The organism is Enterococcus sp. DIV0546 (assembly GCF_051712785.1).
GTDB classification, from domain to species: domain Bacteria; phylum Bacillota; class Bacilli; order Lactobacillales; family Enterococcaceae; genus Enterococcus; species Enterococcus faecalis.
This window is the reverse complement of sequence record NZ_JBIOPO010000001.1, coordinates 1,241,201-1,356,543: the sequence shown is the minus strand read 5'-3', so window position 1 is coordinate 1,356,543 and position 115,343 is coordinate 1,241,201. Positions and strand designations below refer to the sequence as shown.

Here is a 115,343-nt window from a genome sequence, read left to right as displayed (position 1 = left end):
ATTAATATCGCTTTTGCTGTTTCGGCTTCTTTCGTTTTAGGTGACCACCTTGGTTTTACTGCAGGCGTAGCAAAAGAAATGATTTTTCCAATGATTGTTGGCAAATTAGTTGGAGGGATTACCGCCATTTTTGTGGCTATCTTTATGGCAAATCGAATGCTAGGGAAACCCGAAACAGAAGTGAAATAATGAGGTGTAAATATGACAGAATTAAATCGTGAAATGATTGAAACGCTTGTTCGACAAATTGTCACAGAAAAATTAATGCCAACTAAACAAGTGGATCCAAGTGGAATTATGTCCATCAAATTACCCGAAATTGACGTAACAGAAGACGATCGTTTAGATACAGGCAACCCAGCGGACATTGTTTACACAAAAGATCTGTTTTCTTTAGAAGAAAGCCCGCGCCTTGGTTGCGGTTTAATGGTGATGAAAGATACCACCTTCGACTGGACCCTAGAATACGATGAAATTGATTATATTATTTCAGGACAACTGGATATACTGATTGACGGACGTAAAATTTCTGCAACAGCCGGCGAAATTATTTTAATCCCGAAAAGCAGCAAAATTCAATTTTCAGTGACGGGTGATGCCCGCTTTGTCTACGTGACTTATCCAGCAGATTGGCAAAGCCAATAATTATTTTGTCGGTATTCAGAGAATAATTTTGCCAAAACCCTTTACTCAGCGTTATAATAAATAAGAACGAAAAAAAGGGGTTGAGTGAATGACATTTGAGAATCCAAGTCAAAATCAAATTTTTGATATTTTAAAACAAGCAAAAAATATTGCGGTGGTTGGTTTGAGTAACAAGCCCGACCGCACGAGTTACAAAATTGCGGAAATTTTACAGCAACATGGCTATCGTGTATTGCCTGTCAATCCAGTTTTAAAAGGTGAAACGGTGCTTGGCGAAACGGTTTATGGGACATTAACAGAGATTCCTGAAAAGATTGATATTGTTGACGTCTTTCGGCGGAGTGAATTTTTGCCAGAAGTGGCCGCAGAAACATTGAAAACAGAAGCGCCTGTCTTTTGGGCCCAACTAGGTTTGGAAAACGAAGAGGCAGCGAACTTGTTATTAAATGAAGGTCGTCAAGTTATTATGGACCGTTGTATTAAAATTGAATTGGCAAAAACGGCAGATGCTGAATAAACACGTGTAATTTTATAAAGAAAGAGCGTCCTGAACGGAAAGCTCTTTTTTTTTTGACCCAGATAGAGTATTATTGTAATGATGGTTTTAGAAGGAGCGAACGGAAAACGCAAGAAACCCGCTCACTCTTCTTCTAATTCTTTAAGAAATAGTTAATGTACGCTTATTAACTAAACGAGAATCTAAGTATAAGGAGTTTTTTCTTTGGCTAAAAAAATTAACAATGAGTACAATGATGCCTCTATCCAAGTCCTAGAAGGATTGGAAGCAGTGAGGAAAAGACCTGGTATGTATATCGGTTCAACCGATAGCCGTGGACTCCATCACTTAGTCTATGAAATTGTCGATAACGCAGTCGATGAAGCGTTATCTGGCTACGGGAATGAAATCAACGTAACTATCCAAAAAGATAATAGTATTTGTGTTGCAGACTCTGGCCGCGGAATGCCAACAGGGATGCATGCTTCTGGTATCCCAACAGTAGAAGTAATTTTTACTGTCTTACATGCGGGTGGTAAGTTTGGCCAAGGTGGCTATAAAACTTCAGGCGGACTCCATGGGGTGGGTGCCAGTGTTGTTAATGCCTTATCGAAGTGGTTAGAAGTTCATATTGTTCGTGATGGCGTAGAATACATGGAACGATTTGAGGACGGCGGTAAACCAGTTGGTACCTTAAAAAAAATCGGCAAAACAAAAAAACGCAACGGCACCTCCGTTACTTTTTTACCTGACGACACCATTTTCTCTACGACAAATTTTTCTTACGAAATTTTAGCAGAACGTTTGAGAGAATCAGCTTTCTTATTAAAAGGCGTCAAAATTACTTTAACAGATGAACGTGGGGAAGAACCCAAAGAAGAAGTCTTTCACTACGAAGAAGGCATTAAAGAATTTGTTGCCTATCTAAATGAAGAAAAAGATACATTAACACCCGTTGTTTATTTTTCAGGAGCCAAAGAAGGTATTGAAGTTGAATTAGCTTACCAATACAACGATGGCTATTCTGAAAATGTTTTATCTTTCGTTAACAATGTCCGCACAAAAGATGGCGGTACCCACGAAGTCGGTATGAAAACGTCAATGACAAAGGCGTACAATGAATATGCACGGAAAGTAGGACTATTAAAAGAAAAAGATAAAAATTTAGAAGGTAGCGACTTCCGTGAAGGCTTAGCAGCCGTCCTTTCTATTCGAGTACCAGAAAACTTACTACAGTTCGAGGGCCAAACCAAAGGGAAATTAGGTACACCTTTAGCAAGAACCGTTGTCGACAACGTCGTAGGCGAACAAATGGGCTTCTATTTACAAGAAAACAGTGAAATGAGTCAATCATTAATTCGGAAAGCGATTAAAGCCCGTGAAGCCCGTGAAGCGGCTCGCAAAGCCCGTGAAGAAAGCCGGAACGGTAAAAAACGGAAAAAAGGTGAATCGTTACTTTCTGGAAAATTAACACCGGCTCAATCTAGAAATCCTAAGAAAAATGAACTATATCTTGTCGAAGGAGACTCGGCCGGTGGTTCAGCAAAACAAGGACGCGATCGGAAGTTTCAAGCCATTTTACCGCTACGAGGAAAAGTCATTAATACGGAAAAAGCGAAAATGCAAGACATCTTGAAAAACGAAGAAATCAATACTATGATCTATACGATTGGCGCAGGCGTTGGTCCTGAATTTTCAATTGAAGATTGTAATTATGATAAAATCATCATCATGACCGATGCGGATACCGATGGTGCCCATATTCAAGTGTTGCTATTAACGTTCTTCTATCGTTATATGAAACCATTAATTGAAGCCGGCAAAGTCTATATTGCCTTACCACCTCTTTATAAAGTCTCTAAAGGAACTGGAAAAAAATCAGTCATTGAGTATGCTTGGACCGATGGTGAATTGGCAGAAGTGATTGATAAAGTTGGTAAAGGCTATATGCTCCAACGCTATAAAGGTTTGGGTGAAATGAATGCAGAACAACTTTGGGAAACAACGATGGATCCTGAAACTAGAACCTTAATTCGTGTTCGGATTGATGATGCAGCTCAAGCAGAACGCCGTGTGACCACATTAATGGGCGACAAAGTCGAACCTCGTCGAAAATGGATTGAACAACATGTTCAATTTACATTGGAAGAAGATGGCAGTATTTTAGATCGTTCAGAAGAAGACACTTCTGCACCAACAGGAGAAAGTCTTTTAGATGCGGAAAAAACAAAAGAAGCAGAACAAACCGATGACACTGAAATCAGTTTGTTTGACATAGAGTAGGGAGTGACAATTTTGGAAAAACGCCAAGAAGTTCAAGAATTAACCCTTGAAGAAGTAATGGGCGATCGTTTTGGAAGATATTCCAAATACATCATTCAAGAACGGGCCCTACCAGATATTCGAGATGGGCTAAAACCAGTACAACGCCGCATTCTCTTTTCAATGAATAAAGACGGCAATACCTTTGATAAAGGCTTTCGTAAATCAGCAAAATCTGTCGGAAACATTATGGGGAATTATCATCCCCATGGCGACAGTAGTATTTATGAAGCGATGGTCCGTCTAAGTCAAGACTGGAAATTACGGGAAGTACTAATTGAAATGCACGGAAACAACGGAAGTATGGATGGCGACCCACCAGCGGCGATGCGTTATACAGAAGCTCGTTTATCACAGTTAAGTGGTGAGTTGTTAAAAGATATCGACAAAAATACCGTCGATTTCGTCTGGAATTTTGACGATACAGAAAAAGAACCCACTGTTTTACCAGCCAAATATCCTAATTTATTGGTAAACGGCTCAACGGGGATTTCAGCAGGTTATGCAACAGAAATTCCTACACATAATTTAGCGGAAATTATTGATGGGACCGTGTATTTAATTGATCATCCTAATGCAAGTTTAGAGAAATTAATGGAATACATTCCAGGACCAGATTTTCCAACAGGTGGGATCTTACAAGGAAAAGCAGAAATTAAAAAAGCCTACGAAACCGGCCGTGGTAAAGTAATTTTACGTGCGAAGACAAAGATTGAGCCCTTAAAAGGCGGCAAACAACAAATTGTCATTTCTGAAATTCCTTATGAAGTCAATAAAGCAACGCTAGTGAAGAAGATGGATGAAATCCGTTTAAATAAAAAAGTAGACGGCATTGCCGAAGTTCGTGACGAAAGTGACAGAACTGGCTTGCAAATTGTTGTTGAACTAAAAAAAGATGTCAATGCAGAAGGTATTTTAAATTATCTATTTAAAAACACTGAATTGCAAATCAATTACAACTTTAACATGGTAGCCATCGACAACATGACCCCGCAACAAGTGGGACTAAAACGGATTTTAGAAAGTTACATTACGCACCGCAAATCAGTTATCATTAACCGTTGTCAATTTGAGTTGGACAAAGCTCGCAAACGTGAGCACATTGTTGCTGGTTTAATTAAAGCATTGTCTATCTTAGATAAAGTGATTGCAACAATTCGTGGCAGTAAAGATAAAAAAGATGCGAAGAAGAACTTAGTATCCGACTACGCGTTTACTGAAGAACAAGCAGAAGCAATCGTTACTTTACAGCTATACCGTTTAACCAATACGGATATTACTGATTTACAAGAAGAAGCGAAAACTTTAGAACAACAAATTGCTGAGTTATTGAACATTTTAAACAATGAAAAAGAACTATTCTCAGTCATGAAAAAAGAACTTCGCGAAGTTAAAAAGCAATATGGCAATCCGCGCTTAACTCAAATTGAAGAGGAAATCCAAGAAATCAAGATTGAAACAGCCGTGTTAGTTGCGCAGGAAGACGTGGTCGTAACCGTGACGCACGAAGGCTATATCAAGCGGAGTAGTATTCGTTCTTATACAGCATCAAAACCAGAAGAAATCGGCATGAAAGAAGGCGACTTTTTATTATATGCTGGCGAAGTCAATACATTAGATCATCTTTTACTAGTAACAAATAAAGGGAATATGATCTATCGCCCCGTCCATGAGTTGCCAGATTTACGCTGGAAAGAAATTGGCGAACATATTTCTCAAACCATTTTAAATCTTGCTATCGATGAATCGATTATTGCTGTATATCCTTATAAAGAGTTAAGTCCGACAAAAACCTTTGTTTTCATTACAAAAGCTGGCATGATTAAACAAACCAAAATGGCTGATTTTGAGCCTTGGCGCACTTATAAGAGCCGCCCGACATCTTGTATGAAATTAAAATCAGACCAAGATGAAATTACCAATGTTTATTTAACAAATGATCAAGACTTATTGGATGTTTTCCTCGTTAGCAATCGCGGTTTTGGCTTACGTTATCCATTATATGAAGTACCAGTCGTGGGTAGTAAAGCGGCTGGAGTTAAATCAATGAATCTCAAAGAAGACGATTATGTCGTTAATGGTTTACTGGTTCATGCTGAAGGGGATACACCGATTGTCATCGTTACCCAACGTGGCGGTGTTAAACGCATGTTAGCCCAAGAATTAACACAATTAGGACGAGCAAAACGTGGACTAATGGTCTTGCGGGAATTGAAGAAAAATCCACATCGTGTTGTCTTTATGTCTGAAAGTACCGATTTAGATTTATTAGTTACTACGCAAAAAGGCACACAAGAAGTTATTCAGTCGAAAAACTATCCAATCAGTGAACGAACATCCAACGGTTCCTTTGTCATCGATGAACAAAAAGATGGCCAAGTAATGGAAGTCCACGAGATGCATTCTGCAGTGATTGAAGAAGAACAAACAAACTAAACTGTGTTATAAATATCTCCACAGCAGCCATCTGTATTAATACAGATGGCTGCTGTTTTTAATACAGAAGTACATTTTTCACAAGTGATAACAACTATAAATCGTTCTTATTTTCACAAGTATAAATGTTTATATATCAGCATTTAGAATCTTTGCTCCCCATTTATTTATTAAGAAAGTGCAATAAATAATAAAAAAACGCTTGCATCTAAAAGGTTATGTGTTATACTAATCACATAAAGCTGTTACATACAATCAAGTAGCAGTTAACTAAGGAGGCAAACACTTCATGAAACAATGGGAAGGCTTTAAAGGCGACAAATGGAGAACAAGCGTTGACACTCGTGATTTTATTCAAAACAACTACACAGAGTACAAAGGCGACGACAGTTTCTTAGAACCAATCGCTCCGAGCACTGACAAATTATGGACAAAACTACAAGAATTATTTGAAATCCAACATGAAAAAAATGGCGTTTATGACATGGATAGCGATATCCCAGCAACTATTACGTCACATGAACCTGGTTACTTAATCAAAGAAGAAGAAAAAATTGTCGGTTTACAAACAGATGTACCATTAAAACAAGCATTTATGCCATTCGGTGGTATTAAAATGGCGAACAATGCCTTAGTTTCAAATGGTTATGAAACTGACGAAGAAATGACAAAAATCTTCACAGAATACAGAAAAACACATAACCAAGGTGTTTTTGATGCCTACACAGCTGAAATGCGTTTAGCACGTAAAAACAAAATCATTACTGGTCTTCCAGATGCTTATGGCCGTGGCCGTATTATCGGTGACTATCGTCGTATCGCATTATATGGTATCGACTACTTAATGGAACAAAAGAAAAAAGATCATGATAACACTGGTAACAAAGAAATGACAGACGATGTTATTCGCTTACGTGAAGAAATTTCTGAACAATACCGTGCGTTAAATGACTTAAAACAAATGGCTGCTTCTTATGGTTTCGATATTTCTCGTCCTGCTGCAAATGCGCAAGAAGCAATCCAATGGTTATACTTTGGTTACCTAGGTGCCATTAAATCTCAAAATGGTGCGGCAATGTCAATTGGTCGTATCTCAGCATTCTTAGATATCTATATCCAACGTGACTTAGAAGCTGGTTTAATCACTGAATTTGAAGCACAAGAAATGATTGACCATTTAATCATGAAATTACGTATGGTTAAATTTGCACGGACACCAGAATACAATCAATTATTCTCTGGTTATCCAATTTGGGCAACATTATCTATTGCTGGTATGGGTATTGACGGTCGTTCATTAGTTACCAAAAATGACTTCCGTATCTTACACACCTTAACAAACATGGGACCATCTCCAGAACCGAACTTAACTGTATTGTATTCTTCTCACTTACCAGAAGGCTTCAGAACATATGCAGCTAAAATCGCGAAAGAAAGCTCATCTATCCAATTTGAAAACGATGACTTATTACGTGAAAACTGGGGTTCTGACGACTGTGCAATCGCATGTTGTGTTTCTGCAACAGTTATGGGTAAAGATATGCAATTCTTCGGCGCTCGTGCGAACTTAGCGAAAGCTGTTCTTTATGCAATTAACGGCGGGGTCGACGAAAAAACTAAAATGCAAGTAGCACCAAAATATCGTCCAATGACTGGTGACAAATTAGATTACCACGAATTCATGGAACGCTATAAAGACATCTTAGACTGGTTAGCTGAATTGTACGTTAACACATTAAACATTATTCATTACATGCATGATAAATATGCATATGAAGCACCACAATTAGCTTTAATGGATACTGATTTACAACGGACATTCGCAACTGGTATTGCCGGAATCTCTCATGCGACTGATAGTATCATGGCAATTAAACACGGTGAAGTAGAAGTAATCCGTGACGAAGATGGTATGGCAATTGATTATGTACCAACAAAAGAATTCCCAACATACGGAAATGATAACGAAGAAGCCGATGCAATGGCTAACTGGATTTTAGATTACTTTATGACACAAATTAAACGTCAACACACATACCGTAACTCTAAACCAACGACTTCATTATTAACAATCACTTCAAACGTTGTTTATGGTAAAGCAACAGGGAACACGCCTGACGGACGTCGTGCCGGCAAACCTCTTGCACCAGGTGCGAACCCAAGTTATCAAGACGGTAAATTCTTAGGTGAGAAAAATGGCTTGTTAGCTTCATTAAACTCAACAGCTCGTTTAGAATATACAATCGCTTTAGATGGTATTTCTAATACACAAACCATCAACCCTAATGGTTTAGGTAAAGACGACGACACAAGAATTAACAACTTACGTAACGTATTAGATGGCTACTTCGATAAAGGTGGTTACCACTTAAACGTAAACGTATTTACAAACGAATTATTATTAGATGCACAAGCACATCCAGAAAAATATCCAAACTTAACTATCCGTGTATCTGGATATGCCGTGAAATTCCGTGACTTAACTCCTGAACAACAAGCAGACGTTATTTCAAGAACTTCACACGACAGACTATAAAAAACATTTACATTATTTAACTGAAAGGGTGACATTCAACGTGTCATCCTTTTCGTTTGAAAGAAGAGGGATCATTATGACAACACCAGTTACAGGTAGAATTCATTCAACAGAAAATTTTGGTACCGTTGATGGCCCAGGTGTCCGTTTTATCGTATTTACACAAGGGTGTCGCATGAGATGTCAATTCTGTCATAATCCAGATACTTGGAAAATTGGTTCCGGTGGTCGTGTGGTGACGACTGACGAAGTATTAGAGGAAGCATTACGTTTTCGCTCTTATTGGGGCGAAAAGGGTGGTATCACTGTCAGTGGTGGTGAGCCGCTATTGCAAATGGACTTTTTAATCGATTTATTTAAAAAAGCCAAAGCACAAGGCATTCATACAACCTTAGATACGTGTGGCAAACCTTTTACTCGGGAAGAACCCTTCATTAGTCAATTTGATGAATTGATGAAGTATACAGATTTACTCTTATTTGACATCAAACATATTGATAACGAGCAGCATAAACTGTTAACAACGCAATCAAATGATAATATTTTAGAGATGGCTACCTATTTATCTGAAATTGACAAACCTGTTTGGATTCGCCACGTATTGGTGCCTCAACGTAGTGATTACGACGAATATTTAATCCGTCTGGATGCCTTCATAAAAACATTAAACAATGTAGATAAAGTTGAAGTGCTTCCTTACCATACGATGGGCAAGTACAAATGGGAAGAACTAGGTATTCCTTATCCATTAGAAGGAATTGAGCCTCCTAAAAATGATCGTGTTGAAAATGCGAAAAAACTACTACATGTCGAGGACTATCAAGGTTATCTAGCACGTTAACAAACGAAAAAATAGAAAAGAAGACAATTTTTTTGTTGTTTCTTTTCTATTTTTTGTTATCATTAAGAGTGAATCAAAACCAAGGAGTGTGTATTATGTCAAAAATTTTAGTTTTTGGACACCAAAATCCTGATACAGATGCTATCGGAGCAGCAATTAGTTTTGCTTACTTACAAAAAGAATTAGGAAAAGAGACAGAAGCTGTCGCTTTAGGAACACCAAGTGAAGAAACTCAATATGCCTTAGATTACTTCAATATTGAAGCACCACGTGTTGTCACTGAAGCAGCTAGCGAAACAAACCAAGTCATGTTAGTGGATCATAACGAATTCCAACAAAGCATTTCAGATATCGCTGAAGTAAACATTTTAGCAGTAGTGGATCATCACCGGATTGCCAACTTTGAAACAGCAGATCCATTGTATTATCGTGCAGAACCAGTAGGGTGTACCAGTACAATCATCTATAAAATGTTTAAAGAAAATAACGTGACAATACCAGCTCAAATTGCTGGTATGATGGTCTCAGCGATTATTTCTGATACATTATTATTTAAATCACCAACTTGCACACAAGAAGACATCGATGCAGCGCACGCCCTAGCTGATATTGCTGAAATTAATTTAGAAGGCTATGGTCTTGACTTATTAAAAGCAGGAACAAATTTAAGCGATAAATCAGCTGAAGTCCTTTTAGATTTAGATGCTAAGAGCTTCCCAATGAACGGCAAAACAGTTCGTGTTGCTCAAGTAAATACCGTCGATTTAGCAGAAGTTTTAGATCGTCAAGCTGAATTAGAAGCAGCTATGGCCGCAGAAAATGCAGCCAATAATTATGACTTGTTTGTCTTAATTATTACGAATATCCTAGACAGTGATTCTGAATTATTAGCGATTGGTGCGGAACAAGCCAAAATTGAAGCAGCGTTCAATGTAACATTAGTTAACAATCGTGCGTTCTTACCAGACGTTGTTTCTCGTAAAAAACAAGTAGTACCACAATTAACAGAAGTCTTTAACTAAAACCGTAAGCGCCTAAGCAACGCGATAAATTCCTTGTTGCTTAGGCGCTTCAATAGTAAAGGGGCGTTAACATGAATGATTTAGCAATTTACTATCATTCTCCGCAACAAACGAAACAATACAATCATTTGCTCAACCACTCACTTTTTTTCCCTCTTGTTACTTTTATGTATGAACATCGGGAAGAAAGAATCATTTTAAGACAATTAAAAGCGGCCTTTGCAACAGAAGCCAAGTTAGAACAATTTTTATCAGAAATGATTGATTGTCAGTTAATCATTCGGGAAAATCGTCAATATCGTTTGAATTTTCCTATTTATACGGCAGCTGAAGTTGCGAGTTTGACCATGCCTGAAGACGAACTTCCTAAGTTTAAAGGAACTGTAACAGAGCAATTATTTTGGCTAGCTGAATCTTTTTGGCCACAAGTGTTTCCAGAAGAGGAAGACTATTTTTTTGGCGTGAGCGGTGGCCCCTCATTCTATCAAAAACAAAGATTGGCCTCGGCACAACTATCTATAATTACGCTTGAAAAAGAAAAGACAGAGGTTCCAACAATGCCTCGTTATTTTGATTACTTGGGCAAAGAGCAATCCTTGCCAGAAGCCTTCAGTGCTTTATATGACTTGCTAGGAGACGTAAATCCTGAATACTATCTTTCACAAGCGAGAAGAGTCATTAAACAAGCTCTGCGAGGCCGCAAAGTCAGTACTGTGCCTAATATTTTTCAAGAAAGTTTGCACCTGACCCAAGTGATTGCGATTGACCAGGACCACTTAAAACTCCTTTTACCAGTAGCAACGGAACAAGCCGAGCCTTTAGAAGCACAGTCGGATATTCTAGCATTTTATTATGAAAAAATTGCTAACCGATCGGCCATCGAACGCTTAGTTTTTATGCAACAATTGATTGAGCAACTAGGTACGAACTCTCTAAGTTATCTTAGAATAAATTAAAGTTACGATAATATTATTATGTAAACTAAAAATCAATAACAAGAAATGACGCCGCTTCTTAGTGAGAAATGGCGTCATTTCTTTTGCGAACTTTTTTCGTCCAAAAACCACCAGAAATGAACTTAGGCTCATAGGAAATGATAAATGCTCTCGGCTCTAATTGATTGATTAATTTGTACAATGTACGTTCGTTTTTTCTTGGGGAAAGGATTTCTAAAACCATTCGTTCTCCTTCGCGTCCGTAGGCAACACTTTGTGTAACACCATAGCCGTGTTCACGAAGTGTTTCTGGTAAATGAAATTGTTCAGTAGTAGAAGGGAGGATAACCGATACCATAATATAACCCAAGGCCAAATAGTCTTCGATTTTAATTCCTACACTAATGCCAACAGCGTAACCAAGCGCATAAACAAGTAAATTTAAAGGATTGTCTAACCGATTCAGAACCATACTTAGCCCTAAGACATAAATTGTTATTTCAGCCATACTAACCAGCGGTGCAATAACCCGATAACCTTTCATCGTTAACATAAAACGAATAGTATTTAAGGTAATATACGCAAAATTAATGATAAAAATCATAGCTAACATTTTCAAATCAACGACCATAAAATAAGTACCTCTTTTCAAAATCTTTACATCTAGCCCTCATTATAGTACAGAAAAACTGAGAATCAAAGGCGAAACACTTATAGAAATGAATTCTTTTTTGAATACTCGCTCATATTATTCGCCTAATTTAACTGTTATTTGATATAATCTTAGTATGAAGTAAGAAGGAGGTAAGCGATGAAAATTTTTGTTTGGATTTTGTTATTTTTATTAGTAATTAACGTTATTGCTGCCTTAATTACTGTTTTTAGAAAACCTCGTAGTATTTCCAGCGTTTTAGCATGGATGATGACGTTGATTTTCTTGCCTGGTATTGGCTTTATTATTTACTTATTCTGTGGGCGAGGTATCGATGGACAAGAAGTTTTTAAATTGTCTGATGATGAAAAACAAATGGTTCAACGAATTAAAGAAAAAGTGGACGTTGATAACAAAAAAGCAGGGCGCGATAAACGTTATGATTTACTTTATGATGCGAAAGTTTTAAATCGTTATTTCCGGAATATGGACGCATCACCGTTGGCCAAAAGAAATAGTTTGCAATTATTCACAGATGGCCAAGAAAAATTCCAAGCATTATTTGAAGATATTCGTGCAGCGAAAGAAACCGTTCATGTGGAGTATTATGCGTTTTTTAATGACACAATTGGTAATCAATTTTTAGATGTATTAATCGAAAAGTTGCATGAAGGCGTGGAAGTTTACTTAATTTACGATCCTTGGGGTTCACCCGGCGCAAATAAAAAGTTTTTTGCTCGTTACGTTGACGCTGGAGGAAAAGTAGCTCCCTTTATTACTTCTCGCGATATGATCCGTAAAACACGTCTAAATTATCACTTGCATCGAAAAATTGTTGTCATCGATGGGAAAATTGGCTGGACCGGCGGGTTTAATGTTGGGGATCAATATTTGAATGTCACCGAAAAATTTGGTTACTGGCGAGATACCCATATTCGTTTGGTCGGGACGGCCGTATTTTCATTGCAAGAGATATTTATCATGGATTGGAATGCTTCAGTCAAATATCCTGAAGAACGTATGACGTATCATGAAAAATATTTTAAATTACCAGAAGATCATGAAGTGGAGCATTTGTCCTTACAAGTTGTTTCAGATGGTCCTGATTCAGAAGAAGAAATTTTGAAAAGCGGGTTTGTTCGGATGATTTTTTCTGCAGAAAAGAGTGTCTGGATTCAAACACCGTATTTAATCCCTGACGATAGTATGATTAATGCGTTGTTAGTGGCGGTTCGTTCGGGTGTCGACGTGCGAATTATGATTCCTTGTATGCCTGACCATCCCTTTATTTACCGCGCAACACAATATTACGCAAATTACTTACACAAACGCGGCATTAAAATTTATATTTATGATAGTGGGTTTATTCATGCAAAAACAATGGTGATTGATGATGAATTAGCTATGGTTGGCACAACAAACCAAGATATTCGCAGTTATTCATTGAATTTTGAGGTAAGTACGTTTATTTACAATCCCGACATTGCGTGGATGTTAGCGCAAGTCTTTGAAGAAGATATAGAAAAAAGTGTCTTACTAACCGACGAGATAATTAAAAAACAAGGGTACTGGCTACGCTTCAAGCAAAACTTTTCACGCTTGTTGTCACCAGTCTTGTAATCAAATAAATCAGCAGTGAATGTAGTAAACTACTATTTTTACTGCTGATTTTAGTAACAAAACACTGAGGTGGTCTACCTAATTCATTGATAATCCCTCTAAATAATGGTAAATTAAAAATAAATTCAATCAGCTATTCTATCGTGAGAAACATAATTATTACGTAGATCAGATCAAAGGGACATTCACGACGAGCAAATATTGAGTGTGTTTGCTGAAACGTGCATGTGTGATTTGGTCTTTTTTATTGAGCTGTTATTTTATAGATAAGGAGTGGTCACCATGGACTACCAAGCAATAGCAAAAGAAATTTTGAAAGACGTAGGTGGCAAAGACAATATCGTGGATGTCACACATTGTTATACACGATTGCGTTTCGTATTGAAAGATACGAAACAAGCGAACAAAGAAGCCTTACTACAAACAGAAGGTGTCATTTCTGTTGTTGAAAGTGGCGGGCAGTATCAAGTGGTTTTAGGCAATAAAGTCGCGCATGTTTATAATGCTCTAGAACCTTTGTTGGCTCAGCAACTTACGACCAAAACATCTACAAAAGAAAAAAATTCATTAGGCAATCGAATTTTAAATACTGTTGCCGCGATTTTCACGCCTGTCGTACCAGCAATTGCCGCTTCAGGCATGTTAAAAGGAATTTTAGCTATTGCTGTGATGGTCGCAAACAATTTTTACCAGGTCGATTTAAAACCTTTGAATACGTATATTATTTTAAGCGCCGCTTCCGATGCACTTTTTTATTTTATGCCAGTTATTTTAGGTTATTCAGCTGCTAAGGTTTTCAAAACAAACGAATATATCGCCATGGTAATTGGTGCCACCTTATGTTATCCAACCATCGTTTCATTAATGACTGAAAAATCAGCGGTTACCTTGTTTGGATTACATGTGACCAAAGCCAATTATGTTTCCACAGTAATTCCTATTATTCTTGCAATTTTTATGTTAGCTTATGTGCAACGCTTTTTGGAAAAAGTCATTCCAGAAGTTCTAAAAATTATTATGGTTCCTACGCTGTCATTACTTTTAATGATTCCAGCCACTTTATTATTATTTGGACCGATAGGGATTTATTTAGGTGACGGCGTGAATTGGTTGTATTATTATATAATGAATTTGAGTCCCATCTTGTTAGGCGGTTTTATCGGGGGAATTTGGTGTGTCTTAGTCATTTTTGGGGCTCACCGTGGGCTTGTGCCAATTGGGATTAATGATGTCGCTCGAACAGGACGGCAAAATTTGCTAGCGTTTGCTGGTGCAGCGAACTTTTCTCAAGCGGGCGCCGCATTTGGCGTGTTTGTCCGCACAAAAAATAAAGACTTGAAAGCTGTTGCTGCCTCTGCAACAGTGACTGCATTATTTGGTATCACAGAACCAGCCATTTATGGGGCAAACTTGCGGCTAAAAAAACCGATGATTTATGCGGTGGCTAGCGGAGCAGCAGGCGGGGCCTTAATGGGCTGGGGCGGTTCCTACGGGACAGCCTTCGCTAACCAAGGACTCTTGACCATCCCAGTTTACGCAGAAGCAGGAACCAAAGCCTTTATTTGTTATTTATTAGGTTGTGGCATTGCTTTTTTTGGTGCATTTCTATTAACGATTTTTCTAGACTTTAATGATTTACCGCTTGACGAGTCACGTCAAGAACCAGTCCTAAAGACAGAGGCAACGACAGTCAAAGAAAAACAACGGATTCAAGCACCTGTTCAAGGACAACTCGTATCTTTAGACCAAATCAACGATGAAGTCTTTGCTTCTCAACAAATGGGAAAAACGCTAGCTATTTATCCGACAGAGGAACAAATTGTTTCACCAGGAAATGGGCAAGTGACGGCTTTATATCCAACTCATCATGCAATTGGCTTAAAGTTAGACAATGGTGCTGAAATCCTCCTTCACATTGGAATCAATACAGTCGAATTAAAAGGGCGGGGATTTGAAACGTTCGTAAAAGTAGGAGAAAGGGTCAGACTAGGACAGAAACTGCTCTCTTTTGATAAACAAATCATCCAAGCTGCTGGTTATGATCCAACCGTCTTAGTCATCGTAACAAATACTGCGGAAATGGCTATAATTGAGACAACCAAACAAACAGAGATTACACCACAAACAAATTTATTTTTCATGCAAGTAAAGGAGCAAAACTAATGGTTAAACAATTTAAGAACGATTTTTTATGGGGCGCTTCTTCCTCCGCTTTTCAAATTGAGGGCGCTTGGAATGAGGACGGCAAAGGCCTAACAGTCGCTGATTACAATTCTTTTAAAAAGTCAGCTGTACAAGCAGATACGAAAGTCGCCAGCGATTTTTACCATCGTTTCAAAGAGGACATTGCGTTAATGAAAGAATTAGGCTTAAAAACCTATCGTTTTTCTCTTTCATGGGCACGAATCATTCCAACAGGTGATGGCGAAATCAATCAAGCCGGCATCGATTTTTATAATGCTGTCATTGATACACTTTTAGAAAACGATATTTTGCCGTTTGTCACACTTTATCATTTTGATTTACCTTTTGCATTGGTGGAAAAATACAATGGTTGGGTTGATCGTCGCTGCGTTTCCGCATTTCAACGCTATGCGCAAGTTTGTTATCAAGCGTTTGGTGATCGAGTCAAAAATTGGCAAGTTACGAACGAACAAAACTTAATGATTCGTGTTGATGAACGAATGAATATGTACGATGTTGCACCAGAAAATGCTGAAAAAATTCGTGCACAAATGGATTACCATATGTTTGTTGCCCATGCGTTAGCGACGAATGATTGTCACCAATTGGTCGCTGGGGGAAAAGTCGGTCCCTCTGTTTCCTCAACGATGACTTATCCTAGTTCCAATAAACCTGAGGATGTTTGGGCAGCTCGTATGAATGATAACTTTAAAACAAATTATGCTCTAGAAATGTATTGTTTTGGCGAATACCCTGGTTACTATCAAGAGTATTTAACCAAATGCGGCATTTATCCCGAAACACAGCCAGAAGATCAAGCAATTTTGAAAGCCGCTAAACCAGATTTTATCGCCCTTAATTATTATCGGACGTTAGTCGCTAGCTATTTACCGACAGATGAGCAACACCCATTGGGTACGAAAGAAAAGGACATTGATTTTGATCTATACGGTTATTTCAAAATCGAAAAAAATCAACATTTAAAAACCTCTAAGTATGGTGCCCAAATTGATCCAACTGGTCTACGTTTAGTTTTAAATGATTATTATCGTCAATACCGTTTGCCGTTAATCATTACAGAAAACGGCTTAGGCACACCAGATCACCTAACAGAGGACGGAAAAATTCATGATGACTATCGAATTGCGTATTTGCATGATCATATTGCTGCTTGTCATGCGGCTATTTCTGACGGTGTTGAGTTGTTTGGTTATTGCCCTTGGTCGGTCATGGATATTTTAAGTTCCCATCAAGGATTCAAAAAACGCTACGGTTTTATTTACGTTAATCGTGAAGACCATGAGTTAAAAGATTTACGACGTATTAAAAAAGATAGTTTTTATTGGTACCAATCAGTGATTAAAAATAATGGGTTACCAGAAGAATAATGACCAAAAAGGATCATCCGTTGGCATAAGCGGGTGATCCTTTTGTTTTCAAGTTTTGTCGTTCCGTGTTAGGCTTAAGTTAATAAACCCATTAAAGGTGGTGAGAGAGATGAATAACTACGATTTATGGAAATGGGCTGCCGGGAAACGAACCGAAAAAGATAAAAATGAAACCTATAGCGCCAAAAATTGGTGGTATGTTTTACTAATGCTCGGTGTATTTGTAGGGATCATGTTGTTGTATTATTTAATCTTTGTGCTTTGGAATTAAGGGAAAATGGGCAAATGAGGAATTAAGAATAAAAAAAGACACCTTTTCAGGTGTCTTTTTTAACAGGATTCAGACAATGATAGCTGAATCGGAATAGGATAATTTTCCTCGAGTGCAACATCAGGATCCTTCATTCTACGAAGCAGTAAGTCAATCATAACGTCACACATCTCGTCGATTGGCTGCACAATGGTTGATAGTTGTGGGGCAATTCTTTTGATTAATTTTGTCCCATCATAACCAATTACTTTTAATTCTTCAGGAATGGATATCTTCAATTTTTGAGCAATATTCATAACTGTAATTGCTGTCAAATCATCGGTACAAAAGATGCCGTCCACAGTTTTATTTTGAAGCAAACGTTCGATTTCTAGATTTTTTAATGTTGTTGAGGTCCCATTATCAATTTGTAGAATCGTTTTTTCTGCGCCATATTTTTCCATCGTTTGTTTATAACCAGCCAATCGATAATCGCTAGGTGCGCCTGTGTTATTAGCACCAGTAATAATTGCAATCTTTTGTGCACCACTTGCAAATAAGGCTTCAGTGGCTTTTTGGCCACCTTGAAAGTTTTGCGAAGAGACAATTGGAATGCCAGGTGCCAAGAAACGGTCAAAGGAAACAATAGGTAGTGAAACATTTTCATATTCGTTAATAGCTAAGTTATGGCTACCAGTGATTACACCGTCCACTTTATTTGCAGCGAGCATTCGTAAATAGGCGCGCTCTTTTTCTGGATCTTTTTCACTATCACATAAAATCACTTTATATCCTTGAACAAAGAGCTTTCTTTCCAGTGTTTCAATTAATTCACCAAAAAATGGATGACTAACAGAAGGGAAGACTAAACCAATCAGCTGCGTACTTTTTCCTTGGAGGCTTCTGGCTAATCCATTAGGTTGATAATTTAATTCTTCCATCGCTTGATGAACTTTATCAATTGTTTTTTGACTAAGATAACCATAATTATTAATCACGCGGCTCACCGTTGTCGGGCTCACCCCAGCAAGCTTTGCTACATCCGTTAATTTAACCACCATCAAAATTCACCATCATTCCTAATTATTCGTATTTTCCAGCTCATAAAAACAAGCTTTTGCCGTCTTGGATAGATGAAGATACTGTTGCGCTTTATCTGGAAAGAAGCGACCAGTCATCGTTTTTTCACCTTTATTTACATAGATTTCTGCAACAGAGCAATCAACAAAAATAGTTAACTGAACTGACTTATTTTTCCTAATTTTAGTTTCACGAATTGTGCCATACTTTTCAGCAAAAGGTTGGCCAGCAAATGTTCGATCAAGGGTTATTTTACCATGAATCGTATCAATTGTAATTAAAAGTCCTTTTGAACCCGTTTCGTTCGCTAAAAGCCGAATAAAAGCAATCTCATTTTTGGGAATATCCACTTCTAATTCAAAAGAAGCAGTAGATAAAAAATGGCAGCCATTTGATAAAGTAGTGGCGGATTGACGAAGCATTTCTGTTTCAGAAACTGGATATTGAAATAGTTTCCCGTTGTGAATTGTGAGTTCTTTAACCAGACTTAAGCCATTTGCCCAACCCTCCACATCACTTGGGTAAGTGATTTCTGGCAACCCAATCCAACTGACCGCAAGTGCACGACCATCTGGCGCATTAAAGGCTTGAGTGGCGTAGACATCAAATCCTTCATCTAAATTTTCAAAAGGCCCAGCCTGAACTAAAGAAAGATTTTCCAAATCAAACGTTTCGGCCAATGTGTACATATTCGGATAGATATTCTGATAACTTTTTACAGATGGAGATAGACCTTGTGGGCAAAATAATAAGACAGGCTGGCCATCAATAAATACCAAATTAGGACATTCAACCATGTAGCCTAATTCTTGGTCGGTGAACGTCAATTCGCCAAGTTGATGAAAATTGTGTACGTTTCGATCTTTAGAAAAATAGACCACAATTTTTCCTTGTCCATTTAAATCACTAGCACCAATTAATAAAACAAGTCCTTCTTGATAAGGAAATACCATCGGATCACGAAAATGGGAAGAATAATTGGGGTCAATAGGTAGGAATGGTGTTGATTCCTTTGTGATCGCACCTAAAGAATTCAGCCATGCAATATTTTGATATGCAAATCGTTGCCAAGTTTGATCACGAACATTTCCTGTATAAAATAAACATAGTTGGTTATCTATTGGTAAAGCTGAGCCTGAATAGACGCCATGAGAATCATATTCAGAGTCGGGATAAAGGGCAATTCCTTCATAATCCCAGTGAATTAAGTCGGAGGAAGTTAAGTGGGCCCAACTTTTTAGTCCGTGAACACTCCCGAAAGGAAACGCTTGATAAAATAAATGCCACTGGTTATTGAAATACGAAAAACCGTTGGGATCATTTAGTAGTCCTGTCTGTGGTTGAATATGATACTTAAAACGCCAACTAGATTGCGCGATAATAGAAGTTAGATTTTCGAGGTGAGCAGATGTCCAAGAAGAATAAGGCGCATAACGTAATTCATCAGTCCATTGGTTCATGATGCTTGACATAAGTAATGTCTCCTTTATTAGAAAATAGTAGTTAGTCTAATAGTATAAACAAATCAGAAAAAAGTCAAACGTATAACATATATAAATCTATTTAAATCAAAAGAATATTATAATTTACATTTATTTATGATAAACGTTTGACATATTACGCAAAAACGAGTATCATACAAAATGTAAAAACGGTTACAGAAAAAATTAACAGGACTAGTTTAAGAGTGAGGAGAACCAGAATGAACAGAAATTGGTGGCAAAAAGAAGTGGCCTATCAAATTTATCCACGTAGCTTTTCGGATAGTAATAATGACGGAATTGGTGATTTACAAGGCATTATTCAAAAAATGGATTACTTAGAAAATTTAGGAATTACGCTGATTTGGCTGAGTCCAATGTACCCGTCGCCAATGGCTGACAATGGATATGATATTTCAGACTATTATGGTATTTCTAGCGATTTTGGTACAATGGCAGACTTCGATGAACTCATTGAAGAAGCAAAAAAACGAAACATAAAAGTTATTTTAGATTTGGTGGTAAACCATACATCTGATGAACATGCTTGGTTTCAAGATGTTTTAAAAAATCCTCAAAGTCGTTTTCGAGACTTTTATATTATAAAAGAAGGACGAGAAGCACCTACAAATTGGCGGTCTAACTTCGGTGGTAGTGTTTGGGAAAAATTACCTGGGGAAGATGCCTACTACTTTCATGCCTTTCATAAAAAACAGCCGGATTTAAATTGGGAAAATCCTGAACTACGCAAAGAAATCTATCAAATGATTCGTTTTTGGTTAAACAAAGGAATTGCTGGTTTTCGTGTAGATGCGATTAATTTTATTAAGAAAGATTTGACTTGGACAAACTTACCTGCTGATGGGGCAGATCAATTAGCCAAAGTAACAAAAGCTAGTAGAAACATGCCAGGAATGAGTGACTTTCTGAACGAATTAAAAGAAAAAGCTTTTGCTGGCTTTGATATTGTCACAGTTGCCGAAGCGGCCGGCGTCAATTATCCAAATTTATCAGAATTTATTGGAGAAACAGGGTATTTCGACATGATTTTTGACTTCAAATGGGCTGATTTGGATGTGAAATCAGGAAGCGAATGGTTTTATAGAATCGATTGGTCTTGGAATGATTTACGCACATTAATTTTCAAACAGCAAGAAGCCATGCAAGAGGCTGGTTGGAGTGCAAATTTTATTGAAAATCATGATCAACCTCGAGCGACAACGAAATATTTAAAAGAACAGGCTCAACAGCCAAATGCGGTTAAAACATTCGGCGCCATGTATTTCTTTTTAAGGGGCACGCCTTTTATTTACCAAGGACAAGAATTAGGAATGACCAATTTTGAAAGGGGTTCGATTGATGAATTCGATGATATTTCTAGCATTGATCAATACTATCGAGCAATAAAAGAAGGATTTACGCCCAAAGAAGCCTTGTCACTTGTCAATTTGCGTAGTCGAGACAATGCCCGCACGCCTTTTCCATGGAATGATTCTATGTATGGCGGTTTTTCAAGCGTCAAACCTTGGTTAGGAATGGTGGATAATTATAAAGAAATCAATGCCGAAGCAGAAATAAAAAATAGTCAAAGTATTTTTCATTTCTATAAGCGGATGATTGCATTTCGTCAAAAGAGTCCCTATACAGACATCTTACTTTATGGAACATTTGAGGGACTATCAAATCTTCCAGATAATGTTATTGCTTATAAACGCAAATTAAATGAAAAAACGATTTACGCCTTTTTTAATTTTGGTGAGGCGGTTCCAATCCCTCATTATTTAGTTAATGGCACAGTTATTTTTGATACACAGTCTGAAGAACGAGAGCAATTAGTTCAGCAGGGAACATTATTAAAAAGCTATCAAGGACTATTGATTACTATAAATGAGTAGCTAGGAGGAGTATAACATGGCAGAAAATTATCAGCAGGCAGCCAAAGACATTATTCAATTAATCGGTATGGATAACATTATATCGGTCACCCATTGTCAAACGCGGTTACGTTTTATTTTGAAGGACCACGAACAAGTAGATGGTAAACAACTAGAAAAAATCGATTTAGTCAAGGGTGTTTTTTATAATGGTGGTCAATACCAAGTGATTTTAGGAACTGGTATTGTGACTAAAGTGTATGATGAAATAGAAAAACTTGGAATCAATGTTGTGTCAAAAGCAGAGCAAACAGCAATTTTAAAAAATAATGAAACGGGCATGCGCAAAACAATGCGCATTTTAAGTGAAATATTCATTCCAATTGTTCCAGTAATTGCAGCAACAGGATTGTTCCTAGGGTTAAAAGGTGTTATTTTTAACGACACTTTTTTACAATTATTCGGAGCAAGTGTAGCCAATATTCCTGAAAGCTTTCAACAAATTGTCTCTGTCATTACAGATACCGTCTTTGCCTTTTTGCCAGCTTTGATTGTTTGGTCTACCTTTAAAGCATTTAATGCGACGCCTGTAATCGGGATTGTTATTGGTTTAATGATGGTATCACCCATTTTACCAAACGCTTATGCAGTTGCAACACCAGATTCTGGCGTGAAAGCTATTATGGCTTTTGGTTTTATCCCAGTTGTCGGTGCACAAGGTTCCGTTTTAAGTGCAATTGCTGCTGGTATAATTGGCGCAAAGATTGAACTTTTTTTCCGAAAAAAGATGCCGAATATTCTTGATCAAATTTTTACACCTTTTATGACTATGTTAATTACTTTTTTAATCATGATTCTCGGAATTGGCCCAATTTTGCATACCGTTGAGTTAGGCATGGTAGATGTTGTCCAATGGTTGATTGGGTTGCCCTTAGGACTAGGTGGTTTCGTGATTGGTGCCTCATATCCTTTAATGGTTTTGATTGGTATTCATCATACACTAACTATGGTAGAAACATCATTATTAGCAAATACAGGATTTAATGCATTGATTACAATATGTGCCATGTATGGGTTTGCCAACGTTGGCAGTTGTTTAGCCTTTGCGAAAAAAGCGCAAGATAGCAAAGTGAAGTCGACAGCCATTGGTTCTATGTTGTCTCAATTATTTGGAGTTAGTGAGCCTGTGTTATTTGGATTACTTATTCGTTGGAACTTAAAACCGCTGCTATGTGTCTTGTTTACATCAGGTTTAGGCGGAGCAATTTTAGCTATTTTTCATATTCAATCAAATTCTTATGGATTAGCCGTTATTCCTTCTTTCTTAATGTATATCTATAGTGCACATCAATTAGTGATCTATTTATTAGTCGCACTTTTATCTGTCGGTGTATGTTATGCATTAACCAGTCTATTTGCAATTCCGCAAGAGGTTTTGATTTCAGATAAAGTAATCGAAGAGGAAGAACGCGAAGTCTTTGAAATGCAACACAATACCTTAGATGAACAACTTTTTTCTCCGGTAACTGGTTACGCCATGAATCTTACTGCTGTTAATGACCCAGTATTTTCAAGCGAGATGATGGGCAAAGGTTTAGCAATCATGCCAACAGCGAACAAGGTTTACGCGCCTGCAGATGGTTTATTAAACTTGGTTGCAGAAACTGGACACGCTTATGGTATCCAAACGGACGCAGGAGCTGAAGTATTAATTCATATAGGAATTGATACTGTCACATTGGGGCAGGAGGTCTTTCAGACACAAGTAACCCAAGGTCACCGTGTTAAAAAAGGAGATCTTTTAGGAACGTTCGATCGAAAAGCCATTAAAGAAGCTGGGCTTGACTCAACTGTCATGGTTATCATTACAAATACTTCAAGTTATTTAAGCGTAGAGCCAATGATGTCAGATCATAATGAAATTACGCCGGAACAAATCATTTTAAATCTAAATACACCTAACTAAACAAAAGAACAGCAAGAAGTAGTTATCACTTCTTGCTGTTCTTTTTCTTAATAAAAAACCAATGATTTTCGGTTGTATTTGTCTATCCGTTTGTAGTATGATTGAGTCAGTTTTAAAGGAAACATGCCAAGTATGGAAGACCATACTTGACACGCATTGACTAATTAAACATGGGGAACGTTGCCATAAGTTGATGTTCCAGTCAATAATGCAAGTAAATCAAACATAGCATGTACCTCCTTTAATTGATAATCAAAGTATAACATTTTTTAATGAATTTACATAATAATACAAGTGGAGGTCTGTTCGTGAAGGTAGCAGGAGACAAAATAAAACAAGCGAGAAAACTTAAAAAAATCACACAATCAGAGCTGGCTAACGGCATCTGTACGCAAGCAACAATTAGTAATATTGAAAACCGTAATCTATGTGACAGTTTAGATATTTTCTCATCTATTTGTCTCCGATTAGATTTAGAAGTAGAAGAATGTATGATGATTTCTGAAGAAAAGAAAATTGAAAATCTACTAAACAAAGTCGAGGATTTATCTTTACGGTTATTTCACTTAGAGGCCTACAATTTATTACAAGAAGTGCCTGAAGGTCTTATCTTATCTAATAATGAACTAACGACTAAATTGTTATATTATAAGGGAATTACTTGTTTATTAGGAAAAAAAGATAAAGCAGAGGCCTTGTTTTACCTATACCGGGGCGCGGAAATTGACCGTAAAGTCAATATTTACAACATTTTAAGCCTGAATGCGCTAGGTACGCTATATGAACTGGAAAAAGATATGAGAAAAGCGCAAGTGTATTACGAAAAATCATTACAAGAATTGGAACAATTTAAATTAGAATGTTCCTTGGAGCGTTGTAGAATTTATTATAATTCTGCTAAATTCTACTCGGAAATGAAAGACTACCAAAAAAGTGTCATTTTAAGCGAAAAAGGGATTCAGATTTGTCGTGACAAACACTCCATTTATTTGCTAGATTATCTTTTATATGAAAAAGCCTTTAACAAACAAATGCTCGGGGAAGACACAGCCGATGACTATCGTCAAGCCTATTATTTTACACAATTTTTTGGCAATACAGAAGTCCTACAATATATTGAGAAAGATATGAAAGCTTTTAATATTTCCTATTAATTTAATCAAAAAGCCGATAAAAGCTGAAAACCCAGTTTTTATCGGCTTTTTGAAAAGTCTAGGCAAGTTACTTTTAAAAATCAGCAGTCACGGTTACGATAAGCAAGACGAAGTATTTAGGAGGATTTAAAAATGAAAAGAGTGATGTGGTTTAGACGTGATTTACGATTACAGGATAATAAAGCATTAGCACACGCATTACAAAATTCTGCAGCTGATGAATTGATTTTATTATTCCAAATGAATCCTCAACAATTTATTCAAGAAAGTGCTAATCATAACGCTTTTTTTGCAAGTTTAGCCTCGTTTAAAGAACGAATCGATCAAGAGGCACATTTACAAATCATGGTCGGCGAACCATTAGATTTATTTTCACGTTTGAAACGCAAATTACCCGATTGGCAGGCCATTTATTTTAATGAAGATACTTGTGGCTTTGGGGCAAAGCGGGACCAGCAAGCTATGCGCTTTTTTGAAGAAAATAATATTCAGTCTTTCTCTTTTCAAGATGCCTATTTGCATGGCTCTGAAGAAATTAAGAAGAACGATGGCAGTAAGTACCAAGTGTTTACGCCCTATTACAATAAATGGAAAGAGGCGCCTAAAGAAACCCCGATTCCTGTTTCCTATACAGCTGAAAAAATTTTTAGTGCGTGTCTTTTTCCAGAAGAGGAAGCAGCATATGGGGAACAGATTGCGAGGATTCCTTTAAAGCACTATAGTGTCGGCGAAGAAACAGCCAGAAGGTGCTTAAATACTTTTATTGATCAAAAACTTCAATCCTATGAAAATAAGCGTGATTTTCCTTATCAGGATCAAACGAGTCATCTGTCTACTTTTTTAAGAACGGGAGAACTTTCGATTCGCACCATTTGGCAAGAGCTTGCATCTGCGCCTTCTAGCTTAAGTAAAGAAACCTTCAAAAAAGAATTAGCTTGGCGTGACTTTTACAATATGATCTATAGTGCGTTTCCACAACAAAAAGAGGAAGCTATTCAAGAAAAATTTCGTTATATTCAATGGACAAATGACCCAGAAATGTTTGCCAAGTGGCAAAAAGGGGAGACGGGGTACCCTATAATTGATGCCGCAATGCGACAACTGAATCAAACTGGTTGGATGCACAATCGCTTAAGAATGATTACTGCCTCTTTTTTAGTTAAAAATTTACACATCGATTGGCGTTGGGGTGAAAAATACTTTCAAAAAATGTTGATTGATTATGATGCCGCCAATAATATCGGTGGCTGGCAATGGGCTGCTTCGACAGGAACGGACGCTGTCCCGTATTTTCGGATTTTTAATCCAATTATCCAGTCAAAAAAATTTGATAATGACGGCCAGTTCATCAAAAAATATGTTCCAGAACTTAAGCAAGTGCCACAAAAGTATATTCATCAACCAAATCTAATGAACGAAGCCTTACAAACGCAATATCATGTACATTTAGGAGAAAATTATCCAAAACCCATTGTCGATTATGCATCAAGTAAAAAACAAACATTATTTCTATATGAAGCGAGCAAAGAAATTCATCAAGAAATGAACAATCCAAGGTTTCAATAAACAGTAAACCCAACTAGCTTAGCAAACAACTGTAAGGTTAGTTGGGTGAATTGATTGGTCGAAAGAGAAGTGGCAAGTTATCGGCTAAAGTTTTTTATTTATTCTAGTTTACATAATATACATTATACAAAGTAGAGTAAAAAGGGCGAATGTTAGGATTAAGTGCAACATATAATTGTTTTAGTATAACGATTGTTCGTGATTTACTCTATTATATCATGTTTCAATTTCCATATAAATAGTATCGTTCGTTTTATTCTTTTTTATAACAATGTAAAAACTATTTGTTGGTGCTAGAAAGCTTTCGAATACTCCAAATTAAATTTGTGCTGCGGTGATTTCCACTTAAAGATTTTTCGTGGCCGTAAATTCATACTTTGAACAGCTTGATTGATCTTATTTTGAGAAATATTTTTAAAATTAGATGGTTTTGGAAAATATTCTCTGAGTAATCCATTATGATTTTCATTTGATCCGCGTTCATGTGGCGCGCATGGATTAGCATAATAGATTTTGCAGTCAAAAGTGTCTTCAATAAGTCCAATTTCAAACTGATTGACAAACTCGCTTCCACGGTCACATGTGATCGATTTCACACCATGTGGATACATTTCCACTAGACGCTTAATTGCTGTCATCATGGATCTACCTGTCTTGTTCGGTATCTTGATTGCTACATAATGCCTTGTTTTACGCTCTATGAATGTTGCTAGACACGCTGCGACACCTTGTTTGGACACAACGGTATCTGCTTCCCAATGGCCGAACTCCGTTCTTAACTGAACCTCTTCTTGTCGGTTGTCCAACGTGCGCCCTTCAAAGAAAGCTCGATCCAGCCGTTTTAATCGTTTCCCAGTATTCTTTATTTTGTAACGTTTTCCACGACCGCGTAATTTCTTAATATCGAAAGGAACGATCTTTTTGTAAATCCAGTTATAAATTGTTGATGTACAAACCTTTACACTACGAACTGCGTTTCTTCTTTCTTTGCTCGGAACCACGTTTGCTCTCTCTAGAGATCGCGGATCTATGCCGATCCAATCGGCGAGCTATCTCAGCCTGAGAGACTCCTTCCTTCAGATACGCTTCTATTTGTCCACGCTCTTCAGCTGATAAATGGTTATACGACATTTCATAAACTCCTATCTAAAAAAACAACCCCAACAAACGACGCTTCTAGTAAATCACAAAGATTTCTGCCCACAAATCCCTTAATGACAAGGCGTTCGTAGGTAGACCATTCTCATTTCACAATCTAGGTGCTTGAAATTCTTGCTACGACAATCACTTGAAATAATCCTCACTTATGTTAACCGTTAATGAAATAACATATTATTTTAGTAAGCTGATCTATTTTAAGTGTTGTAATATTTCTAGAGGAGTTTCTAAACTAATATCTGCACTTGAGAATAGTGGATTTTCTTTTGCTCCCCACTTTGCCAAAGCAAATTTAGCTCCAGCTGATTGTGAGCTATGCATATCATAGATAGAATCACCTATATAAATTGTTTCTTCGGGTAAACTTCCTAATTTATTTAATGCATATAGAATTGGTTCAGGATTAGGTTTATGTTTCGTTGTATCAGAGGCAGTTACTGAAATATCAAAAAGTTTACTTAAACCAAAATGTTCAAATTCATTTTCCATTTCTTCATTTGTTTTGGATGTAACGATCCCAATTTGTATCTCGTTTTCTTTTAACTTAGTCAATGCTTCTTCCACTTGTGGAAACAAAGTCGCAAGATGAGAGTATTGTTTAACATTTTCGGACCAACATGCATGTAGCTTATCAGCTTCCTCTCCAGATGATGAATACCGTTCAATTGCTTTTTTACCTGGTATACCTAAGATATACTCTAAATTTTCTTCTGGAACGTCCAAGTTTTTCTCTTCTTTTAGAGTTTTTTGTAAAGACTTAATCATGACAAATTCTGTATCTAAGATTGTTCCATCTACGTCAAATAATACCGTTTTAATCATGTTTGCACCTACTTTGAATTTATTATAGAGACATTACTATCTGATATTGTTCTTTCTAAATCATCTGGTAGACGACTTTCTATAACAAGAAAATCAATATCTTCGAAATCTAAACCTTTATAGTTATGACTTAATCCGATTTTTGTATTATCAATTAGTAAAACTACAAGTTTGGATTGTTTTCTTATCTTTTTTTTGAAATCTATATCTTCATCGTAGGCGTAATAAATGCCTGAAGTTGTGATTCCAGCGGCACTCATAAAAGCAACATCAAAGATAAATGAATCCAGCTCAAGCATTGGTTTCGTTCCAACGACATTTCGTTTGATAGGATCGACGTTTCCACCTAAAATCTTAGTTTTACATTTAGTATTTCTCAATAGTTGGTCGGTAATATCTAATGAATTTGTCGTTGCTATGACATTCTCATAAGGTCTTATATGTCTTGGAATACAACTGACCGTTGTCGAAATATCTAAAAAAATATGGGAATTATCTTTTACTAAATTACTAGCAGTTTTTGCTAGAATATCTTTTTCAGCACTGAGATCTTCAGTACGTTCAAGATATTCATCTAAACGACTAAAGGTATTGGGCAAACTAATTCCACCATATGTGCGATCGATAGCATTATTTTGAGCTAATTTAATAATATCTCTTCTTGCTGTATCTCTTGAAGAACCTGTTAAGTTTACAATTTCCTTCAAACTAAGAGTTCCGCGCGTCTTCAATTCCTCTAAAATTAACTCAAGTCGTTTCTTTTGAATCATAAACATGCCTCCTTTTAAGTCGATATAAGCATATTTGTATATTAGCTTAAAATAGCTTATATGTCAATATTAACCCTTGCCCTTGGTACATAACAAAAACACTCAACAATAATTTGCTGAGTGTTGCACTTTATTCTAGTATTCGGGAGTAGAATAAAAAGCATTGAAAAGCAAACAAAACCAGTCTTTAGTTTATCTAGACTGGTTTTGTCACGTACGTTATATAAATTATGCTTGTTGCTTGATGGCTTGTGCGACACGTGCTCCATATTCTGGATTTACTCTAGTGAACAAATCAATTTGACGCGCGCTGATTTCTTGATTTTTCACTTGACCTAAAGATGCCGCTATATTGTTAATTAAGTTTTCTTTTTCTTCGCTTGGCAGCAAATTATACAAAGCGTTTGCTTGTGTAAAGTGATCTTGATTATAGCTATAATTACCAACATTTCCCTCAATTTCAAAGGAACTAATTTTCGCCGTAGGATCTTCTTTTGGTGTTTCAGTATAACTATTTGGTTCGTAATTAATTTCGCTATTGCCATTGTCAAAACGCATATTACCGTCTTTTTGGTAGTTATTTACAGGTGCTTTTGCTTGGTTGATTGGCAATTGGTGACTATTAGCGCCCACGCGATGACGATGTGCGTCTCCATAAGCGAACAAACGTCCTTGCAATAATTTATCTGGAGAAGCTTCAATACCAGGAACGAAATTCCCTGGTGAAAATGTTACTTGTTCAACCTCTGCAAAATAATTCTCTGGATTTCTATTTAAAGTCATCGTGCCAACTTCAATCAGCGGATACTCTTTTTGAGAAACCGTTTTTGTTACATCAAAAAGAGTTTCTTTCATTGTTAACGCATCTGCATACGGGATAATTTGCACAGATAATGTCCAAGAAGGAAATTCTTGATTTTCAATTGCATTATGCAAATCTTCAATATGGAAATCTGGGTTTTTCCCAGCAATTTCTTCTGCTAATTGACTCTCTAGATTTTTGATTCCTTGATTCGTCTTGAAGTGATATTTAACAAAAAATACTTCTCCAGCAGCATTGACCCATTTGAATGTATGGCTACCAAAACCATGCATGTGACGGAACGACAACGGAATGCCACGATCACTCATTAAAATTGTTACTTGATGAAGGCTTTCCGGTGAATGAGACCAAAAATCCCAAACTGCTTCTGGACTTTTCAAATGCGTCCGCGGATTTCTTTTTTGGCTATGAATAAAATCTGGAAACTTAATTGCATCACGAATGAAAAAAATGGGCGTATTATTGCCAACTAAGTCGTAATTTCCTTCGTCTGTATAGAATTTAAGCGCAAAACCGCGAGGATCACGCAATGTATCTGATGAACCTAACTCTCCAGCTACAGTTAGTTGTAAAACGAGCGAATAAAGGTGTTTCTTTGCCAACTTCAGATAAAAAATCGGCTTTAGTATATTGTGCCATTGATTGGCTCACCTTGAAAATCCCATGAGCACCAGCACCTTTGGCATGAACAACCCGTTCTGGTACGCGCTCACGATTAAAATGAGCTAATTTTTCTAATAAATGAACGTCTTGGATTAGGACAGGACCAAATTCTCCTGCAGTTAGCGAATTTTGATTATCGCCAACTGGACTTCCTTGTGACGTAGTTAAATGTTGATTTTTCACCTAAAACACTCCTTCATCTAAAATTATACTCATTGTATAAAAAAACCACTCTGCATAACAAAAATAATGCTTAAAAACACTCGAAAACATTTGTTATTTAATAGAATGATTAAAAATAGCAATAGAATTTAAATCAAAAACAAATGTATTAACTTTAAACTGTTTACACCACCAAAAATAACAACCAATAATTCAAAGAAAACTAAAATGCTGTTTTTTTATTCAAAAAAAGACCTAGCATCCCAATCATGCTAGGTCTTTCGTTACTTTTTTTGAGGGACCGTTTTTATTGGTCATTCAGCGTTATTGATTGATCGCAACAGTCGTGTCTTCAGTCGATAGACCTGTCATAGAGGTGCTATCGGAAAATATTTTTTCAACTTCTTGTTCTGATAAAATATTTTCTTTCTTAGGCATTGAAATCGTCGCTTTTTTGGCTTTTTGTGTAATGCTAATTTTACTAGATAATGATTCAAGTCCCATATCAACGTTCTTGTCTTGCTGCGGTTTCACATTAATCAACATATTTGTTTTATTTTCTTTTGTATTAACAGAAACTTTGGCAGAAACATCTTTGACTTTTTCGAAAGGATCTTGTTCTTTACCTTTTTCAGATGCTTCTGTCGTAATTTTGATTAACTTTTGTAATTCTTTTTTTGTAAACGTATGGGTAATGGTATCCCCTTTTTTCTCGAACGTATCCTTGTCTAATCCTTCTAAAAACTCTTTGTATTCTTCCATCGTTTGCTTAAGGTCTTCTTCAGATTCTTGAGTCTCTTTAATTGTATCTTGCCATTCTTTCGCGCTTTCCTCGTTCATTGCTAAAAGATCAATGTATTTTCCTTTTAGTTTTTCTGTATCTAACTGAGAACTGTCAATAGCACCGTCAGTCATTGAGTCTGCGACAGCGACAATATATTCCATCATATCTGTTGCTAAATAGAGTTTTGGCTCTTTGCCCTCGTTATCTAATGATCCAACCAATGAAATCGGTACATCCATGCCCATCGCTTTTAATTTCATCTCTAAGTTAAATGCTTTTTCTTTTTTGGCATCTACTTGAATCTTCCCAGAAAGCGATGCGTCTTTGATTTGCGTGATGAGCATCCCGATCATAGGATTCGTTTGTGCACCATCTTCTTGTGAAAATTTCATGTCACTAATTGACATAGAGAAATCCCAAACCCCAGATTCTTGTGCGTTTTGATTGCCGATCCCTTGAATGAACTCGTCTTTCGCACTTTTGCCACAGCCTGTCAGTAACAAAGCTGAACAGAAAACGCCTGCGATAATCCCCACTTTTCTTTTTAACACACTTTTTCCCCCTCATTATATAAAAATTAATTCCCTTTTATTAAGAATAGCAAACATTGCTTATAAATAGCAATGTTTAATTTTAGATTTCCTCTCTTTTAATAAGTGGGATTGATTTAATCTTTTAGGTTTGAATCATTAAGCTGTATTATTTTTAAAATAAAATTGCTTTTCGCCAAAAAATACTGGGAAAAGTTCTGCTAAACTGCCAGCTAAAGGACCTTCTCGCAATTCTTTTTCAGTGACCCAAAACAAGGGTTGTTCCGTTTCTTCTGGTAGTTCATCCGCTGTTTCTGCAATGAATAATGTGGCTAATTCCCGCGCACCCGAACAATCATTCAGCCATTCTGCAACACCTACTAATTGTGGTTTCAGCACTAATCCTGTTTCTTCAAGGAGTTCGCGAACCATGGCTGTTTCCATGCCCTCGTTTTTTTCAACATGTCCGCCAGGGAACGTCCAACCAGGCCAATCCTTTTTTTGTCGTTCTTGCACAAGGATTTCATTTTTCTGATTTCTAATCATACATAATGTTGTTAATTCTACTTCAAAATTCCGATTCATTTGGCACCTCATCATTTTTTCCTTTGTTAAGGTTACGATACAGAAAAACAGAGAAAGATTCAACTAAGAATTTTCTCTGTTTTATCATCTAGCTCTTTAATAAGTCGTATTGCGATTGATATAAATGATGATATAACGCATGTTTTGCCATTAGTTGATCATGAGACCCTTCTTCCACAATACGACCACCATCAATATAGAAAATTTTATCGCTATTTTTGATGGTAGAAAGCCGATGAGCAATAATAAACGATGTCCGTCCTTTTAGAAGTTGTTGTAGTCCTTCTTGTAACAACTCTTCTGTTTTTGTATCAATACTGGAGGTTGCTTCGTCTAAAATTAAAATTTTGGGATCTGCCAGTAAAGCACGAGCAAATGAAATTAATTGGCGTTGTCCTGCCGAGAGAGTACTCCCCCGCTCTTCCACAACTGTTTCATAGCCATCTTTTAAATCCTTGATAAAGTCGTGCGCACGAACAATTTTTGCGGCTTGGATAACTTCTTCCTCTGTGGCTGCTAAATTTCCGTACCGAATGTTTTCAATAATTGTTCCTGAAAAAATAAACGTATCTTGAAGCATTACCCCCATTTGTTTTCTTAACGAACGGAGTGTCACATCGCGAACATCATAACCATCAATTTTAACGGCCCCTTCATTCACATCATAAAAACGACTTAACAAATTGATGATTGTTGTTTTACCCGCACCTGTTGGCCCAACCAAGGCGATTGTTTGTCCTGGCTCAATATGAAAACTAACATCGGTCAAAATATTTTTTCCTTCTTCATAACGGAAATAAACATGCTGAAAGTCGACGGTTCCTTTAATTGGCGGCAACTCAATAGCGTGCGGCGCATCTTGAATTTCTGGAACAACATCCATCGTTTCAAAAATCCTTTCCAAATAGGCAGTTGCAGTAATCAGAGAATTGTAGAAGTTACCAATATTGATGACTGGATTCCAAAAGTTATTGATATAACCGATAAAAGCAATTAGCGTCCCAGTGGTAACGGACACACCTAATTGACGGATTCCTACGAAATAGATAAAACAAGTCGTAATGACGGATATATTTTGCACTGCTGGCCATAATAAATACTGGACACGCACAGCTTTCATAAAGGATTGACGATATTCTTCGCTTACCTCGTTAAAAATTTGGAAATTTTCATCTTCTCGTGCAAAAGATTGTGTAATTTTAATTCCTGAAATACTTTCATGAATATAGGCATTTAAGTTTGATTGTTTATTGCTAAGCTCTTGGTAAGCTTTCCGTTGTTTCCCTTGGATAAATAGAACCATCACGAACAACACAGGCAATAGCAGTAAACTGTATAAGGTTAATTTCACATCAATAAATAACATGAAAATTAAGGTAATAATCACATTAAATAAATCAGAAATTAAATTGATCAATCCGTTACTTAGTAAATCACTTAACGTATTGATGTAATTGACCACCCGAATTAAGATTTTTCCATGCGGCCGACTGTCAAAATAAGAAAATGGTAATTTTTGTAGATGCTCAAAAATTGAAAAACGCATATCTTTTAAAATATCTTGTCCAATTTCTGTGATGGCATATATTCGATAACGCATACACCAACCAATAATCACCAAGGAAAATAGGAAAATAGCCCCTAGTATCAAGAGTAACGAGAGATTCTTTTGTGGAATTACTTGGTCAATCGCAATTTTAGTAAAGTAAGGGCCTAACATACTTGCCAGATTAGCTAATATGATGACAAATAATGTTTTAAAAACAGCTTTTTTGTAAGGCTTAATATAGGCGCCTAATCGTTTATAATGAGACCAATTAAATTCTTTTTCTAAAGTCTCATCCACATCAAACGTATTTCTAGCCACGCGACTCACCTTCCTTTGTCAGACCTAATTGTTTTTGATATACGTCAAAATATTTGCCTCTTTGTTCGACTAATTCGCTATGCGTACCGCTTTCCACCACACGGCCTTTTTCCATCATCAAAATTAAATTGGCCTCTCTCACAGAAGAAATTCGGTGGGCGATAATAAATGTCGTTTTCTTTTCCGTCAAACGACCTAGTTCTTTTTGAATTTTTGATTCTGTTTCCATATCAACAGCGGAAGTTGTGTCATCTAAAATTAAAATAGCTGGATCTTTGGTTAAAGCACGGGCCAGTGAAATCCGCTGTTTTTGGCCACCAGATAGGCCAACGCCGCGTTCACCAACAATTGTTGCATAACCTTCGGGCATTCTGGAAATAAAGCTATGGGCATCAGCAATTTCAGCCATCATTTGCACTTGTTCCAAGTTAGCCAGTGTATTACCAAAAGCAATGTTATCTTCTATCGTATTGGAAAAAAGAAAGACATCTTGCATAACCATGGAGATATTTTCTCGCAATTTACGAACAGAATAGCTTTTAGCATCTTTTCCATCAATATAAACAGTGCCTTTTGTTGGATCATAGAACCGAGCAATTAAGTTAACTAAAGTGGTTTTGCCTGAACCAGTTTCCCCTAAAATACCAATTGTTTCACCAGGTTTTGCTGAAAATGAAACATCCGATAAAATGGGGGTTTCTGGATCATCTGAAAAATGAAAGGACACGTGATCAAACGTCACATAACCTTGGATTGGTTCTGCTTCTTTTTCCCGAGCAATGGGAATCTTCGGTTTCGTTGCTAATAACTGACGAATTTTAATGGACGATGCCGTAAAGCGTTGCACATCATTGATCAACCAGCCACTCATTCGCATCGGCATGTTCAACATCCAGAGAAAGCCGTTAAAGGCAACTAAATCACCAATTGTCATCCGACCTTGAATTACAAAGAGGCCACCAAGAACTAAGGCAATAACATTTAAACTACCTGCAAAACCGTCTAACCACGGTAAATATTTTTTTGAGACATCTGCAGAAGCCATATTCCATTTTTTATAGTCTTCATTGTGCTTGTTAAACTTTTCAATTTCATAAGGTTCTTGAGAAAAAGCTTTAACCACCCGATTTCCACCAATATTTTCTTCGACCATCGAATTTAGCCGAGAAAAACTTTCCCGGATCTCAAAAAATACCGGATGCGATTCCTTCGACATTTTTTGTGTTAACAGAAAAATCAAAGGTGTAATTAAAATTAATGCTAGCATCAATTGCCAATTGATCGTCCCCATCACAATCACGGCTGCGATGAACCATAAAATACATTCTAAGAGGTTATAAGTGACCCAAGAAACAAAATGGCGGATAGCGTCTGTATCCCCTGTCATTCGCGCCATAATATCGCCAACACGTGTATGATTAAAGAAATCAAAATCTAATTCTTGAAGTTTGACATACATATCTTTTCTTAAGTCAAATAACGCAGATTGTCCAACCGATTCAAACAAGACTTGATAACTATAACGAACAACTGTCCGAATAACGGTCACCCCAATCATAATCCCAAGAATTGGGACAAGCTCTTCAGTTTTCCCCTGATTGATTACTTGGTCTACAATTCTGCCAGATAACAATGGAATAATAACAATTAAAATAGCGTTAATAACGACAAAAATAACAGCTAGCAGTAACTTATTCTTATTTTTTTTAGCATATTGCCAAATCCATTCAAAACTATTCATTTTCTCCCCTACTCTCTCTTGTTTTTATGGACGTGTATAAGATTACTGTTTTTTTATAGGAAAAGAAATGGGCATTCTTGTATATTTTGATGTACAATATAGTATAGAAAGCGGATACAAGTAGGAGTGATTTTTTATGAACTACACAAATAGTCGAACGTTTAATCCTGAAATTTTATATGCCTTCGATCCTTGGAACGAAGAGACCCACCCTTATAATTGTCATCATCATGAATTTCTGGAAATATCTATTCTTTTAGAAGGTGAATCTGAATATATTGTTCAAGGGCAACAGTACCATGCCACTGCTGGTACGGTGTTTCTTTTTAATCCGCGAACGGAACATGGTGAGCAACAAAAAGCAGGAACTTACTCACATCAACTACACATTGGCATTTCAAATCTCTATTTAGAAGGCTTAGCGCGAAACGTATTTCCAAATAAATCAGCTTTATTAGATTTAAGTCATTTACATGGTGCTTTTTTAGAAAAAGCTTGGCAAATTGTTCATGAATTAAACCATCAAGAAGTTGAATCAGCGTTACAAATTAAAGCTTTAGTTATTGAACTATTGGTTTATATTTTAAGAAGCTTAGCAGTTGATCAAGAAAATAAAATTGAAACTCGGCTATCGAAAACGGAAAAAAGAAAACGAAATTTAGTCAATCATACGATTTATTATCTGGAAACGCACCATGACGAAGAAATTACTTTGGAACAGTTAGCTGAAATGCTATATGTGACCCCGACTTATTTGTCGAAAACCTTTAAAGCGGCCACAGGCGTTGGGCCAATCAATTATTTAATTCAAATCCGCTTAAACCATGCGAAAGAATTGCTGAAAAATGATTCCTTAAGTGTCAAAGAAGTAGCAAAAACGGTTGGTTACGAAGATGCCTATCATTTTAGTAAATTATTCAAAAAATATTATGGAAAATCCCCTTCACAATTTTAAGATAAAAAAACAAGGAATCGTCGGCTTCATTGCGTCCGTTTCCTTGTTTTTGCTTTACGTTGACTCTTTTAACTGTTTCGTCATTGTATAATCGGTATGGCGTTCATTTCCCATATAAAAATCATGTTCATCTGTTTTTACGAAGCCCAATGATTGATAAAATTTTTGCGCTGGATGATTATGTTCCCAAACACCTAACCAAACCGTCTCTTTTTCTGCTTCTTCTGCTAATTCAATTGCTTTCGTAATCAAATGTTTGCCTAAGCCTAAACGCTTAAAAGATTTACGAATATAAATGCGCTCAACTTGTAACGCTTGTGGATGTTGATAGGTAATCTGAGCATCACCGTGATTTAATTTCACATAACCTGCAAGTTCATTATTATAAAAAGCAAAGAAATATTGCGAATCTTTATGTAAGATTTCGCTTTCTAAAACTGCTGGACTAAATTTCCTCTCATAATGTGCCTGTAAATCCTCTTCGTTTTCGCCATCTCCATAAGTATCTGCAAAAGTCTCTTGGCAAATGGCCTCTAATTCTGGTACGTCTGCGACGGTACACTCTCTAATAAATACTGACATACTAAAACTCCTTTGTAGATTAAATCAACTGTTTAATTAAAATTAAACAAGGATTCCAAGCGTCCCATAATGTCGGAAAAACCTCAAGGCGCTTAAAACCCAATGATTCGTAAAAACGAATAGTATGATATTAACCTGTCTAGCGAATGACGTCAATCTTTTTGCTTTGTTTACATAATAAAATTATTGTATACCCAATCTTTTTTATTAAATAATAGCATAGGTAGTTTAAAAATGTAAGTTAGTCATTTATTCTTTATTATTTCCTTAAAACGACGCCTTTTCTCGCTAAATCTGCCCTTCCTTTGTTTTTTTCTGTTAAACTAAACGTATTAAGTCTATGAGGAGCGTGCGTATATGGATTATCTGAACACCTATAAGCGGTTGCTAGCATTGGCAGATGCAGGTCTTTTTTACGGGAAAGATGCTTTTGATCAAGAACGTTACCAAGAACTACGAGAACTTACGTTACAACTTATTAGCACAACCGGACACGAAGCGGCTGTTTTGCCCGACTTAGAAAAAATCTTAACTAAAGAGGAAGGTTATCCAACACCGAAAGTAGATGTTCGCGGTTTAATAAAAAAAGAGAATCGTTTTTTATTAGTTGAAGATTTACGGACCAAAGAATGGTCATTACCTGGTGGCTATGCCGAAATTGGCTGCTCCCCTAAAGAAAATATTGAAAAAGAAGTATTGGAAGAAACTGGCTTAGTTGTTACAGCAAAAGAATTGCTTGCTGTTTATGATACAGATAAACGAAAAGACATTCCTCAACTATTTCAGTACTATAAAATGATCTTTTCTTGTGAGATTTTAGAAAATCATCCCTTTGAAAAAAACATTGAAACCTCGAATTGTGCTTATTTTTCTTTAGATAATCTCCCCCCTCTTTCTATCAAACGAACAACGAAAGAGCAATTAATGGCATTAATGAACCAAACAACTGGAGCGCTTAGTGACTAACAAAAAGGATGAAGAACTTCTGTTCTTCATCCTTTTTCTATCATTATTAATTACATATTTTCTAAAGCGGCTTGGGCTAATAAGTTTAAGTAGTTCCAAGGGCGATCAAAATGTGGTTGGAAGAAGAAATCAGAAATCGCTAAATCTTCGACAGTCATTTTATTTTGGACCGCTAATGATAAAGTATTGGCAGATTGTGTGATATCATATTTAGACATCAATTGACCACCAACAATGCGTTGTGTTCCTTTTTCATAGACTAATTCCATCAGAACTTTTTCAGTTGTTGGCATAAACTCTGGACGATAGTTATCTTCGAAAACAGTTGCTTCGACATCTAGTCCGTTTAATTTGGCACTTTCTTTTGTCACACCTGTTGAACCAATTTTCCAACCGAATAAATATAAGCCAGAAGTTCCCTGTGTGCCACGATAAGCCAATTTTTGTTCAGTCAAATTACGACCTACTAGCATACCTTGACGAACAGCATTCGTTGCTAATGGGATATAATTTTTTGTTTGACTTGGGTTGTAGTGAACAACTGCACTATCACCCGCAGCAAAAATATCAGGATTGCTTGTTTGCATATACTCATTGACTTCAATTGCACCATTTGGTAACATGTCAACTTTATCTTTTAATAATTCTGTATTTGGACGGAAACCAACACACATAATCACCATATCTGCTTCGAATTCTTGACTTGGTGTAATGACTTTTGCTACTTTTCCTTGCTCATCTGCTACGAATTGTTGGACATTTTCACCTAAAGCTAAATTAACGCCACGATCAACTAATTCTTTTTCTAGAACATCTGTGAATGGCTTATCTAAATATTTATTTAAAATGCGGTCTAACCCGTCAACTAAAGTGACTTCTTTACCTGATTCTACAAAAGCTTCTACTAATTCAATACCAATATAACCGCCACCAACGACAACGACACGTTTGGCATCTTTCGCTTTTTCGATGATCACGTTGGCTTGTGAATAGTTTTTACATAATAAAATATTTTCAGCATCAATTCCTGGAATTGGTGGAATAATTGGCCAAGAACCAGTTGTCATCACTAATTTATCATAAGAAACGGTCTCAGTTGCGCCCGTTTGTAAGTTTTTCGCTATAACAGTTTTGTCGTCCACGTTGATTTCTTCAACATTGTGTTCCATCTTCACTGTTGCTCCTAAAGAAGCCAGTTCTTCTGGATTTGAATAAAATAAATCAGCAGCATTTTTAACTACGCCTCCAACGTACAAGGCAATTCCGCAAGATAGGAAGGAAATATTGTCATTTCTTTCATATACAGTGACTTCCGCCTCCGGGTGATTTGCTAAAATACTTTTAACTGCTGAAGTTCCAGCATGGGTACATCCTACGACTACGACTTTCATGTTGTAAATCCCTTCTTTCACAATCTTTGTTTTGCAGAGGTGACGTCTCCCTCTGTCTGTTTAAAATATATCAGAGGAATCAAGCTTATTCGAGTTCTATGCTTGTGAATCGCATATAAAAAAATTCACAAACTGTTGCTAATTCTTAATAATAGCTAGTTAATTTTTTATTTTTAACAATTTAAAAGTCAATAACCACACAAAAAAACAAGCATAAGAGTGAAAACTCTTACGCTTGTGAAATTTACCTAGACAAGTGACTTATCTTTTGATAAATTTTTAACAGTATGTAATTTTTTACACATTCTCCTGTTGTGCTTGTTGGCAATCTGGACATAATCCATATAATTCTAAACGATGTTCATTAATTTCGAAGCCTGTTAATTTACTAGCGGCCATTTCAACGTCCTCTAACCCTGGATAATGAAAATCAACGATTTTACCACATTTTTGACAAATCACGTGATAATGTTTCTTCGAACTAAAATCAAAACGACTAGATGCATCGCCATAACTCATTTCTTGAACGAAACCGATTTCAGTAAATAAACGTAGATTGTTGTAAACCGTTGCTACACTCATATTTGGAAAATGATCTTCTAGTGCGCGATAAATTTCATCAGCTGTTGGGTGTGTATGATTTTCGATTAAATATTCCAAGATAGCATAACGTTGCGGAGTAATTCGGATATTGGCTTCTTTTAATTCAGCAAGTGCATTTTTAACCAATACGTTGTCCATCTTTGTATCCCTCCCCTGTCTATCTTTCTTAAATAATACTATTTCTTATTACGATTGACAAGAATTATTGTAGGATTCTCGTGGAAAAAACGAGCATTTTACTAAACTAAGAGAAATGCTCGTTTTTTTGCGTGTTTTTTATTCTGGAAATTCGTAAAGAGCTGTCGAAAGATAACGTTCACCGTTATCTGGAACCAGCGCTAAGACACGTTTGCCTGCGCCTAATTCGACTGCCAAATCAATGGCCGCTTTAATTGCTGCCCCTGCTGAAATCCCCACAAGGATGCCTTCTTTTGGCCCCATTAAACGAGCAGTTTCTAATGCGTCTTCACTAGAAACAGCGGCAACTTTTTGATAAACGGTGGTGTCTAAAACGTCTGGGACAAAGCCAGCGCCTATTCCTTGGATTTTATGTGGACCTGGTTCGCCACCTTCTAAAACAGGCGACTCCGTTGGTTCTACTGCAACAATTTCAATATCTGGAAAAATCCGTTTCAATTCATGGCCAACTCCTGTAACGGTTCCTCCAGTGCCAACACCAGAAACAAACGCATCTAAGCCACGTTTACCAAAGACATCAACAATTTCTTTTCCTGTTTTTTGTTCATGTACCATTGGATTAGCTGGATTATTAAATTGCAAAGGCATGAAGTACCCGTGTTCTTCTGCTAAGGCTGTGGCTTTTGCAATTGCCCCTTTCATTCCTTCGGCACCAGGGGTTAATAATAGATCAGCCCCATATGCTTGCATTAATTTGCGGCGTTCAATACTCATAGTATCTGGCATCACAATCTTAACTGGATATCCCAACGTAGCACCTACCATTGCTAACCCAATGCCTGTATTACCACTAGTCGGCTCAATAATCGTTTGTCCAGGTTTTAGGCGACCATCTGCTTCGGCTTGTTGGATCATGCTTAAAGCAATTCGATCTTTCACACTGCCACCAGGATTAAAGAACTCTAGTTTAACAAAAACATCTGCAGCTCCTTCTGGTACCATCCGTTTTAATTTCACAACTGGGCTTTGACCAATTAACTCTGTTACTGATTTTACATAACCTTTAGTCATAATCCTACATCCTCCAATTTTACAAACAATATAATAATTCTTTCTCTAAGCATAGCTCAAAAAAACGATTTCTACCAGAAAAACGAATTTTAGTTTGTGAAAAATTAAATAAAAAAACGGATTATACTCATCCAATAATTGCTGCTGGCCCTACCTATTTTCACGATAAAAGACCTTACAAAAACTGCCGCTTTTGTAAGGTCCTTCTTCAACTAAATAATTGCAAAATTAACCGATTTGGATGGTTTGACCCACCGATAAAACAGAATCCAATGTTAATCCATTTAGTGACATTAAATTATCAACTGTCGTTCCAAAACGTGCAGCAATGTCCCACAATGTGTCGCCGTTTGCGACAGTGTAACTTTGACTAGCTACAGTTTCTGCTGTTGCTGTTGCAGAAGCCGCTGTATCGATTGTTGTATCAACGGTTCCCGTTGTATCTGAATAACTAGTGGTTTGAGCGACCGGTGCTCCCCAATCATATTGAGTTAAATTATATGCTTCAATTAACCAATTCAATTTTTCGGCATAGCCTGGATCAGTTGCATAACTTCCAGCTAAAGCGGCTGTTGCATCGCGATAACTGCTAGTATTACTCTTCCAAACGCCTGAATAATGGTATGTATCCCCAAAAGCAGTGGAACGAATAACATTGGCATGATCTTGGAACGATTCCGCATAAGAATTATAACTTCTAAATGCTGCTGTGACGGTCACCCATTGTCCGTCTAAATATTCTTTTGTTGGCATATAAACAGATTGTCCATTATAACTTCCTTTTACACCAAACAAGTTATAGTTCGGTGCAGATGCTAACCCAGAACTACCATAACTACTTTCTAGCAACGCTTGAGCAATCATGACGGAAGCATACATATCATTGCTATTGGCAACGGCTGCTGCTGAATTTCCGATTTCATTAATAAATGCTTGCTGGCTTGATTCTGCTTGGGCAGGTACCGCAGCACCAACCACAGGTGCTAAAATCATTGAAGTCCCCGCAACGGCGGTAGCACGTTTATAAGCTTTTTGCTTTTTAAGAGCTTTTTGAATATGTTTACTACTTCTTGTTAACTGTTCGCTCATTCATTTTTCCTCCTCACTGTCTCACTTTTCTATTTTACCGTTAATTTCCTATTGAAACAAGAAATAAACGTATTAAATTTTGAGTTTTAAAATTTCTGTAATGCAATTGAAATCTTGTTTGTATTTAATTAACCCTCTTCACACTTGTGAAAACAACCACTTCTTCTTTTCAATTTGATGAGATTTTTGTTATTTATCCTCTTACTTTTCTTTATTTATTGTGATAAACTTTTTAATGGACTTGTCACTTTTTGAACAAACTTTATAAGAGAAGTCTGTTTTTGTAGTCAAAACAACTATTACCGAGTAGTTGTTGTATTACAAAATGAATTACATAGAAATGTAGGTGGTTAGATGAAGAAACAACAATCGGGTTTAACAAATCAAGTGACGTTTTTATTAGCGTTAACTTGCGGGGTTGTGGTCGCCAATATGTATTATATTCAACCAATTGGCACCCAAATTGCTCAGGACTTTCAAGTCAGTATTGGTTCTATTGGTTTTGTTACTATGCTGACCCAATTAGGGTATGCGCTAGGCTTACTTTTTCTTGTTCCATTAGGCGATGTCGTTGATCGCCGCAAATTAATCATTCGAGTAGCTGGGCTCTCCTCGCTGTCTCTAAGTGCTGCATTTTTTGCACCAAGTTTTCTCCTGTTTGCACTCTCTTCTTTTTTTATTGGGTTGCTCTCTATTGTCGCCCAAATTATTATTCCTTATGCTGCGGTCATGGCGGGACCAGCGAACCGTGGTAAAGTAACAGGTCGAATGCTTGGCGGACTATTGACAGGGATTTTATTGTCTCGAACGATTTCGGGTTTCATTGCTAGTGCAGCTTCTTGGCGAACAGTCTACCTAATCGCCGTGATATTTGTATTAGTATTGGTCGTTCTACTCCAATTAAAATTACCCAAAACAGTGATACATACTCAAAGTTCAAATCGATTAACTTATTTAGGTTCTTTGAAAAGTCTTCCTAAACTAATCAAATCACAACCTTTATTAAGAGAAGCAACTGTCAATGGCTTTTTTATGTTTGCAACCTTTTCAATCTTTTGGTCTACATTAATTTTCTTTGTTAGTAGTCCAGCTTATTATTGGGGACCGAAAGAAGTCGGTATTCTAGCAATTTTTGGTTTATCGGGAGCTTTCGTAGCACCCATCATTGGTCGTCTATCCGATTATTATCCAGAGCGGAAGATTGTTTTGATTGGCCTGCTGATGCAGTTCGGTAGTTTTATCTTACTTTTTCTAGGTGGAACACATGTGGTCTTACTAATCTTAGCAATTATTGTTTTAGATATCGGTACTCAATTTGGGCAAGTAGCCAATCAAACACGCGTCCAAAATTTGGGAGAAGAAGCCAGCGATCGTAACAATACCGTCTTTATGTTTTTCTATTTCATCGGCGGTTCACTGGGTTCATTGATTGGTACATTAATGTGGCAAAACTATGGTTGGTCTGGTGTTACTTTAACTGGTATTGGGTTCCAATTGTTCGCATTATTTTTTCACTTTATGCTCTTTGCTCCCAAAAAGAAATGAAGCAAAAAAACCTGAATGCTATCACAAGCATTCAGGTTTTTTAATCTTTATTTATAGTGATTTATAGGTATTAACCACATTTTCAGGAGTAAAGCCGAATTTTTCAAGAACTAGACCGCCAGGTGCAGAAGCGCCGAAGTGATCAATTGTGATTGTTTTGCCTTCTGTTCCTACATAGCGTTCCCAACCAAAGCTTGCTGCAGCTTCAATCGCCACACGTTTTGTCACAGCTTTAGGTAACACACTTTCTTTATATTCAGCAGATTGTTTTTCAAATAAATCAAAACTTGGCATTGACACGACAGATACATCGATGCCTTCTTCCGCTAATTTAGCTTGTGCTTCCACTGCTAGATTTACTTCAGAACCAGTCGCAATTAAAATCCCTGCTGGTTGTTCACCTTTTTGTGGTGACAATACATAAGCACCTTTTTGAACAGAATCAGAAGCGTGTTCTAACGTTCCTTCTAAAACAGGTAAGTTTTGACGACTTAGAACTAAAATAGTTGGTGTTTCCGTAGAAGTCATAGCAATTTTCCAAGCAGCAACAGTTTCATTGCCGTCTGCTGGACGAATCACATGAACATTTGGAATGCAACGAACACTTGCTAATTGCTCAATTGGTTCGTGTGTTGGCCCATCTTCACCCACCGCAACAGAGTCATGCGTTAAGACGTAAGTTACAGGAACTTTTTGTAAAGCAGCTAAACGGATTGCTGGACGTAAGTAGTCAGTAAAGACGAAGAATGTCCCGCCATAAACATGACTACCACCGTGTAATTGAATCCCGTTCATTGCTGCAGCCATTGCAAATTCGCGAACACCAAACCAAATATTACGGCCTTCGTATTGACCAGGTTCGAAATCTTTTTCTGCAGCAACCATTGTATTATTTGAGGCTGATAAATCAGCTGAACCGCCCCAGAAACTTGGAACAACTTTTGAAATAGCTTGAATCGTTTCTTTACTTGTTACACGACTTGCGGCACTTGTTCCTAGTTCATATTTAGGTAATTCTTGTTCCCAACCTTCAGGTAATTGATTGGCAAAAGCTTCTTTAAATTGTTTGGCTAATTCTGGATGCGCATGTTCATAGTTCTTAAACATCTCATTCCAAGCCGCTTCTGCTTTTTGGCCTTCGTCAATCATCGTTTCTTTAAAACGAGCAGCGACTTCCTCTGGCACAGTAAAGTCAGGGTATTCCCAACCATAAACAGCTTTAGCCGCTGTAATGCCCTCTTCACCAATTGGCGCGCCGTGAACGGAAGATGTTCCTTCTTTTGGTGCTCCGTAACCGATGACTGTTTTAACTTCAATCAGTGTTGGTTTATCTGTTTCAGCTTTAGCCGCTTCAATCGCAGCCTCTATTTCATCTAAATCATTGCCGTCTTTAACTAAAATATGTTGCCATCCGTATGCTTCATAACGAGCCCCAACATTTTCAGTAAAGGCTTTAGAAGTTGGTCCATCTAATGAGATGTCATTTGAATCGTACAAGACAATTAATTTACCTAATTTCATATGACCAGCCATTGAACTTGCTTCTTGAGAAACACCTTCCATTAAATCGCCGTCACCACAAATTGCGTACGTATAATGATTCATAATAGGGAAACTATCACGATTATAAGTTGCAGCTAAATGCGCTTCAGCCATTGCCATACCAACAGCCATAGCAATTCCTTGTCCTAGAGGTCCTGTTGTTGCTTCAACACCATCTGTGTGGTGAACTTCTGGATGCCCTGGTGTTTTACTATCCCATTGACGGAAATTTTTCAAATCGTCAATTGTTACGTTGTATCCTGATAGATGTAATAAGCTGTACAACATTGCAGAGCCGTGGCCTGCTGAAAGTACAAAACGATCACGATCAACCCAGTTTCTAGAAGTTGTTGGGTTCACCTTTAAATGTTTTGTCCAAAGTGCATACGCCATTGGGGCAGCACCCATTGGTAAACCAGGATGTCCTGAGTTCGCTTTTTGTACGGCTTCAATACTTAATGTCCGGATTGTATTAACGCCCAATTGATCTGTCTTGTCAAACAAAAAAATCATCTCCTAATTTAGGTTTTTTTTACCTTTATTCATAGTGTAGCTTATTTCGACAATGAAAGCAATTACTTTCTGTTGTGAAGTCCTTTTTCACGTTGAATTTGTTTTAGTTTTTCAGGAGTCACATCGGTCCCTTCTTGATCCACGACCTTCATTCCTTCGATATGGTGACGCATCCCTCCACGAAATGCTTCTAAGTACTCTTTACGTAATTCTTGTTGTTCGACTTTTTCTTTCGCACTAAGTTCTTCCACTTTTGCTTTATTCGCTAATTCATTTATACGGGCAATTTTTTCTTTCGATAACATCAAAATCCCTCCTTACTCTCACTGTCTATATTATAAGAACTGCCTTAAAAAAACAACTATATTCTGATATTTATAAAACACGAACGCTTGTTTGATTTCGTTCGCATTTTATGGTACACTAATTTTATCAATTGAAAGAAGGTGCGGGTTTTGGCGAAACGTACAGAAACAAGACAATTAGAAGTACTTAAATATATATACGAACAAGTCGAATTAAAGGGTTATCCGCCAACCGTTCGCGAAATTGGGAAGGCTGTTGATTTATCCTCAACTTCTACCGTTCACGGACATTTAGCTCGTCTTGAAAAAAAGGGTCTAATCTTACGTGACCCAACAAAACCGCGAGCAATCGAATTAACACCAGAAGGCTTGGAAAAGATCGGGATTCAACCGACAACTATTCCGATGTTAGGTGTCGTAACTGCTGGTGAACCAATTTTAGCGGTGGAAGAAGCATCAGATTTCTTCCCGTTACCTCCTGATTTACGTACAGAAGAAAATGCTTTATTTATGTTGACGATTCGAGGAGAAAGTATGATTAACGCAGGTATTCTAGATGGCGACCAAGTGATTGTTCGTAAGCAATCGAATGCCAATAATGGCGACATCGTAATCGCAATGACCGATGAAGATGAAGCAACCTGTAAACGATTCTTCCGAGAAGTAGATCATATCCGCTTGCAGCCTGAAAATGATGCATTAGCGCCTATTCTTTTAGATAACGTTACAATTTTAGGTAAAGTTGTTGGTTTATATCGCAATCATATTTAATAAAAAAAGGAAGTCACTCCGTTGAGCGGCTTCCTTTTTTGCTTGTTAACAAGTGAATAGCCTTTTGAGCTTCCTCGATAACCTCTGCTTCAGTTTCTACAGAAAGTAGATAATTTAAAGCTTCTAAACTTTGCTCGGGTTCTCTTTTTGCGAGCTGACCTAACGACCAAGCAGCTGTTCCGCGAATGACAGGACGCTGATCATTTAAACAGAGAATAATTTGTGGGATAGCTTCACGGCCGCCCAAATTCGCTAACGCAATTAAAGCATTCCGTTGCAATGGTTTTTTACCACGCCAAGAGCCTGCTAAGTGTCCGAATTGCTGTTTAAACTCTTTATTGGAAATAGTTAATAACGGTGCCAATTTGGGATAAACTTCCTCAATCTTTGGTTCCATCTCTTCATGAAAATGAAAATCTTTTCCTTTATTATAAGGGCAAACCAGCTGACAAATGTCGCAACCATAAATGACGTTACGCATTTTTTTTCGATACTCTTCAGGCATCATGCCTTTTGTTTGCGTTTGATAAGACAAACATTTTTGAGCATTCATTCGACCGTCCCCTAACAAAGCCCCTGTAGGACACCCTGTGATACAACGAGTACAATCACCGCAACCATTTGGAACAGGTTCATCTGGTTCAAATTGAATGTTGGTGGTCACCTCACCTAAATATACAAAGGAACCAAATTCTTCGGTAATCAGTAGACCATTTTTACCAATGAATCCTAAACCCGCCCGCTGAGCAACAGCGGTGTCAACATATTCGCCAGTATCTACTTGCGGCCGAAAGCGCCAGTGTTCTTTTTCTGCTTCAGTGGCAGCTTGCTCTTCAATAAAAGCAATTAATTTTTGCAACCGATCCTGCAAAATGTGATGATAATCAATTCCCCAAGAGGCTCGCGCAAATTGTCCACGCTTTTCATCTCTAGGCATTTTTTCCTGAGCTTTGGTGGGATAAGCTAAAGCAATGGAGATAATACTTTTAGGATGCTCAAACGTTTTTTCTGGGTAAATTCGTTCTTCCACATTTTGATGTTCAAACCCCGAGTTATATCCTCGCTCTCGTTGTTCATGCAGAGAATCTTCTAATTCAATAAATGGTTCAGCATGAGTAAAGCCGATTTTATCGATCCCTAAACGTTGACTCTCTTGAATAATTTTTTCTTTCAATGTCGGCATTGCTCATGCCTCCCTTCATTTTATTATTTATCGTTTCGATGATACGTTTCATAGTCATGTGCATAGAGATTTTTCTCGTCCACGACGCCGGGAACAGTGGCAACTTTTTCCCAAACAGACCAGTCGATTTCTGGAAAGAAAGTGTCGCCTTCAAACGTTTCATGAATCATCGTCCGATATAAGACATCGCATGCGGGAATCAGTTCTTTAAAAACGACAGAACCTCCACCAATAACGGTCACACCTTCATAGTTGTCAGCATACGCAAGAATTTCCTCTACGGAATGCATAACCAAAACGCCTTCAGCTCGGTAATCCGGATTACTGGTTAGGACAATCGTTGTTCGATTTGGTAGCGGACGACATCCCATGCCTTCGAAAGTTGCACGTCCTAAGACCAATGTATTATGAATTGTTTTTTCCTTGAAAAATTTCAAGTCGTTGGGTAAATGCCAAGGCAATTTGCCTTCTTTACCAATCACTCCTTGTTCATCTTGGGCCCAAATGGCTGCTAACATAGCTTCTCTCTCCTTTTTTATACGGCAATCGGCGCTTTAATCGTTGGATGTGGGTCATAGCCTTCTACTTTAATATCTTCCATATCAAAATCAAAAACAGAAGCCTTGTCTGGATTCAAAACGAGCGTTGGGAAAGAACGAACTTCTCGTGATAATTGTTCTTGCATTTGCTCCACATGATTTTGATATAAGTGGGCATCTCCTAGCGTGTGTACAAACTCCCCCACTTCTAAACCTGTTTCATGCGCAATCAGATGTGTCAATAAAGCATAGCTTGCAATGTTAAAAGGAACACCTAAAAAAACATCGGCACTGCGCTGATAAAGTTGACAGCTTAATTTCCCTTCATTTACATAAAATTGAAACATAGTGTGACAAGGCGGCAACGCCATTGAAGGCACATCTTCTGGATTCCAAGCGGAAACAATTAAACGGCGAGAATCAGGATTGGTTTTAATCATTTCAATCACATTAGCTAATTGATCGATAAAGCTACCATCTTTGGTTTCCCAGTGACGCCATTGCGCACCATAAATATTCCCTAATTCACCATATTTTTCTGCAAACTCTGCATCATTTAAAATGGTGTCACAGAACTTTTGATGTTCTTCTTTGTATTGTTCTGCAAACACTGGATCTTGTAAGACACGATGCCCAAAATCCGTCATGTCTGGTCCTTGATAATCTGTGCTTTTTACGTAACGTTCGAACGCCCATTCATCCCAAATATGATTATTTCGCTCTAACAAATAGCGAATATTCGTGTCGCCTTTTAAAAACCACAATAACTCACTTTTAATCAAGCCAAACGGTACTCGTTTGGTTGTTAGTAAGGGAAATCCTTTGGCCAAATCGAAACGCATTTGATAGCCAAATAAACTATACGTCCCAGTTCCTGTACGGTCTTCTTTAAAATGACCTTCTTCTAAAATCTTTTTTCCTAGCGCTAAGTATGCTTCTTCCATCTTATTCCCTCCGTCTCTTAATCCGCGTATTCACTCAAGTATTCCCAACGATTCATTTTTTCTTCTAACAATTGTTCCGTTGCTGTTACCGCTTCTTGTAGTTCTTGTAAACGAACAAAATCATCACCCTGATGGTTCATTTCTTCAGTTAATGTTTCTAATTTCGTTTCTAATTGTGTGATGTCTTCTTCAATTGTTGCCCACTCTTTTTGTTCCATATAAGTCAGCTTTGTTTTTTCTTTCTTTTCTGTCGATGCTTCTTTTACTGGTTTATTGAGCGGTTTTTCTTTGACCTTTTCTTGTTCTTTTTGGTTCGCCAAATATTCACTCATCGTGCCATAAAATGATAGGATCTGACCATTTCCTTGAAAAACTAACAATTTATCCATTGTTTTATCCAAGAAATAACGGTCATGAGAAACCGCAATTACCGCTCCTTTAAACGTTTGAATATAATCTTCTAAAATGGTCAACGTATCAATGTCCAAATCGTTGGTTGGCTCATCCAATAATAACACGTTAGGCTGACTAATTAATAATTTTAAGAGATATAACCGGCGTTTTTCTCCACCAGACAGTTTGCCAATCAGTGTGCCATGCATAAAACGAGGAAATAAAAAGCGTTCTAACATTTCAGCGACCCCAACGCTGCTTCCATCACTGCGTTTCACTTCTTCTGCTGCTTCTTGCAAATAAGCAATCATCCGTTGATTAGGATCCATTGCTTCGTTTTGCTGGGTATAATAGCCAATTCGGACGGTTTCACCGATACTATATAGGCCATTCTCTAAAGGAATGCGTCCAGCTAAAATATTTAATAATGTGGATTTGCCTGCACCATTTTTACCAGTAATGCCAATTCGATCGTTTGCTTGAATGAGTAAATTAAAGTCTTTCAAAAGCTGTTTATGATCAATGGCATAATTTCCTTCCTTGATTTCCAGAACTTTTTTCCCTAAACGCTGCGTGGCAAAGTCTGCTTCTAAGGTGCCATTGGTTTGTACCTGATGCAAGTTTTCTTTTAAATCCTGAAACCGATCAATTCTTGCTTGCTGTTTCGTTCCTCGTGCTTGAACGCCTGCTCGCATCCACGCAAGTTCTTGTTTGAAGAGGCGTTTTCTTTTTTCTTCTTGTTCTACAGCGACACGTTCACGTTCGGCTTTTTCCATCACATACGTTTCATAGTTTCCTTTGTATTCATACAGTTTTCCAAAAGAAAGTTCAAAAATCCGATTGGTTACTCGATCTAAAAAGTAGCGGTCATGGGTCACCATTAAAACCGCGCCACGATAGTTATTTAAAAAGTTTTCCAGCCATTCAATCGTTTCATAATCCAGATGGTTCGTTGGTTCATCCAATAACAGTAAATCGGGCGCTTCAATTAAGACTTGCGCCAAGCTTACTCGTTTTAACTGCCCGCCAGAAAGCTCACCTATTTTCTTTTCCAATGTGGGAATGCCTAATTTTTGTAAAATAATTTTTGCATTGGTATCTGCTGTCCAAGCATCTTGTTTATTCATGGCTTCTTCTGCTTGCGTGTAACGTCTTTGAACCCCTTCGTCTAAACCATTCTCACTTAAAGCAGCTAACGCTAATTCATAATTTTTGACTGCTTTTATGATCGGGCTGTCTCCCTGAAACACGGCTTCTGCAATCGTAATATTCTCGTCAAATGTTTGATTCTGGGAAAGGTACCCAATTTGATAATCACTTGGCTGCTGAATCGCAGCAAGATCACCATCACCGCTATCTACGCCAGCAATAATATTTAATAAACTGGTTTTCCCTGTGCCGTTAATCCCAATTAAACCAATGCGATCTTTTTCATGAATCAAAAAAGAAAGATGATCAAATAGTGTTTTTTCCCCATATGTTTTGGTTAAATCTGTTACTTTTAATTCTTTCACCGACACTACCAACTCCTTCTATTTTGGTCTTGCTTATTGTATCAAAAATTGGATTATAAAAAAAGTGCATGAGATAAAAATCGTCTTGGTTTCATCTCATACACTATTACTTATTCTTTATTAAAATTTTTAACAAATCGTTTCAGCGGAACGTTATTCACTTCGCCGCTAATCGAATAACTCTCTAATAAATTGACATTTTTTCGTAACTCGTTCGCTTCGATAATTGAAATGCGTTCAGATTGTTCGTAATGATCAATCATCCGTCGTTCTTCTTGGAAGCCTAATAATAGGTCTTTGACATAGTCTGTCTCCGTATGAACAATATACGAATCAATAAATTCGCCTTTTTCAAACTTATGGGCTAAATCCAAGCGTCCGTCAATGAAGAAATCAATTAAATCATCATCATAGACACCGCGCAAATTATCTAAACTCTTCAGAATAACTTGAGAATTTCTTAGAAAAACTTGGCGAATATTTTCTAGTTCTTCATTTCGTAATTCTTTTTCTTCTTCAGAAGCTTCACCACGATTGAAAAATAGCTTAGGATGTAAAAGAATCGAAATGATTTGTCGAGCAAATAATAACCAAAAGCCTACAATCGATAATAATTGTTTGGCAATCGACCGTTGCATCCGTGTAATCAAGCGTTGATACATACGATAACTTCTGACACTAATTTCTCCTTGTTTCAGACTTTCTTCTAAGCCGTCTCGTTCAATGGACACAATTAACGTCCGCAACTCTTGCACTTCTTGTTTTCGTTCCGCACTTAGCTGCTCGGTATACAATTCTTTTAAACGATCTTGATAATTTTCAATGACCGCATTCATTTCACCACGAGGATTCTCTTCATTTTGCTGTTTTAAGACATCAATGACATCACGTAATAAATCAATTTCGACGGACTCTTCATTTTCCACTTCCGTCTCTGAATCAGTTAAAAATGGTAAAACTAGAATCCCGCCAATCAGAGTCACCAAAATAACACAAGCCGTAATGAATAGTAATAACGGTCGTTCTTTAAAATGCTCCCCGTTAATCGCTGTCGGCAAAATAAAGATGGTGGCTAAACTCACTGTTCCTTTAACACCGCCAAAAGTTAAAATCAGCATTTCATTCATTGCGTTTTTGACTTTCTTAAGACCATGTTGAAGCGTGTAAACACTGAAAATGGCTAAGAAACGAATCAAAAAGACAACGGCGCTAATAATTAGAACAACCATTAGTAGGAACCAGTTTGAATATTGTTGGTCAATCCAAATTGGCGAAAACACTTGAGAAAGTTCAATTCCTAAGAATAAGAAAACTAAGGCATTTAAGGTGAACTCAATCATACTCCAAATACTTTCGCCAACATTTGACAGCTCTGCTTCAAAAAGCGAAACTTTTTTCAAACTAGACGCTTGCATAATTCCAGCAATCACAGCGGCAATAATTCCAGAAACGCCAATCAACTCTGAAATTAAATAAGCAATAAATGGCAAGAGTAATTCAATCAACAAGTAGCCTGTAACATCTTTTGCCACTGCAGTTTCAAGTAAATGAACAATTTGCTGTTTTAATAGAACTAACACGATTCCGACTACCGCTCCACCAATGCTGGAAATAACCAAGGTCCCTGCCGCTTCCACCGGCGAAAATGATCCCGTTAATAAAGCCGCTAATGCAAATTGAAAGGCTGTAACGCCTGATGCATCATTAATGAGTCCTTCACCAGATAAAATGTTCATCGAACGTTCAGGAATGTCAATTCGACCTGATAACGAACCTACCGCCACCGCATCCGTTGGCCCTAGAGCCGCCCCAAAAGCGAAGCAAGCGGCTAATGGTAAAGTAGGCAAAATCATATGCAAGGTCCAGCCGACTCCGACTAAGGTAATTAACACACCAAAAAAGGCCAAGAAAAGAATCATCCCGAAATTTTTCATCATTGCTTTCAGATTGATTAGCTCCCCTTCTCTAAATAAAAGCGGTGCAATAATCATTACTAAAAACACTTCAGGCTCAAATTCAATTTCCTGCCCCATTTTAGTTAAACCAATTAGAACGCCTACAATAATTTGCACAATTGGCAGCGGAATGACGGGAACAATCCGGTTGAATATGTTTGAGAAGGTAATAGACAGTGCAAAAACAATGATTAGAAAGGTAAATTCCATCCTATCATTCCCTTCTATATTAAATTTTTATTGACTTACCGATCAAAACATTTAAGTAATTTTTTCTTTTTAAGAATAATTTTCTTTTCGACTTCTTCTAACTCAGAACTGCGTTCGCAAAGTTCCAATTGAGCGCGTCGTGCTTCTAAACGAAGAAGTTCTCCTTTAATTAATTCAATTTTTTTGTAGCGTAAGAAATTTTTCTTTTGCATACGTTCTGCAAAGTGTTGTCGTTTTTCTTCAGGGATTGCTTGATATTTCTTTTTCAAGTCAGCGACACACTTTTCAAATTCTTCACTCACCGAAACAACTTCCTTCCAAAATTTAATCTGACTAATTATAACAAATTTTACCAAAAGTACAAGCAAAATTGCTTTCTTTTTTTCAAAAGAAATTCAGACAAAACTTAACGCGGGAAAAGCTGATTTCTAGGAGCTGAACATGGTTAATCTTCATTAACAATAATATCAATTTCTGCCTCTTCATTCATCCGTGTTGAAAGAAAAAGAACCATTTCTTCTAGTGGCGCAGAAAAGCGTAAAACCACCCCTCTTCTGCCTTTTTTTAAATACCCTAAACGAATACCGTTCGGCTTTTGAACAAGGACAATCTTTTCGATATCTTTAAAGGCCGTGCCCCGATTGTCAAAAGGATGCGTAATAATACAGTCCTCCGCAAAACCTCTTGCATCGTAAAGAAAACTGAAGATAATCAAAATATATAACACACTTCGAATCATTTCAATTTTATCTCCTGCCGAAAATGCATTGGCCAGAATCATTAAACTAAAAAAAGCAACTAGATATTTTGTTGTAGGATGTTTTGCAGCCGGAATTACAATACTTTTACGTACGAAGTAAAAGTAACCATACATAACGACGACAAATAAAAATAGCAATAACGTAAATCCATCGATAATCACAAACGACTCCTTTATTTCTTTTTCTTTTGAATATCTGTTAATATATCATTTATTTCTTTAATTTCTTTTTTTGATTCGTTAATCTTTTTGATAACCGCCTCACGGTTTTTTCCAGGCGGTAAGTCAATTGATTCTTGGTAGTAGTTTGCTAAAGCTTGAACTTTTTTCATTTTTTCGCTTTGCAACAAGGCTATATTTCTTTTCATTTAACCGCCTCCTCTTCCTTAGTATACATTACTTTGTAAGGAATTGCTTAATTTGCAAGATATTTTCTAATAAAAAGGAGTAATTTTACATTTTCTTATAAACAAAAAGTATTCGGCTGAGTAACAGCAGCAAACGACAAAATAATAGAATAAAAGATGAGACAGAAGTAGTATACTTTTGTCTCATCTTTTATTATTGAGCTGAAATCGCTAAACCAATTGCTTTTTCCCCTAGGTGGGTCCCAATAACTGGACCAAAATGACCGATTTCAATTTCTGCATTTGGGTATAGCTTTTGTAATTTTGCTTGTTCTTTTTCAGCAACGATGCGATTATTGGCATGAATCACATACAGTTTAACTGGCGCTTCAATCCCTGCGTTTCGTTCACCAATAATCTTTTCTGCACGAGCAAAAGCTTTCTTTGTTGAACGGATTTTTTCAAATAATACAATCTTTCCATCTTCAAAAGTCAAGATAGGTTTAATCTTCAATAGCCCAGCGATCAAGGCTGCGCCATTCGTTAAGCGACCGCCACGAACTAAGTTGTTCAGATCTTCTACAATTAGATATGCATACGTATTGTCACGAATTAAATCTAATTTGGCAAAAATTTCTTCTAAGCTGGCTTTTTCTTCTGTTAAATCTAAAGCAGCTTCTACCATGTGTCCCATTGGCATACTTGTAATTTTTGAGTCATATGGATACAAAGCAACGCCTGGGATTTCATCAGTAAGTCCGTGCAATGTATGAACAAAACCAGAGATTCCTGAAGAAAGATGAATGCTGATGATGGTGTCGTACCCTTGTTCAGCGATTGATTTGTAAAGCTCTAACACTTCTCCTAAAGCAGGTTGTGAAGTCGTCGGAAATTCTTTACTATTATTTAGCAATGCATAATATTCATCTGCTTCAATGTCAATGCCTTCGTTGTATATTTTTCCATCTAAAATGACTGGGATGGGAATTACAAAAAGATTCGGATGATCTTTAATGCGCTCGGGTAAATAAGCTGTACTATCTGTCACAATAGCAATTTTCATTTTGTAACCTCGTTTCACTAATTTTCCACGTTGTTTCTAATATAGCATAAAAAAGGATATTTTAAAATGCTTTCCTTATTCGTTCAGGAATTTTTCGATGGCGTCAGCATTTTTTTGTTCATCTACTTCTAAAATACTGCCTGCATAAGAGGATTCACCAAAATTCCAAGAATCTGGTACCGGAACCGATAATGACTCAACCCCTGCTTTTCCTTTAATCAGCAATGATGGTCCGTTCGTTAGCATGAAACTAACAGGCACATCTGTCGACATATAACCGACTAATTTCCCAAGTGATTCTGGGGTTCTTAATAAAGTCATTGGATTTTTCATTTGGCTCATTACAGCTGACATAACTTGTTGTTGGCGACGAACCCGACCAAAGTCGCCTTCTTCATCCATCCTAAAGCGAGCGTATTGAAGTAAGACATGTCCATCCATGACCTGTTGCCCTTTTTCAATATCAACGCCATCTAAATTCAGTGATTTTTCTGCATCGATTTTGACACCTTTTGGAAACATAGAGTCAACAATTTTTTCAAATGATTGGAAATCTACCTTAGCATAATATTTCGTATCTAAATTAAAGTTTTGTTTTAACGTTTCACGAACCAATTCAGCACCGCCATAAGCGTATGCGGCATTAATTTTATTCGGCCCGACACCAGGAATGTCCACGAATGTATCACGCATAAATGAAATTAATTTCGGTTTTTTTGATGGTCCATTTAGTTGGAGAACCATTATTGTGTCGGCTCGTCCAGCATCTTCCCCACGTGTATCGCTGCCAATAATTAAAATATTCTTAGCTCCATTGCTACTTTTGACACCATTAAATGTTTCTACTTTTTCTTGAGGCAACGAGTCATCATGTTCTGCTGCAGATTTTCCTTTTAAAAACATGACTGTACTATAAGCAAATAACAGAATCAATAGGATTACTAGCCATTTGAAAAAGCGTTTTGTTTTTGATTTTTTACGTTTCTTTTTTGGTTTCTTGTCTTTTTTTCCGCGGGGTGGTTGGTCAGAACCGTTGCCACCACCTGAATCTGTTTGATGTCGCCTCTCACTTCTGCGACTGTCCTCAGTATAGCTGTCTTCGTAAACTGTCTCTTGAAGGCTTTCAGCTAGTTCTTCTGGTTCTTCTTCTCTATGTTCACCCATTGATTTTCGGGGATTAAAGGTCTTTTTATGCTCTGCTGGTCTCGATTTTTCATGAATATGTTTATAACGATCTACACGACTCATCGTGTCACTCCTTTACCTCTGTGTTTTATCACCTTTCTTAGGATACCTCATTTCGCAGGAAATTCCTATTACAAATATGTAATTTAATAAAAAATGAAACTCACTTTATCTAATAAGTAAGCTTCATTTTCATTTTTAACTCTTTAAAGTGTGGACAAAACATAGATCGGGTAATCCCCTAAAATTTTTATTTCTGCGCCAATCAGTTCCAGTTCTGTTAAAGCTGCTTCAATTAATTTTTCTGGTTGATCTTTCACTAAGTCCATTAAAAAGAAGTACTCTCCTAGCTTTGTTTTCAACGGCCGCGATTCTATTTTGCTAAGATTAATCCCTCGCCAACTGAACACGCTTAATGCTTTGTGTAAAGAGCCAGGAACATTACTTGGCATCGTAATCGCCAGCGTTATTTTTTTCTCAGATAGCGGGAAAGAAATCGCTAAATTTTCAGAACCAAGAACCCAAAATCGGGTTTGATTTACCGATAAATCTTGTATATTTTTTTCAACAATGGTCAAATCATACATTTCCGCAGAAAGTTTTGGTGCAATAGCTGCAAAAGGTAATTCTGGATGTTCTGCAATGTATTTGGCGGCGTAAGCTGTTGAAGGCGTTGCTTCTAAAATCGCTTCTGGAAAGTTTTTCGCTAGAAACATCTGCGATTGAGCTAATGCTTGCGGATGTGATAAAATTTTCTGACTTTGTTGCCAGATCGCTTGATTCTCTTTTGCCACCATTAATTGTTGTTGAATCGGTAAAACTAACTCTGCTTGGACAGGTAACTGCGCTTGATGATACAAATAATCTATCGATGCGTTAACAGTTCCTTCAATCGTGTTTTCTATTGGGATAATACTACATGCCACTTCTTGCTGTTCAATTGCTTTCAAGCAAGCTGGAATCGATGCGTACGGTATCAACGTAGCATCAGGAAAAGCAGCCAACGTTGCACTGTACGTAAAGGAACCAATCGGACCTAAATAACCAACTTTCATCGTTTCTCTACTCCTTTAATTGTTGCAGAATTTCATTGATAATTTCTTCTGGTGAGCGATTGGTCGTATCAATTGTCATCTTCGCACATTCTTCGTAAAAATTTTTACGAGACTCAAACAAAGCAATGATTTCTTTTGAAGAACGTTCTATAGCTAAGGGTCGTTGGTTTTCAGTATCTTCTTTGATTCTTTTTAACAGCTCTTCTGGTGTCGCATGTAAATAAATCACTTGCTGAAAAGATTTTAATAAGCTACGATTTTCTGGTCCGACAACAATCCCGCCCCCAGTTGAAAGGACGGCTGTATTTTTTGACAGCTCCTTTAAAAGTTGGGTTTCCTGTTCTCGGAAAGCTGCTTCACCATATTTTTCGAAATAGTCAGGAATTGAGCGTCCTATTTTTTCAATTAACGCTGTATCTAAATCAAGATGAGGCATCTTTAGTTTATTGGCCAAACTTTGGCCGATAGTTGTTTTACCCGCACCCATGAAACCAATTAAAACAATGCTTTCCATGGTTCGTTATCCTCCTTCGTTAACAACTTAAACGTTCTAAGTCGTCAAAAAATGCTGGATAAGAAACTGAAACTGCTTCAGCCTTATCTAATTCAACAGTGCCTTCTTTTACAAGTAATGCAGCAATTTGTAACATCATCCCGATACGATGATCCCCATAACTGGTAACTCTTCCACCATGTAAAGAAGTTGGTCCATGTATAATTAAGCCATCATCAGTAGGCGTGATGTCGGCGCCTAAAATTGTTAATTCTTTCGCTACTGCATCAATCCGATTGGTTTCTTTGACTTTCAATTCTTCTGCATCTCGAATGATTGTCGTGCCAGTAGCCTGAGTAGCTAACAAAGCAATAATCGGTAACTCATCAATTAAACGTGGGATAATAGCGCCACCAATCTCTGTAGCTGTTAATTGACTCGTTTTTACAAGTAAATCGCCAGAGTGATTGGCCTCATCTTCATTTAAAATAGTGACGGAACCACCCATGTTTTTAATCACATCTAAAATACCTGTCCGCGTTTGATTTAAGCCAACATTTTTCAGAAGTATCTCGCTATCTGGGACTACTAAACCCGCAACTAAAAAGAAAGCTGCAGAAGAGATATCACCAGGAACTACCACATTTTGACCTGTTAATTGTTGCGGTCCAGTTAACATAATTTTTTTACCGTCTACTTCAAGTGTCCCACCAAATTGTCGAATCATCTCTTCTGTATGATCACGTGTCTTTTCTTTCTCAACCACTACAGAAGTGCCCTCGGCTTGCAAAGCGGCGAATAAAATAGCCGATTTAACTTGAGCACTTGCAACAGGCATTGTGTAGTCAATCGGTTGCAAATTTTGAGTCCCGCGAATAGAAATTGGCGGAAACTCCGTTTGCTGAACCCCTTGACATTCCGCTCCCATTTGGTTTAAAGGAAGCATTACACGATTCATTGGTCGTTTGGCAATAGACGCATCACCAGCTAGGCGCGTTTCAAAGGGACAGCCAGCTAAAATGCCCAGCATCAGACGAATTGTTGTCCCTGAATTTCCAACATCAATTGTATTCTTCGCCTTTTTTAAGCCTGCAAATCCTCGCCCCTCAACGGTGATTGTCGTCCCGTCATCTTCAATGTTCACACCTAAAGAACGAAACGCCGCTAAGGTACTTAAACAATCTTCGCCTCTTAGAAAATTTGTAATCGTCGTTTTTCCAGAAGAAATCGCTCCAAACATAATACTTCTATGAGAAATCGATTTGTCGCTAGGAACCATCAGAGTCCCTTGTAAATGTTTCACATTTGTACGTAGTTGCACCCTCATCACCTCTTATTTTTCGTAACACGTATAGTTCGTTTTTTTAGATAAAATTTGTTTTGCAGCTTGGCAGTCTGATTGATTTTTAAAAGACAATTGAAGAATCCCATAGATTTCTTCTCTCGTTTCTAAAATTTTAATATTTGTAAGAGAAAGGTCCGCTTCGCCTAAAATTTGTGTAATTTCAGCAATGATTCCTGGTTGATCTGGTACATCAACAAACAAATCATAGAAAGCTGGGATTGCGCCTTCTTTATGAATGGGCAACTGAGCACGTGTTTCTCTGGCCTTATCAAAAAAATTACGAATAGCTGGGGCGTTTTTTTCTGTTAACCATTGGCAAACAGTAGTCATCTCTTTTTGCCAATTTTCTAGTAAGTCCAATAATACTAAGCGATTGCTTAATAAAATATCCGTCCACATCGTTGCATCAGAGGAAGCAATTCGAGTAATATCTCTGAATCCTCCAGCCGCTAGCTGCTGCGCTCTAGGGTAAGTGGTATTCAGTTGCTGACTTTCGTTCACTAAAGCTGCGGCAACAATATGTGGCAAGTGACTTAGAGCACCAGTAATTTCATCATGTTCCTGTGCAGGCATCGTAATAAACTTCGCATGCGTTCCTTTTAGTAACGTTTGTAACTCCTGAATCTGTTTGTTTTTTTCGCCATGGTCATCGGTAAAAATATAGTAGGCATTTTCAAACAAACGTTCATCAGCGGCTGTTACGCCGGATTTATGTGAACCAGCCATTGGATGACCACCAATAAAATTTTTCATGTTAAGCTTTGTTGCTAACTGATTAATTTCCACCTTGGTACTACCCACATCTGTGATCAGAGCAGTTTCTAGTGATAATTGGTTTAATTCTTCTAGTTGTACTAAAGTTGCTTTAACTGGGGAACAAAGAAAAATAATCTCTGCTCGTCTTGCCCCACTTGTTAAAGATTCAGCTATCTCATCAATTAGACCCGTTTTCTTAGCAAATTCAGTTGCCTCCGCTTGATTATCGAAACCGATAATCTCACTGTTTGGATGCCCTTTTTTGATACACAAAGCCAGTGAACTCCCGATTAGCCCTAATCCTACGATTAAAATACGTTTCTTCATTTTTTCCCTCCATATACTTGCGACTTTCTTCCATTAAAAGTTTTGAGTATATAGGCGATAACGTTTCACTGCTTCTTTCATTTGTTCAAATGAGTCACTATCAAATTTTTCGAGCATTGCCTTCGCTACTTCCGTTGCAACAACGGCTTCACAAACAACGCTAGCGGCCGGTACCGCCGTGCTATCAGAGCGCTCAACGCTGGCCTTATAAGGCTCTTTTGTATCAATATTCACGCTTTGTAATGGTTTATAAAGGGTTGGAATAGGTTTCATGACACCACGAACGATGATTGGCATTCCGTTGGTCATTCCTCCTTCAAAACCGCCTAAATTGTTGGAAGTTCTGGTATAACCAGTACTTTCGTCCCAAACAATCTCGTCCATCACTTGACTACCAGGGCGTTGCGCCATTTCAAATCCAATGCCAAACTCAGCACCTTTAAAAGCATTGATGCTTACAACAGCTTGCGCAATTTTGGCATCTAGTTTACGATCCCATTGAACATAGCTACCTAAGCCAGCTGGAACGCCACCCACAAGTACTTCTACTACCCCACCAATTGTATCACCATTTTTCTTGGTTTGGTCAATTAGTTCTTTCATTTTTTCTTCTACGGAAGGATCTAATACGCGAACGGCAGATTGTTCAGATCGTTCTTGAATTTCACGAATCGTTAAATTTTCAGGAATCGTAGCTTCAATCCCGCCTAATACCGCGACATGCCCAGCGACTTGGATATCCAGTTCAGCTAAGAGTTTTTTAGCAACCGCACCAATCGCCACACGCATCGTTGTTTCTCGTGCCGAAGACCGTTCTAAAACATTCCGTAAATCATCATGTTGATATTTCATGCCACCGACTAAATCAGCATGTCCTGGACGTGGTTTGCTGACGCGGCGGATTTTCTTTTGTTTTTCAGGAACTGGCTCTACTGACATCACGGAGGTCCAATTTTTCCAGTCTTTGTTTTCGACAATCAACGTTACTGGTGAGCCAAGTGTTTTACCATGCCGAATACCCGAAGTAATACGTACTTGGTCTTTTTCAATTTTCATCCGTCCCCCACGACCGTAACCGCCTTGACGTCTTGCTAATTCTCGGTTAATCTCTTCGCTACTTAAAGGCAAGCCGGCTGGTAAGCCTTCAATAATAGCAGTTAATTCAGGTCCATGTGATTCGCCTGCTGTAATAAAGCGCATCTTAAATTCCTCCTTCTCTGTTTAAAAATGCTCGAATTTCTTCCGTTGGTAAAGAGACAATTTTCGCTTGACCAATTTTTTCTAAGACAATGATTTTAATCTGTCCCCCACGTGTTTTTTTATCATGTGTAATTGCTTGATAGAGACGTTCTTCTGGCCAACGATCTGTCGTTACTGGTAAATCGAACTTTTCTAGCATGGTGACCAACTCTTGGGTAGTCCCAAGTGGGGAAAGCCCTCGTTGTTCTGCGACTTGAGTTATTTGAATCATTCCTAAAGAAACGCCTTCACCGTGAGCAATCACCCCGTAACCAGCTGTATTTTCTAATGCGTGGCCAATCGTATGCCCAAAATTCAGAATCAAACGTAAGCCCAAATCTAATTCATCTTCTTCGACGACATCACGTTTAATCTTGCAACAGGCCGTGATAATTTCTTCTGCATGTGCCACTAAATCTTGTTCATTTTCCAAAGAGGATAAACGGTGCCACAATTCAACATCAGCGATAGCTGCTGATTTTACAATTTCTGCAATTCCTTCACGCACACGTCTAGGTTCTAATGTTTTAAGTGTATTAGGATCAATTAAAACCCCATCTGGTTGGGCAAAAGTACCGACAAGATTTTTGGCTTTTTTAGTGTTAACCGCTGTTTTACCTCCAATGCTACTATCTACTTGTGCCAGTAAGGTTGTTGGTACTTGCAAAAAGTGAATACCGCGCATATAGGTTGAAGCGACAAATCCAGCTAGATCTCCCACAACGCCTCCACCTAGAGCAATTAGACCATCACTTCGAGTCAATTGCTGTTCCGCTAAAAAATCATAAAGCAGCTGAGCTGTTTCGAGGCTCTTACTTTGTTCACCTGCCGCTACAGCAATCAATGATGTTTCAAAACCAGCAGCTTGCAGTTCTTTCTCAACAGCTGCGCCATATAATTTATTCACCGTTTCATCGGTAATAATCGCTACCCGTTGTGGCTGCCACAGGCTACGTACCCAAGTGCCAATTTTATCTAAGGCACCTGTTTCGATGGTTAAATCATATGAATGTGTAGGTAACGTTACGGTTAATTTCATGTCCTCTACTCCTCTGTCTTTACTAATCTTCTAAAGCATTAATTTCTTTCATTGCTTTTTCGATGATATGAACTTCTTTCATCATACGTAGGTAAGTTTTTTCATTCAAGGATTGTGGCCCATCTGACCACGCATTCGCTGGATCTGGGTGAATTTCTACAATCAAACCGTCCGCACCTGAAGCAACACCTGCTCGGGCCATTGGCGGTACTAAATCCCAGATACCAACACCATGACTCGGATCAACAATAATTGGAAAATGACTTAATTTTTTAATTAAAGGCACCGCACTTAAATCAAGTGTATTGCGCGTAGCAGTTTCGTACGTACGAATCCCACGTTCAATGAAGATCACATTGAAATTCCCTTGCGCAGCAATGTATTCAGCTGCGTTTAGCCATTCATCAATCGTGCCAGCAATCCCGCGTTTTAAGCCAATAGGTTTTCCAGTTTTACCAACCGCTTGTAATAACTTGAAATTTTGCATGTTGCGCGCACCGATTTGTAAAATGTCACTGTATTTTGCGACAAGTTCTAAATTCGCTTCATCCATCACTTCTGTAATGACTTGCATATCTAATTCATCAGCCGCTTGGCGAATGTATTTCAGTCCTTCTTCTTCTAGTCCTTGGAAAGCGTATGGCGACGTTCTAGGTTTGAATGCACCACCTCGTAAAATTGTTGCACCGCCAGCTTTAGCAATTCGCGCACATTCACGAATCTGATCTAAGCTTTCGATTGAACAAGGGCCCGCCATCATGGTCATACTGCCGTCACCGATTTTAACACCGTTCACATCAACCACTGTATTCTCTGGATGAAATAAACGACTCGTTAGTTTGTAAGACAACGAAATGCGGACACTTTTCTCCACGCCTTCTAATGCTGTTAACTCTGCTTCAACTAATTTTTCTGTATCACCAATCAAGCCTATCACTGTTTTTCCATTATCTTGACTTGTTTGAGTAGTTAAGCCTGCACCTGTTACTAAATCAATGACTTGTTTCATTTGCTTTTCGGTTGCATTTTCTTTCATAATTACGATCATTATATTCTCTCCTCATGCCTTTAAACGGCGCTCTTTTTATCTATTTTCAATTTTACGTTTTACGACTGATACAGGCATTTTTTGTCCTGTCCATTGTTCAAAAGCAGCAGCGCCTTGATAAAGTAGCATGTCCAAGCCGTTGCTTGTTTCTGCGCCACGTAAACGGGCTTCTTTTAATAACTGTGTTTCTCTGGGATTATAAATAGCATCATACACAAATAACTTCGGTTGAATCATTGCATAATTTTCTATAGGACTACTATGCGCATGTGGATGCATACCCACACTCGTTGCATTAACTAACAAGACGCTTTCAGCAACATCTTTTGCTAGTTTTTCAGTATCCGCTAAATCGTTTAAATGAATTACACAGTTGGTTCGTTCAGTGAAATTTGCCAGTTTTTTTTGACTGTCGTTAAACCCCGCGCTTTTCCTGTTGTAAACGGCGATTTCTTTCACGCCATCTAAAGCAGCTTGGGCAATGATTGATAAGGCTGCACCACCTGTTCCTAAGATGGTCATTTTATTCTGAAAAACGTCAACCTTTTTCTCTTTCAAACTCCACATAAAACCAGTACCATCCGTGCTGTCTCCGTAAAGTTTTCCATCTTTGTTGACAATCGTATTAATTGCGCCAACCAGTTGAGCGGTAGGACTTAGTTCATCCATATAACTTACAGCCGCCACTTTATTGGGCATTGATAAGTTGGCCCCTAACATGTGAAACGTTCGAATCGCTTCAATTGCTTGTGGCAATGTCTCTTGTCCAACGTCAAACGCCAGATACCGAGCATCAACTCCTAAATTTTGAAATGCTGTATTATGAATCAACGGTGAAATACTGTGTTGGCTGGGTTTCGCGAATAACCCAGCTAAACGAGTAGCTCCAGTTATTTCTTTCATCCTGTGTGCTCCTTTACGAATTTTTTTTAGTAAGTTTCTGAAATCCTAATTTTTGGACAAACAAAAAGGATATTCACAGTAAATTTTAAGAAAAATCTACAGTGAATACCCTACAAAAAAGCAATATAAAAGCCACTATAGATTTTCTTAAATCTACATGGCTGAAAGTCATCTTAAATTTCCCTAGCCATTATAGATACAAACGTTTGTTGTCTGTACCCATAATGTTATGAATACAAACCTATCTAAAATAGCTAAAGTAAAAGTTATTCAGTTGTGTATGGTTTTTCTTCGTTGTTGTCATAAGAATCACTCCAAAACTGATTTAATTAAGAATTGTTAACAGTATACCGCTAGAAAAAACATGTGTCAACACTTATTCGCTTATTTTTTTGACTATTCCATTAAAACCAATGTTATTTTATTCGTAAAAAGACTGAAAAAAGCCACAGGAACCAGTCATTTCACTGATTCCTGTGGAGCAAAAATTATTTTAATTCTTCAGCGTATACATCATCAACTGTTTGTGTTGGATCGATAACAATGTATAAGTTTTTAGTTTTTTCGCTGACTTTTGTAGATTGATAGATGTTATCCAAGCCCTCATCTGTTTTATCTTTGTAAGGGAAATAAACTAAATCTGGTGTGCCATTTTTGTAAAGAATTTCCATACGTTCGATATCTTCATATTTTAAAGCACGAGAGAACATCCCTAATTCTAAGCCACCTAAGTTAATATCGTGGGTTTGAACATGATCTCCTTCTTGGAAAATTTCAATTTTGAACCCTTCACATGGATGAATTTCAACAAATTCACTACCATGGATACGGCCAAAACTTGTTGTAATATGTTTGATCCATAAATCACCAATAAAACGACGATCAATCGTCCAAGTTTCACCATTTCTGAAATAAAATTTAAGTCCTGTCATTTCTCTAGCCATAGCACAAATCTCCTTACTTAAAAATAATTTCTTACATTATTAGTTTACCATACTTTTGATAAACGGTCACAAACTTTCGCTGTAGATTCTTAATCTTTTGTTATTCTTTTTAAAAAAGAATCAGTCTCAACTACTGCACGTTGGTGAAAACCTTTGGCAATTTGTCGTTCTCCTTCATAAGCAACAAATTCATAGCGTATTTTGTGTGCAGACTGTTCAATGTTGGTCATCGTAACAACGATTGTCGACCCTACCGCGGATGGATATAAGTGACGCAATTCTAACACCGTTCCGACAGTTGTTTCCCCAACTGATAATTGGTCCTTCACAGCTTCTTTGGCTGTTTGTTCAATCATGGCAGCTAAAGCAGGGGTTCCTAAAACTTCTAAGTCACCAGAACCGAGCATTTTAGCCGTTTGTGATTCTTTCACCAAAAATTCTTTTGTAAACATTTCTGTTGGCATTATGCTTTCTCTCCTTTTGAACGTTGTTTTTTGGCAAACGAAAGCAGAACTTCTTGTTTATTCTCTAAGCTACCTTCAACAACGTGTTGCTCGATTTCAGCAATCAGTTCCCCTAACCATTTGCCTGGTGTTTCTTCTAAGACCGCTAAAAGGTCTTTTCCTGTTATGGCCAATTCATGTCTTTGATGGATGGGTAATGCCTTAACTAACTCTTTTGTTACTTGTACTTGACTCTCTTGTTGGTAATAATATAAAAGCCTTTCAACAAGTACTGCTGATTCTTCGCCTAATTCATAAAGCATCATTGGCTGCCAGTCGTTACTCAAGCGAAAACGCAAACCGCGTACTAATTGTGAAACGTTTTGAATTAATTGATTTGAAAGTTTCCAAGCCTTTAAGAAGGAGCGAATTTCTGCTTCTGGTAAATTCAATGATTGGATAAGTAACGTCCACGCTTCTGCTTCTGTTTCAATTTGACGAGCAGGCAAGTCCATTAAACGAAAAAGTCCAGCCCCTTGTTCTCGTAATTTTGGACAGTATTGATAGCATTCTGTTTCAATAAACGGAGCTAAGCCACCTTGTCGATTAACCCCTAAAAGCATTTTTACAAATTCAATCGTAATGCGTTCTACTGAAATTTTTTCTAATAAAGGATGAAATTCAGCGATAGCGGCTAAGGTTTTTTCTTCAATTTTAAAATCTAATTGGCTAGCAAAGCGTAAGCCCCGCATCATCCGCAGAGCATCTTCATGAAACCGCTCATGGGGATTGCCGACTGCACGAATGGTTTGATTAGTTAAATCTTCGATACCATCAAATAAATCAATGATTTCGCCTGTGCTGTCGAGCGCCAAGGCATTAATCGTAAAATCTCGCCGTTTTAAATCTTCTTTCAAGGAGCGAACAAAGGTGACTTCATCTGGTCGACGAAAGTCTTGATAAGTTGACTCGGTACGAAAGGTTGTTACTTCATACTGTTGGTCTTCCATCAATACAAGGACTGTGCCATGTTCGATGCCCACATCAACGGTTCGTTTAAAAATTTGCTTGATTTCTTCTGGATAGGCACTTGTCGCAATATCGACATCATGGATTGGTTTATTTAATAAAGCATCACGGACACTGCCCCCGACAAAATACGCTTCAAAGCCCTGTGCATTGATTTCGCGAATAACGGGAGCGGCTTCTTTAAATTCGTTTGGAATAGTTGTCAATTTCATAGCATCTGTTCCAATCCGTAAAGTAGTTCTGTTCTCTGTACCACTTGCCGACAAGCTAACGCCACTCCTGTCATGAATGAACGCCGATCATAAGAATCATGCCGAATAGTGAGCCCTTCACCTACACTGCCAAATTGGACTTGTTGGTGTGCCACTAAACCAGGTAAGCGGACACTATGGATTCGCAGACCCTCGAAATCAGCCCCGCGTGCCCCTGGTATTGATTCTACCTCTTGCGGATTCCCTTGTTTTTTTGCTGGCCGAACTTCTTGAATCATTTCTGCAGTTTTTATAGCCGTTCCACTCGGTGCATCCAATTTGTTATCATGATGTAATTCAATGATTTCCACATCTGGAAAATACTGCGCCGCTTTTTGGGCAAATTGCATCATTAAAACTGCCCCAATTGCAAAGTTTGGCGCAATTAAGCCGCCGATGGCTTTTTCTCGAGATAGGTTTGTCAATTCGTTGATTTGTTCTTCCGTAAAGCCTGTAGTCCCAACAACAGGCGCCATACCGTGTTCCAACGCAAAACGCGTATTTGGATAGGCGGCTTCAGGAACCGTAAAATCAATCCAAACATCTGGTTTGACAGCTAGGACTTCTTCTAAGCGCTGAAAAACGGGAATTGCTGTTTCATCATTGAAAGAAACAGTTTCTTGTGCTTCATGAGGATCATACACACCTACTAATTCAAAGTCTGCGGTTTCTAAGACCATTTGTGTAGCAGTACTGCCCATCCGTCCTTTAAACCCAGCGACAATTATTTTAATCATGTGTTTTCCCATCCTTTCTTTCAAAGCGATAGCGATCCCGCTTGTTAAATTTGGCCATATTTTCTTCAAAAACTTCGGTTAAATCAATCTCTAAAGAATTTGCCATGCTAATCAATACAAAAAAGACATCTCCAAGTTCCTCTGATACTGTCTTTGGTTTTTCGTCTGCTTTTTTCTGTTTTTCACCATAATAATGATTGACTTCACGGGCTAATTCTCCGACCTCTTCCGTCAAACGAGCCATTTGTCCTAATGGTGAAAAATAGCCTGTTTTAAACTGTTGAATATAATCATCAACTTCTGTTTGCATCGATTGCAAACTACGTTGTTCTGATTCTGACATTTTACCCCAACCTTTCTTACTCTACCTCCTACATCTTATCAAAAACTTGGCTATCTGGAAAGGTTCTACTTGTTGTTTTATATAGAGAATGATACAGTTTATACTGTAAAAGGACGTGATTAAATGGAAGAACAAAGATTTTATTTTAAAGATGTGTTATTTATTGTATTAGGAAGCTGTATCTATGCCTTTGGTTTGGTTACTTTCAATATTGCCAATGACCTGGCCGAAGGTGGTGTCACGGGGATTACTTTGATTTTAAGAGCCTTATTTCATTTTAACCCAGCATATACAACATTATTAATCAATATTCCGCTCTTATTAATTGGTGGTAAAATTTTAGGCAAACGTTCCCTCTATTATACGCTAATTGGTACCGTGTCGTTATCGGTATTTTTGTGGTTTTGGCAAAAATTTCCTGTTGAAATTAATTTAGATCATGATTTATTGATTGCTGCTCTCTTAGCTGGTTTGGCCGCAGGATTCGGTAGTGGCCTTGTTTACCGCGTAGGCGGAACCACTGGTGGGACCGACGTCATTGCCCGCATTTTCGAAAAATACTTTGGGATTAGCATGGGCCGCTCGTTGTTACTTTTTGATGTTGCAGTCTTACTCCTCTCGTTGACCTATATTGATGTCAAACGAATGATGTATACTTTAATTGTGTCCTTTGTTTTCAGTCGTGTTGTTGATTCTGTACTCGATGGAGCCTATGCTGCGAAAGGAATTTTAATTGTTTCCAATCATTCCGAAGAAATCGGTCAAAGTTTAATGGCTTCTTTAGAACGTGGGGTAACATATTTAAATGGTGAAGGTGCTTATTCACAAGTGGAAAAACGGGTTCTCTACACGGTAGTCAGTCCTCGAGAAATAATGGAAGTCAAACGGATTGCTAATGAAATAGATGAAAAAGCCTTTGTGTCCATCATTAACGTACATGAAGCAATTGGCGAAGGCTTTACTTATGCAAAACCCAGCAAACAACGGCGCTTTAAATTAAAACAATAAATAAAACCCAGCATTTTCAATAAATGCTGGGTTTTATTTATTGTTGCTTCAAACGATTTAATTCATCGGATAATTCTAAAAACGCTTCTTTGTTGCCTGTTTCTAAAGCATCATCAATTTGAGCTTTAAGTAATGCCATTCGTTGCGTTTGTTCTTCTTGCTTAAAGTATTGATCAATCGCTCTGGCAACTTCCTGATCCACTTGTTCATTCCATGGCGCAAACGGATTGTCTTCTAAAACAGATAAATACTGGCTCGTTTGCCAAGCCTCTGGAAATACACATTCTAAATAAAGAGCTTTCCGCCAATTCATCCGAATCTCGTGAAAAATTTGTTCCGGATCTGTAAATTCTTGTGCTTGGATAAAAAGCAATAACGGCTCCTTACCTAAACCATCCGCTACCACACGAATCCCCCGATCGGTTTTCTCTACGTTCTCAACAAAATGAACATTATTTAAAATCGCATCGTGCGTTAATAAGTAATTTAAAATCCACAGTACTTCTCTTCTTCCAAAAGGCACGGTATTCACTAACCAAGTTAAAAATTTTTTCTTTTCTGATAAACTAACAAACATCGTCGTTTCCTATCTTTCTTCCATATCTACTAGCACAGATTGCATGTCGACATCACCAGGTTCATGTTCCAAATAATGGTGCAACAAGTGTTTTGCTTTTTCAAGTTCGCCTTCTTCTCGTAAGAACAATGCGTATTCTTTTAGAAATTCTGGTTCGTGAGACAATTCTTGCGCTGCTTGTTCGTAATGAACTTTAGCGACGGCAAAGTCTTCTAATTCGTTGTATGCTTTTGCTAAGTTCCATTCAGCATAAGGATGATCCGTTTCCTCTAAATCATTTAAGATAGTAATTACTTCCTCAAAACGCTCTTCCGTGATGTAGAGATTACTTAAGGTCAAACGACTTTCATCTGTTTTCTCACCTAATTCCAAAGCTTTTAACAACCAGTTTTCAGCACCAGCAATATCGTGTAAGCGATAGGCATTTTCAGAGGCAAATTGGTATAACTCTACTTGGAAGGGATTTTCCGCAATTCCTTCTTCGATCACCGCTTTTGCTTCCTCTAATTGCTCTTCTTCTTGGAGTGCTTCCGCTAAATATAGATAAAGTGATTGATAATGTGGGTTTAGTGTTTTTAATTGCTGGAACAACGCAATGGCTTTTTGATTCTCATGTAACTGTAAATAAGTGAAAGCTAACTGGAATAAACGATCGTCTGTTTGTTCTTCTTTGACCGCGGCTTCCAAATAAGGAACTGCTTCTTCAAAATCACCTAACATGCTGTAACTACTTCCTAAGCGTTCATTCAAGGAAATAGCAGAGATTTGTGCTGTCCCGCTTTCTACAATGCTTTGATAACGAGTAATAGCCTCGACAAATTGACCATTTGTAAAATATAGTTCTCCCAAAGCAAATTGAATTAACGGCTCTTCTGGCATAAGATTGGCTGCTTCTTTTAATTTCGCTTCACTGACTTCTGGAATCCCTAAAACTTGGTACAAATCCGCAGTAACTAAGAGGCTTTGGACATAACTGTCACTAGTTTCTGGAATTTTTTCTAAATAGATGAATGCGTCATCTATTTCATTATTTTCAATGGCGATTTCTGCTAATGGAATGTTTAAGCCATCTGCATCGGGAAATTGCTCCAATAATTGTTGGAAAATTTGTTTGGCTTCTTCTAGAAAACCTAAAGATAATAACGTTTCCCCTAAATCAGCTAAGGTATTTTCATCATCTTTCTTTAATGCTTCTTCAAACATCAACTGTGCTTCTGCTAAATTTTCAGCTTGTAATGCTTGAACCATTTTTTCACTATATGACATAATTTCCCCTCAAATCTCTTTTAAAATTTCTTGGTATCTTTCAATCGTTGTTAACAGTTGATCGGGCGTTGGCTTTAAAGCTACTCCTAGTTGACCGATTTTTTCCAACACCATAGGAGGACCTAGTGTTTCTGTGTGAGCCAAGACTTGTTCTGCGTAATCAGCACTTAAAATTTCTTTTGGAAACGCCACCGGAAAACCTAAGCGAATAAACCAAACGATAAAATTTTTAAATTGAAAGTCAAAGTGATTGACTTGCCGGCTCCATAAAACTTGTAACAATAATCCCAATAATCGTTTCATAGGACCTGATAACAAATGGCCATTTTCGGTTGTAGCAAAGGCCGCTTCAAAAACTCGTCCAAATTGATCCACTTTTTCCCCTGCTTGTTCATAAAAGGATAACAACTCGTCTAAAATACCATTAAATGACGTTTGATTCAACCGTTTTTTATCTGGATACGTTTGGTATAGCATTTGTAAATAAGCATAATCACAGACAAGACCCGCTCGAATAAAAACGAGCAAATCAATTAAAGGAGCGGCACCTTTTTTATTGGTCAAGGTACTATCAAACAAAATTTCTTCTGAATGATTTTCTATATGCATAGTTGCATGCTGTGCTTGCTGAATTGTGACACTTGGTAAAAGTCCTTGGCGTAATGCTTGAACAGACACAGGCATCAGCCAACATTTGGAGGAACACTTACTTACTTGGTGCAAAAATGCGGTTAATTGTAGTACCCCTTCATTACCCAAACCAATCAATAAAACATCCTGATTTTCTGGCCAATCAGCTAAGAAACGTAACACACTTTCTAATTCTGATAAGTCATTGCAATGAACATCATTGCGACAAATATACCAGTTTAATCCCAACTGTTCCCCAAAGGCATAATTAATCTTCTCCGAAAAAAGATCATAGTAACGCTGATTCGACAAAACAACGATTGACTCCGTCGTTACTGGTCGTTTTTTTAGGACGGAAGCAAATGTTTCTCCATAAATAATAGCGACCTTGTTTTCCCCTCTAGAATAGTTGTATTTCATTGATTCACCACCTTAAGACTGTTTCCTCTTCCTTCACCCCAAGTCTAGCATAACCACTAAAAAACAGCTACTGGCAACAACTTATTTTTGTCCTTCATTCATAAATCTTTCTCTTTTTATCAAAAAAGCAAGGAGCGAGTGTCGAACCGTTCCCGCTTGATTCTCGGAGCGAAGCACGTTTTTCTCACCCAAGGTTCGTTACAATTTAGCCTTTTAGCTTGCTGTTTCGACCACCTCTTAAAATAACATTTTTTATGTATGATTCAAAAAAGAACCCTTGGAAACCAAGGGTTCTAATTGTCTGTCTTATTTCACTGCATCTTTCAATGCTTTACCTGGTTTGAATGCAGGTACTTTGCTTGCAGCGATTTGAATTTCTTGTCCAGTTTGTGGGTTACGTCCTTTACGAGCTGCGCGTTCGCGAACTTCAAAGTTACCAAAACCGATTAATTGAACTTTTTCACCTTTAGCAAGAGTTTCTTGAATTGTTGAAAAGACAGCGTCTACTGCTGCAGTAGCATCTTTTTTAGTTAAACCAGTTGAAGATGCAACGTTTTCGATTAATTCTGCTTTATTTGCCATGGATCATTTCACCTCCTCTATAAGAGATACGATGTTTTTACACACCTAAAGTTCCGTCTATTTTTGAGTGGTCCAAAAACAGACAGCAAATATTGATCTGGTTCAATATTCTGTTAACAAGATAGCATAAGAAAGTTGTAATAGCAAGGTTTTTAGTGTATTTTAACCAGTTTTTTCAAAAAATAATCATTTTTTCTCAAAGTTGATAAATTTATTTGAATATCTAAAAAAAGTATGGTAGAATGCACTATTTTCGGCGTCGCGGAATGATTTTAATCGGCGTGCCCTCAAACGTAAATGCTTTTCTGATTTGATTTTCTAAAAACCGGGCATAAGAAAAGTGCATTAGTTCTTCTTCGTTGACAAAAATAACAAATGTAGGTGGTTTGACTGCCACTTGTGTTGCATAAAAAATCTTCAAACGTTTTCCTTTATCAGTTGGTGTCGGATTAATTGCTACAGCATCCATTATAACGTCATTTAACAACGCTGAAGGAATCCGTAAGTTTTGATTCATACTTACTGTTTCAATTAGTTCAGGCAGTTTGTTTAAACGTTGTTTGGTTAATGCAGACACAAAAATAATGGGTGCATAATCTAAATATTGGAATTCATCACGAATTTCCGCTTCAAAATCACGCATTGTATTTGTATCTTTTTTGACTGTATCCCATTTGTTGACCACGATAATAATACCGCGACCTGCTTCATGGGCATAGCCCGCCACACGCTTGTCTTGCTCACGAATACCTTCTTCTGCATTCAAGACCATTAAAACAATGTCTGAGCGTTCAATCGCCCGCATTGCGCGCATGACGCTATATTTTTCAGTTGATTCGTATACTTTCCCACGTTTACGCATACCAGCTGTATCAATCATTAAGAACTTTTGACCTTCTTCAGATTCAAAATACGTATCGATTGCATCTCGCGTTGTTCCTTCAATATCTGAAACAATCACACGATCCTCACCAAGAATAGCATTAATCAATGATGATTTACCGACATTTGGACGCCCGATTAAACTAAATTTAATTGTATCTTCGTCCTCTTCTTCTGAAGTGTTAGGAAAATGTTTAACTGCTTCGTCTAACACATCGCCAATGCCTAACCCGTGACTACCAGAAACTGGGAAAGGATCCCCTAGTCCTAAAGCATAAAATTCATAAATATCATTACGCATTTCAGGATTGTCAACTTTATTAACAGCTAAGATCACTGGTTTATTACTACGATATAAAATTTTTGCTACTAACTCATCTGCATCAGTAATTCCTTCACGGCCACTAGCAACAAAGATAATCACATCTGCTTCATCAATCGCAATTTCTGCTTGGTGTTTGATTTGGTCCATAAATGGTTCGTCACCTAAATCAATCCCACCTGTATCAATAATACTAAATTCACGCCCTAACCATTCTCCAGTTGTATAAATACGGTCGCGTGTTACGCCAGGAGTATCTTCTACAATCGAGATACGCTCACCGGCAATGCGGTTAAAAATAGTCGATTTACCGACATTCGGTCTACCGACAATCGCAATAGTTGGATTTGCCATTTGATTCCCTCCTTGAGAATTTCAATCCTTACTAGTTTACCTAATCAAACCTTAAAGTGCAAGAAAAGTTTTAGTTTCTGCTGATTTTCTAACCAATTCAAGAAAAAATGAGTTTGACATAGCCGATCTGTTTACGGCTATGTCAAACTCATAAATTTCAAGAAAGTAACGTGTTATTCCTCTTCTTTCGCATCAGATAAAGCGTCACCTAAAATATCGCCCATGGTAAAACCAGTATTTTCTTCAGGCAATTCATATTCCTGTTCTTCTTTTGGTTCTTCTTGAGACTCAGGTTTTGGTTCTAACGCTTTGATACTTAAAGCAATACGATGTTCCTCTGGATTAACTTCTAAAACTTTCACTTGTACTTGATCCCCTTCATGAAGGACTTCATGAGGCGTTGCAATATGCTTGTGAGAAATTTGAGAAATATGCACTAATCCTTCCACACCAGGGAAAACTTCCACAAAGGCACCGAAGCTTGTTAGGCGTTTTACTGTGCCATCTAAAACAGTCCCAGCGGCTGCTTTTGTTTCGATATCTGTCCATGGTCCAGGCAATGTTTCTTTAATAGATAAAGAAATACGTCCTTCTTCTGGATTAATTGAAAGAATTTTTACTTGAACGTCTTCGCCAACAGTTAACGCATCACTTGGTTTGCCCACATGCTGATGAGCAATTTCAGAAACATGAACTAAACCATCCACGCCACCTAAATCAATGAATGCGCCGAAATCTGTTAAACGAGCTACTTTCCCTTCAACAACGTCTCCGTCATGTAAAGAAGAAAGTAATTCTTCTTTTTTCGATTCTTTTTCAGCTTCAACAACTGCTTTATGTGAAAGAATTAAGCGGTTTTCTGAAGGTTCGATTTCAATAATTTTAAATGCTAGTGTTTGACCTTTATATTCAGAAAAATCTGCAACAAAATGATCTTCAACCATTGAGGCAGGAACAAATCCGCGAACACCGACATCAACAACCAAACCACCTTTAACAACATTTGTAACAGGTGCTTCGATTACTTTGCCCGCTTGGAAATCTTGTTCAATTTCTTCCCAAACTTTTTTAGCATCTAAACGGCGTTTTGACAGTAAATAACTGCCGTTTTCTTTATCTTTGCCAATTGATGTGATAACAACTAAATCTAACACATCACCGACTTTCACAAGTTCGTGTACATCTTCAACTGGTAAAGTCGATAATTCCTTTGCAGGAACAACGCCTTCAACGCCCGCTCCTTCAATGCCGACAACAACTTGTTTGTCTTCAATGGCTAAAACTTCGCCTTTAACAATATCGCCAACACTGACTTCTTGAACGCTGTTCATTGCATCTTCCATTGTTTCGTTGTTTGCTACTTGTTTGTCTTCAAAATCTGTCATGCCTCTTATCCTCCTATGCCAACAAAAATTCCAAAACTTAGCTATATATACTTACATAGTACGAGATTTTTGTAAAAAAATAAAGCGATTTCTTCTATTTTTCTTAAAATTCTTTAAAAAAGTTCAAAACCTTTTTGTTTAATCACATTTTGTATGGCGGCGACGACTTCTTCAATCGTCAACCCTGTTGTATCGATTTTCACAGCATCACTTGCTTGGACAAGGGGTGATACTTCTCTGGTTGAATCTAAATAATCCCGACGTTCAATCTCCGCCTTCAAGGTTTCAAAATCCGTCTCAATCCCTTTTTCTTGATTTTCTTTAAAACGACGTTCTGCACGTTCTTCAACGCTAGCCACCAAGAATATCTTTACTTCGGCCTTTGGTAAAACTGCAGTACCAATATCTCGACCATCCATGACAACTCCGCCGGCTTGACCAATTTTCTGTTGTAACGCCACCATTTCTTCTCTAACTTTTGCATGTTTTGAAACAGCTGAAACAGCATTCGTTACATCTGGCTGGCGAATCGCTTCGGTCACTTCATGACCGTCGATAAAAACACGTTGGCCATTCTCTGCTTGCTGAAAAGAAATAGTGTGGTTGACACAAAGCGCTACTAATGGTTCTTCCGCTTGAATGTCGATTTGATTTTGCAAGGCCAGATACGTAATCGCTCGGTACATGGCCCCCGTGTCACAATACACATAATTCAATTGTTTTGCTAAAATTTTTGCAACTGTACTTTTGCCTGACGAAGCTGGTCCGTCAATAGCAATACTGATTTTCCCCATGAAAAAACTCCTTAACTGATATGCATCCTTTAAAATGCGCTTCTTCTTTTATATTAAAATCAGAAGAAAAGAACTTGGATTTAAACTGATGACGAGTTTCTAACGAAAAAGCAATAAGCCGAAATCCCTCGAAAGACGCAAAACATCTTTCGGAAATTTCTGCTTATTGGCATTCTCATGTAATCATTCGTCGCGGTTTAGCCCTTGAAAGTGCTGTCCAAACCTCTTTTTCTGGATTATTTAATACGTAATGGTTGTCCTGGATAAAACACAGATGTATCAATCCCAGGATTTAACGCTAAAATTTGTTCTAATGTCATTCCGTTACGTTCGGCAACTTGACGTGCCCCTTCGCCACTTTGAACGGTATCATAAACAGGTTGTTGGTTCTGCGCTTGTTGCTGTTGTTGATTTTGAGCTTCTTGTTGTTGTTGCTGCTCTTGTTGTTGCTGTTGCTGTTGTTGTGCTTGTTGGTCCTGTTGTTGCTGTGCAGCAGCATCAGAACTTGAAGGTATTGTATTTTCAGCTGGTTGGCTGCTTGCTGGTTCTGAGCTTTCCACTGATTTTGACGTACTTTCTTTTTTCTTCTCTTTTGATGATGATTGGACTAATGAAGAAGATGGCTGGCTATTTTTGCTAGCACTTTCGTTCGGTTTCTTGTCTTGCATCATCCATAAGAAAGTCCCAATTGGAATGGCAATAATTAATAATAGCAAAATAACTAAAACAGTTAGAAATAATGAATTTCCTCGTTGCTGTTGGCGTTTTGCTAAACGAGAACCACCACCATTTTGATCAGGTTCATAAATTGATTGTTCCCATGGCTCACGAGCTTGGTTTTTCTTTTTGTCCTTTTTACTCACTGCTAATTTCCTCCTAAACTTCTCTCGCTTGTTATTATATCATAGCTTTTGCCAACTGCCGACTAAAAAAATGAATTAATCACGTTCTTTAAATAATTTTAGAAATTTAGAACGCCAACCTTCTTCATTTTGATTGCTGGTCTTGTTCGATTTTACTATTGAATCTTGGTAAATGTCAAAGAATAACGCACAATTATCACAACAAGTTTCCAGTGATTGTTTTACAATCGGTTCTTGAAAATAAGTTTGAATCAACGTTCTTCGACAGGTTGTGGTTTCAATATACGTCAGCATCCCTCTTAATTGCGCTTGACGATCTTTTTCTTTCTCCTCTAAACGATGCTCTAGCTCTTCAAAAGAATAATCCTTGGCTAAATAGCCTTGAACCCATTTTTGTTGTAACTCGGTGGCATTTTCTAACAAACCTGCTTGTTCTTCTCCTTCAATCAGCGATTTTAAGGTCGCTCGATTCGCTCTTGTCTCTTCTAAGAAAAACCGATGAATAAATTCATCCCCTTTTTTATACAATAATAGCGCCCAACTTTTTTGACCATCACGTCCAGCTCGCCCGATTTCTTGCAGGTAATTTTCTAAGCTATCAGGCAAATCAAAATGAATCACTCCACGAACATCAGGTTTGTCGATTCCCATCCCAAAAGCATTCGTTGCACAAAGAATATCGATTTGATTATCAATAAATTGTTCTTGCAAGCGACTACATTCACTAGCCTCCAAGCCCCCATGATAATAGGCTACCTTAAAACTGGTTTTTGCCTGAATAAGTTGACTGATTTGTTCTGTTTTGTTGCGCGTGGCGCAATAGATAATGATTTTACCAGCCGTTTTAGATAAGTAATCTAGTAACACTTCTTCTTTTTCTGACGTTTCCTTCACGAACAAGCCAATATTTTTTCGATTCACTGAAGAAAGAACTTCTTGATAGCTGCCATGAGAAAATAATTGTTTTATAATTGCGTGCTGTACAACGGGTGTCGCTGTGGCAGTTAACGCCAAGGTCAAAGGAAAGTCTAGCTGTTTTTGGACCAGATCTAATTTACTATATTCAGGGCGAAAATCGACGCCCCACTGATAAACACAATGGGCTTCATCCACCACAAATAATGCAATTTTTTGGCGTTGTAACACACTAAGTACTTCTTGCTGCAAAAGCATTTCTGGGCTTAAAAACAGATAATCGTATTGGAACATTTTCGCTAAAACATAACGCTTTTCTGAATATTGTAACGTACTGTTTAAGGCAACCGCACCTTTAATTCCTTGTCTTTGTAATTGACGCACCTGATCTTCCATTAACGAAAGTAAAGGAGAAACAATTACCGTTAGTCCCTCTAACTTCTGGCCCACAAATTGATAACACAATGATTTACCAGTCCCTGTTGGCAAAACAGCCAATGTATTCATACCGTCAAGTAAGTTTGTAATCACTTCTTTTTGACCAGGCTTAAACGCTGCATAACCAAATCGAGTGAATAATTCTTGTTCTAATGTCAACAACACTCACTCCTTTTCTTGCCAAATTTGTTGGATTTGATATAAGCGAAAATCTAAATAAGAAAGCGTCTCTTCTTGCGCTCGCCAATCCCGATACACCCACAACCGCGGATCTTGTTCTGTTTGAGCCAAGTTTTGGAGTATTGCCTCCTTTTCAAGATAAACAGACGCCTGCAGCTGCCCTTGAATAGCCAACTCTAATAGATGGTCATGAATGGTACTCAGTTTTATTTTTCGCTGCTCAGCAATTTCTTGAAGTGTCTTACCTTCCGTTAACAATCGTTGAGTTTCTTGCATACTTTGGTTTAGATTTTTTTCTAGATACGGCCATACAAGCGTTTGTAAAGCAGGATAGTTTCCTCCGTACATTATCAACAGCAGTAAATGATGAACCGCTTGCGTGTGCCACAAACGCTGTTCAAGAGCTGTCTTATGGGGTGTTAATTGCTGAGGAACTTTGCCAGTTTGCTGATAACCAGAAAGTTGCGCAACCAAATAGTCGCTTTCTACTTCAGGTAGTAACTCAAACCCTCGCAACAGTTCTTCTTTGATTGATTGAATGCGCTGCTCTTTCTTGTCTTTTTGTAACCATCGTTTCAAATATAGTTGCGGAATCGGTGTTGATAAAAGTGGAATATACTGTTTTTCCTCAAATGATAAATACGAAGTCACTTGCACGGCAAATTGAATGAGTTGCCAACTTTCTCGATCACTTCTGCCAAAACGATAAAGATCAATTGCAGGATAATCCAGCAACGAAAAATGGTGCTCCTTTAAAAATAGTTGCCCTTCTTTTGTTAGTTGAATCTCATTTGTCTCTTTGTGATACTGAATTTGTTTCGCCTTCGAAAGTTTTTCAAGAAATTGAAAATAGGCTTGTTCGGAAATCGTTGGCCACCAGCCAATGAATCGTAAACAATCATATAAAAAACCATAAATCAAAACAGAGCTAGTCCGTTTGCCTTTTAAAAGATGATACAAAGTTGATGCACGTACCTTGTATCCGTGAGATAATAACGCTAAAATAAAAGTTGCTTCCATAGTAAACCTCTTTTAGATAGGATGTGTCACTGTTTATGCAATCACGTTTAGTTCCTGAAAAATGTATTGCTTGTGGACTTTGTCAAGTTTATGCGCCCAATATATTTGATTATGATGATCATGGGATTGTCCTTTTTAAAGACGAGCCGCATGCTCGACAACAATTTATTCCAGAAAACGAACGCGAGAATGTGTTAAAAGCGTACCGCAAATGTCCCACGCGTGCAATAGAAATAAGCAAAAATGAGTGCTAAATAATTTAGCACTCATTTTTGCTTAGAGTATTTTTTCGAGCCACGCAAGTGTTTGCTCATCTATCGAAACAAACTGTAATTGTCCTTCTTTTAGCGGTTCTTTGACTAAATGAATTTGATCATTTAGGCCATTGATCCATTCATAACGAAGACCATTTTCTTTTGCTTTAGAATTTTTAGCTTCTAAATAATAATTGACATGGTAATTTTCTTTACCATCCAATTGTAGCGTATTAATGGTCACTTCAAAATCTGGTGAAACATCGGTCGATTTCTTTTCACGTAATCGTTCAAGTGCTTCAATAAAAGAAGGAAATTGAGGATTATTTTCCCCACCAACGAGATATTTTTTAGCAAATTCTGTACTATCCGTATGACTTTTCACTTGTTTGGCAAATGCTTGATAAAAGGTTTCTAGCGCTTTGCGGGCATCATAGTCGCTAGCTAACGGAAAATTCAATTGTAGCGTTGGATTATCGGAGAGCGCTTCGACAAAATCATTTTCACCAATCGTTTCTTTTGATGTTTGAATTTCTTCTCCATTAATCGTCTTTTTAAGTTGAATCGTCATCCCTTTGGACCAGAACAAAGGGCCAATCGTTTTGCTTCCATTCGTTAGCGTACCAACTTTCCGATCATTAATATAAATATCTGCGTCTGGCAGATTGCTTTCCACAACAAAATTCATTCGTTTAAAATCTAAAGGAATACTAGAAATATAATTTTCCTCTTCTAATAAACGATACTCTTCTGTGATAACAGGTTCGCCGGTGCTATCTTTCACTGTGGCTGTAAAAGTATATTGTCCTGGCGCTAAGGGTCCCAATTCCTTTTGATAAGTGGTTGAGTCGGAAGTGCCCACTTCCCGCCCGTTCATTGCCAACGTCACACCGCGCTGATTCGTCGTTAACTGAACAGAAACAGGCGTTAAAATGAATTGATAACGGTGAAAGAAAAATGCTGTTTGACTTGTTTCGCGAATAGTTAAACCATGTAGCTTTTTATCCTTTAATAGCGCTTTTTCTAATTTTTTTAGCTCAGTTGGATTTTTTTGATAATAAGTGATTAAAGGCTTAATGCTTTGCGGATTCACTTGAAATTCAGACTCGTTCGTCCTCATTTTTTTACTTAATTCTTGGGCATCACCATTCTCAATCGCTTCAATAAAATGAGAAATTTGTTGTTCCTTAGAAAAATAATGCGTCCCGAGAAAATAGCTACCCGCTCCAAGAACGATGAACACAAAAAGAAACACCCAGATCCAGCTTCTTTTTGATCTGAGAGGAGTAGATTCGTTCCCTTTATTCATTGATGGTTGTGCTTGGTTTTCCTCTTGATGCATTGATTCATTCATTAGCGGAGCGCCGCATTCTTCACAAAAGGACTCCGTATCACGATTCACGTGACGACAATTTTTACACTTTTTCACTCAGGAAAACTCCTCTTTCTTTGATGATTTCTATCATACCAAGGGAAAGTTAAAATTACAATGCAGATGGTTTAGTATTTTTTAACAGAATGATGACAGATTATGACAACCTCTTTTCTTTTAGGCGTAAATTTTAAAAACCCACTGTCAAACATTGTTCAACAGCAGGTTTTTTATCATTTATTTTGTTAACGGTGTTTTTTTCTGAATAGTATGTTGTTTTTTTGATAGCCATGGCAATAACTTCGCATGTAGTACTAGAAAAACACCACTGACTAAGAGGCCTTTAATAAGGTTGAATGGCACAATACCAATCGCCACATAGCTTGCTAAAGATGTTCCTAAAAATTGTTGTGTGGTCACACCATATAATTGTAAGTAAATGGGTGTAATGACAAAATAATTCGCAATACTCATGAAAATCGTCAAGGCTAAGATCCCACTTACTAGGCCCACTATCCGATTTGTACGGATATTTTTCTTTTTACCAAAGAAATAAAAAATTGGCAAGGTGAAGATACTACTTGCTAAAAAGCTAGCGAAATCTCCCACCATATTTTGCGGTGCTAGTCCGGTTAAGAACAGGTGTAGCAACGAACGAACAAAAGCAGTAATTACTCCTGCTAACGGTCCGTACAAGAACATTCCGAGCAGAATCGGAATATCACTAAAATCGATTTTCAAAAAACTAAACGCCGGCATAATCGGAAATGCCACAAATTGTAATACTGTACCGATTGCGGCCAACATTGCAATGCTGACCATTTTTTGTACCTTGTTGTTCATCTGAAATCCTCCAATTAAGGACCCATCTTCAACGAACTTTTTGATTCGCTTCTTTGTCATACAAAAAAACCCTATTTTTCTGCAGGGAAAAATAGAGTAGGATTATCTGATGAAAAAGCGTCTCAAATAAGCCCTATCTTCTTTATCCAGACTATACTGTCGGTATTGGAATTACACCAATTCAATCGTTAAAAACGAGTCGTGGACTATAACCACCGGTCGGGAATTACACCCTGCCCCTGAAGACGAACCTTGTATTATATTTTTTTACTTACTTAGTGTAACCGATTTGAACAATGAATGCAACTAACTAAGCTTTTTTATTAAATTTCATTGATTGCTTCGTTTCTCAAAAAAAAACAATCCCTTCGCCATAAGCGCGAAGAGATCGAGTCATTTTATCTTATTTAGCTTGATTTAATAATTGACTGATTTCTTTTTTAGTTAAATCACGATATTGCCCTGGTCGCAAACCTTGTAAGGTCAACTCACCGTAACGTTCACGTTTTAATTTTTGAACAGGGAAACCAACAGCTTGAAACATTTTCTTCACTTGATGATTACGTCCTTCATGAATCGTTAATTCCACGACACTGCTACCTGTTTTAATATCCGCTGAAAGAATTTGAAAATTGGCTGGTGCTGTGCGTTTGCCATCAATGCGAATGCCTTTGGCTAATGGCAATAGATCTCGTTTAGTTGGTACACCTTTAATTTTTGCTACGTAGACTTTATCTACTTCATGTTTAGGATGGGTTAATTTTTGTGAAAAACTTCCATCATTCGTTAAAAGTAACAACCCAGAAGTATCATAATCCAGACGACCGACTGGATAAATTCGCTCAGTAACATCTGTAAAATAATCCGTTACTACTTTACGGCCTTTATCGTCAGACACCGCAGAAATAACCCCTCTTGGTTTATAGAATAAATAATAACCATATTCTTCTTGATAAATTGGTACACCATCAACCTCAACAGTATCTTGTTTACTTACTTGCGTTCCTAATTCTTTAACCACTTGGCCATTGACTTTTACGCGACCTTTGACAATTAATTCCTCTGCTTTGCGACGCGAAGTCACCCCAGCATGAGCAATTGCTTTTTGTAATCTTTCCATTGTTTAAGCTTCCTCGCCTTCTGTTGTTTCAGACATTGGGTTCGTTTCTTGATAACGATCAAAAAATAGATCCATTGGTAGTTCTTCTTCTAATTCATCTTCCATTTGTTGGATATCTGGTAATTCATCTAAACTTTTCAACCCAAAGTAATCCATAAAATACTTCGTTGTGCCATACAAAATTGCTCTACCAGGACCATCTACGCGGCCTTTTTCTTCTATCAACTGACGGGCAACTAACTTTTGGATAGAGCCAGAAGTCTGTACGCCACGAATTTCATCAATTTCAATACGCGAAATTGGTTGCTTATAAGCAATAATGGATAATGTTTCTAGCGCCGCTTGTGATAAGGCGTTCGACATAGGCGATTGCGCATATTTTTTTAGTAATGAGGCATATTTTTTCTTAGTTGTTAAGACAAAATGATTGCCGACTTCTAAAATATTCAACGCTGATTTATTGTCAGAAGCATAATGTTCTTTCAATTTCGTTAATTCTTCATAGGTTTTTGCTGTTGACTTCTCTAATAAGTACGCAAGCTCTTCCAAGCCAATTCCTTCTTCGCCAACCACAAATAAAATTGCTTCAATTTGACTAACTAATGTCACTGTGTTTCCTCCACCTCTGTTGTATCTTCCTGCTGGGTTTCTGTATTAAATAACAAAATTTCACTATAATTATTTTCTTGTTCAGCATAAATCACGCCCGTTTTCATTAATTCTAAAAGAGCCATGAACGTTGTCACAATTTCTTGTTTGGAATAAGAATCGAAGAAAGAATCAAACGACACTGCCTTCCCTTTCTGTACTTGACGCATACGTTCTGAAATAGCGGAGATTTTTTCTTCGATGGAAACATCGTCACTAGCAACAGTTGTTTCAACAGGCTGGCGATTTTTTTTCTTTTCTAACATGGCGTGAAAGGCTAGAAATAAATCAATTGTATTGATTTGATTAGGCGGTAGTGTTGTATCTTCCTCTTTATAATCATCCATATCCATTGGTTCTTTTGTATAATAGAGTTTACGTTCTTCTTCTTTTTCATGTAAAACAGTCGCTGCATATTTAAATTTCCGATACTCCAATAACTGAGCTACTAAAGCTTCCCGTGGGTCTTCCTCTTCAAAAAAATCTTCATCATCAATGATTTCAAGCTCTTGTTTTGGAAGCAACATCTGACTTTTAATAGCCATTAAGGTGGCAGCCATGACTAGATATTCTCCAGCGACTTCTAACTCTAAGGTTTGCATCGCATGAATATAAGACATGTATTGTTCAGTTACTGCTGTAATGGGAATGTCATAGATATCGATTTCTAATTTTTGAATTAAATGTAGTAGAAGATCCAGTGGTCCTTCAAAGACATCTAGTTTTAAATTAATTTCTTGCAAAAACGACACCTACTTTCTTTTCTCGACTTCCTAGTTTACCATAAATTTATTCGTTTGTGGGCATTCTCGCAAATTAAGCCCGAGGAAAATGTTCCTTATAAACATCTGCCATTCGTTGTTTGGTAATATGTGTATAAATTTGTGTCGTGGAGATATCTGCATGTCCTAATAATTCTTGTACGATTCTAAGGTCTGCGCCATTTTCCAACAAATGTGTCGCAAAGCTATGCCGTAATGTATGCGGCGTAATATTTTTCTCTATCTGGGCTTCTCGAACAATCTGTTTTAAATTTTTCCAAATGCCCTGTCTAGATAACGGTTCGCCATGATGATTAACGAACAGGTGTGTTTCATTCGGATGGTTTTTAATCAATTGAGGTCTGGCTTCGTTCATATAGCGCTCAATCCATTGAATCGCATAATCGCCTAAAGGAATAATTCGTTCTTTGTCCCCTTTTCCGATTGTTTGCAATAAACCAATGGATAAATGCAGATCCCCTAATTTTATTTCAATTAGTTCACTAACTCGCAGGCCCGTTGCATACATCACTTCTAAAATAGCACGATTCCGCATACCTAGTGGTTTACTTGTATCAGGCGCTTCAATTAATCGAGTCACTTCGTCAACAGATAATGTACTTGGCAATTTTTGAACTTTCTTGGGGGAGTCAATATGTTGCATCGGATTATGTTCGCTTAAGCGTTCTTGACGTAAAAATTGATGAAATCCTCTCAAACTAGAAATCATCCGAATCACACTTGCTGAAGCTTGCTGTTCTTCGTGAAGGGATTGCAAAAATTCTGTAATCATGTAACGGTCAACTTCGTCCCAAGAATGCAAGCCTTGTTCTTGTAAAAAGGCTACGTATTTTTTTAAATCTCGTTCGTAACTCCGTCGTGTGTTATTTGATAAGCCCCGCTCTATTTGTAAATAGTGTAAATAATCGACTAATTGTTCTTCCATTATCCTTCCCTCATTTCTAGTACTATCCTATCAGATTATGCCCTAGATTGCATGGGTAAATTCCAACTTATTAAAAAAAATCAACTGACAACAAAAGACTTGTTCACTAAGTCGTTAACTTAAGAACAAGTCTTTTGTTTTTGCTACTATTAGTAAAGAATAAATTTGTTATTTTATATATTTATCTAGAAAAGCAGCTACTGTTTCCTTATATTTTTCTGGGTTTTTATTATAAGCTTTCGCATGCTCTGCTCCAGGCACGACATATTTCTCTTTAGGTCCTTGGGTTGCATTATAAACTTCGTCTAACATACTAAACGGCACAAACGTATCATTTTCACCATGAATAAAGAGCATTGGTAAATGATTCTTTTGTAATTGTTTAACAGCGCTTGCTTCCCCAAAGAAATAGCCAGCTCTAAGTTTCGTAATCCCGCTAGTAACATTAACTAATGGGAAACTTGGTAAATTGAAAAGCTCTTTCAATTGATATTGCAACTCCTGATTGACTGTAGAATAGCCACAATCTTCCACAATGGCTTTCACGTTATCTGGTAATTTTTCCCCGCTCGTCATCATGACTGTAGCAGCACCCATACTGACACCGTATAAAGTGATTTGTTCTTGCTGACCATTTTCGGTTAAAACTTTCTCAATCCATTGGACATAATCTTTACGATCAGGCCAGCCGAACCCAATATAATCTCCTTGACTTTTCCCGTGACCACGCGCATCTGGCGCTAACACATTGTAGCCCCAATCATGATACATTTTCGCAAAGACAGACATCGTTTCTGCCGAACCCATATAACCATGCGCCATAATAACGGTACGATTACTTTTTTTGTCGGCTGGTAAATAAATGGCCTTTAGACGTAGCCCATCTTCCGAAGTAATTGACCATTCTTGTCGATTTTTGTCATCTTTAAACCACTCGCCTTCAGGTGTCTGGACCACTTTTGACCCTGGGGTATTCTCATTTATAAAGTCTTTCTTTCCTGGAACTACTGCATAATTATAAAAATATAAGCCTGCCGCAATTAAACCAATTGCAATTACTACAATAAGCGCAATCAAAATTTTTAACCATCGATTCATCTACGTACTCCTTTTATTTAAACTGTATGATTCATTATAAGTTGTCGCCCTTTTTTTGACAACTACCATTCAAAGATTCAGCCATCTTTCTTTACCACTACAATGGGACAATTTTGTTGCGACAAAAAAAGCATAGCACAAAAATGTTACCTTTTGCGCTATGCTCCACTTATCTATTTATAGGAAACTAAAAATTATTTATTTTCAATAAGTTTAAAACTTGACCATGGTTTCAAAAATTCTAATAAGAAACGTTCGTCATCAGAAATACGACCAACCACATTTACACGGCCATCATTTTTCATTTCTTTTAAAGCAATTTGTGTTTCCCCTTTGTATTGTCCATAGCCAACGTTGTCAATCAAGACATCGCCTCGAACAATATCTCTCGTTGTATGAGCTGGGAAAGGACGATCTTTATAGTAAACACGTGTCATTGTTGAACGCAAAACGTAATCAGAACGATCTCCACGATAACTGTGTAAGTTATCGAACAATGCAATTCTTTCATCTTCTGTGATTTCTGGTTCTGTATCCACTTTGATCGAAGGATACGGTGCATGAAAGGCTTCTGCCATTGCTGCTAATTCTGCTTCTGAGGCATAAGCATTTCCGACAGAAATATCATCGATTAATCCTGTTAAAACTAAATGCTTAACTTGCGTTGCAATTTCTAAATCGCGGTGGTCTTCCAAAGAACATAACCCATCTTGTGTCGGCCATGGCCCAAATGTAGCATCGTGTGAGTTCACAAACGCCATCGTATTTAAATTATATTTTCTAAATTTTTCTGAACAATAAACAAAATGATCATAGCCTAAGCCGGTATAGCGATGTGGATAGAAATTATGTGAGCCTAGTAAATTTTCTGTGTTTGGTGAGTAGGCCATAATATTATCTACATAACTTGTCCCTGAACTCATATTAATTTCAATTTTAATGCCATAAGGGTTTCTTGTCATATTCGCCTCTTCTTGCCCAGTAAAACCAAGATCTAAACGAATACCGTAAGCGCCCATATCATGGAAAAATGATAAATCATCATAAGAGATGCCTAATTGTTCGAACAATGCAGGATTAATATCGACCATCACTTCCATACCTAATTGGTTGGCGTAATCTACGACTTTTTTAAACTCTGCTAATACCTTTTCCCGATCATCATTGATTTGCAATAAACTAGTAAAGACACGCTTAAAGCCGTATTTATGAGCCAAATCCAAATATGCTTTGTCCTTTTCAAATGTTGAACGTTCTGGATAAATTGAAATACCTAATTTTCCCATGTGATTGCCTCCTAAATTGTAAAACATAATAATGTATCTGCTTACATTGTAACAAAAAAAACAAAAATGGTCTACACCTTTCCTATAGGAAATCTTATAAAAATTCCACTGGTTTGTTATCTTCTCTTTTGTTATGATAAAAAAGAACCTAATTGTCAGTGTGAAAGGAAGAGGAAAACAGATGAAACATAAGAAAATGCTTGCTGTTGCTTCAGTTGCAGCATTCACCTTGCTTTTAGCAGGCTGTAACACAACCAATAATAAAGGCACGACCGCAACGAGTGATTCTGTCGCTAAATCCAGTGAAAGCAAAACAAAGGATTCGGTCGACTTAAATTCACTAGATTTACCACAACTAGATGACAAAGTTGCCGAAGATCAAGACTTAGTCCAAATGGTTACTTCAATGGGAAATATTGAAATCAAACTATTTCCTAAACAGGCTCCAAAAACTGTCGAGAACTTTATGAAACATGCCAAAGATGGCTATTATGATGGATTGACTTTCCACCGCGTCATCAATAACTTTATGATCCAAGGTGGCGATCCTAGCGGTGATGGAACTGGCGGAAACAGCATCTGGAATAAACCATTTGAAGATGAATTTTCAAACCAGTTATATAACATTCGTGGCGCGTTATCAATGGCGAATGCAGGATCTAATACTAACGGCAGTCAGTTCTTTATTGTCCAAAATACAGATGATCAATCTGATGGTCTTTTATATGATGATTATCCAAAAGCAATCATTGATGCTTACAAAAAAGGCGGCTATCCTTCTCTTGACAAAAAACATACTGTTTTCGGTCAAGTAACCAAAGGAATGGATATTGTCGATAAAATTGCCAAAGTCGAAGTTGGTGCCAACGATAAACCAAAAACCGATGTTAAAATTGAAAAAATCAATATTCTTCAAGAAGCAAAAAAATAACAAAAAGTCAGAACGTACGCTGAAGATACGTTCTGACTTTTTGTTATTTTTGAATCGCTTGTAATGCCTTTTCTGGTACTTGGTCTTGATTGACCTCTTCATACGTATTGATGTGGGCCCCTTTATTTGAGACTTTTAGATAATGATCTGTTTTTAATTCATGGTCCGCTGTAAAAGTTATTTCTCGTGTTTTGCCTTCCTCATCTGCGGCTACTTGCGTATAACTAGCAATTCCATAGCCATTAACGCTATCGGCTTTCTTTGTTTTAACATACACATTTCCTTCTTTAACCAATGGATTTAATTGATCTAACACACCAGCTAATTCGCCAGAGTTCTTCTCTGCGTAAAACTTGGCCCCAAATAAACCACCACCAATAACAATTGCTGTCACCACTAAAAATTTAATAAATTTCATCACATAAATCCTCCCGAGTAATTATTCTCTGTTACTTCTTCCAAAGTATAGCAAGATTTAAACAATCCTTCCTCGGGCGCAACGACCAGTTTTTTCTCAGACTTATGTCGTATTTTTGTTATTTTGAATAAATAACAAAACACTACTCTTCTATCAACAATTGACTTAATAATTGAATTTCTTGATTCTTAGTTAAGTCAATTGTTTTCATTGTAACCGCTGTGGCTAAACCTAAATAGATTACCACCATTTTAGGAAATAATTCGACAAATTTTCCTTTGTCCATTTGTACATATTTTTTATCCAATAATAAATGCTCTTCAAAAAAAGTTTGAAGCATTTGCTGCAATTCTTCTTCATAACCATGTGCTTTCATAAATAACGCCGTATAGATTTTTTGATGTTTTTGGGCAAATAATATAAAGTTCAGACCCAATGCAATCACTGGGTCTGAGGCACCGACATCTGCTTTATAAAATAATTGCATACGATGAAATAACGATTTAATTAAGGTTCGTTTTAAATCGTCCATGTTGACAAATTCTAAATAAATTGGCTGCGTAGAAATCCCCATAGCATCTGCAATATTTCTAGCAGTTAAATTAGAAAAACCTTTATCTACTAAAATTTTTTCAGCTACGTTTAAGATTTTTTCCTTTGTATATACCTTCGTTCTAACCATTTTCATACCCCTTTTCTCTTTTAGTTAACAATAACTTTATTATGTTCACACAAAAGAAAACCATTTTCATTATATATATAATATTTTACACTTTTTTATGCGTTTCTTTTCTCAAAATTTTCTATACATTTCAAAAAAATTGAGAATTTTCATCACCTATAAACAAATAGGTCCAGAACAAAAGGTCATCACCTTTTGTTCTGGACACTAAACGGCTGCACTTTTTATTCTTCTATTTGTTTGCCTTGTTCTTTGGCAAGCTCATTTTTATCATAAGCTACAAAGAACGGATAGTAAATCAAGATGGCCACTAGAATTAAAACAATATTCAAAACAGCAGCACGCCAATCGCCGCCTGTCGCCATAAAGGCGCCAATTGGCCCTGGTAAGGTCCACGGTGCGGTAAAGACAACTTCACTTACTAAACCTAATTTAGTGGCAAACCAAGCAATCGTTGCTAAAACCATTGGTGCAAAGATAAAAGGAATCATTAAAATCGGATTTAAGACAATCGGTACACCGAAAATAACTGGCTCATTAATATTAAAAATAGACGGTGCTAAAATAGCTTTTCCTAGTTTTGAACCATATTCTGATTTTGCCCGGAAGGCTAATAATATAGCTAAACCAATTGTGGCTCCAGCACCACCAATCCAAATAAACCATTGGTAAAAAGGTTCTGCCGCAATCCGAGGTAATGCTTCGCCAGCTGCTTTAGCAGTCGTGTTTTCCTCTAATAGTTGTAGCCATAGAGGACGCGCCAACGATCCTACGATTGAAGCGCCGTGAATCCCAAAAAACCAGAAAAATGTTGTTAAAAAGACTAACAACAAGACACTCAATAAAGAGTCCGCTGCTTGAACTAGTGGTCCTACTAAGTTCCCTACAAATGTGTGCCAATCAAAGCCTAAATAATAAGTGATTGAACCAATCAATAACATGACAATTAACGTCGGAGTCAACGATTCAAATGAACGAGCAACAGCAGGTGGAACGTTATCAGGCATTGTAATTTTGAACTTAGACTTATCTGTCACTCGATAGATTTCGACAGCAATAATTGACGTCACAATCCCGACAAACATCCCTGCACCACCCAAATTAGCCATTGGTAAAACAAACCCAGAAACGCCAGCTGCTTTACTGGCTTCTTCAGGAATCGCCACAGGTACTAATGTTAATAAAAAAGCAATCGTAGCCAAAATCCCTCCAGAGACTTGATCAAGATTATATGATTTCGCTAAACTAGCGCCAATGCCAAAAGTCGCATATAACGCCATAATGTACATTGTCATTCGGTAAGGCAATAAGATTGTAGCAGCATTACTTGTTAAAAATTGAGTAATGCCCCAAGATTCTGGTAACGGCGGAAACGCAATAATTAGAAAAAAAGAACCGACAATAATTAAAGGTAATGTCGCAATAATCCCATCCCGCACCGCACGTAAATGGCGCTGATTGGCAATTTTAGCCATTGGTCCAGCTAGATGATTTTCAATCCAAACAGTCAGTTTATCTAACATAAATAACACTCTCCTCTGTTTTTCTCTTAAAAAATAACTCCTTTAATCAGCCATAAATAAGAGATAAGCTCTAATAAAATAAGAGAAATTAAAAACAGCCAAATAAAACGCTTACAAAAACCTGTTTTCGTTTCAATAAAATAATGACTATACGCTAACGCAAAAGCAATCCCAACAGGCAAAAAAATCATGGCACCAATATTAAACGGCAGATTGAAAGTCCATAATAAAACACTCGGCAACAGGACACCACATAAGAGCCCCATACTAAAAAGAAAACCGGCACTTTTAACTGAAAACTTAGGAACCATTGCTTGATTGTTTTCCATTTCAATTTCGCTCCTTTCGTTTGTTATTTTGTTACATTTAAAATTATAAGCTATTAAAAATATTATTTCAATCTATTCGCTAATTTAATACTAATTTTAAAATAAAAAACCAGTTCACTGAGTGAACTGGTTTTATGCTTATTCGACAAATTCAAATTCAAAATTACCAATCCGAACAATGTCGCCATCTTTCGCGCCACGTGCTCGTAATGCCTCATCGACACCCATACCACGTAATTGACGTGCAAAACGCATTACTGTTTCATCATGATCGAAATTCGTCATTTCAAATAATTTTTCTAATTTTTCACCAGATAAAACCCATGAAGCATCTGGTTCACGATCAATCGTAAATTCTGGACCTTCTGGTTGGAAGCCATAACGAACGGTTTCTTCCTCTACCACTTCATCTTCATATAATGGGAATTCAGGCGTTACTTCCAACAAGTCAGCTGTTGCATTTAATAAAGGTTCAATACCTTTACGAGTAACCCCAGAGATTGGGAAAATAGGTAGCTCATCAGCATACTCATCGGTGCGTTCCTTCGCAAGTTGCTCTTTAAATTTCGCTAAATTCTCTTCTGCTTCAGGCATGTCCATTTTATTGGCAACAATAATTTGAGGTCGCTCCATCAAACGTAAATTGTGTGAAGCCAATTCTTTATTGATTGCCAAATAATCTTCGTAAGGATCGCGTCCTTCCATGCCACTCATATCAATGACATGTAAAATAACACGCGTCCGTTCAATGTGGCGTAAGAACTGTGTTCCTAAGCCGACACCTTGAGAAGCTCCTTCAATTAAGCCTGGCAAATCTGCTGCAGCAAAGCTTCGACCATCACTAGTAGTCACCATCCCTAAGTTTGGAACTAACGTCGTAAAATGATAGGCACCAATTTTCGGACGAGCGGACGAGATAACAGAGAGTAATGTTGATTTTCCTACAGAAGGAAACCCAACTAACCCAACATCTGCTAAAACTTTTAATTCTAATTCGATTTTACGTTCTTGACCCGGTTCGCCGTTTTCGGCAATTTCTGGTGCAGGGTTTCTTGGGGAAGCAAAGCGAATATTCCCGCGACCACCGCGTCCGCCTTTTGCTACTACTAAGGTCTGACCATTCTCAATTAAATCCCCAATTAAAGCTCCAGTTTCTGCATCACGAACTGTTGTACCTGGTGGAACTTTGACAAGTAAATCTTCTGAACCACGACCGTGCATTCCTTTACTCATACCATTTTCTCCAGGTGTCGCCTTAAAATGACGATTAAACCGGAAATCCATTAATGTGCGTAATCCTTCTTCAACAACTAAAACAACGTCGCCACCGCGTCCGCCATCACCACCAGCGGGACCCCCGTCTGGTACATATTTTTCTCTACGGAAAGCAACCATTCCGTCGCCGCCTTTACCAGCTTTGACATCAATCGTCACTTGATCTAAAAACATGGACATATAATTTGTCCTCCTATTCTACTTCTACTATCTTTAATCACCTCAAAAAGCGTGATTCGAAAGTCTTTATTATTGTATCGGGAAAACAACCGTTTGTCTAGCAATTCTAGTTAGTTATCGTTGGAAAAAGCAAAATTTCTCATGAATCTTTCGCTTTCTTTTTGTCGCTTCGCTATCAGTCTTTTGACAAAAAAATTTTAGAGGTTCATACTATAGATAGTTGAAGAAAATCACTTTTTCAGCAAGGGTCCAAAGAAACACAAACATCTAAAGGAGGAATTTTTGTTATGACAGTCAAAGTAGGAATTAACGGTTTTGGAAGAATTGGTCGTTTAGCCTTTCGCCGAATAAAAGAAGTTTCTGATGATATTGAAGTTGTGGCTATCAATGATTTGACTAGCCCAACAATGTTGGCTCACTTATTACAATTTGACTCTACGCATGGCACCTATCCTGGCACCGTGACAGCCACTGAAAATGGCATTGTGGTTGACGGCGAAGAAACCCGTGTCTACGCAGAACCAGATGCAAGTAAAATCCCTTGGGTTAAAGAAAACGGAGTAGACATTGTCCTTGAATGTACAGGTTTTTATACCTCTGAAGAAAAAGCACAAGCTCATTTAGATGCAGGTGTGAAACGTGTGGTTATCTCTGCTCCTGCAGGCGCAATGAAAACAATCGTTTATAACGTCAATGATGATACACTTGATGCCAACGATAAAATCATTTCTGCTGGTTCATGTACGACAAACTGTCTAGCACCGATGGCTTACTTCTTAAATAATGAATTTGGTATTGAAGTTGGTACCATGACAACTGTCCATGCCTACACATCAACACAAATGCTATTAGATGGCCCTGTTCGTGGCGGAAATCTTCGTGCGGCACGCTCTGCTGCAGACAATACTATTCCCCATTCAACTGGTGCTGCTAAAGCAATTGGCTTAGTTATTCCAGAACTTAATGGAAAATTACAAGGCCATGCCCAACGTGTTCCCGTTGTGGATGGATCCTTAACAGAATTAGTTAGCATTTTAAAAACAAAAGTAACAGCTGATCAAGTAAATGAAGCAATGAAAAAACACACCATTGATAACCCTTCTTTCGGTTATGATGATCGTGAAATTGTTTCTGGAGACATAATCGGCACGACAGAAGGTTCGATTTTTGACCCAACGCAAACAGAAGTAACGACAGCTGGCGATTTCCAATTAGTGAAAACTGTGGCTTGGTATGACAATGAATATGGTTTTACTTGCCAAATGATTCGCTTATTGGAAAAATTCGCTAATTTATAATTCCAATGAATAAAAAACTGCCTTGCATAAATTAATGCAAGGCAGTTTTTTTAATGTTTACTTTGACAACTTTGACAAATACCATGAAAAGTTAAGCGATGATCTTTGACTAAAAAATGATACCGACTTTCAACAATTTGCTCTACTTCACCAAGCAAGTCTTCTTCCACTTCCTCAATTGTGCCACATTCTAAGCATAACAAATGGTGGTGAAAGTGTTTGGCGCCTTCTTTTCTTAAATCATAGCGAGCTAAACCATCGTTAAAGCTCACTTTATCAACGACTTTTAAGTCTGTTAAAATTTCTAGCGTTCGATAGACTGTTGCTAGACCAATTTCCGGACTTTTTTGTTTTACCAAGAAGTAAATTTCTTCTGCTGATAAATGATCTTTTTCATTTTCCAATAATACAAGTACGGTTGCTTCCCGTTGTGGTGTTAATTTAAAGCCTGATTCATGTAATTGTTTTTTTGTCTTTTTTAAAGCAGCAGTCGAATCCATTATTACAGCTCCTTGTTTAGAATGATTACAAATTAAGAAACTTAATTTATCAATCAAATTAAAATAATTATAAAAGAAATAACTGTAATTTGCAAGATATTCTCAATTAGCTACCTTAATTTTTTTCTTTTGATTGTTCCAACGAGCCAATTAGAATTGTTTTACCATCTTCTTGTTTAATTAATTTTTGTTTCATTAAATGGCCTAAGGCGCGTTTAAATTGAGCTTTACTAATGCCAAAGGTTTGTTTAATTTCATCAGGGCTTGATTTATCGGTGAAAGGAATTTGGTGATCGTTTGCTCTTTCTAAGAAAGTTAGAATCATTAACGCATCATCGCTGATTACTTCATGACTTCTTGGTTTTAATGAAAGATTCAATACGCCGTCCGGCCGCACGCCAATCACACGCCCCACTACTTTTTCACCTAAACGTGGTTCCTGGAATCGTTCAGAAGGATGGATAAATCCAATGTATAAATCATCAGTTAAAATATACGTTCCTGCAAGTTTCAGACGATACACATGCCCAGTTAAGTTTTGGTTTTGCATTTCAGCATTCCCGCGTTTTGCCATGGCTTTAAAGACTTTTTCATCTGCTAATTCGCCCCAAATGCGGTCTTTACTGTCCACTTTTAAAGTAACCATTACTCGGTCTTCTTTTTTAGGCCAAAGTTCCCGCATGGTTGGTAATTCATCCAACGAAATAACGACATCTTTATCTGGTAAGCCAACATCCACAAAGACACCTAAATCACGTCTCGTTCCTGTGACAGTACCAAAGCCATAGCTACCAATGCGCACAGTAGGAATTGTAGTTGTCAGTGCTGGCTCTTGTTTTTGATTTAAATAACCAAACCCTTCTACAGCCTCCCCTATAGCATGCGTACCTTCTTCTTTTTTTAAACGGAATGTGATGCCATTTTTTTGAACAAAATAAAATTGTTCATTTTCATCGACCACAATGCCGGTAAATGTTGTTGCTAGTAATTCTCTCATTTATCATTAACTCCTCAAGGAAAATCAATCGAACAAAAGATTTCCGCTTTTGTTCGATTGTTTCTATTTTCTTTTATTGCCCTGCATTACGAGAAGCGTTCCCTTTGAACCAACCTGTTTTAGCATTGATTGTAACTAAATACATGTGAACATTTTTCTCTGTAGTGCCTTCTAATAATTTTGATTGATTGTTGGTTGCATAAAGATTGTAGTAACCTTCGCCATTCACAATTTTGGCAGGTTCTAAAGAATATCCGCCAGGAACCACATAGCCACGAGCAATCACTGTGTCTAAGACTTTTTCTTTCACACCTGGTGCCCATGTCCACGCTGGATTGCTACTATCAGCGATATCGGCAGCATCTGGCGCATAAAGCGGACTAGTGTACACCCCGTCACTGTTCGGTGCCGTGTAGCCATTCGCTTCTGTTTTTGCTGTTTCTTCCTTCTTAGCGTTCTCTTTTTTCGCGGCAGCAGCTTGTTTTGCTTGTTCTTCTGCTTGTTTTGCTTGCTCTGCGGCAGCTTGTTCTTCTGCAATTCTTTTCTGTTCTTCTTCAACCTTGGTTAACGCTTGGTCAGCTGTCGTGACTTGTTTGACCAGTTCTTTTTTCAGCTTATCACTTGTTACTTTACCTACTTCTGCCTTAGCAGCTTGATACGTGTCTCGATTCAGCTGATTGGTAGTTTTTCCATCTTTATAAATGACCTCAACCGCTTTTTTAGCTTTTTGTAATTGGTTGTATTGTTGGTTCGCTTGATCGATTGCTTGGTTCATCAATTGGTCAAACGGATCATTTCCTGTTAATTTCTTTACGGAAATTGGTTGATCAGCAGCTAGAATCGCCGGTTTCAACTCATTGCCATTGACAATCGGGGCCTCAAATAATTGGTTGATTTGTTGAATGGTTTGTTGTTTCTCTTTCAATGTTTGAATTTGTTTATTTAATTGAGAATACTCTTCTGAATCTTTAATTTCCGCGACTTGTTTTGAGAGTTTTTCTGGACTAACAGTCACCATATCGGGTTTAATAAAAACTTGCTCCTTTGTGGTATAAAAGGCTGCTAGTTCATCTTTCAGCGTATCTGTTTTCTTGGATAGTGCCGCCGCCTCTTGCGCGGCAGCTTTTTGCGTTTGATCATGATACGCCCAAGCACTACCTCCAGCTAATAAAACAACCGCAAGCGCAACGAAAGCCACTTTTTTTGATGGTTTCTTTGGAGCAGGCGCTGGTTGAGCATTCCCAGTTTCATTCATCGGTGGTATCACACCTGAATCTGAAACTTTTTCCTCGGTTGTATCAGCTTCGCTCGGTTCCTCTAGCGACGCTGCACTTGTTAACCCTTCTTCAGAATTTGAAATGGATTCAGTTGGTGTTTCGGCTTGGGTTAATACTGCCTCACCGCTTTTTTCTAACTCTTGGGTCTCTGCTGTTTCTTCTGATGGATTTTCAGACATTTCTGTATCTGCTCGATGCGCTTGAATATAAGCTTGCAAAGTTTCGTTTGGTGTTACATCTTGATCTTCTATCGGTGGTTGTGAAAAAATTTCTTCTTCAGAAGTGGTAGAGATAACTTCAGTTCCTGAAATCTCTGTTAAAGCTTCCTCTTCTGACTTCACTGTCTCAGATACCTCAGCTGTTTCTGCTTCAACAGTAGTTGTTTCTTCTGTTGTTTCCTCTAAATTAACTGCTTCGTCCGTTGCTAGTTTTTCTTCTGTTGAATGAGTAGGCATCGCTTCTGTCGCTGGTATCGTTTCCTCCACCGAATCATGAGTCTCCTCACTAGCCCCTTCTTGAAGCACTGCTTCTGAATCAGAAACATCCTCTGAATCAGAGACTATTAAGTTATCTTCTATCGACTCTTCTTTTTTGTCATCATTACTTTCTTCTTCAGGTGATTCGCCAAACAGTTCCATCACATGGCCTAAGCTCATATCTTTTAACTCAGACCATTCAATATTCTCATTTAATTGATCTTCATGTTGTTCATTTTCCTGTGTTTTAAAATCTATATTTGTTGAAGTCGTTTCCGCTTCTTCTTTATCAACTGTTGTGTCAGTTAGTGAATAGCCACATGTTGGGCAGGTCGTTAATTCTGCATCGAATTCGTTCCCGCACTTCGGACATTTCTTTGTCATTCTTCCGCCTCACATTCTGCTAATATTCCATTACTTCTAATTTACCACAACTTGCGCCTTCTTCCAATAACTAGCAATGACATTTAGAGACTTTTTAAAAATCAAAAGCGGCTCTTCTCGCATGCACGAAAAGAGCCGCTAAACGGTATGTTTATTCTAAAAAGTCTTTTAATTGTTTTGAACGAGAAGGATGTCTTAGTTTTCTTAACGCTTTTGCTTCAATTTGACGAATACGTTCGCGAGTGACACCGAAAACTTTTCCGACTTCTTCTAGCGTACGTGTCCGACCATCATCTAAACCAAAACGTAAACGTAAAACATTTTCTTCACGGTCTGTTAAAGTATCCAGAACATCTTCTAGTTGTTCTTTTAACAATTCGTAAGCTGCATGTTCAGCAGGACTTGTAGCATCTTGGTCTTCAATGAAATCACCTAAATGTGAATCATCTTCTTCACCAATTGGTGTTTCTAAAGAGACTGGCTCTTGTGCGATTTTTAGGATTTCACGAACTTTTTCTGTTGGTAAATCCATTTCCGCACCAATTTCTTCTGGCGTTGGTTCTCTACCTAAATCTTGCAATAGTTGGCGTTGAATCCGAATCAATTTATTGATTGTTTCAACCATATGAACAGGAATTCGAATTGTTCTAGCTTGGTCCGCAATTGCCCGCGTAATCGCTTGACGAATCCACCAAGTAGCATACGTAGAGAATTTGAACCCTTTACGGTAGTCAAATTTTTCAACAGCTTTCATTAAGCCCATATTACCTTCTTGAATTAAATCCAAGAATTGCATACCACGACCTACATATCGTTTGGCAATTGAAACAACCAAACGTAAGTTAGCTTCTGCTAAACGTTGTTTTGCTTCTTGATCGCCTTCTTCAATTTTAAGTGCCAATTCAACTTCTTCTGCAGCAGTTAATAATTGAACGCGCCCAATTTCTTTTAGGTACATACGCACGGGATCATTAATTTTAACACCTGTTGGCGCAGATAAGTCTTCTGCTTGGGCCTTTTCCGCTTCTTTTTCATCTTTTTTCAAGCTATGTTCACTTGGGTCTCCATTTTCATCGACTACGCTGATACCAGCATCTTCAACTTTTTGGATTAATTTTTCCATAGCTTCTGCATCCAAAGTATACGGTGTGGCTAATTGATTCGCTAAATCATCATAAACCACTGTTCCTTTAGGCTTGTTTTCTTTGATAAATGCTGCCACTGCAGCTTCATATTTTTTACTTGTTTCTTTTTCCATGAAAGAAGGCCCCCTTCATTTTTCGGTTCACGCTTGAAATAACTGATAAATCACTGGGACTTATCAAAATAAAATGAACAAAACGCTTAGTTCTATTCATTTATTACTTAAGTAAATGTTCGTTGAGCTTTAAGCTGTCGAGCCAATTGGATAATCTCCATTGTTAATTCGGCTTCAAGCTGTTGGTTGCCCACTCGTTTTGCTTCTTGCTGTTGAATCTTTTTCTGCTCAATTGCCTCTGCAATACTTGATAAGGCAATTACATGTAATAAATCGGCAACTTCTCGCTCAGAGCTTTCTTCCGATAAATTCTGATACGCAATTTCAATTGCTAATTGTTTGGTTTGATTATCTTGCAAGAAATTAATAAAATCGGCAATGTCGAAACTTTGATGCAGTGTCGCATAACTTTCTAGCAAGAAATATAATTCTTGGTATTCATCATGAGCGAACGAAAAATCTGGCAATTGTTGAACGGTTTGCCGTACTCCTTGTTCATTCATTAAACGAAATAATAAGGAACGTTCTGCTTTTTGAACTTGTGTTAACGGTAACTTGTTCTGGACGTGATTCTCTTCAAAAACAGGTTCTTCCATTGGTGGTGGCATCATTTCATCTTGATAAAATTGTTGCCTTTCTTGCCGTTGGACTGAACGTTGCTCTTGCTTCAATTGATTGAATTGCTCTTCCAAACTATGAACAGAAAGTTGAAATTCCTGAGCAATTTGGTTTAAATAACGATCACGTTCCAAGGGAGATTGAACATTGGTTAACTCCCGTAACAATTCGTTCACATAATCCAATTGTTCTTTTTCGTTATTCATGTTTCTAGTTAACCGATGATAATTCATTTTAAAACTAAAAACTGTTTCTCGGCCATGATTGGCTAAATTTTGAAAAGCTTCTGCGCCATATTTCCGCACATATTCATCAGGATCCAGCTTTTCAGGGATGCTGACAATACTCAAGTCAAAATGACTGTTTTCTTGCAATAATTGAATCGCACGGTTTGTGGCTTGAACACCGGCATTATCGCCATCGTAACAAATAACTACTTCCTTAGCGACCCGCTCCAAACGCCGAATTTGTTCATTGGTCAAACTAGTCCCCATTGAAGCCACCCCACTTTTTACGCCTGATTGCCAAGCAGCGATAACATCCATGAATCCTTCAAAAAGCAAGACTGTATTTTCTTTACGAATTTCTTTTCTGGCTTTATCAAAGTTAAACAGCGTTTCTCGCTTATTAAAAAGTGTTGTTTCAGGACTATTCAAGTATTTAGGCATCTCATCCCCTGGAAAATCAGCTGTTTTTAACAAGCGACCAGAAAAGGCGATGACATTGCCTTGGGGATCATTAATTGGAAACATGATTCGTTGATAGAAACGATCCAAAAACGTACCGTTATCTCTTTGGACAAACAGCCCAGAAGGCTCAAAAAGCGTTTCATCCAGTTGTTCATTTTTAAAAACTTGACTTAAGAAATCACGTTTTTGCGGCGCGAATCCAATTTGAAAGGTCTCAATTAGTTCTTGTGTTAACCCCCGCTCTAATAAATAGTTTAATGCGGGTTCGCCAATTTTAGTATTCACTAAAATATGATGGTAAAGTTCTGCGGCTTTACTATGCAGTTGTAACAAACTCCGTCTTTGTTGGTTTTCTGGGGTATCCGCTACTTCACGCGGCTCTGACCAATCAAAGTCCACAGATAAATGTTCCAAATCTGCAACACGTTTCACGGATTCTGGAAAACTAATGCCTTCAATTTCTTGCAAGAAATTAAAAACAGTTCCACCTTTCCCGCAGCCAAAACAGTGAAAAATTTGTTTGTCTTCTGCTACTGAAAATGAAGGGGAACGTTCTTCGTGAAACGGACATAAACCCATATAATTTTTACCGGATTTTTTTAACTGGACATACTGCCCAATAATATCTACTATATTCGTTCGGTGACGAACTTCCTCAATGACTTCCTGAGGAATGCGTTGTGCCATTGTCCTCACCTCCTAAGAATAGCATTGTGCTAACTCATGTGATTGACCGTTTAAAAAACGCACTGTCATTTCAGTGCGAATTCCAATGGACACATTTACACATGATTTATTGTATCACATAATCGCTGTTTTTCAAGTATCTTGTTTCAACTCAACAAAAAAAGAAAGTATCTAGGACAAAAGTCATCCTGACTCCTGCCCCAGACACTAACTCTTAAAATAATCAGTTAAACATCAAGCTTGCTCCGACTTCCTTCAAGATTTAAAGAAGAACTGCATTTCTGGAGACGAATGCTTTTAGCTCAACCTCTGCTTTTTATAAATCTTTAATTGTTTTTCCAGCACGTTTCATTTGTACGAAACCAATTGTTACACGCACTACAATATTAATGGCCATCATAATAAAGAAGAGACCCATTGTTTGCGAAGTTAAGAAACCAATTTCTAAAATGTTGTGGAATAACATAGCTGCTACATAAATACCAATAATGGTACTGAAAACCAAGAAAATGCGTAATGGATTTAAAGGCAGACATGCTCGAACAACAGCCATACAGCTAATTCCAACTAATAAATAATACATTAACGTCGTGGTGTCTAAAGAAGAAAATCCTTGATTTTGTCCAATCAGATAAACAGCAATGATATTCGCTACAACTAAAAGCGCATTAACAGACGCATTTTTCAAAGCCGTTGGTAAAAACTTCCCGACAACTTTTCGTTTGTCCCCTTCGAAAGATAAGAAGAAAGCAGGATATCCTTCAATTGCTAAATCAATCAAGGTCACTTGAATCGGAATGAACGGGAACGCAATGGCCGTTAAGGCACAAATGATTGAGAGAATAAACGAATAAATCGTTTTAATGAAGAAAACGCTGGAAACTCGGGTTACATTATTTACCACACGTCGTCCTTCAAACAAGACATCTGGTAACGTTGTAAAATCAGAATCTAGCAAAACTAGATTAGAAATTTGCCGAGTAGCGCCATCTCCTTCTGCCATGGCGATACTACAATCCGCTTCTCGTAACGCTAAAACATCGTTGACGCCATCGCCGGTCATCGCCACCACATGCTCTGTGTCTTTCAACTCACGCACAATGGTTCGTTTTTGCTGAGGCGATACACGTCCGAACACTGTGTATTGCTGAACTGCTTCACGCACTTCTGCTTCTGTCGTTTTGGTCGACAAATCAATATAAGACTCATAACCGGGTAGCCCGGCACGACGAGCAATATTTGAAACAGTCACCGGATTATCACCAGAAATTACTTTTAAGTCGATTCCTTCTTCTTTTAGATAAGCCAGTGTTTCTTTGGCATTTTGGCGAATTGGATCGTCAATTTCTAGAATTGATAATGGCTCTAAATAAGGCATTTTGGTTTCGTTTAACGGTTGTTGTTCCGCAATGGCTAACATCAAGACGCGATAACCATTCTCTTGTGCTGTAAAAACAGCTTCTGGCAACCGACTATCGTCTACCAAACGCTCAGGAGCCCCTAAATAAACTGTCCCAATTTCTGGAAATTCAATAGCCCCCCATTTTCGTTCAGAAGAAAAAGCCAAGACTTCTTTTGCGCCAAATCGATTGGATACTTCATAATGATCACGAATTGCTTGCATTGTAATATTATTATCCGTACTTTCAGATAGGTAGCTTCCGATAATCTGTGGGAAGAGTTCTTCATATTTGTCATGCAAGATAATCGCCTTTTGCACTTTCATTTTACCTTCTGTAATCGTTCCAGTTTTATCTAAACACAAAGTGTCCACATGGGCCAATGTTTCAATTGAGTACATATCTTGTACTAGAATACGTTTTTTGGCTAACTTAATGACACCTGTTGTCAGCGCAATACTAATTAATAGTACTAATCCTTTTGGTAACATCCCTAACAAAGCAGCTGCAGAAGCAACAACAGATGTTTTAATGCCAGCATCTCTTAACCAAAAAGCTTCAACAAATAAAATAATCCCCAGAGGAATAATCACCCAACTTGTAAATTTAGAGACTTTACGAATCGAATTGACTAACTCTGATTGAATTGGTTTATGCACTTTGGCTTCTTGGGTGATTTTCACAGCATAGTTTTCGGCACCAACGTGGATAACACGGGCATAGGCTTGTCCGCTAACAATGAAACTTCCAGAAAGCAAGGTATCGCCGATTTCCTTTTCAATTAAATCTGATTCGCCTGTTAACAACGCTTCATTCGCTTCGACTTTACCGTCGATAACTTCCATATCAGAAGGAACTTGTTCCCCTGCAGAGATAATAACAATATCTTCCATAACTAGTTCTTTTGTATCAATTTCTTGTTGTACGCCATTTCGAACAACATGAACATTTTCTTTTGCCACAATAGATAATTTTTGAACTAAATTACGGGCATGAATTTCTTGGAAAATTCCGATTGACATGTTCACAATAATAATCGCTAAGAAAGCCAGATTGGAATAGGCTCCGACAAATAGTAAACAAACAGCGATTGCAAAGTTTAAAAAGTTGAATAACGTCATGACGTTATCAAAAATAATATCTTTTGTAGATTTTGCTACATTTTCCTCATAATTATTTTGAAGGCCTAACTCTTTCTGCTTGGCAACTTCTTCTGTACTTAACCCTTTTTTCAGGTCGACTTTATTCAACATCCAGCTCTTTCCCTACCTTTTCAATTAATCAGTTACATCCCTTCTAGTTTACTTGCATTTTCATGAAACTGCAAGAAAAGCCTAAAAAATTCCTGTAAGTTGAAAGAATTCTTTAGACTTTTCTCGTTTTAATTTAACTTTTCAATAAACCAACGATTCATTTTGACAATTTCCGCATAGAACATATTGCCACCATTTTGATAAAGGTAACCACCATTGTAAACTAACGCTTGCCAACGATAATAACGATATTTCGTATTTTGGTCATTCCCTAGCAACGGTGAAAGGACTTCTCTTGAATATTCTTCTGCTAACTCTGTCGTGTGTTTCCCGCCGCGTTCTTTAACAAACTGAATATAATCCAGTCCATAATTATATGCTTGTACGCCTGTCCACTCATCACAGCCAGCTTCTTTTGCTTTCGCTAACGCTTCCGCGAGAAATTTGACGCCATGTGCGATACTTTCCTCTGGTGTTTCAATCACTTCTTGTTGTCCATAAACACTTTCACTGCTCTGCATAATATCGCCAGATTTCCCTTTAGATTCTGTATAGATAATCGCTAAAGCTAATGTTTTGTATTCAGGTATTTTATTTTTTTTGACTTCTGCTTCTACTTGTTTTTCAAAGGTCATTACCGTTTCAACATTTTGATGTATTTTATAGCCAAGATAGCCAAGACCAGCAACTAAACCAACAAACAAAAGTAGCATGATTTTATAAATTATTTTTCTTACTCTACGCATCGAATCATCCAAACTTTTTCTTTTAAGATACGTTCTATGTTACTTGAAATAACTGAAAAAAGCGAAGTTTTTGTTACTTCTTTAGTTTTATTTAATAAAAGTAACTTTTTTGTGAACAAACCGTAACTTCGCAAGATTGAACGTTTTCACCTAGAATAGAATAACAAGTAATTTTCTTCTATTGACGCTTATTTATTGCATCAAAAAAGCCCAGATAAGAATGAACAAAATTCTTTTCTAGGCTTGACTTTATACAACTTATCTATTCTTTTAACAAACAGTCAATTGTTTTATGGAATTTTTTTCCCTGTCATTTCTTCATAGTCTCTACTCATCATTTTCCAAGCTTTTTCAATATCTTCATCTAATCCAAATAATCCGCTTCTACCAACAATATAAATATCAGGTCCTGCAGCATCAATTCGCTTAAATGAATTTCTATTCGATGAGCCATCCATTTCAATTACATAACGATAACTTTTTTCTTCACGTAAATTACGAAGAGCAACAATTTTATCAAGTGTTCCTTCAATAAATCGTTGGCCAGCAAAGCCTGGATCAACGGTCATGATTGTGATTTTATCCAACAATTCAATATATGGAAAGATTGATTCAATAGGCGTTTCGGGATTAAGGACGATCCCTGCTTTAAGATTAGCATTGTGAATTTGGTCAATTAGGCGAAATGCTAGACCATCTAAAACCTCTGCATGCATACAAATCCATTCACATTTGATATCTACTAGTTGTTGTACCCAAAAGCTTGGATTCGTAACCATTAGATGAGCAGATACTGGGAGCTTCGAAATTTTTCTTAACTCCTCAATAAACCACGGAGATAGCGTGATATTTGGCACATAGTGACCATCCATAATGTCTATGTGATACGAAGCAACATGACCATTCAAAAAGGTGATTTGTTGTTTAAACTTGTCCAAATCCATCGTCATTAGTGACGGAGAAAATTCAACTTTGTTCATTCTAATTTTCAACTCTTTCTATCTGATTATTTGGTTGATGTTTTTGAAAATTTTTCTAACTCGTTATATTCAGACGTTGACACATCTCTGACAGGCAATATAAATTGCATTAATTTTGTTACGCTTTTTCATTTTGTTTAGAAAATCTGAATATCTTCCAAGTTTATCTCCTCTTCTTCTTTTTCTACTAACGCTTCCATATCTTTCTCAGTTACATCTTTCTTAATAATAGCTAAAACTAAACCGGTAACCACAGCGTTTACAACAATTGCAATAATGCCAGCCAGCGGTTTACTCATTGTTGGAATCATTAAAACACCGCCAAATGGAACTGTCGCATCTGCCCCTAAGATCATTGTTGTTGCGCCACCCACGAAGCCACCAATCGCTGTAGCAATGACTCCTCGGACAATATCATTCATAACTAAAGGAATAACACCTTCAACAATGTTAATCACTCCCATTGGTACGGCAGACTTTAACGTTTCAACTTCTAGTTTTGTATAAATATTTTTTCTAAATAATTTAGCAAAGAAGAAAGCTAATCCAAAGCCTATTGGCGTTGCTGTATTTACTAATTGCAATGCTGTAATTGGTCCATTAAGTCCTTCCGCTTGCATTGTCAAAACAAAGGCAAAAACAGTTTTGTTAATGGGTCCGCCATAGTCTATACCACTTAATAAACCAATTACACCACCAAAAATTAATAATGACGAGTTACCTAAGCTATCTAAAAAGTTCGTTAATAATGAAGTAAATGCCGTTATTGGGGTCCCGATAATATATACCATGATTAATCCACCAGTAATTGAGGTTAAAAATGGAATAATTAATGTTGGCATTAACCCTCTCGCCCAGTTTGGTAATTTCACATATTTTAAAATAGCTAATACAAGATATCCTGCCAAGTAACCACCTAAAATACCACCAATAAAGCCGGCACCAACTGCATTCGCAGTTAAACCAATAATAAAGCCTGGAGCAATTCCAGGTTTACCGGCGATTGAAAAAGAAATGCCAGTAGATATAACAACCGGAAGTAAGCCTAAGCCAGCGCCACCCATAGTAGCTAAAGCATCCCAAAGCGAAAATTCACCTGGTACCAAGGTTCCTTGACTTGAGCCGCCAAACCCCATACCAATTGCAATTAAAAAGCCAGCACCACAGACAATTGGAATTAAATATGAGATTGCTGTTAATAAATGACCTTTAAGATTTAACTCTTTTAGTTTTTTCATTTTTATCCTCCTAAACATTGTTCTTTTCATTTTATTTTCTATTTAAAAAAATTACTGTTGTGGATTCTTCTGTAGAAAATATCCACAATATGCTGTCTTAGTAATTTCATTAAGAGAATGCCTTTACTACATCCTCTGGCGATTTTGATTGAAGGAATTCTCTCACTACTTCATCATTTCCGAGTTTTCTGGCAAACAATGATAATAGTTTAAGATGGCTAGTTGTTTCTTTATGATCATTACCCACAGCAAAAAGAATGATTCCTTTTACGCCATTATCATCTAAAGATTCCCAAGGAATTTCTGTACCATTAATACCAATGGCCACGCCTATTTTTTTTACATACGCACTTTTGCCATGTGGAATGGCTAGATAGTTTCCGATGCCTGTTTGGCCTTCCGCCTCTCTAACATAGATATCTTTTATAAAGCCTTTTTCATCTGAAATATTGCCATTTTCAAGCAAAAGATTGGCTAATTCTTTTAACGCTTCCTCTTTTGTATTTACATTCATATTCGTTTTAACGGTTTTTAAGTCAATGATATCCTTTACTTCCATTACAATTCCTCCTAGAAGGTTACTTTTCTTGTGTCATAACTTCTTCTGCTTTTTCAATTAGTTTAGTGGGTGATTTTACAGCAACTTCTGTAGGTACTTGAATGATTCGTTTCCCATCAAAACGCTCTCTTCCAGAAATTTTTACATCAATGGCTAATATAACAATGTCCGCTTCCTTAATTTGTTCATCCGTTAGTTTGTTTTCAATCCCAATGGTCCCTTGTGTTTCTATATGGATCTCAACTCCTGCTTTTTTTGCAGCGTTCTCCAATTTTTCTTGTGCGATATATGTGTGAGCAATTCCTACTGTGCAGGCTGCTACGCCGACTATCTTCATTATTTTTCCTCCTCAAATTTTTCTATATTTTTATAAAAATCTGTTTCTGTTTTTAAACGCAACAACTTTTCTAAGAAGTCTTCATTTGCTAATTTTCTAGTAAATCGACTGATTTCTTTTTTTACTTTTAACTGTTCATTTTCTTTTAGTAATATGACAATAATTAATTTCACTTGCTTAATGTCTGCCGTCCATTCTTGGATTTCTGTTTTTAAGCCAATCAGATATATTTCACTTTTTTTCAAGAGTGCATTCTCTAAATGTGGCAAGACAACTTGCTCTGCAATCTGATTACTTCCCATCTTCTCACGATTTACCAAAGATTCCTCAATCTGCTTTTTTTCTTCGGGCGTTAACCAAGGTGCTGCTGTTTCTGCAATGAATTGATATACTTGCTGTTTTGAAAGAAGTTCTTGGTTTAGGAAAACTTGGTATAAAGGATTAACGTTCATGATAGATTTCCTCAACTTTTCTTTGTAATCGATACTGATCATCCATTGTAAACATGGCACTTACCAACAATGATTTAATGGGGACCTTTTCCTGTAAATGAATCGTTGTAAGAATCAATTCAATATCAGAATAATCTTTTAATGATTTCTTTATATTTCGTGTGGCAATAATTTCAACAATTTGTAATTCAGGGAATTTCTTTTCAACTTTTACTCTCAATAGTTCTGAAGTTCCAATTCCAGTGGTACACATAATCAAAGTACGAATAGGTAACTGATTGGTTTCAATCATTCGCGCAAAATACAATGTAATAAACCCATTCTCGTCTTCGTTTATAGCCGGTAGTTGATAGTTTTTACTTACTTGCTTAGAAACTTGCACAATTTTTCTGAAAATTGTTTCATACGTCATTTTTATTTGATCCAATAAACTATTCTTAACATGTATGCCGTTTTCAAGACGATTTATCATTGGTTTTATATGACTAGCCAATTCAAGAAGTAGCTGATCATTATCAGTTAAAATTTTTAGTTGTGCACTCATTTCCTCTAAATAAAATTGAGTAATTTGCATTACTTTGAAAGAAAAATTAGTTACTTTACTAAATGAACCTTGCATCCTAGAAGAAACCAAATATTGATATAAGTAATAAATTTCAACGTTAGGCAGTCTCTTATTTAAATAAGTTTCAATCTGTTGAATCGTTGTTTGCGCGACCTTTTTGAGTACTAAGTCCTTTGTTAATTCTTGTTCTTCTTCGTTAGATAATTGGTATTTTTCAGAAATAGCTACTTTTCGTGAACGACTAATTAAGATATAAAGATGCGAAAAGATGTTTACGTTATATGGATGTGGAATAGTAATATCCAGTTTTTTTTCAATGTTCCTGACTTGATCTAACGTAAAAAGGACATCATAATTATTAAAATTTAATGCTTTGTTGTTTCGAAGATCCTCAATATCGATAATGTTCAACAGTTGTATTCTATCGGAAATGGCTTTCCTGATAGCTCTTTCCTCACCGATAATTGCCAACGTTCGATTTTTCCGTTTGAGTGTTAAATCATATTTCTTTAAATCTTCGGATAATTGTTGTTCATCGCTAAATATCACAGAATCGCCAACATAATATCTTGCAAATAATTCATAAACATTTTTAGCTTGTGGAGAAGCTAACAACAATTCCTCCAGAATTCGATTGCGTCTTTCCCTTGGCGAAAAATCACTTTCTTTTTCGGCTAAATGTCGATTCTGTTCCATAAATCGTTCATAGTCTAGCTTGTATCCTCGTCCTTTCTCAGATAATATGAGTGAACCTTCTGAAAATTCATCGTTAATTTTTTTTATCAAACGATAAACTGTCTTAGGAGAAGTACTTAGGCAGTTTGCCAATTCTTCTGCAGTCATATAATCTTGTTTTTTTGAGAGAAGTAACAACAATTTTTGTCCACGTTCTTTTTTCGAACTCATAGCAACCCCTCCTTGATATATTTATTATAATCCATATAAAAGAAAACGCTTCCTTGTTTTCTGTCCGTTACATTGGCCATTTTTGTGAGTGGTTAAAGTGTTCAATTATGCGAAACTTTCTAAGGCTATTTATAAATAAAAATCTGTAGAGCAAGCTATTTTGAATTACTGTCTCTACAGACACTAATACTTTCAAAGAATATAAAAAAAGGGCTGCCTTGCGGCTAGCCCTTTTTTACTTTTATTTTACGGTAACATTCCCGATTACATCATTTATTGAAGTCGTTTGACCTGCTTTTTGTAAATCGTATTGAGCAACGATATCTTGATTTGTGAAAACAACAATTAAATCTGATTTTTTGCCAGCTTGTTCTAATGCGGCTAAATCAATGGTTGCAATTTTATCGCCTTGTTTTACAACTTGGCCTTCTTCAACATGTAATGTAAATGGTCCACCTTGTAACTCAACAGTATCTAGACCCATGTGTAATAATACTTCAATGCCTGAATCTGTTTGGATACCTAACGCATGTTTTGTTGGGAAAATGCTAGTAATTTTACCAGCAACGGGTGTTGAAACTTCGCCGTCTGTTGGTACGACAGCATAACCGTCACCCATCATTTTTGCTGAGAAAACATCATCTGGTACTTCAGAAATAGGAATAACTTTCCCATTCGCTACAGAATATAATTCAGTTTCTTTTGTTGAAACTGGTGCTTTTTCTTCAACAACTGGTTGAGAAACAGGTGTTTCTTTGACTGGTGTTGCTGGCGCTTGGTGGTTATATAATCGTTGCATTTCGTCAGCAACAAATTGTACTTCCGTACCAACGATCACTTGGATATTGGTGTCATCAATGACTTTCACACCAGGAACCCCAGTTGCTTTAATTTTTGCTTGATCCACTTTGCCTGTATCTTTCACTGTTAAGCGTAAACGAGTTGTACAGTTATCAATAGAAGTTACATTAGCATCAGCGCCTAAACCATCATAAATACGACGAGCTAGAGAAGCAAATTTGTTGTCGCCTTCTGCAACATCTGGCGTTTCTTCGCCATCGCCTTCTTCACGTCCTGGTGTCATTAAGTTAAACTTAGTGATTGCAAAACGGAAACCGAAGTAGTAAATTGCTGCAAAGACAAGTCCTTGAACCACCAACATCATTGGATGATTCGCGACTGGGTTTTTCAAACTTAAGAAGAAGTCTACAAAACCTGCACTAAAGGCAAAGCCAGCTGTCCAATGCATAAACGCAGCGAATGCTAAAGAAATACCTGTAAAGACTGCATGTAAAACATATAAAGGCCAAGCAACGAACATAAATGAGAATTCTAAAGGTTCAGTTACGCCTGTAAAGAAAGCCGCAAAACCAGCAGCTAACATTAATGAAGCTGTAACTTTTTTCTTCTCAGGACGTGCACATTGATAAATTGCAAACGCGCCTGCTGGTAAACCAAACATCATTACTGGGAAGAAACCAGCTTGATACATCCCTGTTTGTCCTATAATTGCTTTACCAGTATCTAACGCTTGTTGACCAGCTAAAAAGTTCCCAATATCATTGATACCAGCAACATCAAACCAGAAAACAGAATTCAAAGCATGGTGTAAGCCTGTTGGAATTAATAGTCGGTTAAAGAAACCATACAAGCCAGCTCCTACGAAACCTAAGCTAGAGATTCCTTTACCAAAAGCAACTAATCCGTTATAAACAACTGGCCAGAAGAAGAATAAGACAGCTGAGATTGCTAACATCGAAATAGCTGACATAATAGGAACTAAACGTTTTCCACTAAAGAATGATAAAGCCATTGGCAATTTCACACCAGAGAAACGATTATACATTGCCGCGGCAACTAAACCAGCGACAATCCCGACAAAGACATTGTTGTCCATGCTGTTGAAGGCTGGGTTTACTTCAGCAATATCCTTGAAGCCTTTAATGGCTTGGATAGAAGCAGGCGCTAAAACAGTTTTTGGCACTAAATAAGCGACTAAACCAGCTAATGCTGCCGATCCATCTTTATCTTTTGACATTCCTAACGCTAAACCAACCGCAAATAATAATGCTAAGTTGTTTAAGATAGCCAAACCACCATTCATTAGAAAAGTTGTGGCTGGACTAGCGCCGATTGTTCCCACGATCCAGTTAGCAATACCGACTAATAAAGAAGCCGCCGGTAATACAGCAACTGGTAACATTAACGAACGTCCCATTCTTTGCATATACGCTTTCATTATACGTAACTCCTCACATAAACTATTTAATTTTTATTATTTGGTCATTCTTAATCGTTCAATGTGAATCGATAAATAACCAAGTTCTTCATTTGGTACTTGATAATGAAAATTTCTCATTAATAAGACTTGTACTTTTTTTGAGATTTCATAGCTTTCAGCATACTTTTTCTTTACGACTTCCAAAATTTCTTCATCTAAAACAGCATATTGATTTTGTTGGAAACGATGAATAAACAAACGTAAATGATTCACCAAACGTGAATAACTGAGACTATTTTTATCATCATGAATATCAATAGCCAATTCCTGCTCGATTAAATGAATAATTTCAGAAACGATTGTAACTTCACGGATACTTTTACTATTATCAGTACGCCCGCTGCGAGCACTATGGATATGAATTGCAATATATCCCGCTTCATCATAACTAAATGGAATCTCTAAGGTTTGTGTTAAATATTCTACAGCCCATTGAGCAATAGCAAATTCTTCACTATATAAAATCTCAATTTCACTTAAAAGCTTGTTCCGAACAATAATATTATTTTGAATATTTTCAGCTGCAAAAGCAATGTGATCACTCAACCCAATATTAATATGTTCATTCAACTTTTCACCCAATACCGTTTCAGCATGTTGGATAATTTCTTCACTCGCTAAAAAGTATTTGTCTTCAATTTGTGATAGCAGTACTTGAAGTTTTTTCAGTCCTTCTGGCTCCATCACAAACATCCGCTCCACCAATTGTCGAGATAAGACATCATTTTTAGTCTTATTAAACCCGACGCCTTTACCGACAGCTACTTTCTCCTGTCCTTCGTCAAGAACAAGTACAGCATTTTGATTTAGCACCTTTTTAATTTTCATAAATGACCCTCTTCTGCAGAAGTAATTCTAACATTTTCAGTGAAAACAACAAAAAAAGCATAGAACAATCCCGTTAAACATGTTGCGTAACCATTGTACACCACATTGTATTACGAAATTCTTCCATGCCTAGTATTATCTAGTCACATGAAAACGCTATTCATTTGTTAACAGTGCTTATTCTAACGAGTATCATTATTTTTGTCAACCTTTTTCAATTATTTTTTTATTAATTGTTGACTATTAACAAAAAAGAAGCTCTTATCGGGAAGAGGTCGGGACAGAAATGTTTAACTCCGAGAACCAAGTAGGTATTGTTCATCATCGAATCACTACGTTCTTCGTGATTCTCAACACTTGGAAGGATTAAGATACGCCGAACACTTGTGTGAGAAAGTCAATTTCGGCTTATTTCCGAAGGACCTTCACCAAGTAGGTACGAT

At 37.4% G+C, this 115,343-nt stretch carries 103 protein-coding genes, 3 pseudogenes and 1 riboswitch (1 of these 107 cut by a window edge); of the genes and pseudogenes, 25 read left to right on the top strand and 81 right to left on the bottom strand.

Going from position 1 to position 115,343, the window contains the following annotated elements:
• The 9 genes from eutH to IGJ24_RS06465 form a co-directional block, all read left to right on the top strand.
• Window positions 1-189: the 3' portion of an ethanolamine utilization protein EutH gene (gene eutH / locus IGJ24_RS06505; protein ID WP_002357520.1), read on the top strand. The gene continues 912 nt to the left of window position 1, outside the view; only the last 189 of its 1,101 coding nucleotides appear in the window; its start codon lies beyond the left edge, outside the window; the stop codon is at window positions 187-189.
• Between the two features lie 12 nt (window positions 190-201).
• Window positions 202-645, top strand: coding sequence for an ethanolamine utilization protein EutQ (locus IGJ24_RS06500; RefSeq protein WP_002357522.1), 444 nt, complete (start codon window positions 202-204; stop codon window positions 643-645).
• An 88-nt stretch (window positions 646-733) separates the two neighbouring features.
• Complete coding sequence (locus tag IGJ24_RS06495; RefSeq protein WP_129194201.1) at window positions 734-1,162, top strand: CoA-binding protein; 429 nt, start codon at window positions 734-736, stop codon at window positions 1,160-1,162.
• Window positions 1,163-1,366: 204 nt separating this feature from the next.
• On the top strand, window positions 1,367-3,424 hold the full coding sequence (gene parE, locus IGJ24_RS06490; RefSeq protein WP_002381887.1) for a DNA topoisomerase IV subunit B: 2,058 nt from the start codon (window positions 1,367-1,369) through the stop codon (window positions 3,422-3,424).
• 12 nt (window positions 3,425-3,436) lie between these two features.
• Entirely contained in the window at window positions 3,437-5,899 is a 2,463-nt protein-coding gene (gene parC, locus IGJ24_RS06485) for a DNA topoisomerase IV subunit A (RefSeq protein ID WP_289865542.1), read from the top strand.
• Between the two features lie 289 nt (window positions 5,900-6,188).
• Window positions 6,189-8,435, top strand: a complete 2,247-nt coding sequence (pflB, locus tag IGJ24_RS06480) for a formate C-acetyltransferase (protein WP_002357529.1) — start codon at window positions 6,189-6,191, stop codon at window positions 8,433-8,435.
• A 76-nt stretch (window positions 8,436-8,511) separates the two neighbouring features.
• Entirely contained in the window at window positions 8,512-9,276 is a 765-nt protein-coding gene (gene pflA, locus IGJ24_RS06475; protein ID WP_002357530.1) for a pyruvate formate-lyase-activating protein, read from the top strand.
• Window positions 9,277-9,371: 95 nt separating this feature from the next.
• On the top strand, window positions 9,372-10,298 hold the full coding sequence (locus IGJ24_RS06470) for a manganese-dependent inorganic pyrophosphatase (RefSeq protein WP_129194203.1): 927 nt from the start codon (window positions 9,372-9,374) through the stop codon (window positions 10,296-10,298).
• Window positions 10,299-10,369: 71 nt separating this feature from the next.
• A complete protein-coding gene (locus IGJ24_RS06465; protein ID WP_129194204.1) occupies window positions 10,370-11,254 on the top strand; it encodes a DUF1803 domain-containing protein in 885 nt (294 codons plus the stop codon).
• Window positions 11,255-11,312: 58 nt separating this feature from the next.
• Here the strand turns inward: IGJ24_RS06465 and IGJ24_RS06460 are convergent, their stop codons facing one another.
• Window positions 11,313-11,864: a DUF2179 domain-containing protein gene (locus IGJ24_RS06460; protein ID WP_002361848.1), complete on the bottom strand. Its 552-nt coding sequence runs from the start codon at window positions 11,862-11,864 to the stop codon at window positions 11,313-11,315.
• A 180-nt stretch (window positions 11,865-12,044) separates the two neighbouring features.
• On the opposite strand from IGJ24_RS06460, the gene cls reads away from it, so the two are divergent.
• The 4 genes from cls (at window position 12,045) to IGJ24_RS06440 (ending at window position 17,348) form a co-directional block, all read left to right on the top strand.
• Window positions 12,045-13,505: a cardiolipin synthase gene (cls, locus tag IGJ24_RS06455; protein ID WP_002371124.1), complete on the top strand. Its 1,461-nt coding sequence runs from the start codon at window positions 12,045-12,047 to the stop codon at window positions 13,503-13,505.
• Between the two features lie 282 nt (window positions 13,506-13,787).
• Entirely contained in the window at window positions 13,788-15,668 is a 1,881-nt protein-coding gene (locus tag IGJ24_RS06450; RefSeq protein ID WP_289865543.1) for a beta-glucoside-specific PTS transporter subunit IIABC, read from the top strand.
• Entirely contained in the window at window positions 15,668-17,077 is a 1,410-nt protein-coding gene (locus tag IGJ24_RS06445) for a glycoside hydrolase family 1 protein (RefSeq protein WP_104859662.1), read from the top strand. Before IGJ24_RS06450 ends, IGJ24_RS06445 begins: the two co-directional genes overlap by 1 nt.
• 109 nt (window positions 17,078-17,186) lie before the next feature.
• Window positions 17,187-17,348, top strand: a complete 162-nt coding sequence (locus IGJ24_RS06440; protein WP_289865544.1) for a hypothetical protein — start codon at window positions 17,187-17,189, stop codon at window positions 17,346-17,348.
• Between the two features lie 59 nt (window positions 17,349-17,407).
• On the opposite strand, the gene IGJ24_RS06435 is transcribed toward IGJ24_RS06440, so the two are convergent.
• Both IGJ24_RS06435 and IGJ24_RS06430 read right to left on the bottom strand, forming a co-directional pair.
• Window positions 17,408-18,388: a LacI family DNA-binding transcriptional regulator gene (locus IGJ24_RS06435; protein WP_002363973.1), complete on the bottom strand. Its 981-nt coding sequence runs from the start codon at window positions 18,386-18,388 to the stop codon at window positions 17,408-17,410.
• An 18-nt stretch (window positions 18,389-18,406) separates the two neighbouring features.
• The gene (locus IGJ24_RS06430) at window positions 18,407-19,867 is read right to left on the bottom strand and encodes a sucrose-6-phosphate hydrolase (protein ID WP_002392409.1); all 1,461 of its coding nucleotides are present in this window, start codon (window positions 19,865-19,867) and stop codon (window positions 18,407-18,409) included.
• Between the two features lie 242 nt (window positions 19,868-20,109).
• On the opposite strand from IGJ24_RS06430, the gene IGJ24_RS06425 reads away from it, so the two are divergent.
• From IGJ24_RS06425 to IGJ24_RS06410, 4 genes are all read left to right on the top strand, one after another.
• Window positions 20,110-21,783 (top strand): glycoside hydrolase family 13 protein, encoded by a 1,674-nt coding sequence (locus tag IGJ24_RS06425; RefSeq protein WP_002385902.1) that lies wholly within the window; start codon window positions 20,110-20,112, stop codon window positions 21,781-21,783.
• Window positions 21,784-21,799: 16 nt separating this feature from the next.
• Window positions 21,800-23,728, top strand: a complete 1,929-nt coding sequence (locus IGJ24_RS06420; protein ID WP_002360285.1) for a sucrose-specific PTS transporter subunit IIBC — start codon at window positions 21,800-21,802, stop codon at window positions 23,726-23,728.
• A 272-nt stretch (window positions 23,729-24,000) separates the two neighbouring features.
• Window positions 24,001-24,882: a helix-turn-helix domain-containing protein gene (locus IGJ24_RS06415; protein ID WP_002363971.1), complete on the top strand. Its 882-nt coding sequence runs from the start codon at window positions 24,001-24,003 to the stop codon at window positions 24,880-24,882.
• 132 nt (window positions 24,883-25,014) lie between these two features.
• Window positions 25,015-26,448 carry a cryptochrome/photolyase family protein gene (locus IGJ24_RS06410; RefSeq protein ID WP_129194295.1) on the top strand — a complete coding sequence of 478 codons (1,434 nt, stop codon included), beginning with the start codon at window positions 25,015-25,017 and terminating at the stop codon, window positions 26,446-26,448.
• A 293-nt stretch (window positions 26,449-26,741) separates the two neighbouring features.
• Here the strand turns inward: IGJ24_RS06410 and IGJ24_RS06405 are convergent, their stop codons facing one another.
• From IGJ24_RS06405 to IGJ24_RS06365, 9 genes and pseudogenes are all read right to left on the bottom strand, one after another.
• On the bottom strand, window positions 26,742-27,449 hold the full coding sequence (locus IGJ24_RS06405) for an IS30 family transposase (protein ID WP_289865545.1): 708 nt from the start codon (window positions 27,447-27,449) through the stop codon (window positions 26,742-26,744).
• Window positions 27,424-27,579, bottom strand: a pseudogene (locus IGJ24_RS06400) (helix-turn-helix domain-containing protein); the annotation flags it as partial. The pseudogene IGJ24_RS06400 and the gene IGJ24_RS06405, both read right to left, overlap by 26 nt.
• Window positions 27,580-27,798: 219 nt before the next feature.
• Entirely contained in the window at window positions 27,799-28,428 is a 630-nt protein-coding gene (locus IGJ24_RS06395; RefSeq protein WP_289865547.1) for an HAD family hydrolase, read from the bottom strand.
• A gap of 8 nt (window positions 28,429-28,436) precedes the next feature.
• On the bottom strand, window positions 28,437-29,198 hold the full coding sequence (locus IGJ24_RS06390) for a DeoR/GlpR family DNA-binding transcription regulator (protein ID WP_289865548.1): 762 nt from the start codon (window positions 29,196-29,198) through the stop codon (window positions 28,437-28,439).
• Between the two features lie 228 nt (window positions 29,199-29,426).
• Window positions 29,427-30,867 (bottom strand): annotated as a pseudogene (locus IGJ24_RS06385) (catalase).
• A 303-nt stretch (window positions 30,868-31,170) separates the two neighbouring features.
• Entirely contained in the window at window positions 31,171-32,181 is a 1,011-nt protein-coding gene (locus IGJ24_RS06380) for a hypothetical protein (protein WP_289865550.1), read from the bottom strand.
• A 138-nt stretch (window positions 32,182-32,319) separates the two neighbouring features.
• On the bottom strand, window positions 32,320-32,745 hold the full coding sequence (locus tag IGJ24_RS06375) for an 8-oxo-dGTP diphosphatase (RefSeq protein ID WP_002385906.1): 426 nt from the start codon (window positions 32,743-32,745) through the stop codon (window positions 32,320-32,322).
• Between the two features lie 88 nt (window positions 32,746-32,833).
• The gene (locus IGJ24_RS06370; protein ID WP_002360293.1) at window positions 32,834-34,612 is read right to left on the bottom strand and encodes an ABC transporter ATP-binding protein; all 1,779 of its coding nucleotides are present in this window, start codon (window positions 34,610-34,612) and stop codon (window positions 32,834-32,836) included.
• The gene (locus IGJ24_RS06365; RefSeq protein ID WP_010708179.1) at window positions 34,605-36,353 is read right to left on the bottom strand and encodes an ABC transporter ATP-binding protein; all 1,749 of its coding nucleotides are present in this window, start codon (window positions 36,351-36,353) and stop codon (window positions 34,605-34,607) included. The genes IGJ24_RS06370 and IGJ24_RS06365 overlap by 8 nt, the downstream gene beginning before the upstream one ends.
• Window positions 36,354-36,489: 136 nt before the next feature.
• On the opposite strand from IGJ24_RS06365, the gene IGJ24_RS06360 reads away from it, so the two are divergent.
• A complete protein-coding gene (locus tag IGJ24_RS06360; RefSeq protein WP_002357554.1) occupies window positions 36,490-37,308 on the top strand; it encodes a helix-turn-helix transcriptional regulator in 819 nt (272 codons plus the stop codon).
• A gap of 54 nt (window positions 37,309-37,362) precedes the next feature.
• On the opposite strand, the gene IGJ24_RS06355 is transcribed toward IGJ24_RS06360, so the two are convergent.
• Together IGJ24_RS06355 and IGJ24_RS06350 are read right to left on the bottom strand one after the other, a co-directional pair.
• On the bottom strand, window positions 37,363-37,890 hold the full coding sequence (locus IGJ24_RS06355) for a GNAT family N-acetyltransferase (protein WP_002357555.1): 528 nt from the start codon (window positions 37,888-37,890) through the stop codon (window positions 37,363-37,365).
• A 19-nt stretch (window positions 37,891-37,909) separates the two neighbouring features.
• Window positions 37,910-38,014 (bottom strand): annotated as a pseudogene (locus tag IGJ24_RS06350) (GNAT family N-acetyltransferase); the annotation flags it as partial.
• 233 nt (window positions 38,015-38,247) lie between these two features.
• Between IGJ24_RS06350 and IGJ24_RS06345 the strand changes: the two are divergent.
• Window positions 38,248-38,856, top strand: coding sequence for an NUDIX hydrolase N-terminal domain-containing protein (locus IGJ24_RS06345; RefSeq protein ID WP_002361834.1), 609 nt, complete (start codon window positions 38,248-38,250; stop codon window positions 38,854-38,856).
• Between the two features lie 50 nt (window positions 38,857-38,906).
• Here the strand turns inward: IGJ24_RS06345 and IGJ24_RS06340 are convergent, their stop codons facing one another.
• The 4 genes from IGJ24_RS06340 to IGJ24_RS06325 all read right to left on the bottom strand — a co-directional run bounded on the left by IGJ24_RS06340 (window position 38,907) and on the right by IGJ24_RS06325 (window position 43,148).
• Window positions 38,907-40,247, bottom strand: a complete 1,341-nt coding sequence (locus IGJ24_RS06340; protein WP_002377398.1) for an NADH oxidase — start codon at window positions 40,245-40,247, stop codon at window positions 38,907-38,909.
• Window positions 40,248-40,544: 297 nt separating this feature from the next.
• Window positions 40,545-40,988, bottom strand: coding sequence for a Fur family transcriptional regulator (locus tag IGJ24_RS06335; protein WP_002357560.1), 444 nt, complete (start codon window positions 40,986-40,988; stop codon window positions 40,545-40,547).
• 138 nt (window positions 40,989-41,126) lie between these two features.
• Window positions 41,127-42,059, bottom strand: a complete 933-nt coding sequence (gene cysK / locus IGJ24_RS06330; protein ID WP_141416620.1) for a cysteine synthase A — start codon at window positions 42,057-42,059, stop codon at window positions 41,127-41,129.
• 228 nt (window positions 42,060-42,287) lie between these two features.
• Window positions 42,288-43,148 carry a glucosaminidase domain-containing protein gene (locus tag IGJ24_RS06325; protein ID WP_002357562.1) on the bottom strand — a complete coding sequence of 287 codons (861 nt, stop codon included), beginning with the start codon at window positions 43,146-43,148 and terminating at the stop codon, window positions 42,288-42,290.
• Between the two features lie 354 nt (window positions 43,149-43,502).
• Between IGJ24_RS06325 and IGJ24_RS06320 the strand changes: the two genes are divergently transcribed.
• Window positions 43,503-44,693, top strand: a complete 1,191-nt coding sequence (locus IGJ24_RS06320; protein WP_289865551.1) for an MFS transporter — start codon at window positions 43,503-43,505, stop codon at window positions 44,691-44,693.
• Window positions 44,694-44,744: 51 nt separating this feature from the next.
• Here IGJ24_RS06320 and tkt read toward each other — a convergent pair whose 3' ends face one another.
• Together tkt and IGJ24_RS06310 are read right to left on the bottom strand one after the other, a co-directional pair.
• Window positions 44,745-46,739 carry a transketolase gene (gene tkt / locus IGJ24_RS06315; protein WP_141439406.1) on the bottom strand — a complete coding sequence of 665 codons (1,995 nt, stop codon included), beginning with the start codon at window positions 46,737-46,739 and terminating at the stop codon, window positions 44,745-44,747.
• A gap of 71 nt (window positions 46,740-46,810) precedes the next feature.
• A complete protein-coding gene (locus IGJ24_RS06310) occupies window positions 46,811-47,053 on the bottom strand; it encodes a DUF896 family protein (RefSeq protein WP_002384502.1) in 243 nt (80 codons plus the stop codon).
• Window positions 47,054-47,203: 150 nt separating this feature from the next.
• On the opposite strand from IGJ24_RS06310, the gene lexA reads away from it, so the two are divergent.
• On the top strand, window positions 47,204-47,824 hold the full coding sequence (gene lexA / locus IGJ24_RS06305) for a transcriptional repressor LexA (protein ID WP_002357566.1): 621 nt from the start codon (window positions 47,204-47,206) through the stop codon (window positions 47,822-47,824).
• 13 nt (window positions 47,825-47,837) lie between these two features.
• On the opposite strand, the gene queG is transcribed toward lexA, so the two are convergent.
• From queG to IGJ24_RS06190, 23 genes are all read right to left on the bottom strand, one after another.
• Complete coding sequence (gene queG / locus IGJ24_RS06300) at window positions 47,838-49,007, bottom strand: tRNA epoxyqueuosine(34) reductase QueG (protein WP_010818384.1); 1,170 nt, start codon at window positions 49,005-49,007, stop codon at window positions 47,838-47,840.
• A gap of 23 nt (window positions 49,008-49,030) precedes the next feature.
• The gene (gene dfr / locus IGJ24_RS06295) at window positions 49,031-49,525 is read right to left on the bottom strand and encodes a trimethoprim-sensitive dihydrofolate reductase (protein WP_002384507.1); all 495 of its coding nucleotides are present in this window, start codon (window positions 49,523-49,525) and stop codon (window positions 49,031-49,033) included.
• A 17-nt stretch (window positions 49,526-49,542) separates the two neighbouring features.
• Entirely contained in the window at window positions 49,543-50,490 is a 948-nt protein-coding gene (locus IGJ24_RS06290; protein ID WP_141416623.1) for a thymidylate synthase, read from the bottom strand.
• Window positions 50,491-50,507: 17 nt separating this feature from the next.
• A complete protein-coding gene (locus IGJ24_RS06285) occupies window positions 50,508-52,397 on the bottom strand; it encodes an ABC-F family ATP-binding cassette domain-containing protein (RefSeq protein WP_163327334.1) in 1,890 nt (629 codons plus the stop codon).
• A gap of 110 nt (window positions 52,398-52,507) precedes the next feature.
• The gene (locus IGJ24_RS06280) at window positions 52,508-54,562 is read right to left on the bottom strand and encodes a cation:proton antiporter (RefSeq protein ID WP_002360309.1); all 2,055 of its coding nucleotides are present in this window, start codon (window positions 54,560-54,562) and stop codon (window positions 52,508-52,510) included.
• 35 nt (window positions 54,563-54,597) lie between these two features.
• Window positions 54,598-54,930 carry an ACP phosphodiesterase gene (locus IGJ24_RS06275; protein WP_002357572.1) on the bottom strand — a complete coding sequence of 111 codons (333 nt, stop codon included), beginning with the start codon at window positions 54,928-54,930 and terminating at the stop codon, window positions 54,598-54,600.
• A gap of 77 nt (window positions 54,931-55,007) precedes the next feature.
• Window positions 55,008-55,484, bottom strand: coding sequence for a hypothetical protein (locus tag IGJ24_RS06270; protein WP_002369392.1), 477 nt, complete (start codon window positions 55,482-55,484; stop codon window positions 55,008-55,010).
• Window positions 55,485-55,495: 11 nt separating this feature from the next.
• On the bottom strand, window positions 55,496-55,690 hold the full coding sequence (locus IGJ24_RS06265) for a hypothetical protein (RefSeq protein ID WP_002357574.1): 195 nt from the start codon (window positions 55,688-55,690) through the stop codon (window positions 55,496-55,498).
• 193 nt (window positions 55,691-55,883) lie between these two features.
• Window positions 55,884-56,732 carry a DegV family protein gene (locus tag IGJ24_RS06260; RefSeq protein WP_002382324.1) on the bottom strand — a complete coding sequence of 283 codons (849 nt, stop codon included), beginning with the start codon at window positions 56,730-56,732 and terminating at the stop codon, window positions 55,884-55,886.
• Between the two features lie 75 nt (window positions 56,733-56,807).
• The gene (locus IGJ24_RS06255; protein ID WP_289865552.1) at window positions 56,808-57,980 is read right to left on the bottom strand and encodes an LCP family protein; all 1,173 of its coding nucleotides are present in this window, start codon (window positions 57,978-57,980) and stop codon (window positions 56,808-56,810) included.
• A gap of 143 nt (window positions 57,981-58,123) precedes the next feature.
• Window positions 58,124-58,972, bottom strand: a complete 849-nt coding sequence (gene pheA, locus IGJ24_RS06250) for a prephenate dehydratase (RefSeq protein ID WP_002397303.1) — start codon at window positions 58,970-58,972, stop codon at window positions 58,124-58,126.
• Window positions 58,973-58,979: 7 nt separating this feature from the next.
• The gene (locus IGJ24_RS06245) at window positions 58,980-59,486 is read right to left on the bottom strand and encodes a shikimate kinase (protein WP_002366687.1); all 507 of its coding nucleotides are present in this window, start codon (window positions 59,484-59,486) and stop codon (window positions 58,980-58,982) included.
• Window positions 59,487-59,505: 19 nt separating this feature from the next.
• Window positions 59,506-60,792, bottom strand: a complete 1,287-nt coding sequence (aroA, locus tag IGJ24_RS06240; RefSeq protein WP_002379447.1) for a 3-phosphoshikimate 1-carboxyvinyltransferase — start codon at window positions 60,790-60,792, stop codon at window positions 59,506-59,508.
• Window positions 60,793-60,798: 6 nt separating this feature from the next.
• A complete protein-coding gene (locus IGJ24_RS06235; protein WP_289865553.1) occupies window positions 60,799-61,893 on the bottom strand; it encodes a prephenate dehydrogenase in 1,095 nt (364 codons plus the stop codon).
• Between the two features lie 33 nt (window positions 61,894-61,926).
• The gene (aroC, locus tag IGJ24_RS06230; protein WP_002357582.1) at window positions 61,927-63,093 is read right to left on the bottom strand and encodes a chorismate synthase; all 1,167 of its coding nucleotides are present in this window, start codon (window positions 63,091-63,093) and stop codon (window positions 61,927-61,929) included.
• 1 nt (window position 63,094) lies between these two features.
• A complete protein-coding gene (aroB, locus tag IGJ24_RS06225; protein WP_002369401.1) occupies window positions 63,095-64,171 on the bottom strand; it encodes a 3-dehydroquinate synthase in 1,077 nt (358 codons plus the stop codon).
• A gap of 22 nt (window positions 64,172-64,193) precedes the next feature.
• Window positions 64,194-65,219, bottom strand: coding sequence for a 3-deoxy-7-phosphoheptulonate synthase (gene aroF, locus IGJ24_RS06220; protein WP_002363948.1), 1,026 nt, complete (start codon window positions 65,217-65,219; stop codon window positions 64,194-64,196).
• A gap of 36 nt (window positions 65,220-65,255) precedes the next feature.
• Window positions 65,256-66,122, bottom strand: a complete 867-nt coding sequence (gene aroE / locus IGJ24_RS06215; RefSeq protein WP_002369402.1) for a shikimate dehydrogenase — start codon at window positions 66,120-66,122, stop codon at window positions 65,256-65,258.
• 488 nt (window positions 66,123-66,610) lie between these two features.
• Window positions 66,611-67,066, bottom strand: a complete 456-nt coding sequence (locus tag IGJ24_RS06210) for a hypothetical protein (RefSeq protein WP_002357586.1) — start codon at window positions 67,064-67,066, stop codon at window positions 66,611-66,613.
• 89 nt (window positions 67,067-67,155) lie between these two features.
• Window positions 67,156-67,530, bottom strand: a complete 375-nt coding sequence (locus IGJ24_RS06205; protein WP_010819991.1) for a thioesterase family protein — start codon at window positions 67,528-67,530, stop codon at window positions 67,156-67,158.
• Window positions 67,530-68,750 carry a CCA tRNA nucleotidyltransferase gene (locus IGJ24_RS06200; protein ID WP_002365655.1) on the bottom strand — a complete coding sequence of 407 codons (1,221 nt, stop codon included), beginning with the start codon at window positions 68,748-68,750 and terminating at the stop codon, window positions 67,530-67,532. Before IGJ24_RS06200 ends, IGJ24_RS06205 begins: the two co-directional genes overlap by 1 nt.
• On the bottom strand, window positions 68,747-69,526 hold the full coding sequence (gene dapB / locus IGJ24_RS06195) for a 4-hydroxy-tetrahydrodipicolinate reductase (RefSeq protein WP_002357591.1): 780 nt from the start codon (window positions 69,524-69,526) through the stop codon (window positions 68,747-68,749). Before dapB ends, IGJ24_RS06200 begins: the two co-directional genes overlap by 4 nt.
• Window positions 69,519-69,869, bottom strand: coding sequence for a nucleotide pyrophosphohydrolase (locus IGJ24_RS06190; protein ID WP_002363944.1), 351 nt, complete (start codon window positions 69,867-69,869; stop codon window positions 69,519-69,521). Before IGJ24_RS06190 ends, dapB begins: the two co-directional genes overlap by 8 nt.
• Before the next feature lie 123 nt (window positions 69,870-69,992).
• On the opposite strand from IGJ24_RS06190, the gene IGJ24_RS06185 reads away from it, so the two are divergent.
• Window positions 69,993-70,877, top strand: coding sequence for a YitT family protein (locus IGJ24_RS06185; RefSeq protein WP_002357595.1), 885 nt, complete (start codon window positions 69,993-69,995; stop codon window positions 70,875-70,877).
• 37 nt (window positions 70,878-70,914) lie between these two features.
• Here the strand turns inward: IGJ24_RS06185 and IGJ24_RS06180 are convergent, their stop codons facing one another.
• The 10 genes from IGJ24_RS06180 to IGJ24_RS06135 form a co-directional block, all read right to left on the bottom strand.
• Window positions 70,915-71,454 carry a ReoY family proteolytic degradation factor gene (locus IGJ24_RS06180; protein WP_002360333.1) on the bottom strand — a complete coding sequence of 180 codons (540 nt, stop codon included), beginning with the start codon at window positions 71,452-71,454 and terminating at the stop codon, window positions 70,915-70,917.
• Between the two features lie 9 nt (window positions 71,455-71,463).
• Window positions 71,464-72,720, bottom strand: a complete 1,257-nt coding sequence (locus IGJ24_RS06175) for a tetratricopeptide repeat protein (protein ID WP_289865554.1) — start codon at window positions 72,718-72,720, stop codon at window positions 71,464-71,466.
• A gap of 9 nt (window positions 72,721-72,729) precedes the next feature.
• The gene (locus tag IGJ24_RS06170) at window positions 72,730-73,770 is read right to left on the bottom strand and encodes a hypothetical protein (RefSeq protein ID WP_289865555.1); all 1,041 of its coding nucleotides are present in this window, start codon (window positions 73,768-73,770) and stop codon (window positions 72,730-72,732) included.
• A 306-nt stretch (window positions 73,771-74,076) separates the two neighbouring features.
• Window positions 74,077-74,352 (bottom strand): HU family DNA-binding protein, encoded by a 276-nt coding sequence (locus IGJ24_RS06165; RefSeq protein WP_002357604.1) that lies wholly within the window; start codon window positions 74,350-74,352, stop codon window positions 74,077-74,079.
• 247 nt (window positions 74,353-74,599) lie between these two features.
• Entirely contained in the window at window positions 74,600-75,910 is a 1,311-nt protein-coding gene (gene der / locus IGJ24_RS06160; RefSeq protein WP_002360340.1) for a ribosome biogenesis GTPase Der, read from the bottom strand.
• A 173-nt stretch (window positions 75,911-76,083) separates the two neighbouring features.
• Complete coding sequence (gene rpsA, locus IGJ24_RS06155) at window positions 76,084-77,295, bottom strand: 30S ribosomal protein S1 (RefSeq protein WP_002360341.1); 1,212 nt, start codon at window positions 77,293-77,295, stop codon at window positions 76,084-76,086.
• A gap of 113 nt (window positions 77,296-77,408) precedes the next feature.
• A complete protein-coding gene (cmk, locus tag IGJ24_RS06150) occupies window positions 77,409-78,089 on the bottom strand; it encodes a (d)CMP kinase (RefSeq protein WP_002357612.1) in 681 nt (226 codons plus the stop codon).
• A gap of 236 nt (window positions 78,090-78,325) precedes the next feature.
• On the bottom strand, window positions 78,326-78,952 hold the full coding sequence (locus IGJ24_RS06145; RefSeq protein WP_086317875.1) for a LysM peptidoglycan-binding domain-containing protein: 627 nt from the start codon (window positions 78,950-78,952) through the stop codon (window positions 78,326-78,328).
• 75 nt (window positions 78,953-79,027) lie between these two features.
• Window positions 79,028-80,470 carry a RecQ family ATP-dependent DNA helicase gene (locus tag IGJ24_RS06140; protein ID WP_289865556.1) on the bottom strand — a complete coding sequence of 481 codons (1,443 nt, stop codon included), beginning with the start codon at window positions 80,468-80,470 and terminating at the stop codon, window positions 79,028-79,030.
• Window positions 80,471-81,505, bottom strand: a complete 1,035-nt coding sequence (locus IGJ24_RS06135; RefSeq protein WP_086317873.1) for a helix-turn-helix domain-containing protein — start codon at window positions 81,503-81,505, stop codon at window positions 80,471-80,473. It lies immediately after the preceding gene.
• A gap of 35 nt (window positions 81,506-81,540) precedes the next feature.
• On the opposite strand from IGJ24_RS06135, the gene IGJ24_RS06130 reads away from it, so the two are divergent.
• Complete coding sequence (locus IGJ24_RS06130; protein WP_002357617.1) at window positions 81,541-81,759, top strand: ferredoxin; 219 nt, start codon at window positions 81,541-81,543, stop codon at window positions 81,757-81,759.
• Between the two features lie 22 nt (window positions 81,760-81,781).
• Here IGJ24_RS06130 and IGJ24_RS06125 read toward each other — a convergent pair whose 3' ends face one another.
• The 8 genes from IGJ24_RS06125 to IGJ24_RS06090 form a co-directional block, all read right to left on the bottom strand.
• The gene (locus tag IGJ24_RS06125; RefSeq protein WP_002398998.1) at window positions 81,782-83,113 is read right to left on the bottom strand and encodes a zinc ribbon domain-containing protein; all 1,332 of its coding nucleotides are present in this window, start codon (window positions 83,111-83,113) and stop codon (window positions 81,782-81,784) included.
• A 255-nt stretch (window positions 83,114-83,368) separates the two neighbouring features.
• Entirely contained in the window at window positions 83,369-84,034 is a 666-nt protein-coding gene (locus IGJ24_RS06120) for an ECF transporter S component (RefSeq protein WP_002382314.1), read from the bottom strand.
• A 71-nt stretch (window positions 84,035-84,105) separates the two neighbouring features.
• A riboswitch (FMN riboswitch) is annotated at window positions 84,106-84,225 on the bottom strand.
• 152 nt (window positions 84,226-84,377) lie between these two features.
• Window positions 84,378-85,094 carry a pseudouridine synthase gene (locus IGJ24_RS06115; protein WP_002357624.1) on the bottom strand — a complete coding sequence of 239 codons (717 nt, stop codon included), beginning with the start codon at window positions 85,092-85,094 and terminating at the stop codon, window positions 84,378-84,380.
• Window positions 85,095-85,097: 3 nt separating this feature from the next.
• On the bottom strand, window positions 85,098-85,703 hold the full coding sequence (scpB, locus tag IGJ24_RS06110) for an SMC-Scp complex subunit ScpB (protein ID WP_002357625.1): 606 nt from the start codon (window positions 85,701-85,703) through the stop codon (window positions 85,098-85,100).
• Entirely contained in the window at window positions 85,700-86,494 is a 795-nt protein-coding gene (locus IGJ24_RS06105; RefSeq protein WP_002420210.1) for a segregation/condensation protein A, read from the bottom strand. The genes scpB and IGJ24_RS06105 overlap by 4 nt, the downstream gene beginning before the upstream one ends.
• Before the next feature lie 64 nt (window positions 86,495-86,558).
• Window positions 86,559-87,449 (bottom strand): site-specific tyrosine recombinase XerD, encoded by an 891-nt coding sequence (xerD, locus tag IGJ24_RS06100; RefSeq protein ID WP_002397289.1) that lies wholly within the window; start codon window positions 87,447-87,449, stop codon window positions 86,559-86,561.
• Between the two features lie 168 nt (window positions 87,450-87,617).
• On the bottom strand, window positions 87,618-88,547 hold the full coding sequence (locus IGJ24_RS06095; RefSeq protein ID WP_142956390.1) for an alpha/beta hydrolase: 930 nt from the start codon (window positions 88,545-88,547) through the stop codon (window positions 87,618-87,620).
• 194 nt (window positions 88,548-88,741) lie between these two features.
• Window positions 88,742-89,833, bottom strand: coding sequence for a DUF871 domain-containing protein (locus IGJ24_RS06090; RefSeq protein WP_002357630.1), 1,092 nt, complete (start codon window positions 89,831-89,833; stop codon window positions 88,742-88,744).
• 181 nt (window positions 89,834-90,014) lie between these two features.
• On the opposite strand from IGJ24_RS06090, the gene IGJ24_RS06085 reads away from it, so the two are divergent.
• On the top strand, window positions 90,015-90,764 hold the full coding sequence (locus tag IGJ24_RS06085; RefSeq protein WP_289865557.1) for a peptidylprolyl isomerase: 750 nt from the start codon (window positions 90,015-90,017) through the stop codon (window positions 90,762-90,764).
• A gap of 43 nt (window positions 90,765-90,807) precedes the next feature.
• Here IGJ24_RS06085 and IGJ24_RS06080 read toward each other — a convergent pair whose 3' ends face one another.
• The 5 genes from IGJ24_RS06080 to obgE all read right to left on the bottom strand — a co-directional run bounded on the left by IGJ24_RS06080 (window position 90,808) and on the right by obgE (window position 95,171).
• Complete coding sequence (locus tag IGJ24_RS06080; protein WP_002357632.1) at window positions 90,808-91,182, bottom strand: YxeA family protein; 375 nt, start codon at window positions 91,180-91,182, stop codon at window positions 90,808-90,810.
• 142 nt (window positions 91,183-91,324) lie between these two features.
• Window positions 91,325-91,870, bottom strand: a complete 546-nt coding sequence (locus IGJ24_RS06075; protein ID WP_002369419.1) for a TetR/AcrR family transcriptional regulator — start codon at window positions 91,868-91,870, stop codon at window positions 91,325-91,327.
• Between the two features lie 218 nt (window positions 91,871-92,088).
• Window positions 92,089-93,387: a PTS sugar transporter subunit IIC gene (locus IGJ24_RS06070; protein WP_002363934.1), complete on the bottom strand. Its 1,299-nt coding sequence runs from the start codon at window positions 93,385-93,387 to the stop codon at window positions 92,089-92,091.
• A 26-nt stretch (window positions 93,388-93,413) separates the two neighbouring features.
• Complete coding sequence (locus IGJ24_RS06065) at window positions 93,414-93,716, bottom strand: hypothetical protein (RefSeq protein ID WP_002357636.1); 303 nt, start codon at window positions 93,714-93,716, stop codon at window positions 93,414-93,416.
• Between the two features lie 138 nt (window positions 93,717-93,854).
• Window positions 93,855-95,171, bottom strand: a complete 1,317-nt coding sequence (gene obgE, locus IGJ24_RS06060; RefSeq protein WP_002384537.1) for a GTPase ObgE — start codon at window positions 95,169-95,171, stop codon at window positions 93,855-93,857.
• A gap of 287 nt (window positions 95,172-95,458) precedes the next feature.
• Between obgE and gap the strand changes: the two genes are divergently transcribed.
• A complete protein-coding gene (gap, locus tag IGJ24_RS06055; RefSeq protein WP_002357638.1) occupies window positions 95,459-96,469 on the top strand; it encodes a type I glyceraldehyde-3-phosphate dehydrogenase in 1,011 nt (336 codons plus the stop codon).
• A 50-nt stretch (window positions 96,470-96,519) separates the two neighbouring features.
• On the opposite strand, the gene fur is transcribed toward gap, so the two are convergent.
• The 15 genes from fur to IGJ24_RS05980 all read right to left on the bottom strand — a co-directional run bounded on the left by fur (window position 96,520) and on the right by IGJ24_RS05980 (window position 114,900).
• Window positions 96,520-96,969, bottom strand: coding sequence for a ferric iron uptake transcriptional regulator (fur, locus tag IGJ24_RS06050; protein ID WP_002357640.1), 450 nt, complete (start codon window positions 96,967-96,969; stop codon window positions 96,520-96,522).
• A gap of 115 nt (window positions 96,970-97,084) precedes the next feature.
• Entirely contained in the window at window positions 97,085-97,966 is an 882-nt protein-coding gene (locus IGJ24_RS06045; RefSeq protein WP_002361792.1) for a CvfB family protein, read from the bottom strand.
• A 73-nt stretch (window positions 97,967-98,039) separates the two neighbouring features.
• Window positions 98,040-100,103: a cell division site-positioning protein MapZ family protein gene (locus IGJ24_RS06040; protein WP_289865558.1), complete on the bottom strand. Its 2,064-nt coding sequence runs from the start codon at window positions 100,101-100,103 to the stop codon at window positions 98,040-98,042.
• A gap of 151 nt (window positions 100,104-100,254) precedes the next feature.
• A complete protein-coding gene (rpoD, locus tag IGJ24_RS06035; RefSeq protein WP_002360364.1) occupies window positions 100,255-101,361 on the bottom strand; it encodes an RNA polymerase sigma factor RpoD in 1,107 nt (368 codons plus the stop codon).
• 107 nt (window positions 101,362-101,468) lie between these two features.
• Complete coding sequence (dnaG, locus tag IGJ24_RS06030) at window positions 101,469-103,355, bottom strand: DNA primase (protein WP_002380276.1); 1,887 nt, start codon at window positions 103,353-103,355, stop codon at window positions 101,469-101,471.
• Between the two features lie 316 nt (window positions 103,356-103,671).
• Window positions 103,672-106,008 (bottom strand): cation-translocating P-type ATPase, encoded by a 2,337-nt coding sequence (locus tag IGJ24_RS06025; RefSeq protein WP_289865559.1) that lies wholly within the window; start codon window positions 106,006-106,008, stop codon window positions 103,672-103,674.
• Window positions 106,009-106,136: 128 nt separating this feature from the next.
• Window positions 106,137-106,754 (bottom strand): lysozyme family protein, encoded by a 618-nt coding sequence (locus IGJ24_RS06020; RefSeq protein ID WP_002357646.1) that lies wholly within the window; start codon window positions 106,752-106,754, stop codon window positions 106,137-106,139.
• Window positions 106,755-107,044: 290 nt separating this feature from the next.
• A complete protein-coding gene (gene alsE / locus IGJ24_RS06015) occupies window positions 107,045-107,734 on the bottom strand; it encodes a D-allulose 6-phosphate 3-epimerase (protein WP_129193649.1) in 690 nt (229 codons plus the stop codon).
• Window positions 107,735-107,871: 137 nt separating this feature from the next.
• The gene (locus IGJ24_RS06010) at window positions 107,872-108,972 is read right to left on the bottom strand and encodes a PTS fructose transporter subunit IIC (RefSeq protein ID WP_002369426.1); all 1,101 of its coding nucleotides are present in this window, start codon (window positions 108,970-108,972) and stop codon (window positions 107,872-107,874) included.
• Between the two features lie 109 nt (window positions 108,973-109,081).
• Complete coding sequence (locus IGJ24_RS06005) at window positions 109,082-109,531, bottom strand: PTS sugar transporter subunit IIA (protein WP_002369427.1); 450 nt, start codon at window positions 109,529-109,531, stop codon at window positions 109,082-109,084.
• 19 nt (window positions 109,532-109,550) lie between these two features.
• The gene (locus tag IGJ24_RS06000) at window positions 109,551-109,868 is read right to left on the bottom strand and encodes a PTS fructose transporter subunit IIB (protein ID WP_002408519.1); all 318 of its coding nucleotides are present in this window, start codon (window positions 109,866-109,868) and stop codon (window positions 109,551-109,553) included.
• A complete protein-coding gene (locus IGJ24_RS05995; protein ID WP_002389217.1) occupies window positions 109,868-110,320 on the bottom strand; it encodes a PTS sugar transporter subunit IIA in 453 nt (150 codons plus the stop codon). The genes IGJ24_RS06000 and IGJ24_RS05995 overlap by 1 nt, the downstream gene beginning before the upstream one ends.
• Entirely contained in the window at window positions 110,310-111,791 is a 1,482-nt protein-coding gene (locus tag IGJ24_RS05990) for a BglG family transcription antiterminator (protein WP_002379430.1), read from the bottom strand. The genes IGJ24_RS05995 and IGJ24_RS05990 overlap by 11 nt, the downstream gene beginning before the upstream one ends.
• 241 nt (window positions 111,792-112,032) lie before the next feature.
• On the bottom strand, window positions 112,033-114,030 hold the full coding sequence (gene nagE / locus IGJ24_RS05985) for an N-acetylglucosamine-specific PTS transporter subunit IIBC (protein WP_289865561.1): 1,998 nt from the start codon (window positions 114,028-114,030) through the stop codon (window positions 112,033-112,035).
• Window positions 114,031-114,066: 36 nt separating this feature from the next.
• The gene (locus IGJ24_RS05980) at window positions 114,067-114,900 is read right to left on the bottom strand and encodes a PRD domain-containing protein (RefSeq protein ID WP_002357655.1); all 834 of its coding nucleotides are present in this window, start codon (window positions 114,898-114,900) and stop codon (window positions 114,067-114,069) included.
• Window positions 114,901-115,343 lie beyond the last annotated feature (443 nt).

Excerpts from the sequence above, each read along its gene's own strand:
- IGJ24_RS06500 (WP_002357522.1), top strand. The coding sequence starts at position 202 with ATGACAGAATTAAATCGTGAAATGATTGAAACGCTTGTTCGACAAATT.
- IGJ24_RS06495 (WP_129194201.1), top strand. The coding sequence starts at position 734 with ATGACATTTGAGAATCCAAGTCAAAATCAAATTTTTGATATTTTAAAA.
- pflB (WP_002357529.1), top strand. The coding sequence starts at position 6,189 with ATGAAACAATGGGAAGGCTTTAAAGGCGACAAATGGAGAACAAGCGTT.
- pflA (WP_002357530.1), top strand. The coding sequence starts at position 8,512 with ATGACAACACCAGTTACAGGTAGAATTCATTCAACAGAAAATTTTGGT.
- IGJ24_RS06470 (WP_129194203.1), top strand. The coding sequence starts at position 9,372 with ATGTCAAAAATTTTAGTTTTTGGACACCAAAATCCTGATACAGATGCT.
- IGJ24_RS06465 (WP_129194204.1), top strand. The coding sequence starts at position 10,370 with ATGAATGATTTAGCAATTTACTATCATTCTCCGCAACAAACGAAACAA.
- IGJ24_RS06460 (WP_002361848.1), bottom strand. The coding sequence starts at position 11,864 with ATGGTCGTTGATTTGAAAATGTTAGCTATGATTTTTATCATTAATTTT.
- cls (WP_002371124.1), top strand. The coding sequence starts at position 12,045 with ATGAAAATTTTTGTTTGGATTTTGTTATTTTTATTAGTAATTAACGTT.
- IGJ24_RS06450 (WP_289865543.1), top strand. The coding sequence starts at position 13,788 with ATGGACTACCAAGCAATAGCAAAAGAAATTTTGAAAGACGTAGGTGGC.
- IGJ24_RS06445 (WP_104859662.1), top strand. The coding sequence starts at position 15,668 with ATGGTTAAACAATTTAAGAACGATTTTTTATGGGGCGCTTCTTCCTCC.
- IGJ24_RS06440 (WP_289865544.1), top strand. The coding sequence starts at position 17,187 with ATGAATAACTACGATTTATGGAAATGGGCTGCCGGGAAACGAACCGAA.
- IGJ24_RS06435 (WP_002363973.1), bottom strand. The coding sequence starts at position 18,388 with ATGGTGGTTAAATTAACGGATGTAGCAAAGCTTGCTGGGGTGAGCCCG.
- IGJ24_RS06430 (WP_002392409.1), bottom strand. The coding sequence starts at position 19,867 with ATGAACCAATGGACTGATGAATTACGTTATGCGCCTTATTCTTCTTGG.
- IGJ24_RS06425 (WP_002385902.1), top strand. The coding sequence starts at position 20,110 with ATGAACAGAAATTGGTGGCAAAAAGAAGTGGCCTATCAAATTTATCCA.
- IGJ24_RS06420 (WP_002360285.1), top strand. The coding sequence starts at position 21,800 with ATGGCAGAAAATTATCAGCAGGCAGCCAAAGACATTATTCAATTAATC.
- IGJ24_RS06415 (WP_002363971.1), top strand. The coding sequence starts at position 24,001 with ATGAATTTACATAATAATACAAGTGGAGGTCTGTTCGTGAAGGTAGCA.
- IGJ24_RS06410 (WP_129194295.1), top strand. The coding sequence starts at position 25,015 with ATGAAAAGAGTGATGTGGTTTAGACGTGATTTACGATTACAGGATAAT.
- IGJ24_RS06395 (WP_289865547.1), bottom strand. The coding sequence starts at position 28,428 with ATGATTAAAACGGTATTATTTGACGTAGATGGAACAATCTTAGATACA.
- IGJ24_RS06390 (WP_289865548.1), bottom strand. The coding sequence starts at position 29,198 with ATGATTCAAAAGAAACGACTTGAGTTAATTTTAGAGGAATTGAAGACG.
- IGJ24_RS06375 (WP_002385906.1), bottom strand. The coding sequence starts at position 32,745 with ATGAATCGGAATTTTGAAGTAGAATTAACAACATTATGTATGATTAGA.
- IGJ24_RS06365 (WP_010708179.1), bottom strand. The coding sequence starts at position 36,353 with ATGAATAGTTTTGAATGGATTTGGCAATATGCTAAAAAAAATAAGAAT.
- IGJ24_RS06360 (WP_002357554.1), top strand. The coding sequence starts at position 36,490 with ATGAACTACACAAATAGTCGAACGTTTAATCCTGAAATTTTATATGCC.
- IGJ24_RS06355 (WP_002357555.1), bottom strand. The coding sequence starts at position 37,890 with ATGTCAGTATTTATTAGAGAGTGTACCGTCGCAGACGTACCAGAATTA.
- IGJ24_RS06345 (WP_002361834.1), top strand. The coding sequence starts at position 38,248 with ATGGATTATCTGAACACCTATAAGCGGTTGCTAGCATTGGCAGATGCA.
- IGJ24_RS06340 (WP_002377398.1), bottom strand. The coding sequence starts at position 40,247 with ATGAAAGTCGTAGTCGTAGGATGTACCCATGCTGGAACTTCAGCAGTT.
- IGJ24_RS06335 (WP_002357560.1), bottom strand. The coding sequence starts at position 40,988 with ATGGACAACGTATTGGTTAAAAATGCACTTGCTGAATTAAAAGAAGCC.
- cysK (WP_141416620.1), bottom strand. The coding sequence starts at position 42,059 with ATGACTAAAGGTTATGTAAAATCAGTAACAGAGTTAATTGGTCAAAGC.
- IGJ24_RS06325 (WP_002357562.1), bottom strand. The coding sequence starts at position 43,148 with ATGAGCGAACAGTTAACAAGAAGTAGTAAACATATTCAAAAAGCTCTT.
- IGJ24_RS06320 (WP_289865551.1), top strand. The coding sequence starts at position 43,503 with ATGAAGAAACAACAATCGGGTTTAACAAATCAAGTGACGTTTTTATTA.
- IGJ24_RS06310 (WP_002384502.1), bottom strand. The coding sequence starts at position 47,053 with ATGTTATCGAAAGAAAAAATTGCCCGTATAAATGAATTAGCGAATAAA.
- queG (WP_010818384.1), bottom strand. The coding sequence starts at position 49,007 with ATGCCGACATTGAAAGAAAAAATTATTCAAGAGAGTCAACGTTTAGGG.
- dfr (WP_002384507.1), bottom strand. The coding sequence starts at position 49,525 with ATGTTAGCAGCCATTTGGGCCCAAGATGAACAAGGAGTGATTGGTAAA.
- IGJ24_RS06290 (WP_141416623.1), bottom strand. The coding sequence starts at position 50,490 with ATGGAAGAAGCATACTTAGCGCTAGGAAAAAAGATTTTAGAAGAAGGT.
- IGJ24_RS06280 (WP_002360309.1), bottom strand. The coding sequence starts at position 54,562 with ATGGAATTTACCTTTCTAATCATTGTTTTTGCACTGTCTATTACCTTC.
- IGJ24_RS06265 (WP_002357574.1), bottom strand. The coding sequence starts at position 55,690 with ATGAAAAGAAATATAGCCTTGTTGCAAAGCGAAAAAATGAAAAAAGTT.
- IGJ24_RS06260 (WP_002382324.1), bottom strand. The coding sequence starts at position 56,732 with ATGAAAATTGCTATTGTGACAGATAGTACAGCTTATTTACCCGAGCGC.
- IGJ24_RS06255 (WP_289865552.1), bottom strand. The coding sequence starts at position 57,980 with ATGAGTCGTGTAGATCGTTATAAACATATTCATGAAAAATCGAGACCA.
- pheA (WP_002397303.1), bottom strand. The coding sequence starts at position 58,972 with ATGAAAGTTGGTTATTTAGGTCCGATTGGTTCCTTTACGTACAGTGCA.
- IGJ24_RS06245 (WP_002366687.1), bottom strand. The coding sequence starts at position 59,486 with ATGGAAAGCATTGTTTTAATTGGTTTCATGGGTGCGGGTAAAACAACT.
- aroA (WP_002379447.1), bottom strand. The coding sequence starts at position 60,792 with ATGAGGGTGCAACTACGTACAAATGTGAAACATTTACAAGGGACTCTG.
- IGJ24_RS06235 (WP_289865553.1), bottom strand. The coding sequence starts at position 61,893 with ATGAAGAAACGTATTTTAATCGTAGGATTAGGGCTAATCGGGAGTTCA.
- aroC (WP_002357582.1), bottom strand. The coding sequence starts at position 63,093 with ATGCGCTTTATTACAGCAGGCGAATCACATGGACCTGAATTAACTGCT.
- aroB (WP_002369401.1), bottom strand. The coding sequence starts at position 64,171 with ATGAAATTAACCGTAACGTTACCTACACATTCATATGATTTAACCATC.
- aroF (WP_002363948.1), bottom strand. The coding sequence starts at position 65,219 with ATGATCGTAATTATGAAAGAAAATGCAACCGAAAAGCAAATGAAACAA.
- aroE (WP_002369402.1), bottom strand. The coding sequence starts at position 66,122 with ATGAAAGAAATAACTGGAGCTACTCGTTTAGCTGGGTTATTCGCGAAA.
- IGJ24_RS06210 (WP_002357586.1), bottom strand. The coding sequence starts at position 67,066 with ATGGCTAGAGAAATGACAGGACTTAAATTTTATTTCAGAAATGGTGAA.
- IGJ24_RS06205 (WP_010819991.1), bottom strand. The coding sequence starts at position 67,530 with ATGCCAACAGAAATGTTTACAAAAGAATTTTTGGTGAAAGAATCACAA.
- IGJ24_RS06200 (WP_002365655.1), bottom strand. The coding sequence starts at position 68,750 with ATGAAATTGACAACTATTCCAAACGAATTTAAAGAAGCCGCTCCCGTT.
- dapB (WP_002357591.1), bottom strand. The coding sequence starts at position 69,526 with ATGATTAAAATAATTGTCGCTGGGTTTAAAGGACGGATGGGCAGTACT.
- IGJ24_RS06190 (WP_002363944.1), bottom strand. The coding sequence starts at position 69,869 with ATGTCAGAATCAGAACAACGTAGTTTGCAATCGATGCAAACAGAAGTT.
- IGJ24_RS06185 (WP_002357595.1), top strand. The coding sequence starts at position 69,993 with ATGGAAGAACAAAGATTTTATTTTAAAGATGTGTTATTTATTGTATTA.
- IGJ24_RS06180 (WP_002360333.1), bottom strand. The coding sequence starts at position 71,454 with ATGTTTGTTAGTTTATCAGAAAAGAAAAAATTTTTAACTTGGTTAGTG.
- IGJ24_RS06175 (WP_289865554.1), bottom strand. The coding sequence starts at position 72,720 with ATGTCATATAGTGAAAAAATGGTTCAAGCATTACAAGCTGAAAATTTA.
- IGJ24_RS06170 (WP_289865555.1), bottom strand. The coding sequence starts at position 73,770 with ATGAAATACAACTATTCTAGAGGGGAAAACAAGGTCGCTATTATTTAT.
- IGJ24_RS06165 (WP_002357604.1), bottom strand. The coding sequence starts at position 74,352 with ATGGCAAATAAAGCAGAATTAATCGAAAACGTTGCATCTTCAACTGGT.
- der (WP_002360340.1), bottom strand. The coding sequence starts at position 75,910 with ATGGCAAATCCAACTATTGCGATTGTCGGTAGACCGAATGTCGGTAAA.
- rpsA (WP_002360341.1), bottom strand. The coding sequence starts at position 77,295 with ATGACAGATTTTGAAGACAAACAAGTAGCAAACAACGAAACAATGGAA.
- cmk (WP_002357612.1), bottom strand. The coding sequence starts at position 78,089 with ATGGGGAAAATCAGTATTGCTATTGACGGACCAGCTTCGTCAGGCAAA.
- IGJ24_RS06135 (WP_086317873.1), bottom strand. The coding sequence starts at position 81,505 with ATGGAAGCAACTTTTATTTTAGCGTTATTATCTCACGGATACAAGGTA.
- IGJ24_RS06130 (WP_002357617.1), top strand. The coding sequence starts at position 81,541 with ATGCAATCACGTTTAGTTCCTGAAAAATGTATTGCTTGTGGACTTTGT.
- IGJ24_RS06125 (WP_002398998.1), bottom strand. The coding sequence starts at position 83,113 with ATGAATGAATCAATGCATCAAGAGGAAAACCAAGCACAACCATCAATG.
- IGJ24_RS06120 (WP_002382314.1), bottom strand. The coding sequence starts at position 84,034 with ATGACAAAGAAGCGAATCAAAAAGTTCGTTGAAGATGGGTCCTTAATT.
- IGJ24_RS06115 (WP_002357624.1), bottom strand. The coding sequence starts at position 85,094 with ATGGAAAGATTACAAAAAGCAATTGCTCATGCTGGGGTGACTTCGCGT.
- xerD (WP_002397289.1), bottom strand. The coding sequence starts at position 87,449 with ATGGAAGAACAATTAGTCGATTATTTACACTATTTACAAATAGAGCGG.
- IGJ24_RS06095 (WP_142956390.1), bottom strand. The coding sequence starts at position 88,547 with ATGAATCGATGGTTAAAAATTTTGATTGCGCTTATTGTAGTAATTGCA.
- IGJ24_RS06090 (WP_002357630.1), bottom strand. The coding sequence starts at position 89,833 with ATGGGAAAATTAGGTATTTCAATTTATCCAGAACGTTCAACATTTGAA.
- IGJ24_RS06085 (WP_289865557.1), top strand. The coding sequence starts at position 90,015 with ATGAAACATAAGAAAATGCTTGCTGTTGCTTCAGTTGCAGCATTCACC.
- IGJ24_RS06080 (WP_002357632.1), bottom strand. The coding sequence starts at position 91,182 with ATGAAATTTATTAAATTTTTAGTGGTGACAGCAATTGTTATTGGTGGT.
- IGJ24_RS06075 (WP_002369419.1), bottom strand. The coding sequence starts at position 91,870 with ATGAAAATGGTTAGAACGAAGGTATATACAAAGGAAAAAATCTTAAAC.
- IGJ24_RS06070 (WP_002363934.1), bottom strand. The coding sequence starts at position 93,387 with ATGTTAGATAAACTGACTGTTTGGATTGAAAATCATCTAGCTGGACCA.
- IGJ24_RS06065 (WP_002357636.1), bottom strand. The coding sequence starts at position 93,716 with ATGGAAAACAATCAAGCAATGGTTCCTAAGTTTTCAGTTAAAAGTGCC.
- obgE (WP_002384537.1), bottom strand. The coding sequence starts at position 95,171 with ATGTCCATGTTTTTAGATCAAGTGACGATTGATGTCAAAGCTGGTAAA.
- gap (WP_002357638.1), top strand. The coding sequence starts at position 95,459 with ATGACAGTCAAAGTAGGAATTAACGGTTTTGGAAGAATTGGTCGTTTA.
- fur (WP_002357640.1), bottom strand. The coding sequence starts at position 96,969 with ATGGATTCGACTGCTGCTTTAAAAAAGACAAAAAAACAATTACATGAA.
- IGJ24_RS06045 (WP_002361792.1), bottom strand. The coding sequence starts at position 97,966 with ATGAGAGAATTACTAGCAACAACATTTACCGGCATTGTGGTCGATGAA.
- IGJ24_RS06040 (WP_289865558.1), bottom strand. The coding sequence starts at position 100,103 with ATGACAAAGAAATGTCCGAAGTGCGGGAACGAATTCGATGCAGAATTA.
- rpoD (WP_002360364.1), bottom strand. The coding sequence starts at position 101,361 with ATGGAAAAAGAAACAAGTAAAAAATATGAAGCTGCAGTGGCAGCATTT.
- dnaG (WP_002380276.1), bottom strand. The coding sequence starts at position 103,355 with ATGGCACAACGCATTCCTCAGGAAGTCATTGAGGAAGTTCGTCACCGA.
- IGJ24_RS06025 (WP_289865559.1), bottom strand. The coding sequence starts at position 106,008 with ATGTTGAATAAAGTCGACCTGAAAAAAGGGTTAAGTACAGAAGAAGTT.
- IGJ24_RS06020 (WP_002357646.1), bottom strand. The coding sequence starts at position 106,754 with ATGCGTAGAGTAAGAAAAATAATTTATAAAATCATGCTACTTTTGTTT.
- alsE (WP_129193649.1), bottom strand. The coding sequence starts at position 107,734 with ATGAACAAAGTTGAATTTTCTCCGTCACTAATGACGATGGATTTGGAC.
- IGJ24_RS06010 (WP_002369426.1), bottom strand. The coding sequence starts at position 108,972 with ATGAAAAAACTAAAAGAGTTAAATCTTAAAGGTCATTTATTAACAGCA.
- IGJ24_RS06005 (WP_002369427.1), bottom strand. The coding sequence starts at position 109,531 with ATGGAAGTAAAGGATATCATTGACTTAAAAACCGTTAAAACGAATATG.
- IGJ24_RS06000 (WP_002408519.1), bottom strand. The coding sequence starts at position 109,868 with ATGAAGATAGTCGGCGTAGCAGCCTGCACAGTAGGAATTGCTCACACA.
- IGJ24_RS05995 (WP_002389217.1), bottom strand. The coding sequence starts at position 110,320 with ATGAACGTTAATCCTTTATACCAAGTTTTCCTAAACCAAGAACTTCTT.
- IGJ24_RS05990 (WP_002379430.1), bottom strand. The coding sequence starts at position 111,791 with ATGAGTTCGAAAAAAGAACGTGGACAAAAATTGTTGTTACTTCTCTCA.
- nagE (WP_289865561.1), bottom strand. The coding sequence starts at position 114,030 with ATGAAAGCGTATATGCAAAGAATGGGACGTTCGTTAATGTTACCAGTT.
- IGJ24_RS05980 (WP_002357655.1), bottom strand. The coding sequence starts at position 114,900 with ATGAAAATTAAAAAGGTGCTAAATCAAAATGCTGTACTTGTTCTTGAC.